General features: G+C 61.5%; 99 protein-coding genes, 1 tRNA gene and 1 pseudogene (2 of these 101 running past the window's edge). 29 read left to right on the top strand and 72 right to left on the bottom strand.

Annotated features, from left to right (window positions below):
- A protein-coding gene (locus Q5H89_RS16145; RefSeq protein WP_305020375.1) for a glutamine synthetase III family protein crosses the window boundary here: on the bottom strand, positions 1-2,149 show its 5' portion. Its footprint begins 41 nt before the window's first position; the window shows 2,149 of its 2,190 coding nt (coding positions 1-2,149); its start codon is at positions 2,147-2,149; its stop codon lies off the left edge, out of view.
- 333 nt (positions 2,150-2,482) lie between these two features.
- Here Q5H89_RS16145 and Q5H89_RS16140 point away from each other — a divergent pair, with 333 nt between their 5' ends.
- Both Q5H89_RS16140 and mtaB read left to right on the top strand, forming a co-directional pair.
- The gene (locus tag Q5H89_RS16140) at positions 2,483-3,676 is read left to right on the top strand and encodes a glycosyltransferase family 9 protein (protein ID WP_305020374.1); all 1,194 of its coding nucleotides are present in this window, start codon (positions 2,483-2,485) and stop codon (positions 3,674-3,676) included.
- Between the two features lie 31 nt (positions 3,677-3,707).
- Positions 3,708-5,051, top strand: a complete 1,344-nt coding sequence (gene mtaB / locus Q5H89_RS16135) for a tRNA (N(6)-L-threonylcarbamoyladenosine(37)-C(2))-methylthiotransferase MtaB (RefSeq protein WP_305020373.1) — start codon at positions 3,708-3,710, stop codon at positions 5,049-5,051.
- Between the two features lie 74 nt (positions 5,052-5,125).
- Here mtaB and Q5H89_RS16130 read toward each other — a convergent pair whose 3' ends face one another.
- From Q5H89_RS16130 to Q5H89_RS16115, 4 genes are all read right to left on the bottom strand, one after another.
- The gene (locus Q5H89_RS16130; RefSeq protein ID WP_305020372.1) at positions 5,126-5,320 is read right to left on the bottom strand and encodes a hypothetical protein; all 195 of its coding nucleotides are present in this window, start codon (positions 5,318-5,320) and stop codon (positions 5,126-5,128) included.
- Between the two features lie 461 nt (positions 5,321-5,781).
- Positions 5,782-6,393: a hypothetical protein gene (locus Q5H89_RS16125; RefSeq protein ID WP_305020371.1), complete on the bottom strand. Its 612-nt coding sequence runs from the start codon at positions 6,391-6,393 to the stop codon at positions 5,782-5,784.
- 96 nt (positions 6,394-6,489) lie between these two features.
- Positions 6,490-6,741: a hypothetical protein gene (locus tag Q5H89_RS16120; RefSeq protein ID WP_305020370.1), complete on the bottom strand. Its 252-nt coding sequence runs from the start codon at positions 6,739-6,741 to the stop codon at positions 6,490-6,492.
- Positions 6,734-7,984: an ABC transporter permease gene (locus Q5H89_RS16115; protein WP_305020369.1), complete on the bottom strand. Its 1,251-nt coding sequence runs from the start codon at positions 7,982-7,984 to the stop codon at positions 6,734-6,736. The genes Q5H89_RS16120 and Q5H89_RS16115 overlap by 8 nt, the downstream gene beginning before the upstream one ends.
- A gap of 158 nt (positions 7,985-8,142) precedes the next feature.
- On the opposite strand from Q5H89_RS16115, the gene Q5H89_RS16110 reads away from it, so the two are divergent.
- Positions 8,143-9,408, top strand: a complete 1,266-nt coding sequence (locus tag Q5H89_RS16110) for an asparagine synthetase B (RefSeq protein WP_305020368.1) — start codon at positions 8,143-8,145, stop codon at positions 9,406-9,408.
- Between the two features lie 98 nt (positions 9,409-9,506).
- Here the strand turns inward: Q5H89_RS16110 and Q5H89_RS16105 are convergent, their stop codons facing one another.
- The gene (locus tag Q5H89_RS16105; RefSeq protein WP_305020367.1) at positions 9,507-10,742 is read right to left on the bottom strand and encodes a putative sensor domain DACNV-containing protein; all 1,236 of its coding nucleotides are present in this window, start codon (positions 10,740-10,742) and stop codon (positions 9,507-9,509) included.
- Positions 10,743-10,913: 171 nt separating this feature from the next.
- Entirely contained in the window at positions 10,914-12,482 is a 1,569-nt protein-coding gene (gene porX / locus Q5H89_RS16100; protein ID WP_305020366.1) for a T9SS response regulator signal transducer PorX, read from the bottom strand.
- 225 nt (positions 12,483-12,707) lie between these two features.
- On the opposite strand from porX, the gene Q5H89_RS16095 reads away from it, so the two are divergent.
- On the top strand, positions 12,708-13,937 hold the full coding sequence (locus Q5H89_RS16095) for an HD domain-containing protein (protein WP_305020365.1): 1,230 nt from the start codon (positions 12,708-12,710) through the stop codon (positions 13,935-13,937).
- A 158-nt stretch (positions 13,938-14,095) separates the two neighbouring features.
- Here the strand turns inward: Q5H89_RS16095 and dnaA are convergent, their stop codons facing one another.
- From dnaA to Q5H89_RS16075, 4 genes are all read right to left on the bottom strand, one after another.
- The gene (gene dnaA / locus Q5H89_RS16090) at positions 14,096-15,625 is read right to left on the bottom strand and encodes a chromosomal replication initiator protein DnaA (protein WP_305020364.1); all 1,530 of its coding nucleotides are present in this window, start codon (positions 15,623-15,625) and stop codon (positions 14,096-14,098) included.
- Positions 15,626-15,780: 155 nt separating this feature from the next.
- Positions 15,781-16,707 carry a bifunctional metallophosphatase/5'-nucleotidase gene (locus Q5H89_RS16085; RefSeq protein ID WP_305020363.1) on the bottom strand — a complete coding sequence of 309 codons (927 nt, stop codon included), beginning with the start codon at positions 16,705-16,707 and terminating at the stop codon, positions 15,781-15,783.
- 155 nt (positions 16,708-16,862) lie between these two features.
- Positions 16,863-17,633, bottom strand: coding sequence for a 5'-nucleotidase C-terminal domain-containing protein (locus Q5H89_RS16080; RefSeq protein WP_305020362.1), 771 nt, complete (start codon positions 17,631-17,633; stop codon positions 16,863-16,865).
- 122 nt (positions 17,634-17,755) lie between these two features.
- Positions 17,756-19,036, bottom strand: coding sequence for an outer membrane beta-barrel protein (locus Q5H89_RS16075; protein WP_305020361.1), 1,281 nt, complete (start codon positions 19,034-19,036; stop codon positions 17,756-17,758).
- Between the two features lie 149 nt (positions 19,037-19,185).
- Between Q5H89_RS16075 and Q5H89_RS16070 the strand changes: the two genes are divergently transcribed.
- The 6 genes from Q5H89_RS16070 (at position 19,186) to Q5H89_RS16045 (ending at position 26,330) form a co-directional block, all read left to right on the top strand.
- Positions 19,186-20,991, top strand: coding sequence for a methylmalonyl-CoA mutase family protein (locus Q5H89_RS16070; protein WP_305020360.1), 1,806 nt, complete (start codon positions 19,186-19,188; stop codon positions 20,989-20,991).
- Positions 20,992-21,118: 127 nt separating this feature from the next.
- Positions 21,119-23,227 carry a methylmalonyl-CoA mutase gene (gene scpA / locus Q5H89_RS16065; RefSeq protein ID WP_305020359.1) on the top strand — a complete coding sequence of 703 codons (2,109 nt, stop codon included), beginning with the start codon at positions 21,119-21,121 and terminating at the stop codon, positions 23,225-23,227.
- A gap of 26 nt (positions 23,228-23,253) precedes the next feature.
- Complete coding sequence (locus Q5H89_RS16060) at positions 23,254-23,643, top strand: spore germination protein GerW family protein (RefSeq protein WP_305020358.1); 390 nt, start codon at positions 23,254-23,256, stop codon at positions 23,641-23,643.
- Between the two features lie 177 nt (positions 23,644-23,820).
- On the top strand, positions 23,821-24,426 hold the full coding sequence (locus Q5H89_RS16055; RefSeq protein ID WP_305020357.1) for a hypothetical protein: 606 nt from the start codon (positions 23,821-23,823) through the stop codon (positions 24,424-24,426).
- 64 nt (positions 24,427-24,490) lie between these two features.
- Complete coding sequence (locus tag Q5H89_RS16050; protein ID WP_305020356.1) at positions 24,491-25,888, top strand: Fic family protein; 1,398 nt, start codon at positions 24,491-24,493, stop codon at positions 25,886-25,888.
- A gap of 79 nt (positions 25,889-25,967) precedes the next feature.
- A complete protein-coding gene (locus tag Q5H89_RS16045) occupies positions 25,968-26,330 on the top strand; it encodes a DUF1304 domain-containing protein (protein WP_305020355.1) in 363 nt (120 codons plus the stop codon).
- On the opposite strand, the gene Q5H89_RS16040 is transcribed toward Q5H89_RS16045, so the two are convergent.
- Positions 26,327-27,607 (bottom strand): mechanosensitive ion channel family protein, encoded by a 1,281-nt coding sequence (locus Q5H89_RS16040; RefSeq protein WP_305020354.1) that lies wholly within the window; start codon positions 27,605-27,607, stop codon positions 26,327-26,329. The genes Q5H89_RS16045 and Q5H89_RS16040 overlap by 4 nt on opposite strands.
- Before the next feature lie 56 nt (positions 27,608-27,663).
- Here Q5H89_RS16040 and Q5H89_RS16035 point away from each other — a divergent pair, with 56 nt between their 5' ends.
- Both Q5H89_RS16035 and Q5H89_RS16030 read left to right on the top strand, forming a co-directional pair.
- The gene (locus Q5H89_RS16035; RefSeq protein ID WP_305020353.1) at positions 27,664-28,452 is read left to right on the top strand and encodes an SDR family NAD(P)-dependent oxidoreductase; all 789 of its coding nucleotides are present in this window, start codon (positions 27,664-27,666) and stop codon (positions 28,450-28,452) included.
- Positions 28,453-28,542: 90 nt separating this feature from the next.
- A complete protein-coding gene (locus Q5H89_RS16030; RefSeq protein WP_305020352.1) occupies positions 28,543-29,592 on the top strand; it encodes a hypothetical protein in 1,050 nt (349 codons plus the stop codon).
- 80 nt (positions 29,593-29,672) lie between these two features.
- Here the strand turns inward: Q5H89_RS16030 and Q5H89_RS16025 are convergent, their stop codons facing one another.
- The 3 genes from Q5H89_RS16025 to Q5H89_RS16015 form a co-directional block, all read right to left on the bottom strand.
- A complete protein-coding gene (locus Q5H89_RS16025; RefSeq protein ID WP_305020351.1) occupies positions 29,673-30,176 on the bottom strand; it encodes an ankyrin repeat domain-containing protein in 504 nt (167 codons plus the stop codon).
- Between the two features lie 124 nt (positions 30,177-30,300).
- Complete coding sequence (locus Q5H89_RS16020) at positions 30,301-31,761, bottom strand: M20/M25/M40 family metallo-hydrolase (protein WP_305020350.1); 1,461 nt, start codon at positions 31,759-31,761, stop codon at positions 30,301-30,303.
- A 222-nt stretch (positions 31,762-31,983) separates the two neighbouring features.
- Complete coding sequence (locus tag Q5H89_RS16015; protein WP_305020349.1) at positions 31,984-33,153, bottom strand: NAD(P)/FAD-dependent oxidoreductase; 1,170 nt, start codon at positions 33,151-33,153, stop codon at positions 31,984-31,986.
- Between the two features lie 183 nt (positions 33,154-33,336).
- On the opposite strand from Q5H89_RS16015, the gene Q5H89_RS16010 reads away from it, so the two are divergent.
- The 5 genes from Q5H89_RS16010 to Q5H89_RS15990 all read left to right on the top strand — a co-directional run bounded on the left by Q5H89_RS16010 (position 33,337) and on the right by Q5H89_RS15990 (position 40,329).
- Positions 33,337-35,184, top strand: coding sequence for a glycoside hydrolase family 2 protein (locus Q5H89_RS16010; protein WP_305020348.1), 1,848 nt, complete (start codon positions 33,337-33,339; stop codon positions 35,182-35,184).
- A gap of 417 nt (positions 35,185-35,601) precedes the next feature.
- A complete protein-coding gene (locus Q5H89_RS16005; RefSeq protein WP_305020347.1) occupies positions 35,602-36,588 on the top strand; it encodes an arabinan endo-1,5-alpha-L-arabinosidase in 987 nt (328 codons plus the stop codon).
- 122 nt (positions 36,589-36,710) lie between these two features.
- Complete coding sequence (tal, locus tag Q5H89_RS16000; protein WP_305020346.1) at positions 36,711-37,853, top strand: transaldolase; 1,143 nt, start codon at positions 36,711-36,713, stop codon at positions 37,851-37,853.
- A gap of 185 nt (positions 37,854-38,038) precedes the next feature.
- Positions 38,039-39,007: a glycoside hydrolase family 43 protein gene (locus Q5H89_RS15995; protein ID WP_305020345.1), complete on the top strand. Its 969-nt coding sequence runs from the start codon at positions 38,039-38,041 to the stop codon at positions 39,005-39,007.
- Between the two features lie 146 nt (positions 39,008-39,153).
- The gene (locus tag Q5H89_RS15990; protein ID WP_305020344.1) at positions 39,154-40,329 is read left to right on the top strand and encodes an MFS transporter; all 1,176 of its coding nucleotides are present in this window, start codon (positions 39,154-39,156) and stop codon (positions 40,327-40,329) included.
- Between the two features lie 201 nt (positions 40,330-40,530).
- On the opposite strand, the gene Q5H89_RS15985 is transcribed toward Q5H89_RS15990, so the two are convergent.
- The 4 genes from Q5H89_RS15985 to Q5H89_RS15970 form a co-directional block, all read right to left on the bottom strand.
- A complete protein-coding gene (locus tag Q5H89_RS15985; protein WP_305020343.1) occupies positions 40,531-42,234 on the bottom strand; it encodes a GH39 family glycosyl hydrolase in 1,704 nt (567 codons plus the stop codon).
- A gap of 178 nt (positions 42,235-42,412) precedes the next feature.
- Positions 42,413-44,464, bottom strand: coding sequence for a glycoside hydrolase family 127 protein (locus tag Q5H89_RS15980; protein WP_305020342.1), 2,052 nt, complete (start codon positions 44,462-44,464; stop codon positions 42,413-42,415).
- A gap of 163 nt (positions 44,465-44,627) precedes the next feature.
- Positions 44,628-46,793 (bottom strand): alpha-galactosidase, encoded by a 2,166-nt coding sequence (locus Q5H89_RS15975; RefSeq protein WP_305020341.1) that lies wholly within the window; start codon positions 46,791-46,793, stop codon positions 44,628-44,630.
- A 36-nt stretch (positions 46,794-46,829) separates the two neighbouring features.
- Complete coding sequence (locus Q5H89_RS15970; protein ID WP_305020340.1) at positions 46,830-48,680, bottom strand: NPCBM/NEW2 domain-containing protein; 1,851 nt, start codon at positions 48,678-48,680, stop codon at positions 46,830-46,832.
- Positions 48,681-48,935: 255 nt separating this feature from the next.
- On the opposite strand from Q5H89_RS15970, the gene Q5H89_RS15965 reads away from it, so the two are divergent.
- The gene (locus Q5H89_RS15965) at positions 48,936-50,720 is read left to right on the top strand and encodes an RICIN domain-containing protein (RefSeq protein ID WP_305020339.1); all 1,785 of its coding nucleotides are present in this window, start codon (positions 48,936-48,938) and stop codon (positions 50,718-50,720) included.
- 132 nt (positions 50,721-50,852) lie between these two features.
- Here the strand turns inward: Q5H89_RS15965 and Q5H89_RS15960 are convergent, their stop codons facing one another.
- The 13 genes from Q5H89_RS15960 to parS all read right to left on the bottom strand — a co-directional run bounded on the left by Q5H89_RS15960 (position 50,853) and on the right by parS (position 71,220).
- A complete protein-coding gene (locus Q5H89_RS15960) occupies positions 50,853-52,526 on the bottom strand; it encodes a family 43 glycosylhydrolase (protein WP_305020338.1) in 1,674 nt (557 codons plus the stop codon).
- A gap of 176 nt (positions 52,527-52,702) precedes the next feature.
- On the bottom strand, positions 52,703-54,769 hold the full coding sequence (locus tag Q5H89_RS15955; RefSeq protein ID WP_305020337.1) for an alpha-L-arabinofuranosidase C-terminal domain-containing protein: 2,067 nt from the start codon (positions 54,767-54,769) through the stop codon (positions 52,703-52,705).
- Between the two features lie 152 nt (positions 54,770-54,921).
- Positions 54,922-56,625: a sodium:solute symporter family transporter gene (locus tag Q5H89_RS15950; protein WP_305020336.1), complete on the bottom strand. Its 1,704-nt coding sequence runs from the start codon at positions 56,623-56,625 to the stop codon at positions 54,922-54,924.
- Positions 56,626-56,799: 174 nt separating this feature from the next.
- The gene (araA, locus tag Q5H89_RS15945; protein WP_305020335.1) at positions 56,800-58,287 is read right to left on the bottom strand and encodes an L-arabinose isomerase; all 1,488 of its coding nucleotides are present in this window, start codon (positions 58,285-58,287) and stop codon (positions 56,800-56,802) included.
- Between the two features lie 133 nt (positions 58,288-58,420).
- Entirely contained in the window at positions 58,421-59,122 is a 702-nt protein-coding gene (locus tag Q5H89_RS15940; RefSeq protein ID WP_305020334.1) for an L-ribulose-5-phosphate 4-epimerase, read from the bottom strand.
- On the bottom strand, positions 59,119-60,843 hold the full coding sequence (locus tag Q5H89_RS15935) for a ribulokinase (protein ID WP_305020333.1): 1,725 nt from the start codon (positions 60,841-60,843) through the stop codon (positions 59,119-59,121). Before Q5H89_RS15935 ends, Q5H89_RS15940 begins: the two co-directional genes overlap by 4 nt.
- A 140-nt stretch (positions 60,844-60,983) precedes the next feature.
- Complete coding sequence (locus Q5H89_RS15930) at positions 60,984-62,192, bottom strand: aldose epimerase family protein (protein ID WP_369810668.1); 1,209 nt, start codon at positions 62,190-62,192, stop codon at positions 60,984-60,986.
- A gap of 18 nt (positions 62,193-62,210) precedes the next feature.
- Positions 62,211-63,899: a family 43 glycosylhydrolase gene (locus Q5H89_RS15925; RefSeq protein WP_305020332.1), complete on the bottom strand. Its 1,689-nt coding sequence runs from the start codon at positions 63,897-63,899 to the stop codon at positions 62,211-62,213.
- A gap of 86 nt (positions 63,900-63,985) precedes the next feature.
- On the bottom strand, positions 63,986-65,518 hold the full coding sequence (locus tag Q5H89_RS15920; RefSeq protein ID WP_305020331.1) for a RagB/SusD family nutrient uptake outer membrane protein: 1,533 nt from the start codon (positions 65,516-65,518) through the stop codon (positions 63,986-63,988).
- A 107-nt stretch (positions 65,519-65,625) separates the two neighbouring features.
- The gene (locus Q5H89_RS15915; protein ID WP_305020330.1) at positions 65,626-68,793 is read right to left on the bottom strand and encodes a SusC/RagA family TonB-linked outer membrane protein; all 3,168 of its coding nucleotides are present in this window, start codon (positions 68,791-68,793) and stop codon (positions 65,626-65,628) included.
- Between the two features lie 453 nt (positions 68,794-69,246).
- Positions 69,247-70,224, bottom strand: a complete 978-nt coding sequence (locus Q5H89_RS15910) for a fatty acid desaturase (protein WP_305020329.1) — start codon at positions 70,222-70,224, stop codon at positions 69,247-69,249.
- 79 nt (positions 70,225-70,303) lie between these two features.
- A complete protein-coding gene (locus Q5H89_RS15905; protein ID WP_305020328.1) occupies positions 70,304-70,765 on the bottom strand; it encodes an RES family NAD+ phosphorylase in 462 nt (153 codons plus the stop codon).
- Between the two features lie 11 nt (positions 70,766-70,776).
- Positions 70,777-71,220: a type II RES/Xre toxin-antitoxin system antitoxin gene (parS, locus tag Q5H89_RS15900; protein ID WP_305020327.1), complete on the bottom strand. Its 444-nt coding sequence runs from the start codon at positions 71,218-71,220 to the stop codon at positions 70,777-70,779.
- A gap of 190 nt (positions 71,221-71,410) precedes the next feature.
- Here parS and Q5H89_RS15895 point away from each other — a divergent pair, with 190 nt between their 5' ends.
- The 4 genes from Q5H89_RS15895 to Q5H89_RS15880 all read left to right on the top strand — a co-directional run bounded on the left by Q5H89_RS15895 (position 71,411) and on the right by Q5H89_RS15880 (position 78,161).
- A complete protein-coding gene (locus Q5H89_RS15895) occupies positions 71,411-72,424 on the top strand; it encodes an amidohydrolase family protein (protein ID WP_305020326.1) in 1,014 nt (337 codons plus the stop codon).
- A gap of 167 nt (positions 72,425-72,591) precedes the next feature.
- A complete protein-coding gene (locus Q5H89_RS15890; protein WP_305020325.1) occupies positions 72,592-73,953 on the top strand; it encodes a sigma-54-dependent transcriptional regulator in 1,362 nt (453 codons plus the stop codon).
- A gap of 338 nt (positions 73,954-74,291) precedes the next feature.
- Positions 74,292-76,058 carry a sensor histidine kinase gene (locus Q5H89_RS15885; protein ID WP_305020324.1) on the top strand — a complete coding sequence of 589 codons (1,767 nt, stop codon included), beginning with the start codon at positions 74,292-74,294 and terminating at the stop codon, positions 76,056-76,058.
- Positions 76,059-76,118: 60 nt separating this feature from the next.
- Positions 76,119-78,161 carry a KUP/HAK/KT family potassium transporter gene (locus Q5H89_RS15880; RefSeq protein WP_305020323.1) on the top strand — a complete coding sequence of 681 codons (2,043 nt, stop codon included), beginning with the start codon at positions 76,119-76,121 and terminating at the stop codon, positions 78,159-78,161.
- Between the two features lie 80 nt (positions 78,162-78,241).
- On the opposite strand, the gene bshB1 is transcribed toward Q5H89_RS15880, so the two are convergent.
- The 8 genes from bshB1 to Q5H89_RS15840 all read right to left on the bottom strand — a co-directional run bounded on the left by bshB1 (position 78,242) and on the right by Q5H89_RS15840 (position 87,142).
- On the bottom strand, positions 78,242-78,967 hold the full coding sequence (gene bshB1 / locus Q5H89_RS15875) for a bacillithiol biosynthesis deacetylase BshB1 (RefSeq protein WP_305020399.1): 726 nt from the start codon (positions 78,965-78,967) through the stop codon (positions 78,242-78,244).
- 173 nt (positions 78,968-79,140) lie between these two features.
- Positions 79,141-80,244 carry a M23 family metallopeptidase gene (locus Q5H89_RS15870; protein WP_305020322.1) on the bottom strand — a complete coding sequence of 368 codons (1,104 nt, stop codon included), beginning with the start codon at positions 80,242-80,244 and terminating at the stop codon, positions 79,141-79,143.
- Between the two features lie 104 nt (positions 80,245-80,348).
- The gene (trxB, locus tag Q5H89_RS15865) at positions 80,349-81,278 is read right to left on the bottom strand and encodes a thioredoxin-disulfide reductase (RefSeq protein ID WP_305020321.1); all 930 of its coding nucleotides are present in this window, start codon (positions 81,276-81,278) and stop codon (positions 80,349-80,351) included.
- Positions 81,279-81,438: 160 nt separating this feature from the next.
- The gene (locus tag Q5H89_RS15860; RefSeq protein WP_144842942.1) at positions 81,439-82,302 is read right to left on the bottom strand and encodes a sigma-70 family RNA polymerase sigma factor; all 864 of its coding nucleotides are present in this window, start codon (positions 82,300-82,302) and stop codon (positions 81,439-81,441) included.
- 196 nt (positions 82,303-82,498) lie between these two features.
- Positions 82,499-84,637: a polyribonucleotide nucleotidyltransferase gene (pnp, locus tag Q5H89_RS15855; RefSeq protein WP_305020320.1), complete on the bottom strand. Its 2,139-nt coding sequence runs from the start codon at positions 84,635-84,637 to the stop codon at positions 82,499-82,501.
- Between the two features lie 189 nt (positions 84,638-84,826).
- Positions 84,827-85,102, bottom strand: coding sequence for a 30S ribosomal protein S15 (gene rpsO, locus Q5H89_RS15850; RefSeq protein WP_305020319.1), 276 nt, complete (start codon positions 85,100-85,102; stop codon positions 84,827-84,829).
- A 106-nt stretch (positions 85,103-85,208) separates the two neighbouring features.
- Complete coding sequence (locus Q5H89_RS15845) at positions 85,209-86,654, bottom strand: LptF/LptG family permease (RefSeq protein WP_305020318.1); 1,446 nt, start codon at positions 86,652-86,654, stop codon at positions 85,209-85,211.
- 83 nt (positions 86,655-86,737) lie between these two features.
- Complete coding sequence (locus Q5H89_RS15840; protein WP_305020317.1) at positions 86,738-87,142, bottom strand: START-like domain-containing protein; 405 nt, start codon at positions 87,140-87,142, stop codon at positions 86,738-86,740.
- A 137-nt stretch (positions 87,143-87,279) separates the two neighbouring features.
- Here Q5H89_RS15840 and Q5H89_RS15835 point away from each other — a divergent pair.
- Together Q5H89_RS15835 and Q5H89_RS15830 are read left to right on the top strand one after the other, a co-directional pair.
- A tRNA-Met gene (locus tag Q5H89_RS15835) sits at positions 87,280-87,353 on the top strand.
- 355 nt (positions 87,354-87,708) lie between these two features.
- On the top strand, positions 87,709-88,575 hold the full coding sequence (locus Q5H89_RS15830; protein WP_305020316.1) for a tyrosine-type recombinase/integrase: 867 nt from the start codon (positions 87,709-87,711) through the stop codon (positions 88,573-88,575).
- A 252-nt stretch (positions 88,576-88,827) separates the two neighbouring features.
- Here the strand turns inward: Q5H89_RS15830 and Q5H89_RS15825 are convergent, their stop codons facing one another.
- Entirely contained in the window at positions 88,828-89,466 is a 639-nt protein-coding gene (locus tag Q5H89_RS15825; RefSeq protein WP_305020315.1) for a hypothetical protein, read from the bottom strand.
- Between the two features lie 194 nt (positions 89,467-89,660).
- Between Q5H89_RS15825 and Q5H89_RS15820 the strand changes: the two genes are divergently transcribed.
- Positions 89,661-90,278: a recombinase family protein gene (locus Q5H89_RS15820; protein WP_305020314.1), complete on the top strand. Its 618-nt coding sequence runs from the start codon at positions 89,661-89,663 to the stop codon at positions 90,276-90,278.
- A gap of 94 nt (positions 90,279-90,372) precedes the next feature.
- Here Q5H89_RS15820 and Q5H89_RS15815 read toward each other — a convergent pair whose 3' ends face one another.
- From Q5H89_RS15815 to Q5H89_RS15690, 26 genes are all read right to left on the bottom strand, one after another.
- A complete protein-coding gene (locus Q5H89_RS15815) occupies positions 90,373-92,142 on the bottom strand; it encodes a hypothetical protein (RefSeq protein ID WP_305020313.1) in 1,770 nt (589 codons plus the stop codon).
- Between the two features lie 76 nt (positions 92,143-92,218).
- A complete protein-coding gene (locus Q5H89_RS15810) occupies positions 92,219-92,815 on the bottom strand; it encodes a hypothetical protein (protein WP_305020312.1) in 597 nt (198 codons plus the stop codon).
- On the bottom strand, positions 92,815-93,120 hold the full coding sequence (locus Q5H89_RS15805; RefSeq protein WP_305020311.1) for a hypothetical protein: 306 nt from the start codon (positions 93,118-93,120) through the stop codon (positions 92,815-92,817). Before Q5H89_RS15805 ends, Q5H89_RS15810 begins: the two co-directional genes overlap by 1 nt.
- 239 nt (positions 93,121-93,359) lie before the next feature.
- A complete protein-coding gene (locus Q5H89_RS15800; protein ID WP_305020310.1) occupies positions 93,360-93,890 on the bottom strand; it encodes a glycoside hydrolase family 73 protein in 531 nt (176 codons plus the stop codon).
- Positions 93,883-94,314, bottom strand: coding sequence for a glucosaminidase domain-containing protein (locus Q5H89_RS15795; protein WP_305020309.1), 432 nt, complete (start codon positions 94,312-94,314; stop codon positions 93,883-93,885). The genes Q5H89_RS15800 and Q5H89_RS15795 overlap by 8 nt, the downstream gene beginning before the upstream one ends.
- 26 nt (positions 94,315-94,340) lie before the next feature.
- Positions 94,341-94,823, bottom strand: coding sequence for a hypothetical protein (locus Q5H89_RS15790; RefSeq protein ID WP_305020308.1), 483 nt, complete (start codon positions 94,821-94,823; stop codon positions 94,341-94,343).
- Entirely contained in the window at positions 94,774-95,250 is a 477-nt protein-coding gene (locus Q5H89_RS15785; RefSeq protein WP_305020307.1) for a hypothetical protein, read from the bottom strand. Before Q5H89_RS15785 ends, Q5H89_RS15790 begins: the two co-directional genes overlap by 50 nt.
- A gap of 72 nt (positions 95,251-95,322) precedes the next feature.
- Positions 95,323-95,637, bottom strand: a complete 315-nt coding sequence (locus tag Q5H89_RS15780) for a hypothetical protein (protein WP_305020306.1) — start codon at positions 95,635-95,637, stop codon at positions 95,323-95,325.
- Between the two features lie 3 nt (positions 95,638-95,640).
- Positions 95,641-96,372 (bottom strand): hypothetical protein, encoded by a 732-nt coding sequence (locus tag Q5H89_RS15775; protein ID WP_305020305.1) that lies wholly within the window; start codon positions 96,370-96,372, stop codon positions 95,641-95,643.
- A 152-nt stretch (positions 96,373-96,524) separates the two neighbouring features.
- The gene (locus tag Q5H89_RS15770; RefSeq protein WP_305020304.1) at positions 96,525-97,223 is read right to left on the bottom strand and encodes a hypothetical protein; all 699 of its coding nucleotides are present in this window, start codon (positions 97,221-97,223) and stop codon (positions 96,525-96,527) included.
- Positions 97,224-97,234: 11 nt separating this feature from the next.
- The gene (locus Q5H89_RS15765) at positions 97,235-97,624 is read right to left on the bottom strand and encodes a hypothetical protein (RefSeq protein WP_305020303.1); all 390 of its coding nucleotides are present in this window, start codon (positions 97,622-97,624) and stop codon (positions 97,235-97,237) included.
- 38 nt (positions 97,625-97,662) lie between these two features.
- The gene (locus Q5H89_RS15760; protein ID WP_305020302.1) at positions 97,663-98,001 is read right to left on the bottom strand and encodes a hypothetical protein; all 339 of its coding nucleotides are present in this window, start codon (positions 97,999-98,001) and stop codon (positions 97,663-97,665) included.
- A gap of 85 nt (positions 98,002-98,086) precedes the next feature.
- Positions 98,087-98,794, bottom strand: a complete 708-nt coding sequence (locus tag Q5H89_RS15755) for a hypothetical protein (protein ID WP_305020301.1) — start codon at positions 98,792-98,794, stop codon at positions 98,087-98,089.
- Between the two features lie 61 nt (positions 98,795-98,855).
- Positions 98,856-99,257, bottom strand: a complete 402-nt coding sequence (locus Q5H89_RS15750) for a hypothetical protein (protein WP_305020300.1) — start codon at positions 99,255-99,257, stop codon at positions 98,856-98,858.
- 59 nt (positions 99,258-99,316) lie between these two features.
- Positions 99,317-99,514: a hypothetical protein gene (locus Q5H89_RS15745; RefSeq protein ID WP_305020299.1), complete on the bottom strand. Its 198-nt coding sequence runs from the start codon at positions 99,512-99,514 to the stop codon at positions 99,317-99,319.
- A 33-nt stretch (positions 99,515-99,547) separates the two neighbouring features.
- Complete coding sequence (locus Q5H89_RS15740; protein WP_305020298.1) at positions 99,548-100,840, bottom strand: hypothetical protein; 1,293 nt, start codon at positions 100,838-100,840, stop codon at positions 99,548-99,550.
- Positions 100,841-101,434: a transglutaminase-like domain-containing protein gene (locus Q5H89_RS15735; protein ID WP_305020297.1), complete on the bottom strand. Its 594-nt coding sequence runs from the start codon at positions 101,432-101,434 to the stop codon at positions 100,841-100,843.
- On the bottom strand, positions 101,431-102,123 hold the full coding sequence (locus Q5H89_RS15730) for a hypothetical protein (RefSeq protein WP_305020296.1): 693 nt from the start codon (positions 102,121-102,123) through the stop codon (positions 101,431-101,433). The genes Q5H89_RS15735 and Q5H89_RS15730 overlap by 4 nt, the downstream gene beginning before the upstream one ends.
- 251 nt (positions 102,124-102,374) lie before the next feature.
- Positions 102,375-102,533, bottom strand: coding sequence for a hypothetical protein (locus Q5H89_RS15725; RefSeq protein ID WP_305020295.1), 159 nt, complete (start codon positions 102,531-102,533; stop codon positions 102,375-102,377).
- Positions 102,534-102,763: 230 nt separating this feature from the next.
- The gene (locus Q5H89_RS15720; RefSeq protein ID WP_305020294.1) at positions 102,764-103,069 is read right to left on the bottom strand and encodes a hypothetical protein; all 306 of its coding nucleotides are present in this window, start codon (positions 103,067-103,069) and stop codon (positions 102,764-102,766) included.
- Between the two features lie 2 nt (positions 103,070-103,071).
- Positions 103,072-103,467, bottom strand: coding sequence for a hypothetical protein (locus Q5H89_RS15715; RefSeq protein WP_305020293.1), 396 nt, complete (start codon positions 103,465-103,467; stop codon positions 103,072-103,074).
- The gene (locus Q5H89_RS15710) at positions 103,464-103,733 is read right to left on the bottom strand and encodes a hypothetical protein (protein ID WP_305020292.1); all 270 of its coding nucleotides are present in this window, start codon (positions 103,731-103,733) and stop codon (positions 103,464-103,466) included. Before Q5H89_RS15710 ends, Q5H89_RS15715 begins: the two co-directional genes overlap by 4 nt.
- Positions 103,734-103,886: 153 nt before the next feature.
- Positions 103,887-105,230 carry a hypothetical protein gene (locus Q5H89_RS15705; protein WP_305020291.1) on the bottom strand — a complete coding sequence of 448 codons (1,344 nt, stop codon included), beginning with the start codon at positions 105,228-105,230 and terminating at the stop codon, positions 103,887-103,889.
- A 620-nt stretch (positions 105,231-105,850) separates the two neighbouring features.
- Entirely contained in the window at positions 105,851-106,084 is a 234-nt protein-coding gene (locus tag Q5H89_RS15700) for a hypothetical protein (RefSeq protein ID WP_305020290.1), read from the bottom strand.
- Complete coding sequence (locus tag Q5H89_RS15695; RefSeq protein WP_305020289.1) at positions 106,081-106,287, bottom strand: hypothetical protein; 207 nt, start codon at positions 106,285-106,287, stop codon at positions 106,081-106,083. Before Q5H89_RS15695 ends, Q5H89_RS15700 begins: the two co-directional genes overlap by 4 nt.
- Positions 106,284-106,412 (bottom strand): hypothetical protein, encoded by a 129-nt coding sequence (locus tag Q5H89_RS15690; protein ID WP_305020288.1) that lies wholly within the window; start codon positions 106,410-106,412, stop codon positions 106,284-106,286. The genes Q5H89_RS15695 and Q5H89_RS15690 overlap by 4 nt, the downstream gene beginning before the upstream one ends.
- A 380-nt stretch (positions 106,413-106,792) precedes the next feature.
- Between Q5H89_RS15690 and Q5H89_RS15685 the strand changes: the two genes are divergently transcribed.
- The gene (locus Q5H89_RS15685; RefSeq protein WP_305020287.1) at positions 106,793-107,185 is read left to right on the top strand and encodes a helix-turn-helix domain-containing protein; all 393 of its coding nucleotides are present in this window, start codon (positions 106,793-106,795) and stop codon (positions 107,183-107,185) included.
- A gap of 64 nt (positions 107,186-107,249) precedes the next feature.
- Entirely contained in the window at positions 107,250-108,539 is a 1,290-nt protein-coding gene (locus Q5H89_RS15680) for a hypothetical protein (protein WP_305020286.1), read from the top strand.
- 412 nt (positions 108,540-108,951) lie between these two features.
- Here the strand turns inward: Q5H89_RS15680 and rplT are convergent, their stop codons facing one another.
- The 5 genes and pseudogenes from rplT to Q5H89_RS15655 all read right to left on the bottom strand — a co-directional run bounded on the left by rplT (position 108,952) and on the right by Q5H89_RS15655 (position 113,799).
- Complete coding sequence (gene rplT, locus Q5H89_RS15675; protein WP_173112769.1) at positions 108,952-109,296, bottom strand: 50S ribosomal protein L20; 345 nt, start codon at positions 109,294-109,296, stop codon at positions 108,952-108,954.
- Positions 109,297-109,460: 164 nt separating this feature from the next.
- On the bottom strand, positions 109,461-109,655 hold the full coding sequence (gene rpmI, locus Q5H89_RS15670; RefSeq protein ID WP_068333789.1) for a 50S ribosomal protein L35: 195 nt from the start codon (positions 109,653-109,655) through the stop codon (positions 109,461-109,463).
- Between the two features lie 183 nt (positions 109,656-109,838).
- Positions 109,839-110,396 (bottom strand): annotated as a pseudogene (gene infC, locus Q5H89_RS15665) (translation initiation factor IF-3); the annotation flags it as partial.
- Positions 110,397-110,616: 220 nt separating this feature from the next.
- Positions 110,617-112,554 (bottom strand): threonine--tRNA ligase, encoded by a 1,938-nt coding sequence (thrS, locus tag Q5H89_RS15660; RefSeq protein ID WP_305020285.1) that lies wholly within the window; start codon positions 112,552-112,554, stop codon positions 110,617-110,619.
- A 102-nt stretch (positions 112,555-112,656) separates the two neighbouring features.
- Positions 112,657-113,799 (bottom strand): tetratricopeptide repeat protein, encoded by a 1,143-nt coding sequence (locus Q5H89_RS15655; RefSeq protein ID WP_305020284.1) that lies wholly within the window; start codon positions 113,797-113,799, stop codon positions 112,657-112,659.
- Positions 113,800-114,004: 205 nt separating this feature from the next.
- Between Q5H89_RS15655 and Q5H89_RS15650 the strand changes: the two genes are divergently transcribed.
- Together Q5H89_RS15650 and Q5H89_RS15645 are read left to right on the top strand one after the other, a co-directional pair.
- Positions 114,005-114,685: a response regulator transcription factor gene (locus tag Q5H89_RS15650; RefSeq protein ID WP_305020283.1), complete on the top strand. Its 681-nt coding sequence runs from the start codon at positions 114,005-114,007 to the stop codon at positions 114,683-114,685.
- Positions 114,686-114,768: 83 nt separating this feature from the next.
- A protein-coding gene (locus Q5H89_RS15645; protein ID WP_305020282.1) for a HAMP domain-containing sensor histidine kinase crosses the window boundary here: on the top strand, positions 114,769-115,343 show its beginning. 835 nt of this gene lie beyond the right edge of the window; the window shows 575 of its 1,410 coding nt (coding positions 1-575); the start codon lies at positions 114,769-114,771; its stop codon lies off the right edge, out of view.

Raw genomic sequence — 115,343 nt, 5'->3', positions numbered from 1 at the left:
AGTCCTCATCAGCCACAAGCAGTTCGAGCTTGTCGGCCGCGCGGCGAATGGCCGCGAATTTTTCCTTCACCGTGTCGCAGTACGCAATGGCACGCTCGCGGGCATCTTCAATCTTGTTGGCCACCTTGCGGGCTTCGGTCATGGCATCAACCGTTGTTTTAATGGTCGACACGTAGCGCGAGATGGATTTAATCATCTCCACCGTTACCTGGCTGTTCTCATCGTCGAGGCCGAGGTCGCGCAGGCCGCGCACGTTCTGCACCAGCTTGTTTTGGTAGGCTAGCGCCGTCGGAATCACGTGGTTAACGGCCAGGTCGCCGAGCACGCGGCTCTCAATCTGGATTTTCTTGGTGTAGTCTTCCAGCAGGATTTCGTGGCGGGCGTGCAGCTCGGTGTGCGACAAAATGCCGTGGCGGGCAAACAGCTCGGCCGCGTCGTCGCGGGTCATGGCATCGAGGGCTAGCGGGGTGGTGGGCACGTTGGCCAGGCCCCGGCGGGCGGCCTCCTCCTTCCACTCGTCCGAGTAGCCGTTGCCTTCGAAGCGAATGTCTTTCGACGAGATAACGTAGCTGCGCAGCACGTCTACGATGGCCACTTCCTTCTTCTTGCCCTGGGCAATCAGCTCGTCAACTTCGGTTTTGAAGTCGATAAGCTGGTCGGCCACGATGGCGTTGAGCGTGGTCATGGCCGACGAGCAGTTGGCGCTGGAGCCCACGGCGCGCAGCTCAAACTTGTTGCCGGTGAAGGCAAACGGCGAGGTGCGGTTGCGGTCGGTATTGTCGAGCAGGATGGCCGGAATCTTATCGATACCCAGCTTGAGGTAGATGTTGTCGCCCTTGTCGAGCGGCAGCTTGGCGGTGCGCTCCAACTCGTCGAGCACGCCGTCGAGCATCGAGCCCAGGAACACCGACATGATAGCGGGCGGCGCTTCGTTGGCACCCAGGCGGTGGTCGTTGCTAGCCGAGGCGATGCTGGCGCGCAGCAGGTCGCCGTAGCGGTGCACGGCCTTCACCGTGGTGATGAAGAAGGCCAGGAATTGCAGGTTCTCTTTGGGGCGGCGGCCGGGGGCTAGCAGGTTCACGCCGGTGTCGGTGCTCATTGCCCAGTTATTATGCTTACCCGAGCCGTTGACGCCGGCGTAGGGCTTCTCGTGCAGCAGCACTTTGAAGTTGTGCTTGAGGGCCACGCGGTCCATCACATCCATCAGCAGCTGGTTGTGGTCGATGGCCAGGTTGGCATCCTCAAAAGTAGGAGCGCACTCGTACTGGTTGGGCGCCACCTCGTTGTGACGGGTGCGCAACGGAATGCCCAGCGCGTTGGCTTCCTCCTCAAACTCAAACATGAAGGCGTGCACGCGGGGCGGAATCGAGCCGAAGTAGTGGTCTTCGAGCTGCTGGCCCTTGGCCGGCGCGTGGCCGAAGAGCGTGCGGCCGGTCATCACGAGGTCGGGGCGGGCGTCGTAAAGCGCCTTGTCAACCAGAAAATATTCCTGCTCGATGCCCAGCGTGGTGTTCACGCGCTGCACGTCTTTATCGAAATACTGGCACACATCGACGGCGGCCTTTTCGAGCACGGCCAGCGATTTCAGCAACGGAGCTTTGTAATCGAGCGCTTCGCCGGTGTAGGCCACAAAAATGGTGGGAATGCACAGCGTTTTGGCGCCTACCGTTTCGATGATGAAAGCGGGCGAGGTGGGGTCCCAGGCGGTGTAGCCGCGGGCCTCGAAGGTGTTGCGGATGCCGCCGTTGGGGAACGACGAGGCATCGGGCTCCTGCTGCACCAGCGCCGAGCCTTTAAAATTCTCAATCGGCCGGCCGTCCGAGTTCAGGTCGAAGAACGAGTCGTGCTTTTCGGCGGTGGCGCCGGTGAGGGGCTGAAACCAGTGCGTGTAGTGCGTGGCACCCTTGGCCATGGCCCAGGTTTTCATGGCCGAAGCAACGGCATCAGCCACATTACGCTCGACCGGCGTGCTGTGCTTGATAGCTCCCTGCAGCTTCTTAAAGTATTCGCCGGGCATGTTGGCCCGCATTGCTTCCAGGTTGAACACGTTTTGCCCAAACGAGTCGGAACGGCGGTGGGCCACTGGCTTTACCGTCAGCGCCTGGCGCTGGTCAACTAGTTCAAGAGCTTTAAAGCGGAGAATGGCCATGAAATGATTGGTGGGTATCTGATTTCATGGCAAAAATACGAAAGCGCTGCTAATTTTTCGTAGATACCCCCTCTATTTGACGCATTTCCTAGGCAAACAGCCTAAAATAGTCGGTCAAGGGGTTGTATCAACCAACCAAGCTTTTTTAGTTTGCCGACCAAAAACGTTTCTAACGTACTCAGCGCGTAGCTTCTATCCTACCCCGGCGCGGCCGCCGCCCAAGATAGCGACGTAATGACCCACCCGGATTAAATTTTCAATCTCAGTACTATGCTCCAATCCCACCGGCCCGGCTGGCAGGGGCCAGCAGGCCCTGACCAGTAGCTTTGCGGCATGCTAGCCTCCTTGCTTGCCCGCTTTCGCCAGTTTCGCCGCCAGCGCCGGCAGCAGCGCCAGGTGCTGGCCCTGAGCCGCACCGATGCGGCGGCGCTGGCCACCCAGGCCGCGCCCGATGCCCGGCGGGTGCTGGTGGTGCGCAACGACTCCATCGGCGACTACCTGCTGTACCGGCCCTGGCTGCGCCGCCTGAGCGCCGAGGTGCAACGCCGGGGCCAGCGCCTGACCTTACTGGCCAATGAGCTATGGGCTCCCCTAGCCAGCACTTGGGACGGCGATTTATTCGCAGAAGTCATTCCGTTTCAGGCCGGCCGCTTTATGATGGACCTGGCTTACCGGGCCGATATTCTGCGCCAGGTCGGCAGCCGGGGCTTTGGCGAGGTCATTTATCCCCTACACGTGCGCGAGGCGGCGGTGGAAAACTTCATCCGCTTTATGAAAGCGCCCGTGCGAGTGGCCAGCCAGGGCGAGCACCGCACCGGGCCGTGGTTTGAACTCCTCGACGCAGGCTACACCCGGCTGCTGCCCAGCACCCGAGCCGTGCTGTTTGAATATGACCGCAACCGGGAGTTTTTTGAAAACTGGCTAGGGTCGGCGGCTGGGCTTTTGCCTGCGGAGGCTGCCCCGCTAGCCCTGCCAGCGGCCCTAACGACTGCCGCCGCGCCTGCTACTCCTTATATAGTGCTCTTCCCCGGCGCCAGCGCCAAGCAGAAGCGCTGGCCCACCGGGCACTTTGCGCAGCTAGCCCAGGCGCTGCACAAAGAGGTGAGTGGGCACTACCAGTTGGTGCTGGCCGGCAGCCCGGCCGATGCTACCTTGGCCCGCCAAATTGAGCAGGCAGCCGGGGCGGCGGTGCCGCTCCTCAACCGCTGCGGGCAAACCGACTTGCCGGGCCTGGCCGCGCTGGTAGCGGGGGCTAGCCTGCTTATAAGTAATGACACGGTGGCGGCCCACCTGGCGGCCCAAGCCGGCACGCCCGGCCTGGTGCTGCTGATGGGCGAGAACTACGGCAAGTTTTTCCCTTATCCGCCGGCTTTGCTGCGGGCGCCGTGCCGCTGCCTGTTTCCGCCCAGCCAGGAAGTGCGGTTTGCCCAGGGCGATTTCAGCCCGCCCGCCCACGACCCCGACCTGAGCCAGCTGGCGCCGGCGCGGGTGCTGGCGGCGGCCCGCGAGCTACTAGGCCTGGGGTAGGCAGCCGGCGCGGCCGTATCTTTGTGGGCTTATGACTCCCCAAACCGTTGCCTTTTATACGCTGGGCTGCAAGCTCAACTTCTCCGAATCGTCGGCCCTGGGCCGGCAGTTTGAGGAGCGCGGCGTGCGCCGCGTCGAGTTTGAGCAGGGCGCCGACGTGTACGTCGTGAATACCTGCTCCGTTACCGACCACGCCGACCGCAAGTGCCGGCGCGTGGTGCAGCAGGCCCGCAAGCACAACCCCAATGCCTTCGTGGCCATCGTGGGCTGCTACGCGCAGCTCAAGCCCGAGGAAATTGCCAATATTCCGGGCGTGGGCGCCGTGCTGGGCGCGGCCGAAAAGTTTCGGCTGGCCGAGATTCTGAGCGAGCTGGAACTGCCGGAGCCGGGCGCGGCGGCCGGGCCGGGCCGGGTGTTTGCCTCGCCCATCAGCGAGGCGCACGAGTTTCACCCGGCGCAGTCGCTGGGCGAGCGTACGCGCACCTTCTTGAAGGTGCAGGATGGCTGCGATTATTCGTGCTCGTTCTGCACCATTCCGCTGGCGCGGGGGGCTAGCCGCTCGGGCAGCGTGGCCTCGGTGGTAGCGCGGGTGGAGGAGCTGGCTAGCCAGGGTGTGCAGGAAGTAGTGCTCACGGGCGTGAACCTGGGCGATTTTGGTATTCAGGGCCCCGAGCGTGAGCGCCGCGAAAACTTTACCCAATTGGTTGAGGCCTTGGATAAGGTGGAGGGTATGCGCCGCTACCGCATCAGCTCGTGCGAGCCCAACCTGCTCACCGACGAGATTATCCAGACCGTGGCGGCCTCGCGGCGCTTCATGCCCCATTTCCACCTGCCGCTGCAAAGCGGGTCGGATAAGATTCTGGGCCTCATGCGCCGCCGCTACCGCCGGGCGCTGTACGCCGACCGCGTGGCCCGCATCAAGGAGCTGATGCCGCACGCCGGCATCGGGGTTGACGTGATAGTGGGCTTTCCGGGCGAAACAGAGGCCGATTTTCTGGAAACCTATCAGTTCCTCAACGAGTTACCCATCAGCTACCTGCACGTGTTTCCGTACTCGGAGCGGGCCAACACGCTGGCCCCGACCCTGGCCGGCCGCGTGCCCGAGCGCGTGCGCACCGAGCGCACCACGCAGCTGCGCAGCCTCTCGGAAAAGAAAAAGCGCGCCTTCTACGAGCAGCATGCAGGCTTCGAAACCGAAGTGCTGTTTGAAGACGACGTGACCGATGGCCGGGTAGAGGGCTACACGCCCAATTACATCCGGGTGGCGGCTAAGTACGACCCGCTGCTGGTGGGCGAAATTCGGCCGCTGCGCCTCACGCAGGTCAATGCCCTTGGGCTGATGGAGGCCGAGGAAGTTGGCATATTAGCTCTATAAGCGGCTTGCTAGTCAAATAAAAAGCCCGGTGCTACCAAATGGTAGCACCGGGCTTTTTTGCTTTATACATTTTTCTATCGGCCTTGTAGCACGGCTACTAGCTGCTGCATAAGCGCCTGCTGCTCCAGCAGGTGCTGGTTGCGCTGCTCGGCCAGGGCTAGCTGGTGCTGCAAGTACTGCGTTTGCAGGGCTACAGTGAGGTAGGCCGGGTCGGGCGCGGCGGCGGGCGGCGGGGCAGTGGGGCCTGGGGCAACTACGGCGGGCGGCAATGCGACTACGGCAGGCAGCGGGGCAGCGGCAGCTTCTACGGGAACCGGAGCAGGCGGCGGCGCTACGGACGGAGCAGGTAACTCAACCGGGGCCGTGGGGGCAGCAAACAAGTCAGCTTCTGGCTGTGCAGGTGAGGGAGCCGGGGAACCGGCAGTCTCGGGATGACCAAAAGCATCAGTTTTCAACATAGGGCCCACGCCTTCCATTAGCCAGTCTTTTGATACATTTGGATACATCTCAAAAACCTTGCACAACAGGTCGTAACCTGGTTTATTACGCTCATCCACCAAATGTTGAATGACAGTTGCGGTCTTATCCAGCGACTGCGCGAAGGCATTTTTACTCAATCCCAAATGCTGAATAAGTTGGGTAAAGCGCTGGCCGATGGATGAGGGAGTGGGCATTTGCACAAATGGAAAGTTTTGCAAATGTATAAACGCCTGCGTTAAGTTAATTCTATTCAGCGCGAGCCTGGCAGCAGATTGCCGGGTGCTAGCCCCGGCCGCAGGCTGGCATAGGGAAACAGGTAGTCATCTGGCGGCGCCAGGGCCATTGCGGCGTGTGGAAACTCGAAGCTAGTGTATAGCACGAGCCCGCGCGCGGTGCAGGCGAACTCGCGGAGCGGTGGGCGGCGGGCCGGCCGCACTTGCCGCAGGGTATCGCTCCAGCCAGTGTAGTCGCGCACTGTGGCCCAGGCAGCGGGGGCGTCCTTGTACTCGCGCGCTACTTCTTTCTGATAGGCGGCCAGGCGGCTGTTGATGCGTGCGTGCCAGCGGCGGCGCAGGGCTAGCGTATCGGCCAGCAGGTCGGCCAGGGCTAGCCGGCGCCCGGTGCGCAAATCGAAGGTGGCGTGCCGGGTAGCCGCCCACGGATAGGCACCCGAGTACTCGGTGGTCAGGGCCAGCGACAGCACGTTTTTCTGGTTGTAGAGCACCTCGAAGCTGGTGCCGAATACTCCCACCTGGTTGTTGGCCTCATACTCAGCAACGGCCTGCCTGATGGCTTGTACGGCGGTGGGCCCGCGGGTGCCCTCCTGCTGCAAATCGCTAGGCAGCGTGGAGGTGTGGGGCACGGACTGACGTGCGCTGTCCTCCAAAAAATCGGTGAGCAGCAGTTGGGTCAGTACCGCATTGATGCGGCGGCTGGCGGCAGTATCGGGCAGCGTTACCTAGGGCACTTCGAAGCGCGCTGCCGGCAGCAGTTCCGTCACCGTGTTGATTTGCGCGCTACCGGCGGCGGGGGCCGCGCCGGGCGGCGGGGGCGCCAGGGCCTGCGTGCGCGTCACTACGGCCGCAACGTGGCTGGTATACCGCGCCGGCGCTTTTTCGCCATTCTTCGTGGAAGGAGAGCCACACCCGGCTAGCCCCAATTCCAACGCCCAGGCGGCGGCCAGCAGGGCCCGGCTGCCAGGCTTACTCATAGCGCAGGCTGTCGATGGGGTCGAGGGCAGCGGCCTTGCCGGCAGGGTACGAGCCGGCCAGTAAGCCTACCGAGATGCAGATGGTGAGCCCCACCCCTACCCAGCCCCAGGGCACCAGAAAGGATTTGCTGCCCGCCAGCACGGCCACGGCATTGCCGGCGCCCACCCCTAGCAGGATGCCGAACGTGCCCCCCAGCACACAAATCACAATGGCCTCCAGCAGAAACTGGAGCCGCACCTGCCGCGCCGTGGCGCCCAAGGCCTTGCGGATGCCGATTTCGCGGGTGCGCTCCGTCACCGATACCAGCATGATGTTCATGAGCGCGATGCTAGCCCCCAGCAGCGCCAGAAAGGCGATAATCCCGCCCGCCACCTGCATCTTGCCGGTGAGCGAATCGAGGGTGCCGGCCAGCGACTCGGGGCTTTCGATGTCGAACGAGTCTTCCTGGCCCAGGCGGTCGTTGCGCACGGCGCGCATCACGCCGGTGGCCTGGCTTTGCAGGAAGCCGAGCGAGGCAGCGGTGGGCGTGGCCGTTTTTACATCGTAAGTCAGGGCGCCGTTGCGGGGCAGCTGGTTGCCGGTTTCGAGGGGCACCAGCAGCAGGCGGTCGGCCCCGCCCCCACCGCCCATGGTGCTGCCGCTTTTTTCGAGCAGGCCCACCACCTGAAAGCGCTTGCCCAGGGCGTAGATGTAGCGGCCCACGGGGCTAGCCTGCGGAAAAAGCTTATCCTTCATTTCCTGGCCGATGATGGCCACGTTGGCCCCGGTGTTCAGCTCGGCCGGCGAGAAGGTGCGGCCCTGGGTGAGGGCGTAGCTCTGGATGCGCAGGTAGTTTTCGTCGCCGGCCACTACCTGCATGTTGGGATTAGTTTTCTGGCCCCCCGCCTTTATTTCGGTGGCCCCGCTGATGAAGGCCGACACGCCCACCACCGTGCCCGGCTCGCGGCGGGTCAACTCCTTTTTGTAGAGCGTGGCTTGCAAATAGCTCAGGGGCGGGTACTGCTTGCCCTGCACGCCGCCGCGCCGGAAGCGGTTATTGTAGCCCTTCGCCTTGATTTCGAAGGCATTGGCCCCGAGGCTGGCGAAGGTTTCGCCCAGCGAGTGGCGCATGGCATCAATGGCGGTGAGGATGCCCACCAGGGCCATGAGCCCGATGCTCACAATGAGCGCCGTGAGAATGGTGCGCAGCAAATTGCCGGAGATGGAGCGCAGCGCCTCGCGGATGTTTTCCAGAAAACTCATGGGTTGATAACTCTTTTGCAGATGGGGTAAACGCCGCGGCGGGCATCAGAACAGCAGCCCGGGCTAGCCCAGGCCGCAAAATTTGCCAAGCGGCCCGTACCTTGAACTACGGTAGCAGCGGGCTCGTTTGCCCGGCTAGCCCCTTAGCCCTCAAAAGTATGTTGCTGAAGCGTCTTGCCCTGCTGTTGGTGTTGCTGGCCCCGGCCCTCGGGGCCCGCGCCAACCACATTTTTATCCCAATGGACAATACCCAGAAGGAATGCCTGAAGGCTTATGGCCTGTGCTACTGGGCGTTGAGCAAGCAGATAGAAATCGACTGGCTGCTCAATTATAAGGGCGGTTCCTTTGCCTGCGAGGCCCAGCCGGCCGTAGAAAATGAGCTGAACGTGCGCGGCATCACCTTCCAGACTATCTCGGAGGCGCAGTACACCGGCATTTTGCAGCAGATAGCCGACCCCGACGCCAACATGGACGTGATGAAGCTGGAGAAGGTGCCCAAAATAGCGGTGTATACGCCCAAGGGCAAGCAGCCCTGGGATGACGCCGTGACGATGGTGCTCACCTACGCCGAGATTCCTTACGACAAGATTTACGACGACGAGGTGCTCTCGGGCGTGCTGCCTAAGTACGACTGGCTGCACCTGCACCACGAAGACTTCACCGGCGAGTACGGCAAGTTTTACGCTACCTACCGCTACGCGCCCTGGTACCAGCAGCAGCAGCGCGAGGCCGAGGCCGCCGCCAAGCGCAACAACTTCAAGAAGGTGAGCGAGATGAAGGCGGCCGAAGCCGTGAAAATGCAGGAGTTTATCGCGGGTGGCGGCTTCATGTTTGCCATGTGCTCGGCCACCGATAGCTACGACATCGCCCTGGCCGGGCTAGGGGTCGATATGGTCGAGAGCATGTACGACGGCGACCCCGCCGACCCCAACGCCCAGAGCAAGCTCAACTTCAACCGCACGCTGGCCTTCCAGAACTTCCAGCTCTATATGAACCCGTTGCAGTACGAGTACTCCAACATCGACATGCAGCCCCAGGAGCGCGGCCTCTACGAGCAAAACGATTATTTCCAGCTCTTTACCTTCTCGGCCAAGTACGACCCGGTGCCGACCATGCTGACCCAGAACCACGAGAAAACCATCCATGGCTTCATGGGCCAAACCACGGCCTTCCGCAAAAGCCTCATCAAGCCCGACGTTATCGTGATGGGCGAAACCAAACAGGACGGCGAGGTGCGCTACATGCACGGCACCCTCGGCAAAGGCACCTGGACGTTCTACGGCGGCCACGACCCGGAAGACTACCAGCACCTCGTGGGCGAAGAGCCCACCGACCTCTCGCTGCACCCCAACTCGCCCGGCTACCGCCTGATTCTGAACAACGTGCTGTTTCCGGCGGCCAAGAAGAAGAAGCAGAAGACCTAGGCCAACAGGCTGCACTAGCCCGCCAACAAGCGGCTACGCCAGGGGTAGAAAAGCCCTGGCGTAGCCGCTTGTTATTTTGCAAAACTTCGCGTTTAGGTTTAGAAAGACAGTTGGTCCCAGAAAACCACCCGGCCCTCTTGGTTGTGCACGAACTGCACGCCACCATCCTGCGACACCACGATAGCCAGGCAATCGGGGGCGGCCAGGCACACGCGGTAGGCGGCGCGGTGGCGAGTGCCGCCGTGGTCCACGGCCACGGGCTGTAGCTCGGTGCCCTCCACGTTGAGGGCGCGGTATACCTGGTCGAGGGGTAGCTGGCTAGCTTGAATTTCCACCCCAAAGCCTACTATTTCAACCTGTTGCGTCAGCACCAGCGCCCCGTCTACGGCGGTCATGCCGGCGAGGTAGGCAGCAAAGCGCTCGATGCGCGCGGTGAGGGCCAGCACCTCGGTATCCTGCGCCTGCTGTAGGGCTTCCCAGGTGGCTTCGCCCCTGGCCAGCAGCCGGCGCACAATGGCCTGCACCAGCAGGGGGAAGCGGGGGCCGGCGCCGGCGGCTTGCAGCGGGTACTTGGGCCGCAGCAGCTTATCAGTGCCCAGCAACTCGGGCACCCGTGCCGTGGGCACCAGCACCACCAGCCCGCCGTGGCCGCCATCGCGGGTGCCGGCCAGGGCCCGCCGCTGCATATAGAGCGTGAATTGCACCATCAATTCCTCGTGCAGTAGCGACAGCGGGGCCGGGCCCAGCAGCCCGCCGGCCAGCAGGTGGTTTTCCAGAAAGCGGTTGTTGCCCCAGGCCCGCGGAAACTGCAAAAAGCCGTGCCCCTCGATGCGCCCGCGCTGCAACGTCAGCAGCCGCTGCGCGCCGTAGTAAAATACCAGGCTGCCCGGCCCGCTCACCTGCACCAGCAGCGCCGGGGGCGCGGCCGATGGCACCAGGCGCGGCCCATCGCCGCCCCGGTCCCACACGTGCTCACTAAATAGCATGCCCCAAATACGCAGCTCCTGGCCGCTAGCCTCTACGGCCAGCAGGCTGCCGGGCGGCTGCACGGCCGGGCTCAGGCGGCGTAATTCCTGCTCGTTGTAGGCCCGGGGCGTGCCGAAGCGCACAAAGTGGAAGTCGGTAAGCGCTACCGGCCGGGCTTCGAGCTGCGCGGCGGTGGCCAGGGCCACGTTGGCCTCTACCGCCCGGCCTTCCTCAAACAGCAGGCTGGCCTGGTAGAGCACCGAAATAAAATCGGTGAGCACGGCGGGCGCGGGCAGCGGCGCGGCGGCGGCAGGCCAGCACGCTTGCAGGGCCTCGGCCAGGTCTTGCGGATAGTAATGCGCGGTCATAAAAAGTCGGGCTAGCCGCTGTAACGCTCGCCAGTAGCTTGCTGCTACCAAATGTAGGCCGACCACCCTAGCCAGCCCTGGCTAGTGCCCTACCAGCATACACAAAAGCGGCGGCGCAAAGCGAATAACTCGCTCCACGCCGCCGCCTGGCTGTTGACTAGCCTTTCGGCGCTAGCCCTTCGCCGTGAGCGTGATGTACGGAATGATGCACTCCTCCAACGACACGCCGCCGTGCTGGAAGGTGTCCTTGTAGTAGTTCACGTAGTAATTGTAGTTGTTGGGGTAGGCGAAGAAATAGTCGCCTAGCGTGAAGACGTAGGCCGTACTCACGTTTTCGCGGGGCAGAAAAATGCTCTCCGGCTTGCGCACCACGTAAATGTCGCGGCTCTCGTCGAAGCCCAGGTTGCGGCCGTGCTTGTAGCGCAGGTTGGTATTCGTATTGCGGTCGCCCACAATCTTATACGGGCGCTTTACGCGGATGGTGCCGTGGTCGGTGGTGATGATGAGCTTACCCTTTTTCTCCGAAATAGTTTGCAGCATCTCGTAGAGCGGCGAGTGCAGAAACCACGAGCGGGTGAGGCTGCGGTAGGCGCTTTCGTCGGCGGCCAGCTCGCGTATCATCGCCATATCGGTGCGGGCGTGCGAAAGCATATCCACAAAGTTATAGACGATAACGTTGAGCTTATAGTTGTTGTGCAGGTTGCTCATCTTGCCCAGCAAGTCCTTGCCGGCCTGCAAGTTGGTTATCTTGTGGTAGCTGTGCTTGGCCTTTTGGTTGTTGCGCTGGAAGTTGATTTCCAGGAACTCGGCCTCGTGCAGGTTCTTGCCTTCCTCATCCTCGTCCCACACCCACAGGTTGGGGTATTTTTTTTGAATATCACCGGGCATCATACCCGCGAAGATGGCATTGCGGGCGTAGGCCGTGGTGGTGGGCAGAATGCTGTAGTACAGCTCCTCGCTATCCACCGTAAACAGCTCGGCAATAATAGGTTCGAGCACTTTCCACTGGTCGTAGCGCAGGTTGTCGATGAGCACGAAGTACACCGGCGTATCGCCGGTCTGCTTCATCAGCGGAAACACTTTTTCCTTGAACAACTGGTGCGACATCATGGGCGCGTCCTTATCGCGGCCGTTCACCCAATCCTCGTAGTTCTCAATGATGAAGCGGCCGAAGTAGGTGTTGGCCTCGTCCTTCTGCATGTTGAACACCTCGGCCATGCTCTTGCCTTCGGTTTCATTGATTTCCAACTCCCAGTAGGTCAGCTTCTTGTACACATCTACCCACTCCGAGGGCGAGAGGCGGTCGGAGAGCTGCATACCCAACTGGCGGAAGTCGCGCTGGTAGCCCGAGTTGGTAGCTTCGGTCACCAAGCGCTTGTTATCCAGCACTTTTTTCACCGACAGCAGAATCTGGTTCGGGTTGACGGGCTTGATGAGGTAATCGGCAATTTTAGCGCCGATGGCGCCCTCCATAATGTGCTCCTCCTCGCTCTTGGTAATCATCACCACGGGCACCGTGGGGCGCACCACCTTGATTTCGGTGAGCGTTTCGAGGCCGGTGAGGCCAGGCATATTCTCATCCAGAAAAACTAGGTCGTACGAGTTTTCCTGCACTTCTTCCAGCGCATCGGCGCCCGAGTTTACGGGCGTCACATCGTAACCTTTCTCCTTGAGAAACAGGATATGCGGCTTGAGGAGGTCAATTTCGTCGTCGGCCCAAAGAATGGAGTATCGTTGCATAAGCAGGGGCGCCAAGGCAGGCTTCGCGCGGTGGGAAAATGGGTAAGCGGTAGCGTTCTTAACGGCGGCTGGCCCGCCCCTAGTATGCCGGGGCGTAGGCGGGCCGTCCGTAGCTTTACCGCAAAACCGGGGTTTGGGTTCTTCAAAGCGCCGCTTAGTCGGCCAACCTGCCCCAAACCCCGGCCAACGCCCCCTAGCCTACCCCCGGGCCGCGCCTTGCTTGCGATGAATAAAAAGAAGATTTTCAACGACCCCGTGTACGGGTTCGTCACGGTGCCCACCGAGCTGCTGTTCGACCTCATCGAGCACCCCTACTTTCAGCGGCTGCGCCGCATTCAGCAGCTAGGGCTCACTAACTTCGTGTATCCCGGGGCGTTGCACACGCGCTTTCACCACGCGCTAGGGGCCATGCACCTCATGCAGCTGGCCCTGCGCACGCTCAAGGACAAGGGCGTGAAAATATCGGCCGCTGAGGGTGAGGCTGCCCAGATTGCCATTCTGCTGCACGACATTGGCCACGGCCCGCTCTCGCACGCCCTGGAAACCAGCATTTTCCAAGACGTGCCGCACGAGCAGCTCTCGCTCTTTCTCATGGAGCGGCTCAACGAGCAGTTTCCCGGCAAGCTGACCCTGGCCATCGAGATGTTCAAGGGCAGCTACGGACGCGAATTTTTCCACCAACTGGTTAGCTCCCAATTGGATATGGACCGGCTCGACTACCTCAACCGCGACTCGTTCTATACCGGCGTGCAGGAGGGCCGGCCGGGCGCCGACCGTCTCATCAAGATGCTGCAAGTGGTGGATGAGCGCCTGGTGCTGGAAGAAAAAGCCGTGTATTCGGTCGAAAACTTCCTGGTGAGCCGGCGGCTCATGTACTGGCAAGTGTATCTGCACAAGACCGTTACGAGCGCCGAGCAGATGGTTATTCGCACCATGCAGCGCGCCCGCGACCTGGCGCGCTCGGGCGTGCACGTGCCGGGCAGCAGCTGCCTTACTTACTTCCTGGGCCGCGCCGTAACCCTAGCCGAGTTTGAGCAGGACGCGCACATTCTCAATCACTTCACGCAGCTCGACGACATCGACATCTGGGCCGCCATCAAGCAGTGGACCAGCCACGAAGACAAGGTACTGAGCTTTCTGGCTAAGAGCCTGCTCAATCGGCAGCTCTTCAAAATCGTCATCAGCCCCGAGCCCTACGACGAGGAGTTTCAGCTCGGCATCGTGGAGCTGATTGCCGAGCAGTTTGGCCTGCCCGCCGACGATGCCCGCCAGCTCATGATAACCGGCCGCCTTAGCAACACGGCCTACGACCCGGCTAGCAACGAAACCATCAATATCCTCACCAAGCTCGGCAAGGTCGTGAACGTGGTGGAGGCGTCGGACCTACCCAATATTCGGGCCCTTAGCCAGAGAGTGCAGAAGTATTACATCTGCTACCCGAAGGAGATTTTGTAAGTGCTACCTGCCACTAACACAACGTGCTAAGACACCTGTCAGGCTGAGCTTGTCGAAGCATCTTGGTCGCACCGTCAGAATAACCCTAGCGGTACGACCAAGATGCTTCGACAAGCTCAGCATAACGTTTCTGTGTAAAATTCGGGTACAGCTGCGTGCTACTTCTGCACAAATTTCTTGCGCAGCTCGGCGATTTGCTCCTTGAATTTCTTATCGGAGTCTATCAAATCCGACACCGTTTGCACCGAGTGGATAACCGTGGCGTGGTCGCGGCCGCCGAAGTGGTAGCCAATGGTTTTGAGCGAATGGTTGGTGTGCTCCTTGGTGAAGTACATGGCCACCTGCCGGGCCGTAACTATTTCTTTCTTACGGGTTTTCTCCTTCAGTAGCGCCACGGGCACGCTGAAGTAGTCGGCCACCGTTTTCTGGATGAAGTCCACGTTCACCTCGGCTTCTACCTCCTCAATAATGTGGCGCAGGGCGCCTTTGGCCATTTCGAGGTCGATATCGCGGCGCGTGAGCACGCTCTGGGCCAGCAGCGTAGTGAGCACGCCTTCAAGCTCGCGCACGTTGGTGGGCACCGAGTGGGCCAGGTACTCCACTACCTGCGGGGCGATTTCCATGCCGTCCTGCTGCGCCTTGTTCTGGATAATGGCGATGCGCGTCTCGAAATCGGGGCTTTGCACGTCGGCGGTGAGGCCCCATTTGAAGCGCGAGAGCAGGCGGTCTTCCAGCCCTTGCAGCTCGCGCGGGGGGCGGTCGCTGGTCATCACAATCTGGCGCCCGCCCTGGTGCAAGTGGTTGAAGATGTGGAAGAACATCTCCTGGGTCTTGCCCTTATTGGCCAGAAACTGCACGTCGTCGAGGATAAGCACGTCGACGAGCAGGTAGAAGTTGGCGAAGTCCTGCACGGCGTTGCGCTGCAGGCTTTCGATAAACTGGTTGGTGAACTTCTCGGCCGAGACGTAGAGCACGAACTTCTCCATGTTCGTGGCCTTGATGTGGTTGCCGATGGCCTGCACGAGGTGCGTTTTGCCCAGGCCCACGCCGCCGTACACCATCAGCGGGTTGAAGGCGGTGGTGCCGGGCTTGTTGGCCACCGCGAGGCCAGCCGAGCGGGCTAGCCGGTTGCAGTCGCCCTCCACGTAGTTATCAAAGGTATACGTGGTATTGAGCTGCGAGGGCACGATGTTGCGGTCCATCGTTTTCACCGCGTCGAAGGGGTTGCGCAGCGTGGTGGCGGCTACCTGGGCGGCCGTGGCCGTGTTGCCGCCGGGCACCAGGTGGCGGGCCGCCGGCGTGGGCCGGCTAGGGGGCTGCACGCCGCCGGGCGCGGTGCCGTACTGGGGCCGCTCGGGCGGGGCGGCGTTGTTGGGGGCGGCCTTGCGGGTGGGCGGCAGGTGCATGGTTTTGGCCGAGGCCTGGGCGTTGCCCTGGTCTACTACCACGCTGTATTCGAGGCGGCCTTCGGGGCCTAGCTCCTGGTAAATGGCGCGCTTGAGTTCCTCCACGTAGTGCTCTTCGAGAAACTCGTAGAAGTACACGCTGGGCACCTGGATGGTGAGGACCTTGCCCTGTAGCTCGACCGGCGAAATGGGCTCAAACCACGTGCGGAAACTCTGCTCGCCCACCTCGGCGCGGATAACACGCAGGCAACTGGCCCAAACGGTGCGGAAATCCTGCGACATGGAGGTGAAAAAAAACAAGCTTGGGCGAAGGGCCCGCAACGAAAAAAAGCCCTCCAAGTTGGGCCGGTAACGTAACCGGCCCGACTTGGGGGGGACAAATTTGCGCATAAAGCAGCAGACAAAAAAGCCGCCAAAAGCTTGCTTTTATCGGCTGGCTAGCAGGTAGCGCCCACGGGCAGCACCAGGGCGCCGGTGGCGCGCACCGGCTGGGCACCGCGTCGCAAATCATAGTCGATGCGGCCCAGGTTGATGCCCGACCAGCCCACTTGGTTGATGAGCGTGACGTGGCCGGCCGGCCCCGTAATGGGCTCGGGCGCGGGCATAAAGGTGTGGGTATGCCCCCCCAGAATGAGGTCGATGCCGCCCACCTGAGCGGCCAGCTTGCGGTCGTCAAGCTTCTCGCTCTCATACTTGTAGCCCAAGTGCGAGAGGCAGATAACCATGTCGCAGTGCTCGCGCTCGCGCAGCTGCTGCACCTGGGCCTTGGCCACCGTTACGGGGTCGAGGTACTGGGTGGCGCCGAAGTTTTTGTCGGCCACTAGGCCCTTCAACTCGATGCCGAGGCCAAAAACGCCGATGCGGGCGCCGCCTTTCTCAAAAACTTTGTACGGGGCGAATTTACCGGCCACTGGCGTGCCCGAAAAGTCGTAGTTGGCGATGAGAAACGGAAAGCCGGCGTTGGGCAATTGTTTTTGCAAGCCTTCGAGGCCGTTGTCGAAATCGTGGTTGCCGAAGGTGCTGGCGTCGTATTTCATGCGGCTCATGAGCTTGTACTCGATTTCGCCCAGGAAGAAGTTGAAGTACGGCGTGCCCTGCCAGATGTCGCCCGAGTCGAGCAGCAGCACGTTGGGCTCCTGCTTGCGGATGCTGTCGATGAGGGCCTCGCGCCGGGCCATGCCCCCTAGCCCGGCCCACTGCGGGGCATTGTCGGGAAAGGGCTCGATGCGCGAGTGCATGTCGTTGGTGTGCAGAATAACCAGCCGCGACGAGCTGCCGGCGGCGTTGGCCACGAGGCTGGGGCCGAGCAGGCTCAGGCCGGCGGTACCGAGGATGGATTTTTGGAGGAAGGAACGGCGCTGCATGAGTTCAACTAGCTTTTTACTTTGAATTTACGCTTACCAATGGCTGTCATGCAGAGCGTAGCGAAGCATCTCGCGTGCTGACGTCTACAAACGTTAGAAATTACTACACCACGCGTGATGCTTCGCTACGCTCTGCATGACGAGTATTGGCGCTATCAGTTACCTGGCCGCACCCGGCCCTCGACCCTAGCCGTAACCGGCTGGCCGGCGGCAGTGAGCGCCTTGATGTGGTCGATGATAACGGTGCGCAGCAGCAGCCCGGTGTGGCGCAGCTTGGCGGCCTTGAGAAACTCCATGTGGTCGCCGCCGCCGGCCAGGTAGTCGGAGAGCGCGATGCGGTAGGTTTTGGCGGGGTCGAAAGGCTGGCCGCCGATGAGAATCTGCTGCGGCTTTTTATCGGGGCCCACGGCGTAGGTGGCGCCCGACACGGCCATGCCGATGGGCGCCGAGTAGTCGAACAGCTGCTGCACCACCGGGCCGGGGGCCTCCAGCACCACCAGCTCATTCTCGAACGGCATAAGCTCGAAGGCATTGCCAATGGTGATGGGGCCGGCGGGCAGCGCGTTGCGCATGCCGCCGTTGGTCATCACCCCTAGCTCAATGGTTTCGCCCTTGAAATACTGGCTGGCGGCGGTGCGCTGCAAGTCGGCCACGAAGTTGACGATGGGGTTCTCGCCGGGATTTTTGCCCAGCGCCACCGGGGCCTGGCCAATGACCTGCTGCATCTGCTTCTCGACCTGCTCGTGGAAGGGCCGGATGTAGTCGGCCGCGCCGGCATCGGGCACAATGGCGCTGCCCACGGGCTGGCTGGTGGTGGCCGGCAGGTGGGCGGTGGCTTGCAGCGGACCGCGCTGGCAGGCGGTGGCGAGGCTGCCTAGGGCCAGCGCAACTAGCACTGCCCGGCGGCGCGTTTCAACGAAGTGCATCGGCAATCGATAGTAGAAGACGGAAAGAGCCCGCAAAGGACGGACAATTTGCCGCAAAGTTGGCTAGCGGAGCTTGGTTTTCCGGAAGCGAGCCCCAGCCCCGGCCCGGCCCGCAGGCTGGGTCAGGGCTTGCTTACATCCAGGCCCAGCAGCACGGAGAAATAGGTAATCGGCGACGCCACTCCCGTGTAGTTGCTCAGGCCATTGGAGGTAGCCACCCGGGCCAGGAGCGCCAGGCGCCGCTCGCCGATAACGGGCACGCTCAGCCCGGCCCCGGCTTGCAGGCCAAACTGGTTGTACTGCACATCGCCTTCGGCGAAGTACGGGAGGCTAACGAGCGCTCCGGTTCCGGTTTGCACGCTAAAGGTCGATTTTGTCTGCCAGAGCCGGTGATATACCCCGCCGGCCTCTATAAAGGGCCGCAGGCGCGGGCTGCGCATGAGGGTGTAGCGCAGCATAATGGGCACGTGTATATACTGCAGGTCGAAGTGGTAGTTATTAACGCGCTGGGTGGGCAGGGCCGCCGTGTTCGGAATACCCGCGTACTCGCCATCGTACACCTCGTGGGCATATGTAGCTTCCAGCCGCACGCTCATGGTGCGCCGCGTGTGGGGCAGCGCCAGGGTGAGGCCCAGCCCGGCCACGGGGCTGGCCTGGTGCAGCGGCGGCGCCAGCTGAAAAAAGGAATCGCCGCCGCTCAGCTTCATAGTGCCAGCCTGGTAGCCGGCCAGCACGCTCAGCACCGCGCCCGGCCGCCGGGCGGGGGGTGGGGCCGCCACGGCCGCCGGCCCGCCCACGCAGGCATTGTACTGCGTGATGACCCGCGCCAGGGCCGCCTGCTGAAAAGACAGCTGCGGCAGCTGCACCTGCACGGCGGGGCAGGCGCGCAGGGCGGCAGCCAGCGTATCGCGGTAGAGCGAGCGAGTTTCGTAGGTATCCGGCCCGTTGCCGAAGGTTTTTTCGCGCCGCTCCGCTAGCTCCCGCAGGCGGGCGCCGGGGGCGCCCACGGCCACAAAGTAGCGCGTGTGGCCGGGCTGGTCGCGGCTGCTGTAGAGCTGCGCCGGGCCGGGCACCAGCACTTCCAGAAACAGCTGCTGCGGGGCGCTGGCCCCCGCAGCCGGGTCGGCCGGCGGCACGGCCCGCGCCCGGTAGGTGGCGCCGTGCACGATGCCGTAGGCCCGCAGGCTGGCGGGGGCATAATCGGTAATGGGGCCGGTGGCGGCGGGGCGAAAGCGGCACAACACGCTGTTGCGCCGGGCGCTTACCTCCTGCACCTGGCCGCGCACCGTATCGCCGGCCAGCGTTACCACGTAGCCGGGCTGGTAGCTGGCTTGCGCGTAGGCAGTGGTAGTAATAGCAGCCAGGGCTAGCAGCGCGCTCCCGATAAAGTAGTTGTTTTTCATATAAAAATTCAATGCTCCTATAAAGCAAATCCGACAAAGATAGCGTGCCCTCCGCCCGCCGGCAAGCAGCCGCGTATGCTAGGGTGCATGGTATCTTGCGGGGCCTGCGGGCGGGCGCCACCGCCGCGCTGCCCGCGGCCCACTTGCTTATGACTGACTCTTCCCTGCCACCTACCCCACCCGTTTCTTTTCCCGAGTTTGCGCCCGTCACTACCGCCCAGTGGCAGGCCCAGCTAGCCCGCGAAGCCAAGGGCGCCGACCCCGCCAGCCTGCGCTGGACGCTGCCCGATGGCCTGGTGGCCGAGCCTTTTTACCACCGCGAGGCCCTGGCCACCCTGGGCGGCGCGCCCGCCCCGCTGCCGCCGCGCCCCACTTCCTGCCGCAACGTAGTGGCCCTAACGGTGCCGGCCGGCACCGACGGCCGCCTCCAGATAGAGCAGGGCGCCGATGCGCTGGCCCGCGGGGCCGAGGGCCTGCACTTTTTATTTCATACCGACCCCGTAGCCTTTGCCGTGGCCGAGCTGGCCGAGCGCCTGCCCCTGGCTACCACCTGGGTGGGCTACACCGTGCTGCACAGCCCTGACGCACTACTGGAGCGCCTGCGCACGGCCGGCAATGGCCAGCCGCTGCAAGGGTTTCTGCGGTTTGCGCCCACGGCTGTGCCCGAGGGGGCCGAGCTGCTGCCCTTCCGCACCATGCTGCGGCGCTGCCTGGCGCTGGCGCGCGACTGGCCCGAGTTTTCGACCCTAGCCGTGAACGGGACGTATTTCGGCAACCGGGGCGCAACGCTCACGCAGCAGCTGGCCTTCAGCCTGAGCACCGCCGCTGCCATGCTGGCCGAGCTGCCCGACGAGGCCAGCGGCCTTACCCCGGCCGACGTGGCGCGGGCCATCCACCTCGATTTTGCCATCGGGCCCAGCTACTTCCCCGAAATGGCCCGGCTGCGGGCGGCGCGCCGGCTGTGGGCCACGCTGCTACACGCCCACGGGCTGCCGGCGGCGGGCGCGGCCGCGCTGCCCATTCATGCCACTACTTCGACCTGGACGCAGACCACCCTCGACCCGCACACCAACCTGCTGCGCCATACCACCGAGGCCATGAGCGCCGTGCTCGGCGGGGCCGACTCCATTCAGGTGGCGGCTTTCGACTGCCTCTACCAGGCGCCCAACGAGTTTAGCGCCCGGCTGGCCCGCAACCTGCCCGTTATCCTCAAAGACGAGGCCCACCTCGACTGGGTGGCCGACCCGGCCGCCGGCTCCTACTTTCTCGAAACCCTGACCGACGAGCTGGCCCGCGCCGCCTGGACCGAGTTTCAGGCCCTTGAGGCCCAGGGCGGCATGCTGCACGCCCGCGCCCGCGCCCTGGAAGCCGTGAGCCAGGCCGGCCTCGAAAAATTCAAGCGCATTGCCACCGGGCAGGATGTGGTGGTGGGCACCAACCGCTTCCAGAACCCGAACGAGAAGTTCGATTTCCAGCCCAAGCAGCTGCTGCGCTCGCGCGACTTCGACACCACCCGCGCCACCTACCCCAGCGAGGTGCTGCGCTTGGCCACGGCCCTGCACTTCGAGCGCCGCGCCAACCAGGACAAGCAGGCCACCCTCGTGCTGCTGGGCGGCGCCCGCGTAAACGAGGACATCGCCGATGCCTTCTGGCACCTGCTGCACCCTAGCGAGCGCGCGGCCGCGCCGCCCGCGTCCGACATTGCCCCCGAGTCGTACTCGATACTGTTTTCCAAGCCCGAGGAAGCCACCCTCATGTACGCCCGCCCCGAGCAGTTCGACCACCTGGCGCGGGTGGTGCAGCAGGTGCCCGCCGGCCACGTCTTCGACGTGCCCGCACTCATCACCTCCGACCTGGCTACGCTGCTGGAGGCCGTGCGGGTGTTCGGCTTCAAAGAATTTGTGGTGGAAGGCCACCGCACGGAAGAGGTATTGGCCAGGCTGCAAGGGCGGTAAAAACGCCTGTCATTGCGAGGAGGAACGACGAAGCAATCGCACCCGAACGGCTCGTTGAATCCTCGTTTTGATGCGATTGCTTCGTCGTTCCTCCTCGCAATGACAACCGGATACGTTAGTAATTTCTATGAATTCCCGCCCCGACTTTTCCACTATTGCCTACGACGCCGCTAGCCTCCGGCCCGCGCCCAAGCCCACCGATTACCCCAGCGCCGGGCCGGCCGTGTACACGGCTGCCGAGGTGGCGCACCTGCCGCACCTGGGCTTTGGTGCGGGCATAGCCCCTTATCTACGAGGCCCTTATGCCAGCATGTACGTGCGCTCGCCCTGGACCGTGCGCCAGTACGCGGGCTTTTCCACGGCCGAGGAGTCGAACGCCTTTTACCGGCGCAACCTGGCCGGCGGGCAGAAGGGCCTGAGCGTGGCCTTCGACCTGGCTACGCACCGGGGCTACGACTCGGACCACCCCCGCGTGGTGGGCGACGTGGGCAAGGCCGGCGTGGCCATCGACTCGGTGGAGGACATGAAAATCCTGTTCGACCAGATTCCGCTGGGCGAAATGTCAGTTAGCATGACCATGAACGGGGCCGTGCTGCCGGTGCTAGCCTTCTTCATCGTGGCGGCCGAGGAGCAGGGTGTGCCACCCGAGAAGCTGACGGGCACGATTCAGAACGACATTCTGAAGGAGTTTATGGTGCGCAACACCTACATCTACCCGCCCGCGCCGAGCATGCGGCTCATCGCCGACATCTTCGCCTACACGGCCGAGCATATGCCCAAGTTCAACAGCATCAGCATCTCGGGCTACCACATGCACGAGGCCGGCGCCACTGCCGAGCTGGAGCTGGCCTACACCCTGGCCGATGGCTTGCAGTACGTGCGCGCCGGGCTGGCGGCGGGCCTCAAGATTGACGACTTTGCCCCGCGCCTCTCCTTCTTCTGGGGCATCGGCATGAACCACTTCCTGGAAATTGCCAAGCTGCGCGCTGGCCGCCTGCTGTGGGCCAAGCTCATCAAGCAATTCGAGCCCAAGAGCGAGAAAAGCCTGGCCCTGCGCACGCACTGCCAGACTTCAGGCTACTCGCTCACCGCCCAGGACCCCTTCAACAACGTGGCCCGCACCACCGTGGAAGCCCTGGCCGCGGCCCTCGGCGGCACCCAGAGCCTGCACACCAATGCCCTCGATGAGGCCCTAGCCCTGCCCACCGACTTCTCGGCCCGCATTGCCCGCAACACCCAGTTGTATTTGCAGTACGAAACCGACATCACCAAAGTAGTAGACCCCTGGGGCGGCTCGTACTACGTGGAAAGCCTCACCGCCGACCTCGCCAACCAGGCCTGGGCCCTGATGGAAGAAGTGGAGGCCCTCGGCGGCATGGCCGCGGCCATCGAAACCGGCCTGCCCAAGCTGCGCATCGAAGAAGCCGCCGCCCGCAAGCAGTCGCGCATCGACACCGGCCAGGAGGTGATTGTGGGCGTCAATAAATACCTGGCCCCCGAGGGCGAGGCCCCGCTCGACGTGCTGCAAATCGACAACGACGCGGTGCGCGAAAGCCAGGTAGCCCGGCTGCAGAAAATCCGCGCCGAGCGCGACAATGAGGCGGTGCAGGCGGCCCTGGCCGCCCTCACCGCCGCCGCTACCGACACTTCCCAAAACCTGCTGGCCCTAGCCGTGACCGCCGCCCGCGCCCGCGCTACCCTTGGCGAAATTTCCGATGCGCTCGAAGCGGCCTGGGGCCGCCACCAGGCCACCAGCCGTACCGTGCAGGGCATCTACCAGCAGGGCATGAGCGACAACGCCGACTTTGCCCAGGCCCGCCGCGCGGCCGAGGATTTCGCCGCCCGCGAGGGCCGTCGCCCCCGCATGCTCGTGGCCAAAATGGGCCAAGATGGCCACGACCGCGGTGCCAAAATCATCGCCACTTCCTTTGCCGACGTGGGCTTCGACGTGGATTTGGCGCCCCTCTTTCAAACCCCCGCCGAGGTAGCCCGCCAGGCCGTGGATAACGACGTGCACGTGGTGGGCGTGAGCAGCCTGGCCGCCGGCCACAACACGCTGCTGCCCCAGCTCATCCATGAGCTAGCCCAAGAAGGTCGCCCCGACATTCTCGTCATCGCCGGCGGCGTCATTCCGCCCCAGGACTACCAGCAGCTCTACGACGCGGGCGTGGCCGGCATCTACGGCCCAGGCACCGTGATAGCCAAGGCCGCGCTGGAAATTCTAGGCAAGCTTTAATCACCCGCTATTTTTCTTTGTCCCTCATGGAAAATCCTGCTGCCCCCGCCCCCCCGGCCGCTGCTCTGCTCGAACGCCTGAGCCAGCAACTCACCACCTCCGCCACGGCCCAGGCCGTGTATGGCACGCCCGTCGAGCGCGACGGCATCACGGTCATTCCGGTGGCTAAGGCCAGCTACGGCTTCGGCGGTGGCGGGGGTAGCGGCACGAAGGAAGGCAAATCTACCGGCGGCGGCCTGGGCGCCGGGGCCGGTGTGCTGCTCACGCCCGTGGGCTACATCGAGCTGCGCGAGGGCCGCAGCCGCTTCCGGTCCATTCAGCCCTCGGCCCTGCCGCTGGTGGCGGTGAGCGGCGCTATTGCCTGGCTGCTATTAAGGAGTGTACCCAAGTTGCTGGGTGACCGGCGCGGGAAGTAGTTTACCTAATTTTTGATTCTGGCTATTTGATTGAACCATCGCTTTCTCTACGCCTGAGCTATAGGCACCCCGATAACTAGAGATACACTTGGTACTTTGAAAGAACAAAACCGCTTTTCAACTTATATTCCGCAACTCTGACTTACACATCGAGCATTTTTTAACAAAACGACTTTTATGCATAATTCTTCAAACAAACCCCAAAGTTTTGAAAATAATATTGCTGAACGAATTAAGAGAGCTGTGGAAAAAGCTCAGGCAGTGATTCTAAGTGATTCGCAGCAAGTTGATGATGCGCCAAAGATTGCACAACAGATAATAGACTCTGAGTTCCCTCATGCGAAACTAAGCATAGAGGAGGGAGTAACGAGACCTTCTCAGCATGAGAATATTCCTCTTTCTAAGCTAGGAAGCGGTACGGTTGGGGGCTTAAACCTACGTGACGTACTACGTAAGACATGGACGATTAATGGGCCCTCGACATTTTCTTCTTATATTAAACATAGCAACTATTTAACCTCTTATAAGGATAGTTCTATTACGGTAGAAATTCTACTCCAAAATGGCGGCTTAGATAGCTTAGAAGTTCGACAGGAAAAGAAGAAAGAACTTGACTTAATAAGTCAGGATTTGCAGCGTCAGGTTGACGCTATCAATGATAGAATAGCATCAATTAGAATGCAATTACTTCCTGAAGCAATTACGACTATCACTAATGTATTGCAGAGACAGTATAACGCGCAGCAGAAGCAGAAAAGGCTTGATGACTTTTTTAACCTTTAATACCTCACAGCAGAAAGACTCATTGTTTTCAATGAGTCTTTTTATTAAAAAATTCCGCAGACCCATGCCCCTCTTCGCCGACCTCGACCGCCTCAAGGCGGAGTTGGATGCTCTGCGCCCCCTCGCCCCCGAGCAGGAGCAGCGGGTGCTGCAAAAGTTTCGGCTCGACTGGAACTACCACTCCAACGCCATTGAGGGCAACTCGCTGACGCTGGGCGAAACGCGCTCGCTGCTGCTGCACGGCCTCACGGCGGAGGGTAAGCCGCTGCGCGACCACCTCGACATCAAGGGCCACGACGAGGCTGTGCGCGGGCTCGAAGAGATTGTGCACGACGACCGGCCCCTCACCGAGCAGTTCATCCGCGAAATGCATCAGGTGCTGCTCGGCGACGAGCACTACAAGCCGGCCTACACGGCTACTGGCCAGCCCACGCGCCAACGCATAGTGCCCGGCCAGTACAAAACGAGCAGCAACAACGTGCGCACGGCCACCGGCGAAACCTTCTACTTCGCCAGCCCCGAGGAAACCCCGGCGCGCATGAACGACCTTCTTATCTGGTATCGCGAGGAGGTCGAAGCACCTACGCTGCACCCCGTAGCCCTAGCGGCGGAGTTTCACCATCGCTTCGTCAGTATCCATCCGTTTGATGATGGCAACGGCCGCATGTCGCGCCTGCTGATGAACCTGATTCTGATGCGGCACGGCTACCCCATCACCGTTATCAAAGCCGACGAAACCACCCGCAACCGCTACCTCGCCGCCCTCTCCGAAGCCGATGCGGGCGAGCCGGAACCGTTTCTGCGCTTCATCATCGAAAACGTGGAAGCCTCGCTGCGGCTGATGATTCGGGCGGCGAAGGGAGAATCTATTGACGAGCCAGATGACTTAGATAAGAAGTTGGCACTGTTGAAAAAAACTCTTGACCGGGAGGATAGTCCAGAATTTGGCTGGAATATTCAGACTAAGATAAAGCTTTACAATAGCTTTCTCAAACCTTGGCTTGACAATTTATTAGAGCAGGTATCAAAGTTTGATTTTGCTTTTTTAGAAAAATCTTTTTCTATTTCTTTATTCGATGAAGGCTCACCATTTCCAGAAGAAATTGAACTACTTAAATTAACGTCTTTATCAGAATCCATCGCTGGCATTTTCATTAATGATAGAAGCTTTTTTAATGATTTTGAATTAACTATTAAATGGAAAGCTTTCAGGCAAAAATTTAATGATTTTGATTTAAGTCTAAGCTTTGATTTTACGTTCGGCAAAGCATCATTCAAAATCCAAAGCCGCCTATACACTCCTAGTCAAAAAGACCGGAAGCAGACCTTAGAACTGTTTGAGTTACCTTATAGAAACAATTATAATTATGCCCAAATTCACGAAATCAATTATCAACTAGCCAATAAAGTCTACGACTTCATCGCCGCCAAGCTAGCCGAGGCCGATACGCCACCCGCATAACCCCAGGCCCGCCCTATCCGGTGGGCCTTTTTGCGGCCTGCACCTTTCCTTTGAGCAACTAACCCTTCCGCTACTTATCATGCACTTATTCAGCCAGCTGCTTATCGGCCTGGTGGCCCTTATTCACGCCTATATCGTGTGGCTGGAGATGTTTGCCTGGACCACGCGGGGGCCGAAGGTGTTCAAGTCGCTGCCGGCCGAGCTGTTTCCGGCGACCAAGACGCTGGCCGGCAACCAAGGCTTATACAACGGCTTTCTGGTGGCGGGGCTGGGGTGGGCGCTGCTCATTGCTGCCCCCGCGTGGCACCGCAGCGTGGGCACGTTTTTTCTGGGGTGCGTGGCGGTGGCGGGGCTCTACGGGGCAGCCACGGCGGGCCGGCGCATCTTGCTGGTGCAAACGCTGCCGGCGCTGCTGGCCCTGGCGGCGCTGTGGCTAGCCTAGCCAAGGAGCCCCGAGCCGGCCGCCGGGGCGGGCACCAGCGGCTCGGGGCCATCGACCACGGCGCGGGTTTTGGGTAGGCACTCGGGGTACCGGGCCTGGAGAAAGGCCACCAGCTTTTCTCGTACCTCGCAGCGCAGCTCGAAGGCGATGGAGGCATCGGCGGCGCTGACCAGGGCGCGCAGCTGGATGGTGCGCTCCTGGGCATCGGTGACGTGGAGCAGGGCCACGCGGCCGTCCCAGCGGGGGCTGGCGGCGGCGATGCGGGCCAGCTCGGCGCGCACTTCCTCGACGGGCAGGGTGTAGTCGGCGTAGAAAAAGACCGTGCCCAGCAGCTGCGACGAGGTGCGCGTCCAGTTCTGGAACGGCTTTTCGATGAAGTAATCGAGCGGCAGCACCAGCCGGCGCTCGTCCCAGAGCTTCATAATGACGTTGGTGAAGGTGATTTCTTCGACCCGGCCCCACTCCCCTTCCACCACCAGCACGTCGTCGATGCGGATGGGCTGGGTGAAGGCTATCTGGAAGCCGGCCAGCAGGTTGCTGAGCGAGCGCTGCGCCGCAAAGCCGACGATAACGCTGGCAATGCCCGCCGAGGTAAGCAGGCCCGCCCCGATGCGGCGCACCGTGGCAAAGCTCATTAGCACCAGCGCCAGGGCTACGAAAAAGATGAGCGAGACGCCGATTTTTTTCACAAACTGCAACTGGGTGAGCAGCTTACGCACGGCCAGGTTGTTGTCGCGGTCGAGGCGATAGTGCGCCAGCACCAGGTCTTCGAGCACCTCCATGGCCCGCATCAGCACCCAGGCGAAGGTGATGATGGAGGCAATACCCACCACCCGGCGCACTGCTTCGAGCGGGCCGGGGGCTAGCGGGGCCAGCGGCAGCAGCACCGCCACCAGCAGCACCGGCACGAAGAACGACAGGGCCAGCCCCAGGTGCCGGCACACGGAGGCCGCCAGCGCCGAGCCGGTGCGGCGCTCATAAGCCCGCAACGCCCAAAACAGCCCCACTTTAAGCAGAAACCCGCCCACCAGGCTGCCGCCCATCACAAGCAGGGCAATAAGGCCACCAGGCAACTGGTCGAAAAAGCTAAGCACGTATTCTTTCATAAGCAGCCGGCCGGGGTAGTCGGCCCGGCCCTGGCGTGTACCCGCAGCCCGGTCGAAAGGTTGGTAGCGGGCTAGCGGGGAAGCTTGTTGGTTGCTGGCGCCGGGCAGCGCCTCGCGCCAGCGGCCCTCCGCATCGGCGCCAGCCCAACCTACTTCTGAGGCGCATTTCAATCAAAACCAGCCCCTAGTGGGTTTAGGGCCGAAGTACTTTTCCAATTTCTCTACTCATGGACCTCCAACTCACTCATAAAACGGCGCTCATCACGGGTTCTACGGGCGGCATCGGGCTAGCCATTGCCCAGCGCCTGGCGGCCGAGGGCGCGGCCGTTATCCTCACCGGGCGCACCGAAGCGCGCCTTGCCGAGGCCAGGCAAGCCATTCTGGCCCGCACGCCGGGCGCGCAGGTCAGCGGCGTGGCCGTCGATTTTGAGCAGGCTAGCCAGGTCGAAAGCTTATTGAAGCAGGTGCCCACGGTCGATATTCTCATCAACAACATCGGCATTTTCGAGCCCAAGCCGTTTGTCGAGATTACCGACGCCGAGTGGCTGCGCTTTTTTGAGGTGAACGTGCTGAGCGGCGTGCGGCTGGCGCGGCAGTATTTCCCGCTCTTGCTACAGCAGGGCTGGGGCCGCATCCTGTTCATTTCGAGCGAGTCGGCTATCCAGACGCCGAGCGAGATGATACACTACGGCATGACCAAAACCGCTCAGCTGGCCGTGGCGCGTGGCCTGGCCGAACTCACCAAAGGCACCCAGGTAACGGTGAATTCGCTGCTGCCCGGCCCCACGGCCTCGGAGGGCGTGGAAGAATTTTTGAAGAAGCTGGCCGGCGAGGGCAAAACCCGCGCGGAGGCCGAGCACGAGTTTTTCCGCGATGCGCGGCCCTCGTCCCTGCTCCAGCGCTTCATTGCGGTGGAGGAGATTGCCAACACGGCTGCCTACCTGGTGAGCCCCCTAGCGGCCGCCACCACCGGCGCCTCGGTGCGCGCCGACGGCGGCCTGCTGCGCCAGATTTAGGGCAAACCAAGCTTGCTCCAAGAGGCCGGCCGGGAAAGAATGACTAGCGTGCTTTAGCTTGCGGGCACCTAGTTATTTCTTTCTTACTGCATGAAAAAAACGCTCTACTTACTTGGCTTGCTGCTGGCAGGCGGGCCGGCGCTGGCCCAGAAGCTTAGCCAACCCGTTGTCGGCTCCTACATGGCCGTTAAGGAGTTTAAGCTGCTGCTCAATCAGCCGCTGCTGGTGGTGCTGCCCGAGGCGTTGCCGGCCAACGCCCCCCCCATGCTAGGCCTGCGCACGCCGGCCCAGCGGCAGGCCTACAACCAAAACGCGGCCGCCGCGCAAGCCGCCTGGGCGGCGGCGGCCACGTTCTGGCGCTTGTCGCCGAGCATTACCATTATCAAAGAAGAGGCGCTGGCAGGCCTGGTGGCCGACAAGCAGCAGGCTCACGTGGTGCTCAACCTCGCCCCCGAGTCGCTGAAGCTCTACCACATGGGCAAGCTGGAAAGGGAAACGATGGAAGCCAAAGGCGCCAGCCTGCGGAATGCCCTTAAGCCGGCCGGCTCGGTGGGGCCAATGGGCATGAACCGGCTTTCCGGCACCCCGGGCCTCCCGCCGGGTATGCGCGAGGCGGCTCACCAAAGCCTGTATTGCTACCCCAACGACTACTGGTTTCAGACCTACCACCCCAGCGACCTCATCACCACGGTGCAGCAGCTGCAAGCCTACGTGCAGCAATGCGCCGAGGGCAAGGATGAGGAGGAGATTGCGCGCGCTGCCGAGGCGCGCATCAGCCAAGGCGCGGCGGTACTGCGCAGCAAAACCCTGCTGCTCGACCGCGCGCAGCTAGCCCCCAAGCTAACGGAGGCAGCTATTGCGGCGGCCTACCCCTTTCCGGTACTCGTGACGGACCGGGCCGCTATCGAAACGGCCGTGGCCGCCGCCGACCCGCGCTACCTCTACCTGCACTACGTGGCCGTGAGCAGCGCCGCCAGCCTCACTACGGGGGTCAAGCAGGCGTATCAGGTAGTAGATGTGGCCAATGGTCAGGCTGTCAGCTACGCCACTTTTCGCCAAAAAGACGAAACCCTGGCCGGCACGGTGCAAGACAAGCTGCTGAAGGAGCTAGTGAAGCAAACCGGCGCCAGCAGCCAGTAGCGCGCATAAAACGCGCCGGTGCCAAAGCCCGCTGACCAAAAACCGGCGGGCTTTGACCCGGGCAGCAGGTCGCCGCTCGGTTAGTCTTCCTGCTCGGGGCCGCCGAGCAGCTTCCAGGCTACTTCGTTGCCCTGCTGGCCGGCCAGGTGCAGGGCCGACATACCGCGGTAGTCGTGGATGGAGGCGTCGGCGCCGGCGTCGAGCAGGATTTTCACGATTTCATTACGCCCAAACAGCGTGGCAAACATGAGGGCCGTGCCGCCGTTGCCGTTGCGCAAATCGAGGCTGGCGTGGCGCTCGATGAGCAGGCGCGCAATGTCGGCGTAGCCCTTGAAGCTAACGCCCATCAGGGCCGAGTTGCCGCTGGCATCTTGCAGGTTGGGGTTGGCGCCGGCGTCGAGCAGCACGCGGGCGGCGTCGAGGTGGTTGTCGTAGGTTGCCAGAATGAGGGCGGTGTAGCCCTTGCCATTCTGAGCGTTGAGGTAGACCTGCGGGTTTTGAAGCAGCTCTTTTAGTTGGGCCACATCGCCGCGTCGGGCGGCGTCGTAGAGCAGGTCGTTCAGTCGGGCAGAGGAAGGGGACATAAGTAGGTTGGGCTTCGGAACTGCTACGACAAACCGGGGACCAGGGATGTTTGCGTGTAGGGTAAGCTTTAGTTGCCGGGCGCTCGCATGAGGCTACCTGGCGCCCGGCAAGCTAAAGCTTACCCTACATATTCTTAATGAGTGCGGCGTAGAAGCGAATAACATCCGGGTAAGCGCCGGCGCGCAGGCGCTCGTTGGTGCCGTGCAGGCTTTCGATGGCCACCTGGTTCATGAGCACCGGTATGAAGCGGTAGGTGGCCTGCGGGCAGAGGCTAGCGTAGGCGCGGGCATCGGTGGCGCCCACCACCACGTAGGGCGCCACCAGCGCCCGCGGAAACACGCTCCGGATGGTGCGGTGCAGCGTGGCAAAGGCCGCATTATCGGTGCCCGACACGGGCGTGGCATCGCGCCCCTCACCCACTGTCCGTAGTTGAATTTGGGGGTCGTCGATAATTTCCCGCACCCGGCGCAGCACGGCCGCCACCGAGTCGCCGGGCAGCAGCCGGAAATTGACGGTGGCCGTGGCTCGGTCGGGCAGCACATTATCCTTATCGCCACCCCGCATAATGGTAGGCGCCGTGGTGGTGCGCAGCGCCGCGTTGCCGGAGGGTGTGGCGGCCAGCGTTTTCTTAATCAACGGCCCAAACACCCACTGATTGGCAAACACCAGCCGCTTGCCGAAGGGCACGGCCGGCGCCAGGTAGGCTAGCAGGCCGCTCACGCCCCCATCGAGCCGCGCCGGAAACGGCTGGGCTTCGAGCTTAGCCACGGCGGCGGCCACCCGGCCCACGCTCGTGAGGGCCGGCGGCATGGAGGAGTGCCCGCCCGGCCCGGTGGCCGACAGCTCCAGGGTGAGGTAGCCCTTCTCGCTCACGCCCACCAGGGCCACGGGCTGGGTTAGGCCCGCCACGCCATCGGCCTTCACGAGGCCCCCCTCATCGAGCACCATTTCCAGCTGCGGGTGCTGGGTTTGCAGCAAGGCCGCCAGGGCCGCCGCGCCGCGCCGGCCCTGGGTTTCTTCGTCGTGGCCGAAGGCGAGCAGCACCGTGCGCCGGGGCCGGAAACCGGCGCGCAGCAACGCCTCCACGGCTTCGAGCTGGCCCAGCACGTTGAGCTTGTCATCGAGGGCACCGCGGCCGTAGAGGTAGCCGCCGGCCTGCTGCCCGGCAAAGGGCGGGCGCACCCACTGGCTATCGGTACCGGGCAGCACGGGCACTACATCCTGGTGGGCCAGCAGCAGCAGTGGCTTCAGGGCCGCGTTGGTGCCAGGCCACTCGTAGAGCAGGCCGTAGCGGTTGACTTTCTGCAGCCTGAGACGTTGGTGCACGAGCGGAAACGTGCGTTGCAAGTAGGCCTGAAACTGGTCGAAGGGCAGCGTGTCGGTTTCGGCATACCGGGTGCGCGACACGGTAGGAATGCGCAGCGCCCCGGCCAGGTGGGCCAGCGCCGAATCGGGCACCACAGCCACGGCCGGGGCGGCAGGCACCGCCCCGAGCTGGTGGTTGGGCAGGCGCAGGGTATTGGCGAGCAGCACGGCAGCCAAGCCGATAAGTATCAAAAGCAGGCCGAGTAGAAAGCGACGCATAGGCTTGTTTTTAATTATAAAATTTAAGCAAGTTTGCCCTTTTGACGCTAACCTCACCCCCTAGCCCCCGCCCCTTGGAGAGAGGGGAAGCTAGCTTTTAGTCTTAGGTTCTAGACACTAAACTAGAGCTAGTTCCCCCTCTCCTTAGGGAGAGGGGGCTAGGGGGTGAGGTCCACGCGTTGGGCGTTATCCAGCGAGATACTGCGCTCCATATAGTCACCTTTACCCCACCAGCCGCTGCGCCCAGCGGCCCAGGCCGGGCAACTGCGCCAGCCGCGTACCCAGGTTCATGAGCCAGGGCCGGGTGCCGAGCAGGCGCTGCAAGCGGTAGCTGTGCGCCAGCTGCGGCCCTAGCCGGCGCTGCAGCTCGGCATCGTACTTCGCCATAAACGCGGCGCTGAAATCCTGCTTTGCAACGCATTCGCGCACCTGCGCGGCGGCCATGATGCCGCTGCGAATGGCCAGGTCGATGCCGTGGCCCTGCAAAGGGTCGATGAGCGAGGCCGCGTCGCCGCACAGCAAAAAGCGGGCGCCGCTGGCCGGGCGCTGCCGCCCGCCGCCCATGGGCAGCCCAAAGCCCCGGATGGGCCCTATCTGCTGCGCCTCGCGGAAGCGGCTGGCTAGCCCGGGGTGCGTGGCCAGCTGTTCGAGCAGCAGCTTTTTGAGGTCGATTTTATGCTTGGCTACCAATTCGGAGAGCATACCCAGGCCAACGTTGTAGCGCCCCGCTCCCACCGGAAACAGCCACAGGTAGCCCGCCAGGTGGTTGCGGCTGAAGAAAAACTCGGTGGTGCCGCTCTCCGCACCGGCCACGTTTTCGAAGTAGGCGCGCACGCCGGCGCTGTGGTGGGCGCGGGCCAGGCGGGCCTCGGGCAGCAGCCGGCGGCCCACCACCGAGTTGGCCCCGTCGCAGCCAACGACGAGGCCAGCCCTGATTTCCCGGCCATCGGCCAAGTGCAGGTGGGCGCAGTCGGCAGTTATGGCTATCGTTTTCAGTGCCGCGCTTTCGAGCACTTCGGTGGCCGTGTGCTGGCGCACGAGGGCTAGCAGGGCGGCGTCGAAACTGAGGCGCGGGCTGTTGAAGGTAGGCAGCTTCCAGTGCATATAAAAGCTGCCGCCGCTGGGGGCTACCAGCCGGCTGCGGCGCACATCGTCGCGCGGCTGCAGCTGCCAGAGGGCATCGGTGTAGGCGGGGTCGAGTTGGCGCAACGCTTTAAGGGCGTGGCCCGGCACGGCATCGCCGCACACCTTATCGCGCGGAAAAGTGGCCTTGTCGAGCAGCGCTACCCGCAGGCCGCTGCCGCGCAGGGCCAGCGCGCAGGCCGTGCCCGCGGGGCCGGCGCCCACGATGGCCACGTCGTAGGCAGGTAAAACAGCGGCAGAATCAGACACGTGGTAAAGGTAAAAGGCCGTCGGCTTTTGGCCCGCCCGGCACATTTCTGGCCCCAATAGGATTACCCCAATCAGCCGGGCTAGGCCAGATGCTGATAGGCACCGGAGCCAGCGCCAATTTTTGGCAAGTACCTTGCCTAGGCTCGTATCTGTTTCTTGTATTCTGCCGTTAGCTTAATTCCTATGGACGACCTCACGCATGCCAATTATGGCCTTTCGGCTACGCCCGAAACGCACGCTACCGAAGAAGCCGACAACTCCCTGCCGCGCGCGGTGCTACGCTCGGGCACGCACTTTTTGCTCGATGGCACCTGGCGCTTCGCCATCGACCCCGACGATGCGGGCCTCATCGAGGAGTGGTTTGAGGGCCACGACTACCGCTTCACGGCCCAGTGGCCAGGCTCTATCGAAGAGCACATTGTGCAGGCCCACGCCACCGAGGCCTCGGCCGGCTGGCAGGATAAGGTAGTGGCCTGGTACGAGCGCGAGTTTCCCTTGCCCGAGGTGGCGGGCAGCGGCAATGGCCGCTCGCTTATTCAGCTCACCTTCGGGGCCTGCGGCTACGAAACCCGGGTGTGGCTCAACGGCAAGCTGCTGCGCACCATTGAGGGCGAAGACGTGCACTACGGCGAGTACACCTCCTTCACCTACGAGCTGCCCGAGGCCGACCTGCACCTCATGAACCGCCTCACCGTGCGCATTGCCGACACGATGGATGCCGAAACCACCCGCGGCAAGCAGGAATCGCACGTGTACAAGCGCGGCGGCATCTGGTACCAAACCCACTCGGGCGCCGTGCGCTCGGTGTGGCTGGAGGCCGTGGAGCGCAACCGCCTGCGCTCGCGGGTGGGTGTAGTAAGTACCATTGAGGACCAGTTGGTGCGCTTCAACCTCACGCTGCGCATTCACGACGCGGGCGACTACACCGTGCGCCTGCAAGTGTTTGAGCCCGACGCCGCGCCGGGCGCCGCGCCCCTGGCCACCTCCGATTTTGGGATGCGCCTGGCCGCCGGCCAGCACGAGCAGCGCTTTTCGCTGGAAGTACCCGGCGCCGAAGTCTGGTGCCCCGAAAACCCGCACCGCTACCGTCTCGTGGCCCAGCTCATCGACAATACCGGCTACTCGGCCCAGATTGAGGCGCGCTTTGGCCTGCGCAAGATTGAGGCCCGCGGCCGCAAGGTGTACCTCAACAACGAGCCCATTTACCTCGACGGGATTCTTTACCAGCCCGGCACCGCCACCTACGCCGAGATGCAGCGCCACATGCACGCCATGAAGGCGCTGGGCTGCAACCTCGTGCGGGTGCACATCGCCGGCATCGACCCCCGCATCTACAACCTGGCTGATGAGCTAGGGCTGCTTTTATGGGTAGAGGTGCCTAGCCCCCACAGCAGCACGCCCCGCAGCCGCGAAAACCACCGCGCCGAGCTGCTGCGCATGCTCAGCCTCATGGAAACGCACCCGAGCATTGTCATCTGGAGCCTCTACAACGAGGACTGGGGCGCCCAAGACATTGCCACCAACCCAGCCACCCAGCGCTACATCGTGCAGATGTACAACTTCATGCAGCTGGCGCACCCGCAGTTTCTGGTGATTGATAACGATGGCTGGCACCACATCAGCTACCAGGGCCAATTGAAGAGCGACCTGCTCACGGCCCACCTCTATACCCCCGACCTGGGCCGCTGGCGCGAGCTGCTCGACCGCCTCATCCACGGCGAGCTGGAGGGTACGGCTGCCTTCCCGCTCGTGGTAGGCGACCCGTACTTCTACCGCGGCCAGCGCCCGCTGCTGGTGAGCGAGTGGGGCGGCTTCGGCTTCTCCGACTACGGCGGCCCCGCCGATGCCGAGGCCCGCACCAACAGCATCCGCGATTTCAAGCGCGAGCTGCGCGCCAGGCCCATTGCGGGCGACGTGTACACCCAGGCCACCAACATCGAGGACGAGCGCAACGGCCTCATCGGCTTCCACTCGGGCGAGCTGGAGGTGCCAGCCGGGTTGCTGCACTCGGAACCGGGGCAGCTGGGTTAGCCATCCGAAAGCCTAGCATTCAAGCAAAAGAGCCTCGGCGGGTTGCCGAGGCTCTTTTATTGCGCTCAAGGTTTTTGACTTTGCCTTTTATTTCGCGAATGCGAGTTTGCTCATCCCATTTTATGGGGCGTTAAGCCAGCGTGCCGTCATTCTGGCTCGCGCCAGGAGGGGTTAGACTATTTGCCATCTTATTACACTAATGCTAATTCACTGCAAAAACCCCTGGCTGGCTACCACGCACTATGCGTTCAGCTAGCATTATACACAAACGTTTGTGTGTAGCAGCGCCGCTAACCTACCAGGGTAAAAAAGGCTAACGATTTGAAATTATCCTTCCCATCGATTGGCGAAAGTCTACTAAAAGTTTCCGTACTTGCCACCGGTTTACACAATCGATAATGTGAACTGCCCACTGGCATGAAAAACCTGCTGCTCGCGGCGCTGCTGGCTACTAGTTCGCAGCTCGCGGCCCAAACGCTCTCCCCCCCCATTCCCATCCACGACCCGGTGCTGACGCGCCAGAACGGGACGTACTACCTCTTTGGCACGGGCAATGGCATCACGGTGTGGTCGTCGCAAGACCGGCAGAACTGGACGCCTGAGAAACCGGTGTTTGCCAGCCCCCCGGCCTGGGCGCAGCACGACGTGCCGGGGTTTAAGGAGCACATTTGGGCGCCGGATATCTCGTACTTCAACGGGCAGTACAGCCTGTTTTACTCGATTTCAACGTTTGGCAAAAACCGCTCGGCCATCGGGCTAGCTACTAACAAAACGCTCGACCCAAAGGCAAAAGACTTTAAATGGGTGGACCACGGCGCAGTGATTGAGTCGGTGCCGGGGCGCGATATGTGGAACGCCATTGACCCCAACCTCATCCGCGACGAAAAGGGCACGCCCTGGCTCACTTTCGGCTCGTTCTGGAACGGTATTAAGCTGGTGCAGCTGCGGCCCGACCTCACTGGCCCGGCCGAGCCTGCGCAGTGGCGCACGCTGGCCCGCCGCCCGCGCACGGCCGCCCTCACCGACTCGCTGCCCGGCGACGGCGCCATTGAGGGACCGTTTATTTTTCGGCACGGCGAGTATTACTATTTGTTTACCTCGTTTGACTACTGCTGCCGGGGGCCGCAGAGCACCTATAAGATGATGGTGGGCCGCTCGCGCGCCATTACCGGGCCGTATCTCGACCAGGCCGGCACCCCGCTGGAGCAGGGCGGCGGCACGCTCGTGCTGCAAGGCGATGCCAATTGGTACGGCGTGGGCCACAACGCCGTAGCCACTTTCGATAAGGTTGATTACCTGATATTTCACGGCTACGACGCCCACGACAAGGGCCGCCCCAAGCTGCGCATTGAGCCGCTGGCCTGGAGCCCCGACGGCTGGCCCACCGTGGCCGCCAAGCCCTAGCCGCGCCCGGCCCCGCAACCCTAGCCCGGCCTAAGCGGTTGGTTTATACGTACTACCCGGGGCCCGGCCGGCGCCGTTGCCGGCTAGGCCTCCCTCCTACTTTTCACCCTAGTTTCTTTACCATGAATCCGTTAGTTGACATTCGCCGCTTCGACCAGAGCCTGTGGCTTGACTTTATCAGCCGCAAAGTGCTGCAAAACGGCGAGTTGAAGGCCCGCATCGACAACGACGCCCTGCGCGGCGTGACCTCGAACCCCGCCATTTTTGAGAAAGCCATCGGCGGCTCGGCCGACTACGACGATACCATTAAGGCCCAGGCCCAGCAGGGCAAGTCGGCCGAAGAAATCTACGTGGGCCTGGCCGTGGCCGATGTGCAGGCCGCCTGCGACTTATTCAAAGGGCTGTACGACAGCCACGATAACTCCAGCGATGGCTACGTGAGCCTCGAAGTATCGCCCAAGCTGGCCCACGATACCGACGGCACCATTACCGAAGGCCGCCAGCTGTGGAAGGACGTGAACCGCCCCAACGTGATGATAAAAGTGCCGGCCACGCTTGAATGCCTGCCCGCCATCCGCACGCTCATCTCGGAAGGCATCAACGTGAACGTGACCCTGATTTTCGGACTGGACCGCTATAAGGCCGTGACCGAAGCCTTTATTTCGGGCCTCGAAGACCGAGTGAAAGCCGGCCAGTCGCTGGAAGGCATCGACTCGGTGGCTAGCTTCTTCCTGAGCCGCATCGACGTGCTGATTGACCCGCAGCTGGAAAAAATCGCGGCCGAGGGCGGCGAGAAAGGCCAGCTAGCCCAGTCGCTGGTGGGCGAAGTAGCCATTGCCAGCGCCAAGCAGGCGTATCAGATGTACAAAGAAATCTTCGCCGGCCCGCGCTGGCAGGCCCTGGCCGACAAAGGCGCGAACACGCAGCGCCTGCTGTGGGCCAGCACCGGCAATAAAAACCCGAAGTACGACGACCTGAAATACGTGGAAGGCCTCATCGGCCCGAAAACGGTGGACACGGTGCCGGTCGAAACGATGGATATTTTCAAGGAGCGCGGCAAGCCCGCCGACCGCCTCGAACAAGGCGTAGAGCTGGCCCAGGCCGTGCTGCGCGACCTGCCCAAGGTCGGCATCGACCTGAATGCGCAAACCGAGCAGCTCGAAAAAGAAGGCGTGCAGAAATTTATCGAGCCCTTCGGCAAGCTGATTGACTCGGTAGAGAAGAAGCGGGCCGCTGCTGTAGGCGGCGCCAAGCAGCCGGCGTAGGGCTAGCGAACGTGACGTAATGCCTAAAAAACGACCGTCATGCTGCGCTTGCCGAAGCATCTCTACCGCAACGTTGGATTAGTAACCCCAGCGGTACGAGCAAGATGCTTCGACAGGCTCAGCAGGACGGTCATTTTCTTTTTTAATCTATAGTGACCTAATCTGCAACTAGTTGCCCTAGCCACATGAGAATTTTCTTTACCTGCCTGGCCAGTGCCCTGCTGCTGGCCGCTGGCCCGGCACTGGCCCAAACCGCTAGCCCCGCGCCCGGCGGCAACCCCATTATCAAGAACAAGTTCACCGCCGACCCGGCCGCGATGGTGCAGGGCAATACCGTGTACCTCTACACCGGCCACGACGAGGCGCCCGCCCCGCAGGAGCGCTACGTGATGCACGACTGGCTCTGCTTTTCCTCGACCGACCTGGTGAACTGGACCGAGCACCCGTCGCCGCTGAAAGTCAGTGACTTCACCTGGGCCAAGGACGATGCCTGGGCCTCGCAGGTAATTGCGCGCAACGGCAAGTTTTACTGGTACGCGGCCGTGGAGCACGGCTCCGTGCCAGGCAAAGCCATTGGGGTGGCGGTGGCCGATAACCCGACCGGCCCTTTTAAGGATGCGCGGGGTTCAGCTCTGATTACCAATGACATGACGGAAAGTAAAATCTCGTGGGATGACATTGACCCGACCGTTATCATCGACAAGAAAGGCCAGGCCTATCTGTTCTGGGGCAACACGAACTGCCACTACGCCAAGCTGAAGGCAAACATGACGGAGCTGGATGGCCCCATCCAGACTGTGACCGGGCTGCCGCGCTTCACGGAGGCGCCCTGGGTGCACGAGCACAACGGCTGGTACTACCTGAGCTTCGCCACCGAGTTTCCGGAAAAAATTGCCTACGCCATGAGCCGCAGCCTGGAGGGGCCGTGGCAGTACAAGGGCATTCTAAACGAAATAGCCGGCAACTCAAATACCAACCATCAGGCTATCATCGACTTCAAGGGTAAGTCGTACTTCATCTACCACAACGGGGGCATCAACACGGCGGGCGGCAGCTTCCGCCGCTCGGTATGCATTGACTACCTGTATTATAACCCGGACGGCACCCTCAAGCGCGTGCAAATGACGACGGAAGGCATACAGCCGGCCAAGTAATCCGTACACTGCTTTTTCGCGCTGCTTTTCGCCCACCCGTACTGCCATTGGCCGCCTGGCCGGGGGCTAATGGGTGGGCGTTTTGGTGCGCGGCGGGGCTGGAAACGGTAATTTTGTAAGGGCAAACGCCCACACGCACATAGCTTATGAATGCAACTACGAAGAGCCGGGTGGCGGTGAGCGCCTTCTTTTTCTTACCCGGCTTGTGCTTTGCGAGCTGGGCTTCGCGGATTCCGGACATCAGCGCCAAGCTGGGCATGAACGCGGGGCAGCTTGGGCAATTGCTGCTGGCTATTCCGGTGGGCTCGCTGGCCTCGCTGCCGCTAGCCGGCTGGCTGGTTTCGACCTGGGGCAGCCGGCGCACGGTACTGCTGGCCTCGGTGCTCTACGCCTGCTTTTTACCGCTGCTGGGCTGGGCCGGCAGCTTCTGGACCCTAGCCCCGGCGCTGGCGCTGTTTGGCTTCGCAGGCAACATGCTGAACATTGCCGTAAACACGCAAGCCATTGGCGTACAAGAGTTTTACGGCAAGCCCATCATGGGTTCCTTTCACGGGCTCTGGAGCCTGGCGGGGTTTCTGGGCGGGGCGCTGGGCACGGCGCTCATTGGCTGGCACCAACCGCCGCTGCACCATTTTTTGCTGGTGCTGGTGGTGTGCCTGGGTATTGCGGCCCTGGCGCACAGCTACACGCTGCGCCGTGATGTAAGCAAAGCCGACGAGGGCGGCCCGGGCTTCAGCCTGCGCCACCCCGACCCGTACTTGCTGCGCATCGGGTTCATCGCCTTCTGCGGCATGATGAGCGAGGGCGCTATGTTCGACTGGGCCGGGGTGTACTTCCAGAAGGTGGTGCGGCCCGATGCGGCGCTGGTCACGGCCGGCTACGTGGCCTGCATGAGCACCATGGCGCTCGGCCGGTTTTTGAGTGACTACTTTACCCACCGCTTCGGCACCATCCGCATGCTACAGCTCAGCAGCGGGCTCATTGTGAGCGGCTTGCTGCTAGCCGTGGGCTTCCCGTATCTCATCCCGGCCGTAGCGGGCTTTCTGCTGATTGGCTTCGGCATTGCTTCGGTGGTGCCACTTTCTTATAGCGCGGCGGGGCGGGCTACGTCGGTGTCGCCGGGCGTGGCACTGGCCCTGGTTTCGACCATCGGCTTTCTGGGCTTCCTGCTGGGGCCGCCGCTAATTGGCTTTCTGGCCCAGATTTTCTCCCTACGCACGGCTTTTGGCCTGGTGGCCATTGTGGCAACTGGCATCGGCGTGCTAGCCTCGCTGCCCAACCCGGTGCCGGTGACCGCTCCGCAGGCCGAGCCGGTAGCCTAGAAGCCGTTTGAGCTAGTCCAGATGCTCCCCGATGGCGCGGGGCTCTGCCCCGTGCCGACTATTGGCAGGCCTCTGGCCTGCGGCCGAAGGGCAGGCCGTGCAACGGGTGCCGGCCGGAGGCCGGCGAAGCAGCCGACACGGGGCAGAGCCCCGCGCCATCGATTCCGGGCTGCGAACTACAAAGCTCGCGCCACTGCTTTTCTACCACGCCAGGCGCAGCAGCGAAACCCCGTGGCGCGGCAGCGTGAAATGCAGTACCGTGCGGCCATTTTGCAGGCTGACCGAGGCAGGTGCCGTTAGCTGGGCTAGCTGCCCGGCTTGCTCCAGGCTGGCGCGCTGGGTGGCGCTTACTTGCTGCGGCGAGCCCAGGGCCTGCCAGGCGGTGTAGGCGTTGCTGTGCTCATTGTCAATGCGATAGTGCTGCAGCTGGGCTTTCTCGGTGGCTAGCCCTTGCAGGGTTAGCTCTACCTCGGCAGGCGGGGCGGGCAAGGCGTCGTTGTGATAATTCCAGACCAGCACGGTGGCGGAGTGGGCATCGGCCGTGGCCAGGGCGCTAATGTCGGCGCGCTGGCTTTGGGCCTGGGCCCGGATGTCGGCTACCGTGAGCGCGCCGGGGCTAGTCACGGCCACGCGCGGGCCGCGCATCATGCCTAGCATCCGAAACACGTTGAGCACCGGCTTATCGACGCCGTTGGTGGCCAGGTCGCGGAAGCCGGCAAACCACGGCTGGTTCTCAAACTCGAACGACCAGCTCACGGCGCCTTCCAGGTTCACCTGATACTGGCTAGCCAGCTCGTAGAGGCGGGCGTAGGCGGCGGCCGTGTAGCTCGAATACATAGTGCCGTTGCGGTAGGCGTTTTCGGGGTTGGTTTGCACGCCGCAGGCCGCGCAGCCCTCGGGGTCGTTTTCACCCAGAATAATAGGCAGCTGGCGCAGCGTGGGAAATGAGGCCACGATTTTAAAACCCTCCTCGATGTCGCCAAACTGCGTGCCCATGTTCATGCGCACGTGGCCATCCACGAGCTTGGGCGCGCCCTTGGCGTGGAAGGATATGTAGTCGAGGCGGGTGCCGGTGCGGCCCGTCACGTAGTTTTTACCGCTTACGCAGTGCTGCAAAAAGCCGCGCAGGTAGGCGGCGGCCTTGTCCCAGCCGGGGCCGGTGGTTTCGGGGCCACCCAGAATAGCGGCGGGCAGGGCGCGGTGCACGGCCGCCTCGGTGTAGTCGTAGAGCTGGTTGTACTCCTCGGGCGTGCCCTTCCAGTAGCCGATGTTAGGCTCGTTCCAGAGTTCCCAGCGCCAGGTTTTAACCTCGGCTGCGCCGTAGCGGGCCACGTTGTGCTTCACCCACTGGTACACCAGCTCGCCCCACTTTTTATAATCCTTAGGCGGATAGGCCCAGCCGGTGTAGATGTCGTTGTAATTATCGCCAGGCTTCCAGTAGTGGCGATACGGCACGGGGTGCGTGGACATCGCCTCGGGCATGAAGCCAATCTGGGCAATGGGCTTCATGCCCCGCTTGATATACGCGTCGAAAATCTGGTCCACGATTTTCCAATCGTACACCGCGCGGCCGTTCTTATCCTCGGTGTAGACGTTGGTGGAGCCCCATTTCAGGGCGGCCGTGCCGTCGCCGGTGGTCAGCAGGTTGTGGGCGCGCACGTACACGGGCACCGGGCTCAGGGCGGCCAGCTCGGTGAGGAGCTTCTGGCCATCGGGCATATAGGTATAGTTGGGCTCGTCGTAGCCAAAGTAGGCCCACACCGGCGGCATGGGGCCGAGCGGCTTTGCCACGTCTACGGTGATGACCGTGGGCGCGGGGGCAGTTTGGGCTTGAGCCGCTAGTGGCAGGCTAGCCGCTACGGTTAGCAGCCGCCGACTGAAAGCGGAAAAGGAGATGTGCCGCATAGGATGCTATTATCTAATTCGTTATCAGCAAATAAGCACGTCATGCAGAACGCAGGGAAGCATCTCGCTCGAATCGTTGAGTTAGTACCCCTAGCGGCGCGAGCGAGATGCTTCCCTGCGTTCTGCATGACGTTCTGTATGTTGAGTGGCTCCCGTTGCCAGCCGGCAATGGCTGGCGCTACTTGGCCGCCGTGGCCGCGGCAGCCGGCGGCTGGCTCAACAGGTCGAGGTCGGTGAGCTTTTCGGGAAACCACACCGTCATTTCGCCCCGGCCGCGGTTGGCCCAGGCGTAATAAGGAATGGCCACTAGGGTGCGCGGCGTGGTGCTTACGGAGGTGGCGTCGGCATCGACCAGCACTACCGGCACGGTGGCCGTGAGCGTTTCGACGCCATTGAGCAGGCCCGGCTGGTAGCTGGCCGCAAACTGCGCTGTGGCCGGCACTAAGATATTGCTGGCCTTGCCGTTGTTATCGGCCCACTCGGCGCAGTACATCACCGGGCCGCGCTGCAAAGCCACTTTACCCAAGTCGTCTTTCACGAGCGGATTGGCGTGCACGCGGCGCACTTCCATGGGCAGGCGCACTTCTACCACGTCGTGCTTGTGCCACTTGCGGCTGAGCACGGCGTAACCATTTTTCAGCTGATAGTCAACGGCTTTACCATTCACCCTGATGCTAGCCCGCTGCGCCGTGGGCTGGGCGAAGGTGTACAGATTGGAGGGCATGGCCTCGTTGCGGGCCCAGCCGGGGATGCGCACCAAGAGGTCAAAATCAGCGGCCGAGGCGCTAGGGTCCACCGTAAATTTGAGGCCGCCATCCCAGGGGTAGTTGTTCTCCTGGGTGAGCTGCACTTTCTGCCTGTTCACCGTGAGGTTGGCCTTGCCGCTTACGAAGAGGTTGGCGTACAAGCTTCTACCCTTCTGCGCGTACACGTAGCCGGGCAGCGCGGGCATGAGGCGCGCCAGGTTGGTGGGGCAGCACGAGCACTCAAACCAGCCCGCGCGCGCCGGCTCGGTTTGCGGAAAGCCCAGGCTGTTTTTAATCTGCATGGCGTTGCTGTAGAAGAACGACTTGCCGTCGAGGCCCACACCCGAAATAAGGCCGTTGTAGAGCACTTTCTCCAGCACATCCACGTACTTGGCATCGCCGTGGAGCTGAAACATGCGCTCGTTCCAGAACACGTCGGCCACCGAGGCGCAGGTTTCGTTGTAGGCCGTGGTGTTGGGCAGCTCGTAGTTGGCACCGAAGCGCTCGCCGCCGGGCACCGCGCCGGTGCCGCCCGTCACGTAGAACTTCTTGGCTACCATGTTATTCCAGATGCTATCCACGGCGGTCAGCAGCTGCTTGTCGCCGGTGAGGGCCGCCACGTCGGCCATGGCCGAATAGAGGTATTCGGCGCGCACAGCGTGGCCCTCGGCCTCGGTTTGGGCCACCACGGGCTTGTCGTCCTGCCAGTACGAGCCGTTTTTCCACCCATCCGGGCTTTTGGGGTCGTAGCCTGCATAATGCCCCCTAGCGTCGAGAAAGAACTTGGCCGTGCTCAGATATTTAGGCTGGCCCGTGACGCGGTAGAGCTTCACCAGGCCCATCTCCACAATTTCGTGGCCCGGCGCCACGCTGCGCTTGCCGGGGCCGAAGACCGAGCACACCAGGTCGGCATTTTTGAGGGCAATGTTGAGCAGCGTTTTCTTGCCGGTGGCTTCGTAGTGGGCTACGGCGGCTTCGTAGAGGTGGCCGGCATTGTAAAGCTCGTGGCTCAGCTCGCGCTCCTTACTCCAGCGCTCGGGCCCGGCCCACGGGTGCGGGTGGGCCGGGTCGATGGTGCGGGCCGTGTAGAGGTAGCCGTCGGGCTCCTGGGCCGCGCCTACCTTGGCAATCAGCTCATCTAGGTAAGCCGACAGCTTGGCATCGGGGTACACGCTGAGCGAGTACGAGGCGCCCTCGATGGTCTTGTAGATGTCGGTATCATCGAACGGAAACACCGTGGCAAACTTGCCTTGCCGGGCTGCCGCCATCTCGAAGTTCTTGACCCGGTTGGTGCTCTCGCAGCGCGCAAACGAGGCTGGGATGGTCACGTCGGTAGTTGTTTTGAGGCGCGGCAGCCAGAAGCTGTCCGTGAGCTTTACCTGCGTAAACGGCACGGCCTGAATGGGATAATCAGACTGCTGGGCAGCGGCGGGCAGCACGGCGGCTAGGCCCAGGGCGAGGAGAAAAGGCTTGGTTGGCAGCATAGCGGGCGGGGCTTTTCAGTATGGTTCAAAGTCGTTCGAGCGGGTAACCTCACCCCCGGCCCCTCTCCTTGGGGAGAGGGGAGCCGACCGTTCGCTGGCGTCTGTTGACGACTGGCTCCCCTCTCCCTAAGGAGAGGGGCTGGGGGTGAGGTCAATCGTGTGCTTACTCGGCCGTCACTTCCAGCACGTGGCTGGTCAGCGACTTAGCTTCGGGGTCGCTTAGCACCACGCCTACCTTCTGGAGGTAGTCGCCGGAATAGGTCTGGCCGTTGGCGGCCAGCTCGGATTTCTGGCCGGGCATGAGGTTGATTTCGGTGAGCCGGTAGCGGCGGGCGGGGTCGAGGCCCCGGAGCTTCACCGGCAACACCGTTTCGTGGAAGCGGGTACGCAGGTTGTAGCCAAATACCACCGCTTTATCTTGTTTATCAGCCACGTACAGCAGGGCAGCCTGATTACTCTCGTAGGGTGAGCGCAGTTTGTAGAGGTCGCCCTGCCAGATGACGGGGCTCAGGCGCTTGTAATCCTTCACCGCCTGCTGGCTGAACTGGAACTCGGCGGGCGTCATCTTATCCACTTCAATGTCGTAGCCGAGCTTGCCCATCATGGCCACGTCGGTGCGGAATTTCAGGCTCTGGCCCTTGTTCCATTTCGTGACGTGGCTAGCCAAGGTGTTGGACGGGAAGAAGTTGAGAAAGCCCCACTGAATGTAGACGCGCTCCAGGGCGTCGGTGTCGTCGCTGGGCCAGAACTCGGTGAAGTACTTCAGCCCGCCGTAGTCGGCGCGCGCGCCGCCGCCCGAGCACAGCATCATGGGCACGTGCGGGTACTTCTGGCGCACGCGGTCGAGCACGCGGTAGAGGCCACGCACGTAGTCCACGTAGAGGTGCGACTGGTCCTTACCCAAATGCTGCGAGTACGCATTGGTAATCATGCGGTTGCAATCCCACTTGAGGTAGGCCGCGCCCTGGCTGAGCTGCGCATCCACGATGCCATACACAAAGTCCTGCACCTGCGGATTGGTGAGGTCGAGCACCAGTTGGTTGCGGTAATAGTCCTCGGGCCGGTTGGGCAGCTTCAGCACCCAGCTAGGGTGTTTTTCATACAGCTCGCTCTTGGGGTTCACCATTTCGGGCTCAATCCAGATGCCAAACCTGATGCCTTCCTTGGTGGCGGTTTGCACGAGGTGGCCCACGCCGTTGGGAAGTTTGGACTTGGTGGGCTGCCAGTCGCCGAGGCCCTGGGTGTCGTCCTTGCGCGGGTATTTGTTGCCAAACCAGCCGTCGTCGAGCAGGAATAAATCGACCCCTAGCCGGGCCGCGTCGGCCATCAGGCCATCGAGCTTGGGCTCGTTGAAGTCGAAATAGGTGGCCTCCCAGTTGTTGAGCAGCGTGAGGCGCGGCTGGGTACCGTCGAGGGTGCCACCCTGCTGGCGAGCCCAACGGTGCAGGTTGCGGCTGGCCTGGCCCTTGCCCTGGGTGCTGTAGGTAAAGATGAACTCGGGCGTGGTAAAGGACTGGCCCGCTGGCAAAGTATACTCCGAAGCATACGGGTTGATGCCGGCCGACACGCGCAGCGACTGCTCATTATCCAGCTCGAAGGCCAGCCGGAAGTTGCCGGTCCAGGCCAGGGTGCCGGCCAGCACATCGCCGGTGGTTTCGGTGGCGGGGCGGTCGGGCGCCAGGAAAAACGAGGGCGTCTGGTACCACCCGGCGCGGGTACCCAGCTTACTGTCGATGATTTTGAGGCCGCTGGTGAGGGCGCTTTCCTGCTGCTGCGCCTCCTCGGCCCAGTCGCCGTGCAGCTGGGTGAGGTAGTAGTGCTGCGCATCGAAGTGCAGCATGGCCGAGGCGTAGTTAGTGAGCACCACCGGCTTCTTTTCGTGGTGCACGATTTCGGTCCAGGTCTTCAGCACGTCCTCGCGCTGGTAGGCCACGAAGTGCAGCCGCACCTCCACCGGATACTGCGGGTCGCGCAGGCGGATGGTAGTGGTGCGCACGTCGTCGCCGGACGAGCCGGTTTCCACGCCCGCGAAAGCCAGCGCCAGCGAGGGATTGCCATCGGCGTGCACCACGCGCAGGGCAGGCTCGAAGAGGTTGCTGGTGCCGGCCGGCACGTAGGCCTCGTGGCGCTGAGGCAGCGCCGGGTAGTCGGCGGGGCTAGCCAGCTTCGGGCCCAGGTAGGTCTGGAAAAGCTTCTGCTGATTGCCCACGGCCAGCACCAGGCTCACGTGCGCGGTTTCGATAACGATGGGCGCGGTGGGCGCCTGGGCCTGGGCAGCTAGGGGCATAACGAGCAGCAACAGCCAGCGAAAGGAACGGGAAACGGACATGGACAACTACTTGGCAGAAAATAAGATATCGAGGTGTTATTTGCCAGCCCCGGGCTTGGCAAGGCGGTAAAAGCCCGCCCCGTGCCGCCGAATGTAGGGCGCAAATTCCTGCGAGAAAATCCCCACCCGGCGGCCGGTCCACAAATCCTGCACGGTAGCGCCGCCAGGCATTCCCAGCTCCTGCATGGTCACGGGTACGCGCACCGAATCGGCGGGCGCGGGCAGCAGCGGGCTCTTGGTAAATACTAAGAATTGCATGGTGCCGCCGGTATTCTGTCCCGCAGCAGCTTGGTCGAGGCCCACGCCGGTGCGCAGGCGCGTGTAGCCAGCCGGTACCACGTAAGTAATCAGCGAATTGGCGTGCGTACCAATGCCGGCCGGGCAGGTTTGGCCAGCCACGATGAGCGGGCCGCCGCTCACGCTTTTGTTGGCGGTGGTTTGGCCCCAGCCGGCGGTGGCCGACTGCCAGGGCAGCGTGTTGAGGGGCAACGTTTTGGCACCGTCGGCACTCAGCAGCACGGGGTTGAGCCAATCGGCGTGGTCCCAAGCGGTACCGTCGGCGCCGCCGCGCACGATTAGGTAAAGGTTTTGAGCGCCGGCCAGGTCTACCTCCAGCGTAGCCTGGGGCGTTTGGCGGTTGATAAGGGGGCTAGCCGCGGCGGCCGCGCTGGCGGGGGCCAGCTCCTGGTCCTGGGCGTTGAAAAGGGCCAGAAACTTATCGCCCGTCTGGGGGTCGTCGGCCACCCAGCCCACCAGGTCGCCGCGCCGGAAAAGCTGGCGGTTGTGGGTGCTGGCGCGGTTCACGGCCAGCACCCGCGGGTTGGTGAGCAGGGCTAGCGTGGCGGGCGGGTTGCTAGGCAAATCGCCGCCCATCATCAGCGGCGAGCGGAAGATGCTCCACAACGTCATGAGTGTGCGCTGCTCATCGGGCGTAAAGCGGGTCTGGCGGTCGTCGCCGCGCTCGGCCCGGATGCCCAGGCGGCCCAGCGGCAGCATGTCGGCATCGGGCCAGGCGCCGGTGCTGATGTAGGGCGCCCAGCGCTGGCACACGTCGAAGTGCTCCTTGAGCTGCTCCCACGAGTCCCAGAAATCGCCCACGGTGCGCCACATGTTGGCGTGCTGCTGGGCGTGCCGGGCGTCGGCAATGGGCGTTTCGCCCGGCGACATGCTGAACACGATTTTGCGGCCCGTGCGGTCGATGGCCTTGCGAATCAGCTCAATCTCGCCCGTGTGGTAGGGCTCCGAGAGGTCGTCAATCTTCACAAAATCAACGCCCCAGCTCGCGTACAGCTCAAACAGCGAGTTGTAATATTCCTGCGCGCCGGGCTTGGCCGCCGCCACCGTGTACATATCGTGCAGCCACGCGGCCTGGCCATCTTTGCTGTAGATATCGGCCGCCGTAAGCCTGGTGCCTTTGATGGGCAGCTGGCGCTGCACGGCCACCACCGGCACGCCGCGCATGAGGTGAATGCCAAATTTCAGGCCCCGGGCGTGCATATACTCAGCCAGCGGCCTGAAGCCCTGGCCGCCAGCGGCCGACGGAAAGCGGTTGGGCGCGGGCACGAAGCGGCCGTACTGGTCGATGTTCCAGGCGGGGTCTTTTTCGTTGTAGCCGTGGGCGGTGTCGTTGCCCACGTACCAACGAATATCGACTACTACGTACTCCCAACCACTGGCTTTGAGGTGCTTAGCCATGTAGTCGGCATTGGCTTTCACCTCGGCTTCGGTCACGGTGGGGCCGTAGCAGTCCCAGCTGTTCCAGCCCATCGGGGGCGTGGCAGCCCACTGGTGGAAGTCACTTTTGGGAGCCGATTTTTGCGCGCAGGCGGGCTGGGCAACGGCCAGCAGCAGCGCGCTGCCACTTAACAGCTTAGGAAGCAAAGGCATGGGCTAGGCAGGGGCAGCGGCACCCGCAGCGTATGGTGGGACAAGGAGCCTGCAAGTTAGCGTATCGATTGTTTAGTTACGCACCATGCCAACCCACCCTCCTGGCTAACAGCTGAGCAACACAACAACTTTTATTTTATTTAAAATGCTACTCAATAACATTTTGCAAAAATGCTATCCGATTTTGCAGACTGAATATTTTTCTTACATTTGTGCACAAACGATTGTGTAAACTTCCTTTTCCCCACCCAACCCATGAAGCACCTATTCTCCTCGCTCCGGCGAGCGGCCGGCGCATGCCTACCCTTTTTGCTGCCCCGCCGCTGGCAGCGCCTGCCCACTGGCCTGCTCCTGCTCCTAGGGCTGCTGCTGAGCCCGGCGGCTTACGCCCTGCAAGGCAACGATAACTGCCACGACCCTTCGACCATCATCAAGGAAGGCAACAAATACTGGGTATTTACCACGGGCACTGATATTTATGCCATGTACTCTACCGATTTGGTGAACTGGCAATCGGGCCCCAAATCGGTGTTTAATGGCGTGCAGCCGGCCTGGATTACGGGCCGCGTGCCGGGCTTCGACCGGACCTCCGACACGTACTGGGCGCCGGAGTGCGTGTACCGCAACGGCAAGTACTACCTGTATTATTCGTGCTCGAAATTTGGGACGAATACCTCGGCCATCGGGCTGGCCACCAACGTAACGCTCGACCCGGCTAGCCCCAACTACAATTGGGTAGACCAGGGCGAGGTAGTGTCGACCGGCAGCGGCAGCGCCGAAAATGCCATCGACCCGGCCATCATCACCGATGCCAGCGGCAAACTGTGGATGAGCTATGGCTCGTTTTTCAAGGGCATCAAGCTCGTGCAGCTCGACCCCGCCACCGGCAAGCGCCTGAACACCAGCTCGTACTGGCTGGCTGGCAACGTGGCCAGCGATGGTACCACGCGGAACAGCAGCGGCAGCGAGGCCTCGTACATCGTGCGCAACGGCTCTTATTACTATTTGTTTCTCAACAAAGGCGCCTGCTGCCAGGGCTCGAACAGCACCTACTACGTGGTGGTGGGGCGTAGCAGCAGTATTACCGGCCCTTACCTAGATAAGAACGGGGTGGACCTGAACAAGAACGGCGGCACCACGCTCATCGCTACCCAGGGCAACTACGTGGGGCCGGGCTGCGTGGGCTTGTTCATCGAAAACGGGGTCAACTACCTCACCCACCACTACTACGACAGCAACCAGAACGGCCGCGCCCGCCTCAGCGTGGGCAACCTGGGCTGGGATGGCGCGGCGTGGCCATTCATCACCCGCGACTGGCTGGCCGCCGGCCGCTACACCCTCACCAACCAGAACAGCGGCAAGGTGTGGGATGCCTGGGGCTGCACCGGCGCCTCGGGCCAGGCCATTGCCCAGGGCACCCCGAGCGGCCTCACCTGCCAGCAGTGGGACCTGACGCCCGACGGCAACGGCGAGTATAAAATCACGAACGCGCTCGGGGGCTTGTCGGCCGATGTGGTGGCCAAGAGCCCCGACAACGGCGCCAGGCTCCAGCTCTACGCCTACAACGGCGGCACCAACCAGCGCTTCAAAATCGAGCGCACCAACGCCAACACCTTCGTGCTGGCCTCGGTGAATGGCAACCGCGTGGTGGAAGTGCCCGCCTGCTCGGCCACGGCCGGCACCCAGCTCGCGCTCTATGACTACCTGGCCAATACCTGCCAGCAGTGGGGCATTGCGCCCACCAGCACTGCCCGCCTGGCGCAGGCCAGCCCGCCAACGGCAGCCGCCAGCTCTGCCGAGCAGCTCAGCGTGTACCCCAACCCGGCAGTGCAGGGCCGCTTTGTGGTGAGCCTGGGCGCCGAGCTGGCCGCTAGCCCTGTCACCCTCACCATCGCCGATGGGCTGGGCCGCCGGGTGTATGCCCGCACCAGCGACGGGCAGGCTACGCTGCCGGTCGAGGCCGCGCTGGCGCCCGGCTTGTATCTGCTGCGCGTAAGCGGCGCGGCGGGCACCTTCACCGAGAAACTTGTCATCCGCTGAGGCTAGCCGGCGCTAGCGGCCGGCTTTCGCTTCGCGCTACCGTCCGCTAGCCCTAAACGCCCAAAAAAGCCCGTCATCCTTCGTTGGGATGACGGGCTTTTTTAGGTGGCCCAGAAGCTGAGGCAGCTCCCCTTACAGCACCACCAGCTTGCGGGTGGTAGTGAGGCTGGGCGTGGAAATCTGCACCAGGTAGGCCCCGGCGCGCAGGCCGGTTGCTACGGTGCGGGCGCCGCCCGCGCTCAGCTCAACCCGGTATACCTCGCGGCCGCTGAGGTCGGCCACGCGCACGGTGGCGGCGGTGGCGGCCGGCAGCTCCAGCGCGAAAGTGCCGCCGGGCGTGGGGTTAGGAAACAGCCGTATCTGCGCCTCCGGGGCCGCAGGTGCGGTGGCCGTTACCACACCCACGGCGCTGATGGTCCAGTGCTGGCAGGTGCAGCCGTTATAATCCCAGAGGCCCAGCTGCTGGCCGTCGGTGAGGGCAGCGTTGGGCACTTCCACCACCCTGTTGCCATAGTAGGCGGCTAGCACGTAGGTGCCATCGGCGGCGCGCTCTACCCGGAACTGCTGGCAATTGAGCGCCGAGTTGGCTTGCAGGCCTAGCTTGGTGCCGGCGGCTTCGGCGCAGTCGGCCTGGTCGGCGTTGAGGTTGCTGCCCACGTTGGTGATTTTATACACGCCGCTGCCCTGGGGCGTCAGCTTCCACTGCTGGCAGGGCTGGCCGGTGGCAGTGCTTTGCACGAGGGCCTGGCCAGCAGCCGCGGTGCAGCTGGCGGTGGCCCAGGCCTTGCCGCTGTTTTGGTTGGTGAGGGTGTAGGTGCCGGCCGGCAGCCAGTCCTGGGTGGCTACGGGCCAGCCGGCGGCATCCCAGCTCAGGTTGGCAATGCCGAGGGTGGGCGCGCCATTGGCCTTGGCGTTGTAGTAGTGGTAGGTCAGGTAATTCACCCCATTCTCTGTGAACAAGCCCACCTGGCCGGGGCCCACGTAATTATCCTTGCCTACCAAAAAATCGGTGCCGCCGCCTTGCAGCAAATCCACGCCGTTTTTGTCGAGGTAAGGGCCGGTGGGGCTAGTGGCGCGACCCATCTGCACGTAGTAGGTGCTCGTGACGCCGGCGCAGCAAATGCCGCGGTTGTAGAACAGGTAGTAGTAGCCGCCGTGCTGCATCACGTAGGAGGCCTCGTTTTCGCACCACGGGCTGATGCCGGCCACGTTTTTGATGTTGGTATCCAGGCGCTTGCCGGTGGTGGGGTCGAGCTGAATGAGCCAGTTACCGCTCAGGTGCGAGCCAAAGGCCATCCATACCTTGCCCTGGGCATCGGTAAACACGGCCGGGTCGATGCTGCCCCAGGGCGAGGTGGCATCCGAGTACACCACCATGCCCTGGTCGGTCCAGGTCGTGAGGTCGGGGCTGGTGGCCAGGCCGATGGCCGACTCGCGCCCCCCTAGCGAGCACGAGTAGTACAGGTAGTATTTGCCGTTCATAAACACGCACTCGGGTGCCCAGAAATTACCCTTGAAGCCCGGCACGTAGGTAGTGACCCAGCCCGGCCAGGTGCCCGCCGCAAACACCGTAGCCGCCGGCTGCCAGTGGATGAGGTCGGTCGAGGTCATGTGGTACACCTGGTCGCCGGTCGTCCAGATGTGGTACACGCCGTTGCGCTTCACCATCGTGGAGGGGTCGTGCGCGCCCGGGTAGCCCTGCAAGGCAAAGGCCGCGTGGCTTGAAAAAACGACCAAAGCCAGCCAGAGCAGGCGGCTGGCCCAGGCCCGCAGCGGGCGGGCTAAAAAATGGGTAGAAACATTCATAACTCAGAAAGACTGGCTGTTATAATAAAATTCACTAGGCCCAAAAAGAACGTCATGCTGAGCCTGCCGAAGCATCTCTACCGCATCGTCTGAGTACTACTTCAACGATTCGGGCGAGATGCTTCACTTCGTTCAGCATGACGTTCCACAAAAGGTTTTCGGGCGCTGGCCCGCCCCTACTTCTTGCCCGCTACCCGCAGCACCGTGAAGGAGTTGGGGGCTAGCGTATAGGTCAGGGTGCTGCCTTTCACGGCGAAAGTCGATTCCTGGGGCGCCAGCTTTTTGGGCTCGGCCAGGCTGTTCTGGGTTTGCAGGTCGGCGCTGGCCATCGTCTGGGCGCGCCCGGTTTTGCCGAGGCCCTTGGCACCAGCCAGGTTGATGCTAACGGGGCGCGGGCTGCCGGAGTAGTTCACCAGCTTCACCACCACCTCGCCGGCTGGCTCGTCGGCCACGGCGCTGGCAAAGAGGTTGTCGGCGCCGTTTTTGGTACCACTAGGCATGGTTACGGGCAGCACCTTGGTGCCTTTGTTGAGGGCGTACATTTTCTGCACGTAGTAGCTCGGCGAGCCGTACGAGTTCAGGTTATCAAACCAAATCATGTCGGGCGTCCACTGCCAGGCGTCCACGTTGGCGAAGAGCGGGGCGTAGCTCGCCATACCCACCACATCGGCGTTGCGCTCGAGGCCGGTCATAAACGCGGCCTCCGAAATGGCGCAGTCCCAGGTATTCTTGTTGTCGGGGCTGCCGATGGCCACGCTCTGGGCGGCGTACTCGCCGGCGAAGATTTTGGGGCCGGTGCGGGCATACTTGTCGTAGCGGTCGGCGTGCTCGCGAAACCACTGCGGCAGGGCGTAGTAGTGCTCATCCACGTACTCGGCCTTCAGCTCGCCGAGGCGCTTGCTGGCCTTGTCGAAGAGGTCGCCGTCGGGGCTGGGGCCGGCGCTGCTCACGATGTCAATCTTAGGGTATTTAGCCTTCACCGCCTTGGCAAAGGGCTCGTAGCGCTCCAGGTACTGCGGGCCCCACTGCTCGTTGCCGATGCCTATCATCTTGAGGTTGAAGGGCGCCGGGTGGCCCATTGCCACGCGCTTGGCGCCCCAGGTAGAGCTAGCCGGGCCGTTGGCAAACTCGATGAGGTCGAGCGCATCCTGGATGAAAATATCCAGCGAGGGGTCGCCGGTGTTAGGCGCAGCAGCGGCTGGCGCGCTGGGGCCGCCCTTGGTGCTGGCGCTGCCCATCGGCGCTAGCTCGCCCGAGTTGAACTGGCAGGCCATGCCCACGTTAAGGATGGGCAGCGGCTCGGCGCCAATGTCCTCCGAGAGTTGGAAATACTCGAAAAAGCCCAGCCCGAACGACTGGTAATAATCGGGCGTCGAGCGGTGCTTGAACTCCATGTTCCAGCGGTTGACCAAGGGCGTGCGGCTAGCCACGTCGCCGATGGTTTCCTTCCACTGGTAGCGCTCCGAGAGGGTGCGGCCCTCCACAATGCAGCCACCGGGGAAACGCAGAAAGCCCGGTTTCATGTCCTTGAGCAGCTGCACCAAGTCGGTGCGCAGGCCGTTGGGGCGATGGTTCCAGGTGTCTTTCGGGAAGAGCGAAATCACGTCCAAATCGACCGTGCCGGTGCCGTTGAGCACCAGCTTGAGGTGGGCCTTATTCTGGGTGCCGGTGGCGCGCACTACGGCCGTGTACTGCTTCCATTGGTCGGTGAAGCCCGTGACGGCTACCTGGCCCAGGTTTTCGCCCTTCTCCCCTACCAGCGTGGCCGTGAGGCCGTTGATGCTACCCGCACCGCGCCGGGCGTAGAACGAGAGCGTATACTCGCCGCCCTGCTTAATGCCCATGCCCCGAAAGCCTTCGTTCTCAAGGCCCGCCTCGCCGCTAGCCCCGTTGCGGGTGGTGAGGCGCACGTAATGCGAGTTGCTGGCCGTGAGGCCCTGCTCGTTGCGCACGCTGTAGGTGTCGAGGTTGGCGGCGCCTTGCAGCGCCTTCCAACCGATGAGGCGGGCGTCGGTTTCGAAGGACTTGTTCTTCACCAGCTCGGGGTACAGCCCGCCGTCGGCCGCGAAGTTGATGTCCTCGAAAAACAGGCCGTACATATTCTTATTAACGGCCGCGCCGGGCTTGTTTACCTGCACAGTGAGGCTGGCCGGGGCCGCCGACTGCGCGCTGGCCGCCAGGGTGCCCAGCAGCGTGAGGCCGGTGGCCAGGGCCGGAAAGCGGAGGGTGGGAGTGAATTTCATAAGAGCGAATAGTTAATATTCAGAAGAAGCGTTTTGCTCTACTTATCCGTCATGCAGAGCGCAGCGAAGCATCTCGCTCGCGCCACTAGGGCCGCAATTCAACGAAGCGAGCGAGATGCTTCGCTGCGCTCTGCATGACGGATGTTTTTTGCTTACCAGAACTTGACGTACAAGGCCATGATGAGCAGCAGCGTAATCACGATGAGCGCCAGCGTGCTGGGGGCTACTTTGAACTGCCCCGGCTCGACTGGAATGGCCTTGGGGTTGATGGCAGGGCCGGCCAGGCTCATCACCACCATCAGCACGAAGGTGAAGGCGAATGAGAGGCCCATGCAGATGAGAAAAGGAATCTCGTAGCCGCCCTTGCCATTGGGGAAAGCGGTGTAAATCAGCGTTTCGTGCCCTAGCAGGTTGGGCGCGTAGTTATTAAAGAACACCGACAAAATGAAGCCCGACAAGATACCCGCAATGGCGGCCGGCGCCGTGGTGCGCTTCCAGAACAACCCGAGCAGGAACACCGCCACGATACCAGGCGAGATAAAGCCCGTGTATTTCTGAATGTAGGTGAACCCACCTTCGCCGCCGATACCCAGCAAGTCCTTCCAGGTCAGCATGATGGCGAGCAGCATGGCGGCAAACACCGTGAGCCGGCCCACCCACACCAGCTGCTTCTCATCGCTCTCGGGCCGGAGGTAGCGCTTGTAGATGTCAAGCGTGAAGATGGTCGAAATTGAATTGACCTTGCCGGCCAGCGAGGCCACGATGGCGGCCGTAAGGGCGGCTAGCGACAAGCCTTTCAGGCCGTTGGGCAAGAAAGTGAGGATGGCCGAGTAGGCATTGTCGGAGTTGAAGACGCCGCCGGGCGACATCTGCGGCTGTAAGCTGCCGTTTTTATGCAGCACGTAGGCCGCGATACCGGGCAGCATTACAATTACGGGCATAATGAGCTTGAGCATGCCCGCAAACAGGATGCCGGTGCGGGCCGTCTTGAGGTCGGCCCCCAGTGCGCGCTGCGTAATGTATTGGTTGCAACCCCAGTAGTTGAGGTTCACAATCCACTGCCCGGCCGCGTACATGGCGATGCCCGGCACCATGAGGTACTTGTTGATATCGACCTGCGGCGTGACGGCCGTGGGCTTGGGAAATATCATGTGGAAGTGGTTGCCCGCGTCGTTCATCATGGCATTGAAGCCCGCAATGGCACTGTGGCCGAGGCCAAACTTCTCACTTACCAGCGTGAGGGCCAGGTACGTAGTGGCTAGCCCCCCGATGATGAGCACCGTCACCTGAATGACGTCGGTGTAGCCCACCACCTTCATCCCCCCCAGCGTGATGACGAGCGCAAACACGGCCAGCGCCACCATAATCAGGTGGAAAGCCTCGCCCCCACCCACCAGGCTGCTGATGGCCAGCGCCCCGAGATAGAGAATCGAGGTAAGATTGACCAGCACGTAGAGAAACAGCCAGAAGATGCTCATTATCAGGCTCAGCGCCGAGTTGTAGCGCTGCTCCAGAAACTGGGGCATGGTATAAATCTTCTGCTTCAGATAAATAGGCATGAAGAACACGGCCACGATGATGAGCACGATGGCCGCCACCCACTCGTAGGCCGCCACGGCCACGCCCACCTGGAAGCCGTTGCCGCTCATGCCGATGAACTGCTCGGCCGAGATGTTAGAGGCAATCATACTCGCCCCAATGGCCCACCACGTCAGCGAGCCCTCGGCCAGGAAGTAGTCCTTGGTGCTCATCTGGGCCTTCTGCTTGCTGCGGTACACGTAGTATCCGTAGGCCGAGACGCCGATGATGTAGAAAAGAAACACCCCAAGGTCGAGGGTGTTGAAGGCATTTTGCATGTGGGTGGGTATTTGCTTAGTTCGTTGTCATCGGGGCAACTCTACTGGGAGCCCCACCCCCGGCCCCTCCCCTGCGGGGGAGGGGAGCCTAACGGTTTCAGGACTACGCCGCCGTGGCTCTCCTCCCCCGCAGGGGAGGGGCCGGGGGTGGGGCTGCTTATAAGGCCGAAAATGCTAGCCCTTAAAAGCCACCTCGTTGAAGCGCAGCTCGTTTTTAAACGTGCGCAGCTTGGTATCCTCATCAATGATGAGGTATTCGATGCCCGTCATCTCGGCAAAGTCTTCCAGATACTCCGGAGTCAGGTTCTGGCTGAAGCCGGTGTGGTGGGCGCCGCCGGCCAGAATCCAGGCGGCTAGGCCGGTTTGCATGTCGGGGTGCACTTTCCAGAGCACGCGGGCCACGGGCAGGTTGGGCAGGTCTTGCTCGGGCGCTACGGCCTCCACGGTATTCACAATCATGCGGAAGCGGTTGCCCATGTCCACGATGGTCGCGTTGAGGGCCGGGCCGGCGGGGCAATTGAACACCAGGCGCACCGGGTCTTCCTTGCCACCGATGCCTAGCGGGTGAATCTCGGCGCGCACCTTGCCCTCGGCGATGCTGGGGCAGATTTCGAGCATGTGCGAACCTAGGACCTGCTCGTTGCCGGGCGCGAAGTGGTAGGTGTAGTCTTCCATGAACGAGTTGCCGCCGGGCAGGCCGGCGCCCATCACTTTCATGGCGCGCACCAGGGCCGAGGTCTTCCAGTCGCCCTCGCCGCCGAAGCCGTAGCCGTCGGCCATCAGGCGCTGCGTGGCGATGCCGGGCAGCTGCTTCATGCCGTGCAAATCCTCGAACGTATCGGTGAAGCCCTTGGCGTTGCGGTCGGTCAGGAACTTGCGCATACCCAGCTCGATGCGGGCCGCGTCGCGCAGGCTTTCGCGCTGTGCGCCACCCTCCTTCAGGTTGTCAGCTAGGTCGTATTCCTGCTCGTAGGTAGCAATGAGGCCGGCAATCTGCGCGTCGGTCACGGCATTTACCTCGGCCACTAGGTCGCCGATGCCGTAGGTGTTCACCTCGTAGCCGAACTTGATTTCGGCTTCTACCTTGTCGCCTTCGGTCACGGCTACGTAGCGCATGTTGTCGCCGAAGCGCACGAACCGGGCGCCCTGCCAGTCGGCCCAGGCGCTGGCCACGCGGCTCCAGATGCTGAGGCGCTCCTGCACGTCGGCGCTCTGCCAGTGGCCCACTATCACCTTGCGGCTCAGGCGCATACGCGAGCCGATGAACCCAAACTCGCGGTCGCCGTGCGCCGATTGGTTGGTGTTCATAAAGTCCATGTCAATGTCGCCCCACGGAATGTCGCGGTTAAACTGCGTGTGCAGGTGGGCTAGCGGCTTCTGCAAGATTTTCAGGCCGTTAATCCACATTTTGGCCGGCGAGAAGGTGTGCATCCAGGCAATCAGGCCCACGCAATTCTCGGTGGTGTTGGCCTCCTGCATGAGCTTGTAAATCTCCTGCGGGCCAGTCAGCACCGGCTTGTACACAATTTTGATGGGCAGCTTGGTACCAAGCTCCCGGGCAATCTGCTGCGAGTGCTGGGCCACCTGCTCCAGGGTCTCAGGGCCGTAGAGGTGCTGGCTGCCGGTGATAAACCAGGCTTCGTAGTTTGAAATGTCAATCATAATTTTTTGAGAAAAACGGTTGTCATGCAGAGCGTAGCGAAGCATCTCGCTCGCTTCGTTGCTGGCATCAGAGGTTACTGCTCCACGCGAGATGCTTCACTGCGCTCTGCATGACGGATGATGAGGGCGACACTTAAGACTGCCCGTAGTAGGAATTGGCGCCGTGCTTGCGCTCGTAGTGCTTTTTAATCAAGGCATCTTTCAGGCGCTCCACGCCGGGCCGCAGCGTGCAGCTGAGGTAGGCTAGCCGGGCCACTTCTTCAAGTACCGCACTGTGGTACACAGCTTTCTCCACCGTTTTGCCCCAGGTAAAGGGCGCGTGGTTGCCCACGAGTATCATCTCGACTTCGGCCGGCGATAGGCCGCGCTTCTCAAACTCGTTGATGATTTGCCAGCCGGTCTGATGCTCGTAGTCGCCGGCGATAAGCTCGTCGCTCATGGGCGGGGCGCAGGGCACGTCGGCGGTGAGGTGGTCGGCGTGGGTGGTGCCCAGGATGGGAATATCGAGCTGCGCCTGGGCCCAGGCCGTAGCGTAGGTACTGTGCGTGTGCACGATACCACCGATGTTAGTCCACTCCTTGAAGAGCAGCGCGTGCGTTTTGGTATCGCTGCTAGGCCGCTTGGTGCCTTCCACCACGTTGTTGTCGAAGTCCACAATTACGATATCCTCGGGCTTCAAAGTGGCGTAGGGCACGCCGCTGGGCTTGATGGCGAACACATTCCGCTCGCGGTCGACCACGCTGGCGTTGCCGAAGGTGAAGAGCACCAGCCCGAGGGCCGGCAGCTGCATATTGGCCTCGTAGCAGGTTTGTTTCAGGGCTTGGTACTGGCTCATGCGGTGGCAATGGCAGGGGTTTCGGGTTCCATTACCGGCGCTTCCGAGTGGCTGGGCGTGGTGCTTTCCACGAACTTGCCCAGCGCCTGGTACTGCGCGTAGCGGGTGGCGTACTGGGCCACGCTGGCCGGGTTGGGGGTGTAGGTTTCGGCAAAGCCGCTACCGAGCGCTTTTTGGGCGGCCAGCACATCGGGGTAGATGCCGGCGGCCACGGCGGCGTACATAGCCGCGCCCAGTGCCGGCGCCTGCTCCGACACGGCGATTTTGATGGGCCGGTCGAGCACATCGGCCAGGGTCTGCATCACGAAGGCCGACTTTTTGGCCACGCCCCCAATGCCGATAACCTGCTTAATCGGAATGCCTTCGCTTTCGAAGCGCTCCACAATCTGCTTCGAGCCGTAGCAAATAGCCTCCACCAGGGCCCGGAAAATCTGCGGGGCCGAGGTGCCCATCGTCAGGCCGGTGAGGGCGCCTTTCAGCGCCTGGTTGGCGTCGGGGGTGCGGCGGCCGTTCACCCAGTCGAGGGCTAGCACGTGGCTTTCGGCGGGGTCTACTTCGGCGGCGGCTTTGGTGAGCTGCACGATGAGGTTGTCGCTCAGCTCCTGGCGGTAGGCAGCCTGCTGCTCGGCCGTCAGCACCTTCGATTGCACCGCTTGCAAGGGCCACTCCAGCATCTGGCGGAACCAGGCCAGCAGGTCGCCGAAGGCCGACTGCCCGGCCTCCAGCCCCAGCATGCCGGGGATAACCGAGCCATCGACCTGCCCGCAAATGCCGGCCACTAGGTGGTCGCCCACTTCAGCAGTGGGGGCCACCACAATGTCGCAGGTGCTGGTGCCCATCACCTTCACCATCGAATAGGACTCAATCTCGCCCGCCACGGCGCCCGCGTGGGCGTCGAACGAGCCCACCGCGATTACCGTACTGGTAGTCAGGCCCAGGCGGCTAGCCCACTCTTCCGATAAATGCCCGGCTACTTCATCAGCCGTGTACGTTTCCGTGAACAATCGATTGCGCAAGCCGGCCAGCTTAGGGTCGAGGTGGGCGAGAAACTCCTCGGGGGGCAGGCCGCCCCAGCTAGCGTGCCACAAAGCCTTGTGGCCGGCGGCGCAGCGGCTGCGCTTAAACTCGGCCAGCGGCTGGCCGGTGAGGGTCAGCGTGAGCCAGTCGCAGTGCTCCATCCAGGAGTAGGCGGCGTTGGCCACAGCCTCATCCTGGCGCACGATGTGCATGATTTTGGCCCAGAACCACTCCGAAGAGTAGATGCCGCCCTCGTACTTGGTGAAGTCCTCGCCGCCCCAGGTGCGGGCCTTGTGGTTGATTTCGGCCGCCTCGGCCAGGGCCGTGTGGTCTTTCCAAAGCACGAACAGCGCGTTTGGATTTTCGGCAAACTCGGGCAGCATGCCCAGCAATTGGCCCTGCTCGTTCACGGGGCCGGGCGTGGAGCCGGTGGTGTCGATGGCTAGCCCCAGAATCTGCGCGGCGGGCACTTTGGCGGCCACTTCGCGCACGGTGGCTTCGAGGCCTTCGAGGTGGTCGAGCGGGTGCTGGCGGAAGCGGTTTTTGGCGGGGTTGCAGTACTGGCCCTGCTTCCAGCGCGGGTAGTAGTGCACGGCCTGCGCGACTTCGGCGCCGGTGCGGGCATCGACGAGCAGCGCCCGCACCGAGTCGGTGCCGTAGTCGAGGCCGATAACGTAGGCCGGGGAGGCGGATGAAATGGACACGTCAAGAGATAGGTATAAATTAAAAAATATCTGTCATGCTGAGCGCAGCCGAAGCATCTCGCTTGAGGAACTAACTGCTAGCGCTAACAACGAAGCGGTAGAGATGCTTCGGCTGCGCTCAGCATGACAAAACTGCCAGACTACTTCCGCACCCCAAACGTGTAGCTGGTGGTGGTGTGGTACGTTTCGCCCGGCTTCAGAATGGTGCTCGGGAACTTGGGTTGGTTGGGCGAATCGGGGAAGTGCTGGGTTTCGAGGCAGAAGCCCGCGTGCTTGCCATACACTACCCCGTTCTTGCCCGTAAGCGAGCCATCGAGGAAGTTCCCAGTGTAAAACTGCACGCCGGGCTCGTCGGTGGTTACCTCCATGGTGCGGCCGGTGGTGGGCTCGTACACGGTGGCGGCGCTGTGCTGGCCGGTGGCCTGGTTCAAGACCCAGTTGTGGTCGTAGCCGCCGGGCACCTGCGCAATACGCTCGCCAATGGCGTGGGGGCTGGTAAAGTCGAAGGGCGTGCCCTTTACCGGCTTCAGCTCGCCGGTCGGGATGAGGTTGGCATCCACCACGGTGTAGCGGTCGGCCGGAATGGTAACCTGGTGGGCCAGCACGTCCTTGCTCTGGCCCAGGGCCAGGTTGAAGTAGGCGTGGTTGGTGAGGTTGACGGGCGTCGCCTTGTCGGTGGTGGCGGCGTAGTCGATTTTCAGAGCGTTGGCATCGGTGAGGGTGTAGGTCACCGTTACGTTGAGGTTGCCGGGGTAGCCCTCCTCGCCATCCTTGCTGAGGTAGGTCAGCGTGAGCGTCTGGCCGTCGGCCGAGGTGCCGGGCTTGGCGGTCCACACCTTCTGGTTGAAGCCCACGGTGCCGCCGTGCAGCGAGTTGCCGTTGTTGTTGAGGCCCACCTGGTAAGGCTTGCCGTCGATGGTAAACTTGCCCTTGGCAATGCGGTTGCCGTAGCGCCCGATGAGGGCCCCGAAGTACGGGTTCGACTTCCGGAACTCGGGGCTGAGATAGCCGCTCACATTATCAAAACCCAGGATAACATCGCTCATTTTGCCATCCTTATCGGGCACGAGCAGGCTGGTAAGCGTGCCGCCGTAGGTGCTGATGGTGGCCTTCAGGCCATTCTTATTGGCCAGGGTGAAGAGTTGAATTTCGGTGCCATCGGCAGTTTTGCCGAATGAAGCGGAAGTAGGCATGGCGGAGGCGCTGGCGCCGGTAGCGGCCGAGTCGGCGGGGGCCGTCGAGGTAGCAGCCGTTTCCTGGCTGGTGGTGGAGTTGGAAGAACAAGCGGCCAGCAGCAGGGCGCTGCTAAAACCGGCGGCAAGTACGCCAAGGCGAGTGGTGGTGGGCATTATCAGAAAGAACAAAGATTAAAAAACGGGCACTTTTTGCGTAAATATGCCCCCTTCGCGGCGTACTCGCACCAAGTAGCTGCCCGCCGACAGGCCAGCGGCGACGGCTAGCCTGGTTTGCTGCGGGCCAAACTCCCGCCGGTACACCGGCTGCCCAAGCAGGTTAAAGACCTCCACCGTGGTGCTGCTGCTAGCCCCCAGACTACCCAGCTCGACCGTAAAATTGCCCGCCGTGGCCGGCACCGGGTATATCGAAACGCCCGCCAGGCGCTGGGCCGAGGCGGCGGCCAGGGGCGCATTGGCCAGCGTGGCCGTCCAGCGCTGGCAGTTAAAGCCGTTGTAGTACCACAAGCCCAATTGCTGGCCCGGGGTGGTCGAGCAGTTAGGCACCTCCACCACGTTGTTGCCGGTGGCCGAGGTAAAAATGTAGTCGCCGTTGCTAGCCCGCTCGATGCCGTACTGCTGGCACACCAGGCCATTGGAGGCGTAGAGCTGCAACTTGGTGCCAGCATCGGGCAGGCAGTTGATGACGTCCAGGGCCAGCCCGCCCAGGGCGTTGGTGATTTTATAGTACCCCGTGCCCAGCGGCACCAGGTCCCACTGCTGGCAGGTGAGGCCGCTAGGGGTACCCTGGGCCACCATCTGGCCCGATACGCCGGTGCAGCCCCAGGCATCCCACACCAGGCCGCTGTTCTGGCTCTTGATGGTGTAGCGGCCGGCGGCCAGCCAGTCGCGGCTCACGGTGGGCCAGCCGGTGGTGCCCCACGTCAGCTGGGCCAGGCCTAGCTTGGGCGCGCCGTTGTCGTAGCCGTCGTAGTAGTGGTGGCTGAAATACGTGATGCCGCCTTCGGTGAGCAGCCCGGCGTGGCCCGGCCCCACGTAGCGGCCCGACTTGCTGAGCAAAGTGGTGCCGCCATTATTGTTGAGGTCGGCGCCCGCCTGGTCCAGAAACGGGCCCGTGGGGCTAGCCGAGCGCCCAACCTGGATGTAGTAGGTGCTGGCCGCGCCGTTGCAACAGGTGCCCCGGTTCACAAACAGGTAGTAGTAGCCGTTGTTATAGGCCACGTACGAAGCCTCCACTCCCCCATTGGCCACGGCGTACTGTGTATTGACGTTGAGCGGCTTGCCCGTAGCAGCGTCGAGCTGCGTGACGCGGATGCCGCCGAAGTACGAGCCGTAGGTCAGCCACAAATTATTGCTGGCATCGGTAAACAAAGCCGGGTCGATAGCATTGGGGGCGCTGTTGCCGAGCGCCGTGCTCGATACTACCTCGCCCTGGTCGGTCCACTTAAAATCGGGGCTGGCCGGGTCGAGGGTGGGGTTGGTGGCCAGCCCGATGGTCGATACCTGCGAGCCAAACGTGGAGCACGAGTAGTACAGGTAGTACTTGCCGTTCAGGTACTTGCACTCGGGCGCCCAAAACGTGCCCGCGAAGCCCGGCACCTTGCCGTTTATCCAGCCTGGGTAAAGGGTTTTGGTGTACACCGACTTGGCATCGGTCCAGTTGATGAGGTCCGTGGAATATTTGCAGGCAATGCCGTCGCCGGTGCCGAACACCCAGTAGGTGTTGCCGCTTTTAACAATCGTGGACGGGTCGTGAATGCCGAGCGCGCCCTGCAGCGCATAGGCCGGCGCCACGGCCCAGGCCACCAAAACAGCTACCAGCAGGGCTAGCTGCCGCGCGCGAACGAGTAAGGAAGCAACCATATCGGGTGGGAAAAGAAAGCGGTTGAAACAGCCAATTGGCCGCTACCCCACCCTAGCGGGAAGCGCAGCGGCCAATCAACAACAAACTAATAGCCAGGATTTTGCTTGATATTGGGGTCAATATCAATGTCGTTCTGCGGAATGGGCAGCAGCTTCGACTTGCCCAGCACGAAGTTGGTGAAATCGGGGTCCTTGGCGATGAGGTAGTCCAGGCCAGTTTGGTTATCGAGCAAGCCCCAGCGGTTGATATCGAACCAGCGCTGGCCTTCGCCGGCCAGCTCGCGGCCGCGCTCGTCGCGCATATACAGGCGCAGGCTGGCTTGCGTGAAGGTGCTGGCGGCCGGCGTGGCAATGCCCACGCGGTCGCGCACCTGCTTCACCAGGGCCACGGCGGCGGCCGTCTGGCCCAGCTCGTTCAGGGCCTCAGCTTGCAGCAGCAGCACATCAGCGTAGCGAATCACCCGGAAATTGATGCCCGAGGTAAAGTTTTCGGGTGTGGTGCGGGTGCGGTCGTTCAGGTATTTGCGCCAGTATTGCTGGCTGGGGTTGTAGCCCAGCTCCGAGAAGGTTTTGCCGTAGAAACGGTCGGGGTTAAGGGCGCTGATGATGGAGATATCGCGGCGCGGGTCGATGGCGTGCTTCTTGGTGCCGGGCACCAGCGCCGTGGTCGAATCGGTGTAGGCGGCCGTGAGCCACTGGCGGGGCTGCACGTCGGCAAACGAGTACACGGGCGGCCCAAAGAAGTTGGGCCGGTCGTAACCCTCCGACGAGCGCGAGTTGTCCTGGCCCTGGCCCACGTCGAGCACCGCGCCCGAGTACTGCACCTCAAACAGCGACTCGCTGTTGTTCTCGTTGGTTTCGGTGAAGTTGTCGAGGTAGCTCGACACCAGCGAGTAGCGGCCCGAGTTGATAATGGTCGTGAACAGGGCCGAAGCCTCCGTGTACTTGCGCTGCTGCATGTACATCTTGGCCAGCAGGGCCTGGGCGGCGCCCTTGGTCACGCGGCCCAGGTCGGCCGAGCCATAGCTGAGCGGCAGATCCGGAATGGCGGCTTGCAGGTCGGCAATTACCTGGGCTTCCACTTCGGCTGGGGTGGCCTGCTTGGCGCGGGTGTCGGCCGTCGACTCGGTGATAATCAGCGGTACGTTGCCGAAAAACGAGTCCAGGTCGAAGTACATCAGGGCCCGGATGAAGCGGGTTTCGGCCAGCAGGCGCGCTTTCAGCGCGCCGTCCATGTTGATGGCCGGAATGCGGTTCAGCGCCTGGTTGGTGCGGAAAATGGTGCGGTAGTAGTCGTTCCAGGCAAAAGACGAGATGAAGAAGTTGTTATTCGCCTGCACGAAGCGCGTAAAAATGGCCAGCTCCACGAAAGGGCTCTGGCTGTACGACTCGTCGGAGCGGGCCGTGATAAACTGCCACGAGTGGCCGTAGCAGGCGTACTGCTGCACGCCCGAGTAGCAGGCCGTCACGCCGCGCGTGGCGTCGTCGGCGGTGAGCCAGAACTGGGCCGTGGACAGCGTGTTGGGGTTGGTTTTATCCAGCAGGTCCTTCTGGCAGCTGGTAGCCGTGCCGAGCAGGCTGCCGGCCAGCAATAGGGTAACGAGTTTGTGGGATTTCATAAAAAGAAGATTTTTCAATGATTAATGGTTAATGGTTAGTGGTTAATTATCTTATTGATAGTTAGTTAATAACCACCATTGATAATTAACCATTAACCATTAATCATTTAAAAAGTGGCCTGCACGCCGGCCGTGAGGGTGCGCACGTTGGGGTAGGCGCTGTTGTCGATGCCGCGGCCATAGTATTCGGTGCCCGTGATTTCGGGGTCGAAGCCCGAGTACTTGGTGAAAGTCACCAGGTTGCGGCCCGTCACGTATACCCGCACGCTGCCGATGGCCGGGGCCCAGCCCAGCATATTTTTGCCGAAGGTGTAGCCCACCTGCACGTTTTTAAGGCGCAGGTACGCGCCATCTTCAAGCCAGCGCGTGGTGTAGTAGAGCGAGTTTTGGGCGGCCGACTGCGCCAGGTTGGGGTCGGTGCTGCCGCCTTGCAGCAGGCGCGGCACGCTAGCCGAGTGGTTGTCGGGCGTCCACGGAATTACGTCGGCCTCGTAGTTATTGGGACCGTCGTAGCGCTCCAGGGCAAACTTGGCGTTGTTGAAAATCTGGTTGCCCGTCACGCCCTGCCAGAACACCGACACGTCGAAGCCTTTGTAGGCGGCCGTCAGGTTCAGGCCGTACTGCATTTTCGGGTAGGGCGAGCCCACAAACACGCGGTCTTTCGAGTCGATAACCCCGTCGCCGTTGGTGTCGGTGTACTTCACGTCGCCGCCCGAAGCGTAGGGCTGAATGACTTTGCCATCGGCGCTCTTGTAAGCGTTCACCTCGTCTTTCGACTGGAAGATGCCCGCCATCGGAATCAGGTAGAACTCGCCCAGCGGCTGGCCTACCGTAGTCAGGGTCAGGCCGGCGCCGTCGGGTATCTGCTGGCCCGCGTTGGGCAGGGCCGTCACGCGGTTGCGCAGGGTAGTCAGCGTCACGTCGGCCCCGTAAGTGAAGGCCTTCCGCGTTTCGTGGTAGCCTAGCGCCAGCTCAAAGCCCCGGTTTTCGATATTGCCCGCGTTGCGGTACAGCGCCCCGCCAAAGTTGCCCAGGTACACTGGTAGCTGCGTGGGTGCCAAGGCGTTGCGCGTTTCGGCAATGTAGTAGTCGGCCGACAGGCTCAGGCGGTTGTCGAGCAAGGCCAGGTCGAGGCCGATATCCTTGGTGCGGCGCTCTTCCCACTTGATGTCGGGGCTAGCCAGGGTAATCTGGGTGGCCCCGTTCACGAAGGTCTGGCCCGAGCCCAGCACGTAGTTCACGCTCTGGGCCACGCTGGGGTACGGCAGGTAGGCCCCGAAGTAAGCCCCGCCCAGCGCCTCGTTGCCGATGAGGCCGTAGCTGGCCCGCACCTTCAGGTTGTTAATCTGCGGCAGGGCATTCTTGAAGAACTCCTCTTCGCTGATGCGGTAGCCCAGCGAGCCGCCGCCAAAGTTGCCCCAGCGATTTTGCGGGGTAAAGCGCGACGAGCCATCGCGCCGGAAGCTGGCCGAGGCCAGGTAGCGGTTTTTATAATCGTAGGTAGCCTGGCCGAAAAACGACTGCCGGGTGATTTCAGCATCGGCCCCGCCCACCGAGGCCCCGCCCGAGGTCGTGCCCGCGTCGAGCACGAAATAGTACTGCGGCAAGGCAGTGTAGCCCTGCGCCTGGGCAAAGGTATTGTGGTACTTGGTGTCCTGCTCCGAGTAGCCGGCCAGCGCGTTCACGTGGTGGTCGCCGAAGCTCTTGTTAAAGTTCAGCGTGTTCTCGGCCATCAAAAACACGTCGTAGCCCTGGTACTCGCTCAGCGAGGTGGTATTGATGGGCGTGTTCTGGCGCAGAATGCCGGCCCGCTGGGCGTCGGCGTTGTTGTAGGTGTGCCCGTCGATGGCCAGGTTCAGCCGGTAAGTCAGGAAATCGAAGATGGAATAATCCACCGTGAAGTTGCCGGCCAGGCGGTTGTCCGACTGCGTGCGCGTGAGCAGTGTTTGCGCGCCCACGGGGTTGGTAGCGAAGGTATTCTGCGTGGTGCTACCCGTGCCAAAGCCCCCGAGGTTATTGGCGTCATAAACCGGAATGCTGGGCAAAAACAGCAGCACGTCGATAAACGGCGCGCCGTTGAGCAGCGTCGTGCCCAGGTGCGTCAGCTGCGCGTTTTCCTGAAACCGAAACTTGCCTTTGGTCAAGCCCGAGTTCAGGCGCAGGCTGTAGCGCTTAAAATCGGGACCGCGCACAATGCCTTGCTGGTGAAAGTACTCGCCCGAAATGAGGTAGTTGCTGGCGTTTTTGCCGTCGGCCGTGCCGCCCGACAGGCTCAGGTTATAGTCTTCGGTGCGGCCGGTGCGGAAGAATTCCTTCTGCCAGTCGGTGTCCACGTTGGGGTCAAACTTGCCGCCCGCCGTTTTTACGGCGCCGGCCAGGCTGTTCTGGCCGGCGTTGAGGGGGTCGATGCCGGCGTTGGCGTAGGCCTGCACGGCGCGGTCGGCCCACTGACTGGCGTTGGTCAGGTTGTAGCGCTTGTAGAGCTGGTCGATGCCGGTGTAAGCATTGAGGCCGATGGTAGGCACGCCGCCCTTGCCACGCTTGGTCGTAATCTGAATAACCCCGTTGGCCCCGCGCGAGCCGTACACGGCCGTGGAGGAGGCATCCTTCAGCACGTTGAGCGTGGCAATGTCGTTGGGGTTCAGGTCGCGGATGTTATCCGTCCAGAGCCCGTCAATCACGTAGAGCGGGTTGCTATTCGCAAAGCCCGCGCTGGCAGGGCCGCGCACCGTAATCACCGGCGTGTCGCCGGGCCCGCCCGAGCCCTGAATCTGCACGCCCGCTACGCGGCCCTGAATGGACTGCACAGCCGTGGCCACCGGGGCCTTCTGGGCCTCCTTCACGTCGAGCGCCGACACGGCGCTGGTTACGTTTTGGCGGTCTTCGGTGAGGTAGCCCACCACCACCACATCGCTCAGCGAGCGGCTGTCGGGGGCCAGGGCCACGTCCACCGTCGAGCGGTCGCCCACCACTACTTCCTGGCTGGCGTAGCCGATGTAGGAGAATACCAGCGTGGCGCCGGCGGGCGCGTCGAGGGTGTAGCGGCCATCGGCGTTGGTAGCGGTGCCCACGTTGGTGCCCTTCACCAGCACGTTTACGCCGGGCAGGCCCTGGCCTTTTTCATCCACAATGCGACCCGTGATGGGGCCGGCGGCCCGGGTGGCTTCCCGCGTTTCGACCGCGGCCGGGGCGTGGGCCAGCAGGGGTTGCAGGGGCAGGCAGCTGAGCGCGGCGGGCAATACGAGTCGCCGCATCTTAGGTACTGACTTTCTCATGAGCGAGAAGGGTTGGGTGGGGAAAGTGAATTTGAAAAGAAGCAACACAATTACACAATCGATTGTGTAAGTCAATTAAAAAAAACGCCATCTTACGGTCCAGAAACCGGGCTCGGGGCCGGTTGGAGTGATGTCGTTTTGAATCAACGCAACAATAATAAGGGCTTTTCGCAGAATTAACAAAAATAAAACGTTCGGGTAGCGCCTCCCCACGAGCTTAGTTTGGCCTTGCAAACGATTGCAGATAGGCTAAAAGCGTTTTCTGGCTCCCGAAAAAAACTTATTCTGCTGCAACCTTACTCACAAGCACATTAACGATTGTGTGAGATTACTTCTCGCTAGCCCTCCTACTCTCTTTCCCCTGGTTTGCGCCAGGCCCACGCAAAACCCCCACTACCTGCCCGGGCGGGCCGCAGTGGGGGCTGGTACCAGGGGCGGGGTAAGCCGCTGGCTTTACTTGGTGGCGGGCACCGCGCTTTCGGTGGGCAGGCCGCGCACGAGGCGCGAGTAGAGCGAGAGTTCCTGGTCGAAGAGAAAGCGCAGCAGCACCTTGGTGTAGCTGGTGTGGTGCAAGAGCGGGTCGTAGAACTCGGGCGCCATTTTGCGTAGCTCAGGCAGCTTATTCCAGGGCACGCCGGGCAGGTCGTGGTGCTCGTTGTGGTAGCCGATGTTGAGGTGCACGCCGTTGAGGCGGCCGTAGTACGAGGTGGTTTCCTGCTCGGGGCTCAGCACGAGGTAGTGCTCCTGAATCCAGCGGGCACCCACCGGGTGCAAACTCACCGAAAACCAGAAGCTGAAAAACAGGTACAGAAACGCCCCCGGCCCCAGCCACAGATACATGCCCACGTTGAAGGCAATCTGGGCGGCCCAGTTGGCGGCGATGTACTTATCGAACGGCACTACGCTGCGGCAGCGAAAGGTGCGCACCACCTGAAAAATCGGGAAGAAGAACAACCAAATAGCTTTGCCAATGGCGTAGTGCTGAATAAGCTTGGCCTCGTAGTGGTCGGGCAGGTCGGCATCGTGGTCGAAGTGGCCGAGCGCCGAGTGGTGCTTGAGGTGAAACTTGCGAAAGCTCATGGCCGTCGGAATCACCATCGGCAGGTTGGCCGCGATGCCAACCGCCGCATTGGCCCACTGGCCCTTAAAAACCAGGTTGTGCGTGGCCTCGTGCACAATCACAAACAAGGTGTGGCACACAAACGCCCCTAGCACGTAGGACGCCAGCAGCGACCAGTACCAGGCGTGGCCGTGCAGCAGGTAAGTCATGGCCACCTGCAAGGCCACGCAGCCCGCCGTAATGAGGGCCGTAGTGGCGTTGCGGGTCATCAGGCGCTTCACCTCGGGGTGGGCCTTAAGCAGCTGGCGCGCACGCACGTGGTGCGACACGGGCTCGGCCGTCGGGGTGTAAGCAGTGGGGGCGATGGCCATATAGGTGGGGCTAGTAAAAATAGCGAGGGGTTACTAAGGTACTTCTTTTCGGCTGGGCCGGAGCGCCGGGGCCCCGCTCCTAGCCCAGCTCGGGGGCTTTAATGCGCGGGTCGAAGGCAAAATCTTCCCAACCTACCAGGCGAATCTGGGTGAAATCGGGATGGCGGGTATTGAGCACGTAATTGTGCTCGTGGGCGATGATGGACGAAGGTACCCGCAGCACGGCGGCCTGCTGGCGGCGGTACCAGTCGGCCCCCAGGGGCTGGCAGCGGGCGTAGGCGCTGGTGGGCTGCCAACCGGCCGGCAGCTGGGCCAGGGTCAGCTCTTCCACAGCCAGGTTATCAGGCACTTCTATTCGAATGACTTTGAATAAGTTATTCAGGCCCTCGCCGCTGCGGTGCACCACGTTTTCGAGGCAGGCCAGGGCGCGGCTGCCCGCGGCGTAGATGACGAACTGCCCGCGCAGGTTCCAGCGGCCGGCATTGCCGGAAGCCACCAGCTCGCCAGCATACCTGGCCAGGCAAATGCGGTAAATTTCCACTGCGCGGCGGGCTAGGCGAAGTCGCCGTAGGCAATGCGGCTCACTTCCTCGGCCACGAGGTCGATGCCCCCGCTCGTTTGGAGCAGGGCTAGCGGCGGCTGGTTATCGAGCCCAAACGCCGGCTTGCCCAGCCAGCGCCGGAAAGCCGCCGCCTCGCCAAATACCTCGCCGCCCTGCCGGGCCAGGGCCAGCAGCTTCAGCACCTGCTCGCTGGCGGCGGGGGCCAGGCGCTTATTGGCATCGCGGTAGGTGCGCAGGGTTTTGGTGGTGGTGTGCAGCAGCTCGGCCAGCTCTTCCAGGCTTATTTGCAAGAGGTTGGCTACCGCAAACGCCACTTTGGCGGGCACGCCGGTGCGAGCCTCCATTACGAGGGCAAAGGAGTCGCTGACGACCGTAACCAGGCTAGTTAGGGCCGCCGGAATGGTACTGGGCGAGTAAGCAGGCGCGGCAAGCATAGGCAAGGAAAATGGGCTAGCCCGATGCAGCCGGGCAAACACCCGGCAAAGATGGGAAATTTTTCTTTACAAAACGGAAAATTTACTTTTCGTTCCGCGTGCTGCTTTTTAATGGCTAGCCCGGCTGGCAACGCCCGGGCCAGTGGGCTCGTTTGCTGTCCAGTTCCTCTTCCACTTTTCGCTTACCGCTATGCCCGCCCAGCCTTTGCCTCAGCGCATCGTCGCGCTCGAAGAGCACGTTTCTTTTCCTGATATGGTCGAGCGCATTCCGCTCGCGGCCCGGCAGCAGGCCGGCTGGCCTTCCAATGCCAACCCCCACTCGCCGGTGCGCGAGCAGGCGAGCCAGCTGGCCGAAATTGGCGCCGAGCGCCTGCGCCTGATGGACGAAGCCGGCATCAGCGTGCAGGTGCTCTCCGTGTCGGGGCCGGGCGCCGAGCTGCTAGGCCCCACCGAGGGCCCGGCCTTCGCCCAGGAGTACAACGACCGGCTGGCCGCCGCCATTGCCCGGCACCCCGGCCGCTTTTTTGGCTTTGCCCACCTGCCCATGACCAACCCCGTGGCTGCCGCCGAGGAGCTGGCGCGCACCGTGGGCACGCACCAGTTTCGGGGCGCAATGCTTAACGGCACCACCCAGGGGCTGTTTCTCGACGACCCCAAATTTGCGCCGCTGCTGGCCCGCGCCGAGGCGCTAGGGGTGCCGCTGTACCTGCACCCCGGCGTGCCGCCCGCGCCGGTGCGGGCCGCTTATTACAGCAACCTGCCCCACGAGCTGGGCGAGCGCCTGAGCATGGCCGGCTTTGGCTGGCACGCCGAAACGGCCATCCACGTGCTGCGCCTTATCCTGAGCGGCACGCTCGAAACGTACCCGCGCCTCAGGTTCATCATCGGCCACATGGGCGAGACGCTGCCCGTGATGATGGCCCGCGCCGACCTGACCATGCCCGCCGACCAGACTCAGCTGCCGCGCAGCATCAGCCAGACGCTGCGCGACCAGGTATTTATCACCACCAGCGGCATCTTCACGCGCCCGCCGCTGGAGGCAGCCCTGGCCACGTTTGGGCTCGATAACATCTTGTTTTCAGTCGATTATCCCTACGCGCCCAACAAGCCGGGCCACGAGTTGCTGGCCGGCCTACAACTGCCGCCGGCCGATATCGCTAAGCTGGCTTATCGCAATGCCGACCAGCTGCTGGGGCTGGCTTGAGGCAAGAAATTAAAGAGCCAGCACACGTATCGGGGGCGCGCAGCGCAGCAGGCGCAGCCGCACAAAGGCCGAGCGATTCGCCTTCGGGCCGTGCCAGGCGGCTTGCCACGGGGCGCTCACCGTGAGCAGGGGCGGTAATTACTGCCTCTGCGGCTGACCTTTGCCCCATGCCTCAGCCCACGCTTCTGCTCATCGACGACGAAAACCGCCTGCGCCAGGTGCTGGCCAGGGTGCTGGAGCTGGAGGGCTACACCGTGCTGCAAGCTCCCGATGCCCGCCGCGGCCTCCAGACCCTGGCCGAGCACGCAGGCGAAATCCTCGTCATTCTTTCCGATGTGAAGCTGCCCGACGGCCACGGCGTGGCCCTGCTGCCGCGCTACCAGGCCGCCGCCCCGCTGGCCGAAATCATCCTGCTCACGGCCTACGGCACCGTGCCCGACGGCGTGCAGGCCATGAAGCAGGGCGCCTTCGACTACCTCACCAAGGGCGATTCGGACGACCAGCTGCTCGTGGTAGTGGCCCGCGCCGTGGAAAAGGCCCGGCTGCGCCGCCGCGTGGCCGAGCTTGAAAAGCAGGTGGGCCAGCAGTATACTTTTGAGGCCATGATTGGGCAATCGGCCGCCCTGACCCGGGCCAGGGCCCTGGCCGAGCGCGTGGCCCCCACCGATAGCACCGTGCTGCTCGAAGGGCCCACCGGCGCGGGCAAGGAGTTATTTGCCCAGGCCATTCACCAGGCGAGCGGGCGCCGGGGCAAGCCGTTTGTGGCCGTTAATTGCAGCGCGTTTCCGAAAGATTTGTTGGAGTCGGAGCTGTTTGGCTACCGCAAAGGCGCCTTTACCGGGGCGCTGGCCGATAAGAAGGGGCTGCTGGAGGAGGCTAGCGGCGGCACGCTCTTCTTAGACGAGATTGGCGAGCTGGACTTGGCCGTGCAGGCCAAATTTCTGCGGGTGCTCGAAACCCAGGAATTTACCAAGCTCGGCGATACCCGGCCCACCAGGGTAAACGTGCGCCTCATCGCGGCCACCAACCGCAACCTGCGCCAGGAGGCCGCTGAGGGGCATTTTCGGCCCGATTTGTACTACCGGCTTTCGGTGTTTGAGCTGGCCGTGCCGCCGCTCAGCGCCCGGCCCGACGACGTGGCCCCGCTGGCCCGGCACTTCCTGCAGGTGTTTGCGGCCAAGCTGCGCAAGCGCCTGCCCGGCTTCGAGCCCGAGGCCCTGGCGCGCCTGGCCCGCTACCCCTGGCCGGGCAATGTGCGCGAGCTTAAAAACGTGCTGGAGCGCGCCGCCATCCTAGCCTTCGACAACCAGCCGCTAACCCTCGACGACCTGCCGCCCGAGTTTCAGCACCTGCCCGCCCCCACCCCCGCCGACCCCACCGACCGCAGCCTGCGCGCCGTGGAGGCCCGCCACATTGGCCAGGTGCTGCGCGAAGCCAGCGGCAACAAAATGGAGGCCGCCCGCCAGCTGGGCATCGGCGTGAAGACGCTTTACCGCAAAATTGAGGAGTACGGCCTGGGCCGGGAGTAGCCGTGAGCAGAGCATAATCGTCTGTCATGGCGGGCGCAACGCAGTAGAGCGCGGCAATCTTTCCTCATTCGTTGGTATTCTAACCCTAACGTGCAGGAAGGATGGCTTCACTTTGCTCGCCATGACAGGCGACCGGATAGGCCCATTTTGACCTGGCCACCGGGTCAAAATGACCCACCCGCGGCAATTGCCCTAGCCACGGCAATAAGCCGCCAGTAATTTATTTCCTTCATTATCAATTGCATAAGCAAAATAAATTGCCGACGGGCTAGCCAGGCCCGCCTTTCGCTAGCCCTGGCACGCCGGCCCCGCCCTAATGCGGCCCGCCGGCGGCTACCATGCAACTGCAAGCAAAAATTACGTTGGGGTTTCTGGCGATGCTGGGGCTGCTGCTCGGCATTGGCTGCTACGGCTACGCCACGCTGGGCCGCCTCGACCGGGCCAACCGGGCGGTATTGCAGGAGAATTTTTACTCGGTACAGCTTGGCCAAGGCATGTTGCAGGCGCTCGATGGGCTAGCCGCCCGCCCCGCCAACGGGCCTGCCCTGGCCCGCCTGCACACGCTGCTCGACCGCGAGGCCGACAACGTGACCGAGCCCGGCGAGCGCCGGCTCGTCGATAGCCTGACCCAAACGCTGGCTGGCTACCCCGGCACCGACCCGGCCGCCGGCCAGGCGCGGCTGCGCCAGCTTACCCACCGCGTGGTGGCCCTGAACATGACGGCCCTGACCCGCAAGAACGGCCGGGCTATGCACGCCGCCGCCCAGGCCAAGAGCTACCTGCTGCTGTTCAGCGTGCTGAGCGCCCTAGTGGGGCTGATGCTGGTGGGCAGCGTGCCGCAGGCGGCCGTGGGCGGCCTGCGCAAGCTGGCTGCCAGCCTCGACTACGCCACGCGCACCAATTTTGCGGTGACGGTGCCCATCGAGAGCACCGACGAGGTGGGCCAGGTTACGGCGGCCTTCAACCGCCTGCTGGTGCACGTGCAGGACATTCGCAGCCACAGCCTGGCCGATGTGGTAACCGAGCGCAACCGCACCAGCGGCCTCGTGCATACCCTTAGCGAGCCGCTTTTTCTGCTTGACCCCGGCCGCCGCGTGCTCGTGGCCAACCCGGCGGCCTGCGCCCTGCTGGGCCTGGCCGAAAGCCAGGTGCTGGCCCGCCCCGCCGCCGAGCTGGCCCAGGAAAACCCGGTATTTGCCCAGCTGCTGGCCCCGGCGCTGCTGCCGGTGGCCCAGCGCCCGGCCGGCCCGCAGCCCCTGGCCGTGGTGGGGCCCGATGGCGCCCCGGCCCACTACCAGCTGTGGGTGCACGAGGCGGTGGCCTTCAACGAGGCGCGCGACCAGATGGAGGCCGTGGGCACGGTCCTGGCCCTGCGCAACGTGTCAGCCTTTCGGCAGCTCGACCAGACGAAGTCGGACTTCCTGGCCACGGTATCGCACGAGCTGAAAACGCCGCTTTCCAGTATCAATTTCAATCTCAAGCTCTTGCACGACCCGCGCGTGGGCTCCCTCAATGCCGAGCAGCAGGAGCTGGTAGCCACCATGAAACAGGAAAACCAGCGCCTGCTACGCCTCGTGGGCGAGCTGCTGACGGTGGCCCGCCTCGACGTGGGCCAGGGCATTGCCCTCGACCCGCGCCCCCTGGCCGTGCCCGACCTCGTGGCTGCCGCCACCTCGCCACTGCGGCTGCAGCTGCGGGCCCGCCACCTCACCCTCGATACCGAGCTGCCCGCCAACCTGCCGCCCATCCGCGCCGACCACGAGAAAACGACCTGGGTGCTGCTCAACCTGCTGGTGAATGCCGTGCGCTACTCGCCCGAGCAGGGCCACATTCTGCTCAGCGCTGCCCCCACGCCCGACCGCCGCGCCGTGCGCGTGCAGGTGCAGGACCACGGCCCCGGCATTGCCCTGGCCGACCAGCAGCGCATTTTCGAGCGCTTCGCCCAGGGCCCGGCCGCGCCCGAGGCCAGCCCCCACGACGACCACGGTACGGGCCTGGGCCTGAGCATCTCGCGCGAGTTCATCGCCAGCCAGGGCGGCGAGCTGGGCGTCGAGAGCACTGCTGGCCAGGGCAGCACCTTCTATTTCACGCTGCCCGTGGCCTAGCCCCAGTTAGGCCGTCGCGGCAACTCATCACTCCTAATTCAAAACTCCTAATTAATTCAAATGTCCTCCTCCCTGGCCCTGCCCACCGAAGACAACATTCACCTGCGCCGCGTGTCGGCGGCAGGGCTGCTGGTCACGCTCGGCATCATTTTCGGCGACATCGGCACCTCGCCGCTCTACGTGTTCCAAACCATCATCGGCGAGCGGCCGGTGAGCCAGCTGCTGGTGTTTGGCGGCGTATCGGCCGTATTCTGGACGCTCACGCTCCAGACGACCATCAAGTACATTCTGCTCACGCTGGAGGCCGACAACCACGGCGAAGGCGGCATTTTCTCGCTGTTCTCACTGGTTAAAAGCCGGGGCAAGTGGCTGCTGTTTCCGGCTATTATTGGCGCCGGCACGCTGCTGGCCGATGGTATTATTACGCCCCCCATCTCGGTGTCGTCGGCCATCGAAGGCCTGAAAATCCTCTATCCGGCGCTCAATACAGAAACGATTGTCTTCATCGTTATTGCCATTATCACGCTGCTGTTCGCGTTTCAGCAGTTTGGCACCAAGGTAGTGGGCGCGGCGTTCGGGCCCATTATGCTGCTCTGGTTCTCGGCCATCGCGGCGCTGGGGCTAGCCCAGATTTTGCACTATCCCGGCGTGCTGGCCGCCCTCAACCCGGCCTACGCCATCCGGCTGCTCACCGAATACCCGAAGGGCTTCTGGCTGCTAGGGGCCGTGTTCCTGTGCACCACCGGGGCCGAGGCGCTGTACTCTGACCTGGGCCACTGCGGCCGGAAGAACATCCGCACGTCCTGGATTTTTGTCAAGAGCGCCTTGGTGCTCAACTACCTGGGCCAGGCCGCCTGGACGATGGGCCATGTGGGCCACACGCTGGCCTCGAACCAGAATCCGTTTTTTATGATTGCGCCGCAGTGGGCCATCGTGCCGCTTATTGTGCTGGCCACGCTAGCCACCATCATTGCGTCGCAGGCACTCATATCAGGCTCGTATACGCTTATTTCCGAGGCCGTTAGCCTGCGCTTCTGGCCCAAGGTGCGGGTGCTGTTTCCTACCGACCAGCGCGGCCAGATATACGTGCCCAGCATCAACTGGCTGCTGTGGTTTGGCTGCGTGTGCGTGCAGCTGTGGTTCAAGACCTCGGAGGCCATGACGGCCGCCTACGGCTTCAGCATCACGGTGGCTATGCTCATGACCAGCCTGCTGCTGATGCAGTACCTGCGCGGCGTGAAGCACTGGGCCATTCCGGTGGTGGGGCTGATTATGCTCGTTTTTCTCACCGTCGAGTTCTCGTTTCTCATCGCCAACATCACCAAGCTGCTCAACCGGCTCGGCATCCTTGTCTTCGAGTGGGGCCTGATTTCGATGATGTACGTGGGCTACCGGGGCCGCGAAATCAAGAACAGCCTGCTGAGCTTGCTGCCGGTGGCCGGCACCAAGCCCACCTTGCAGGAGCTGAGCCAGGACGAATCGGTGAGCAAGTACGCCAGCAACCTCGTGTACCTCACGCACAGCAAAAAAGCCGGCGAGCTGGAAAACGAGATTCTGTATTCCATCCTGCGCAAGCAGCCCAAGCGCGCCGACCGCTACTGGTTTATCAATATGAGCATCGCCACCGACCCCTACTCGACCCGCTACTCGGTGGAGGAGCTGGTGCCCGGCGTGGCGTATAAAATCAACTTCCGGCTGGGCTTCCGGGTGCAGCCGCGCCTCAACCTGCTCTTTCGCCGGGTGCTGGAGCAGATGGGCGAGCGCGGCGAAATCGACATCACCTCGCGCTACGACTCGCTGGCCAGGTACCACATGCCCGGCGACTTCCGCTTCGTGGTGCTCGAAAAGGTGCTGAGCCACGACAACGAACTCAGCTTTAAGGAGCGCTTTATCCTGAACGGCTACTTTTTCATCAACCGCTTCGCCATCTCCGACCAGCAGCTCTTCGGCCTCGATACCAGCGACGTGGCCCTCGAAAAAGTGCCGCTCACCATCAAGCCTGCCCCCGCCACCCACGCCCTGCTGCGCGACGAGCCCGAGCAAGCCCAGGACCCCGTGCCGGCCGCCAGCGTTCAGGCCGAGCTAGCCCCGGAAAAGATATAAGCCCGAAGACAGGAGAAAAAGCAACCACCCCCGTCCTGCTCGGCAGAACGGGGGTGGTTGCTTTTCCGGCGCTTATGCTATCAAATCAAGTCGCCTAGCTCCCTCACGCCCACCGGCCGCTGCACGGTGTAGCCTTCGCCAAACTCCACCCCTATCAGGTGGCCAAACTCGCGGGCCCGCGCTTCCATAAAATGCGCAAAGGTTTGGCCCGACAAGTAGGTTTGCGGCGCTGTGGGGTCGGCATTGGCGTTGAAGAACTGCGTGCCATAGGCGTTGATACTGGCCCACTTGCCGGCCCAGTGGGGCGTGATATCCACCACAAAATCGGCCGGAATCTGCCGGTCCTGAATGTAATGGTACACGTGCTTGGGGCGCCAGGCGGCCTGCGGCTGGCCGTCCTCCCCTAGCGTTTCTATCATGCGCAGGCCGCTCAAAAAGCAGGCGTCGGTGGCGAGCTGCGCGGCGCGCCCGTGGTCGGGGTGGCGGTCACTGATGGCGTTGCAGAGCACAATCTCGGGCTGGTAGCGCCGGATGGCCGCGATGAGCGGCAACTGGTGCTCGCGGTCGTTTTTGAAAAAGCCATCGGGCAGCCCCAGGTTTTCGCGCACGCTTAGCTGCAAAATCTGGCTGGCCGCCGCCGACTCGGCGGCCCGGGTTTCGGGTGTGCCGCGCGTGCCCAGCTCGCCCCGTGTAAAATCCACAATACCCACTTTTTTGCCCGCCGCTACGGCGGCCAGCAGCGTGCCCGAGCACGACATCTCCACATCGTCGGGGTGGGCCCCCAGGGCCAGAATATCTACTTTAATCACGGATTACGCGGATTTAAACGGATTGCACGGATTTTGTGGACGGTTGAGTACGTATTTCCACCGACCTAAGCCGGCAGGCTCAATTAATTCAATGCACGAGAACAGGCAGTACGAAAAGCAGGGCGTCCACAAAATCCGTGCAATCCGTTTAAATCCGCGTAATCCGTGATTTATTTGACCCGCAGTTTCTTACCGGGCTGCAGCTTGCCGTGCAGGCTGGGGTTAAGGCGCTTGAGGGTGCTCACGCGCACGCCGTAGCGGTCGGCAATTTCGGAGAGCGTATCGCCCGAGCGAATTTTGTGGGTGGCTACCTGGCGGGCCGCCGTAGGCTCGCCGCGGCTGCGGCTGCCGCGGTGCAGTGCCCGGCTGTAGTAGTTGAACAGCGCCGAAGTAATCGTAAACGTCTCGCCCCGCAGCTTGTAATCGGGGAAATCATACACGTAAGTCGGGTTAATGGGATTACCCTCGTAGCGCACCTCGAAGTGCAGGTGCGAGCCCGTGCTGCGCCCCGTGCTGCCCCCTAGCCCAATTACCTGCCCGGCCCGCACAAAAGTGCCCACCGGCACCAGCGGCTTGCTCAAGTGCCCATAAAGCGTTTCGAGGCCATTATAATGGCGCACCAGCAGGTAGTTGCCGTAGCCGCCGCCGTCCCACTTGCTGATGCGGATAACGCCGTCGAAGGCCGCCCGCACCGAGTCGCCCGTATCCAGGTCCAGGTCTACCCCGAAGTGCCAGCGCCCCCAGCGAAAGGTAAAGCCCGAGGTAATCGGCGTTTTCACCAGCGGCATCTTGGCATAGTGCTGGCGCAGTGGGTCCACAAGCTTTAGGGTCAGCGTATCGCGGATGCGCCGGCCGTCCACCCGGTAGGGGTTGATGTTGTGCGTGTCCCAAATGGCATAGTAGCCCGCCACCTTTACCCACGACGAGTCAATCAGCACCTCGTCCGACATCTCCACTATCTCCTGCCCGCCCTCATTGAGCGTGGTCGTGTCTTCGCTTACAATGCTGAGCTTACGGGCCGGGTTAAATATCGACTTGGCAGCGTCCGAGCGGTCGTCGGGTACTTCCTCCGTTTCAATAATGGTGGTCGTGTCGGGCTTCACGTAGCGCATTTTGGGCGTGCGAATCCGAAAAAAATCGCGCGACGCACCCGTACCCGATTTCACAGGAGTCTTTTTGCGGCGCTGAGCCTGCGCAGGAGCACCAGCCCCTAGCCAGCAGGCCAGCAGCAGCCACAGCACAGGCAGCCGAAATAATAGCTTGGGAAAAGTCAAACGAAACCCCAAAAAGGCAGCAGTGGCCCGGTGGACGGGTCACTGCTGCACGTTGACAGAAATAAAAATCACCAGCCGCTTGCGGCTGGCAGCAGTAGGTGCCCCTATTCGTGCAGGCCGGCCAGGTAGCGCTCGGCATCAAGAGCAGCCATGCAGCCCGAGCCTGCGGCCGTCACGGCCTGGCGGTAGGTGAAATCCTGCACGTCGCCGCAAGCAAACACGCCGTCCACGTTGGTTTTAGCCGTGCCGGGCAGGGTTTTGAGGTAGCCCTGCTCGTCGTGATGCAGGTAATTATGGAAAATCTTGGAATTAGGCTCGTGCCCGATGGCCACGAAAAAGCCGTGCACCGGAATCTCACGCGTTTCGTGAGTTACCAGGTTTTTCACCCGCACGGCTTCCACGGCGTGCTCGCCCAGTATCTCATCAGTCGCCGTGTCAAACAGCACCTCAATCTTGGGGTTGTCGAGCACGCGCTTCTGCATGATTTTCGACGCTCGCATGGCATCCTTGCGCACCAGCATGTACACTTTCGAGCACAGATTAGCCAAATAGTTGGCTTCTTCGGCGGCCGTGTCGCCGGCGCCTACAATGGCTACCTCCTTGCCCCGGTAAAAGAAGCCGTCGCACACCGCGCAGGCCGATACGCCCGAGCCGTTCAGCCGCGCCTCCGAGGGCAGCCCTAGCCACTTGGCCGAGGCCCCGGTGGCAATAATAACCGCATCAGCCGTCAGCTCTATCGTTTCATCGACGGTGATTTTATGCGGCCGACCCGAAAAATCAACTTTCGTGGCAATGCCGTAGCGAATATCCGTGCCGAAGCGGGCCGCCTGCTTTTTGAGGTCTTCCATCATCTCCGGCCCCATCACGCCATCCGGGTAGCCCGGAAAATTCTCTACATCGTTGGTAATCGTGAGCTGCCCGCCGGGCTGCAAGCCCTGGTACATCACGGGGTTCAACCCAGCCCTAGCGGCGTAGATAGCGGCCGTATAACCAGCGGGTCCCGACCCAATAATCAGGCAATGAATGTGTTCCATGAAAAATAGCGCGAAGCCTAGCTTCGCGAATCGTTGAACGAAAAAAATACTATTCCTAGTACCCCAGCCAATGGCAAGCTGGCGGCGAAGCCCAGGCTATTACCTACAAAAAACCCCAACCTCACGGTCGGGGTTTTCAGGTAACAAAATTAAGCAGCAATTAGCCTAAATAAGGCTTCAATGCCTTCGAACGCGAGGTATGGCGCAGGCGGCGAATAGCTTTTTCCTTTATCTGGCGCACGCGCTCCCGGGTCAGGTTGAACTTCTCGCCAATCTCTTCTAGCGTCAGCGCAGCCTCGCCGTTCAGCCCAAAGTAGAGCGTAATAACATCGGCCTCACGCTTGGTCAGGGTTGAAAGCGCACGCTGCACTTCCTTGCGGAGTGAGTCGTTCATCAGGCCCGAATCGGGCGTCTCCTCGTCCTCGTTTTCGAGCACATCGAGCAGGCGGTTTTCCTCGCCCTGCACAAACGGCGCATCAACCGATACGTGGCGACCTGAAATCTTCAAGGTATCTACCACTTCTGAAGTAGTCAGCTCCAGAACTTCGGCAATTTCCTCAGGCGAAGGCTCTCGCTCAAATTTTTGCTCCAGCTCCGAGAACGACTTGCTGATTTTATTCAGCGAGCCTACCCGATTCAGGGGCAAACGCACAATGCGGCTCTGCTCGGCCAGGGCCTGCAGAATGCTCTGGCGAATCCACCAAACGGCGTACGAAATAAATTTAAAGCCCCTGGTTTCGTCAAAGCGCTTAGCAGCTTTGATGAGGCCCAGGTTGCCCTCATTGATGAGGTCACCTAGGCTAAGTCCTTGGTTCTGATATTGTTTAGCCACCGACACCACGAAGCGTAAGTTGGCTTTGGTCAGCTTCTCAAGCGCTTTCTGGTCTCCGTCGCGGATACGCTGCGCCAGCGTCACCTCCTCGTCGGGTGTCAGCAGGTCCACTTTGCCAATCTCCTGGAGGTATTTATCCAGCGACTGGCTTTCGCGGTTGGTAATCTGCTTGCTGATTTTTAGCTGTCTCATCGGTAACGGCGCTAACTAGGTAGTTCTAAAGAAGTTATTCGGAAGATAATAGGTTGACGAGCTTATCATCAATTCAACCGAAAACAACAAGGCTATACGAGCTAAAGTTCTTTTCGGCCATTCGATAAGCCCCGACAGGGGCTAGCCGATGAGCTTGACAATCATCAACTAGCCCGCGTGGCAGCCTGCGCAAAAATTACGCCTGCTTTTCGAGCAGCACTTTGCGCGAGAGGCGGTACTTACCAGTTTTCTTGTCGATATCCACCAGTTTCACGTCGATTTCCTGGCCTACTTCGAGCACCCCCTCAAGCGAGGCAATGCGCTCGTGGGTTACTTCCGAAATGTGCAGCAAGCCATCTTTGCCAGGCATAATCTCCACAAACGCGCCATAGGGCTGAATGCTGCGCACCTTGCCTTTGTAGGTTTCGCCCACTTCGGGCTGCGCCGCGATGGCCCGGATGCGGTCGATGGCACCCTGCATATCCGTCTGGTTGGAGGCGTAGATGCTCACGTGGCCCTTCTCGTCCTTCTCCTCGATGATAACCGTAGCGTTGGTATCCTTCTGAATCTGCTGGATGACTTTGCCGCCCGGCCCGATTACCGCGCCGATAAACTCTTTGTCAATCAACATCTTGTGCGAGCGCGGGGTGTGGGCCTTCAGCTCGGCAGCCGGGGCGGCGATGGTCTTCGCCATCTCGCGCAGGATGTGCAGGCGGCCTTCGCGGGCCTGGTGCAAGGCAGCCGTCAAAATCTCATTGCTCAGGCCCTGGATTTTGATATCCATTTGGCAGGCGCAAATACCTTTCTCCGTGCCAGTTACCTTGAAGTCCATGTCGCCGAGGTGGTCCTCATCACCTAGAATGTCCGAAAGCACGGCGTACTCGCCGGTTTCCTTATCCTGCACAAGGCCCATGGCGATGCCGGCTACGGCCGCGCGCACTTTCACGCCCGCATCCATGAGGGCTAGCGAACCGGCACAGACAGTGGCCATCGAGCTGGAGCCGTTCGACTCCAGGATGTCCGACACGATGCGGATGGTGTAGGGGTTTTCGTCGTCGGGCGGCAGCACGCGCTTCAGCGAGCGGGCGGCCAGGTTGCCGTGGCCGATTTCGCGGCGGCCAGCGCCGCGGTTCGGCTTCACCTCGCCGGTCGAGAAACCGGGGAAGTTGTAGTGCAGCATGAATTTCGAGAAGCCCTTGGTCAGCGGCTGGTCGATAATCTGCTCGTCGAGTTTGGTGCCGAGTGTGGCCGTGGTCAGGCTCTGGGTTTCACCGCGGGTGAAAATAGCCGAGCCGTGGGCACCGGGCAAATAGTTGATTTCCGACCAGATAGGACGTATTTCGGTGAGCTGGCGGCCGTCGAGGCGCACGCGCTCCTTCACCATCATGTCGCGGATGGCCTTCTTCTCGGCCGACGAGTAATACCGGCTGAACTGCTTCATGTCCAGCTCGGGCTGCTCGGCCACGAGCTTGTCCAGGAACGCTTTTTTCACGCTCGTGAAGCCTTCCTTACGGCCGGCCTTGCTAGTGTTGCCCGAGCGGGCCACGTCATAAGCGCCCTTGTAGATGCCTTCGTGGATGAGCGCTTTCAGCGCGTCATTCTCTTCGTATTTCGGATACTCACGGGGCTGCGACTCGGGCGTGCGGCCTACCGCCTCCGCCAAGTCCTTTTGCAGCTGCACCTGCGCCTTAATGGCTTCGTGGGCGTAAGCGATGGCGGCTACCATTTCTTCCTCGCTCACTTCGGCCATCTCGCCCTCTACCATGGCTACCGAGTCGCCGGTGGCACCCACGATGAGGTCCATATCGGCGCGCGCCAGGTCGCTGGTTTTGGGGTTAATCTGGAACTGACCGTCGATGCGCGCAACGCGTACCTCCGAAATCGGGCCGGCAAACGGGATATCCGAAATCGACAGGGCGGCCGAAGCAGCCAAGGCAGCCAGGGCATCGGGCTGCACTTCCTTATCAGCCGAAATGAGGGTAATCATCACCTGCACCTCGTAGTGATAATCCTTGGGGAACATCGGCCGCAGGATGCGGTCAACGAGGCGGCAAATCAGAATTTCGTAGTCGCTCAGGCGGCCTTCGCGGCGCTGAAACGAGCCGGGAATCTTACCGGCCGAGCCGAATTTTTCCTGGTAGTCAACTGACAGCGGCAGGAAATCAACGCCTTCGCGCTGGCTAGGGGCCGAAACAACCGTAGCGAGCAGCATCGTGTCGCCGAGGCGCACGACTACGGCTCCATCCGCAAACTTGGCCAGTTTGCCGGTTTCAATGGAAATCTGGCGGCCGTCGGGCAGCGCCAGGGTTTTAGTAATCGCGTGGGGAGCGGGCATTGGAGGGGGTTGGACTAGAGACAATAGACACCAGACACGAGTAGTATGGGCGGGCACCCCGCCTAGGCAGCGGCCGCAGCAAGCTCCGGTCGTCTGGCCACTATCTCATGTCCAAGCAAAGCAGACAATGGGCAAAAAAAAGAGTAGGGAACCTTCGCGTGGAAGGCTCCCTACTCTCAGCAAGTGGGCTTACTTACGGATGCCCAACTCCTTGATAATCGCGCGGTAGCGGTTGATTTCGCGGTGCTGCAGATAATCCAGCATGCGGCGGCGCTTGCCTACCAGCTTCAGCAGGCCCAGGCGGGTGCTGTGGTCTTTCTTGTTCACTTTCAGGTGCTCGGTGAGGTGCTGAATGCGGTGCGTGAACAGGGCAATTTGCGACTCGGCCGAACCAGTATCGGTAGTTACTTTCTGAAGGCTGTTTTTTTCGAAGATGGCCTGCTTGGCCTCGGTCGAGAGTGTCATCGGCAGATAGGGAGAACCCGTCTTAGATTGAAAAATAAGAGAAAATGCGTGCCCCATACCTTGGGGCGGGTGCAAAGGTACGCGCTTTAGCGCTGAATTCCAAGCCTCAGTCAATAACAGGCGCCGCCAGGCGCCGCAGGCGCGGAAACCGCGGCAGACGCTGGGCCAGGCGCCGCCAGAAATCCATCTCCAGCAGGCCCGAATCGTTGTAGGCCTGATAAAGAAAAAATAAGCCAAATGGAAATAAAATGCAGTTAGACAGCCACATACCCACGCCCACGGGCAGCACGAAGTCGCGCCCATACTTAGACCCCATCGTGTCGAAGACGTAGAAAATGATGAAGAACAGAATGGAAACCAGAATGGGCACCCCTAGCCCACCCTTCTTGATAATGGCCCCCAGCGGCGCGCCTATCAAAAACATGAGCAGCACGGCCACCGACTGAGTGTACTTGCGGTAGACCTCAATGCGGAACTCGGCCGAATCGCGCGCTACCTCATAGAGGTGCTGCGAAGAAGAGGTGATAAACGAGTTGATGTTGCGGGCGCGGCTGAGCGCCTGCTCTACCTGCGAGGCATTGAGCGGAGCTAGCCGGGCGGGCGATACTACCAGGTGGGCCAGCTTCCGGCTTTGGGCCCGGCCACTGGTATCGAGGCGCAGGTAGGTATAATACCCACCCAGGCGCGCTGGCAAAACCTTGCGCTCGCGCGCCAGAATTTTCTGAATAGAATCGACGCTGTGGTGCAGCTGCGGAATATTCAGCATCATGCGGTTTTGCTGAAACAGCTCCTGCTTGGTCTTACCCAAATCGAAGGAGGCTAGCGAAAACGTAATCATGTTGCGCTTAAACCCCTCCCGAATGAAGGAAGCGGCCGAGCGGTTTTGCGCATCGGGCTGCTCTACGTAGGTATGCCCCCGAAAAAGCTCAAAACCCAGATATTGCCCCCCAAAGCGCGTAAACATGCGCCCCGAGTCGGCAAGCATTACCGTGGCATTGCCCGACTTTTGGGTATGGTCATAAATCATGACCCCCATCAGAATGTCTTTTTCCGGCCCAACTTTTTTATCCACCTTAATGGTGTAGCCCGGAATGCCATTATAGAACACGCCGGGTCGAATATCCAGCGCCAGCTTTTTCTGGCGCACATCCCACAGCAAGCTGTACGCCTTCAGGTTGGCCTTGGGCACAATGCGCTCGTTAAACCAAAAGGCCGTGACGGCCAGTACCAGGCTCACCAGCCACACCGGCCGCAGGATGCGCGTGAGGGCAATGCCCGAGGCCTTGATGGCCGTTAGCTCGTGGTGCTCGCCGAGGTTACCGTAGGTCATCAGCGACGACAGCAGCACGGCCAGCGGCAGCGAAATGGGCACAATGAGGATGCTGAAAAAGAACAGCAGCTGCAGCAATACCCCCGTGCCCAGGTCTTTGCCCACAATATCATCCAGGTACTTCAGCAGCGTATGCGTGAGGAGAATAAACTCTACCACCGCAAACGTGAGCAGGAAAGGTCCGGCAAAGGCCTTTAAAATAAGCTTGTCTAGTTTTTTCACGGCAATTAATTACGCTGGCTTCGCAAGCCCTGGATGGCTAACGCCGGGGCGAAGCTTCTAGTGCGCGGGCGGCCCGGCAGTGGCTAGCCCCCTACCTGGTCGCGCAGCTTACTCACCAGGCTCTCCCAAAGCTCCTGTTGCTCCTGTGTGTCGGTGTGGTCGGAATAGTCGGTGACGCGCAAAAATACCTCATCGGTAATGCGCGAAGCCTCCAGCGTAAAATCAAGGTAGTTGGCGTCGAGCAGGGGGCGCTTCTGCTCGTCCAGAAACACGTAGCGAATGCTGCGGCCGGGCCGTTGGGCGGCAATCTCGGCAAAATGGCTCTGCTTGTCCCACACCATGTTGAGGCGATGGTCAGGGTCGAGGCGCACATCGTCGCAAAACCATTGCGACAAGCCCGAGGCCGAGGCGATGTAGGGGAAAAGAATTTTAGGTGAGGCGTTTATCGAGTATTCCATCTCGAAGCGGCGCTTTGCAGTGGCGGGCATAGCCATAGGTAGAAGAGTAAGTGCGCCCGTCACTCCCCACCAAAAGTGGCTCTGCGGGCAGGAAAACAAGTAAATTTTAAATCAACGCTTGCAGAAAGAGATTTTTTCAGTACCTTTGCACTCCCAAATCACCAACTGGCGGGGTAGCTCAGTTGGTTAGAGCACAGGATTCATAACCCTGAGGTCACGAGTTCAACTCTCGTCCCCGCTACATAAAGAAATGCCGTTTCAGCAGTGCTGAAGCGGCTTTTTTATTGCCCATACTTTTTTTATCACAGAATTTACTCAACGTGCCCAATTCGCTTCCCCCCGACCAGCGGCCCCGGCTATTTGACGCCGACGGCGACTTATCTAAACGTTGGTACATTAACTTCAAAGTATGGGATACTGATAAGCAGCGGTACGTGCGTAAGCAAGATACCAGCATGAATAAGTACCGCACCTTGACTGAACGCCGGCAGCAAGCTAACCGGAAACTGCGCGAAATTACAAAACTATTAGTAGAAGGGTACACATCTGGCTCAACCCCTGCTATTAATATTGGCCTACCCCGCAACCCTACTCTATTGGATGCAGTGAAGCTCGTGACGGAGCGCAAGCTGGCCAGCGGCCGCAAGCACGAAAATTACCCGCGTCTACTGCGTGAAGTGCAGCGGTTCCAGTCACTGGCCAATGCAGCACTAGAGCATGTGCGGCCGGTGAACGTGCTGGCCTTCCTCGACAACCTGGCGGCCCGGGGCATGGAGCCAAAAACGTACAACGGCTATCGTGATACGTTGTCGGCTGTGTTTAACTACCTGCTGAAATTGGAGGCCGTGAGCCGCAACCCGGTGCGGGGCGTGGACCGGCGCAAGGTGGTGGCCAGCGACGAGCACCAGCCCTACACCAACGCCCAGCGCCAACTCGTGCGCGAAGAGATAGCCCGGCGAGGCGATGCTCAACTGCAGCTCTTCATCTCCTTTATTTATTACTGCTTCGTGCGTATCGGCAGCGAGCTAAGGCTGCTGCGCGTAGGCGACCTGCTGGCCCATACAGTGCGGGTGCCTGGCACGCGCGCCAAGAACGATAAGGCAGAGCACGTGGCCATACCCCGGCAGCTGGCCGTCCTAATTGATGAGCACGCCCTGCGCTCCTACCCTGCCGACTTCTACGTGTTCACCAAGAGCGGGCAGCCGGGCCCGGTGCCGGTAGGGAAAAATTGGTTCGCCAAACGCCACCGGGCCGTACTGACGGCGGTGGGCCTGGCCGGAGGCAACCACTCTTTATATAGTTACAAGCACACCGGGGCAATCAACCTCTACCTGGCCACCCGGGATATTGAGTTGGTGCGCCGCCACTGCCGGCACCAACACGCCGGCATTACAGCTACCTACTTACGCAAGCTGGGCGCGGTCCACGACGGCGACCGCCTTGACGCAATGCCAGATTTTTAGAATTAAAATACAGTTGTTAAGAACCACCCAACACCCAATATTATACCGATGCATATAACGAACGCTAGGGCTTGCTCTAGTACCACCTTCACTATCCGCCACATATTATCCCATTCGCTCTTAGACATAAATTTAGCCAAGAGAGACAGTAGAATCAGTGACAGCACTAAAATTGTATAGGCTACTTCCATGCGAAGTATGCGTTAGTCATTAATGTGTAGAAAGCTCTGGAAGAGGTCTCAAAACACGCTCCTATTGACTAGAACTAGTTGAAGAGGCTGCACCTCCTGAACCACTCCTAAACTCGTCATCTCCCATTATTTCTTCCGCCTCTTTGTAACGTTCCAACAACGTTGCCATGTCTATTTCACAATGCTGATACAACATTGACGCATTAAGTAAATGACGAAAGGCTTTGCGTGCTCGGTTACCTTTAGCTACTATGTTAAATGAAAAGATAACACCTGTAGATAATGAGGAGATAAAAGCCAGTATTTTTGTCCCTTCAATTGGTATTAAAGCCTCTTTATCACCAAGTGAAACCGCTAGAAAAAGAGAAGAGGCCAGACTAATAACGCCTAAAGCACGATATGCCCAGTAGTTGCGCAGAGCGATACTATTGTAGATATTAAGCGAGTTTGCAACATCTATAGGGGGCATTTGTACTTTAGTAGAATCCCAATACTGTTCGTATAGGTCAATCGCAATTTTTCTTCGGAGGTCTTGTTCAATGTGCCTAAGGACAGCGCGTCCTATCAAAAGCAAGCCGGCGATAACTATTATGACAATCGTCACAATACCTGCATTAACCCCAAAATTTGCTTTTGCAAAAGGCAAGAAGCAAAGGGCACACAGAAGTACGCATGTAGTAATGGGAGTAAACTCGGTCATAGTATCAAATGAAGTGGGCAATTTAGTTACAGTCCAGGCAACATAGCTATCAGACTGTATCACAAAACGGACGTTTTCATGCGACGCCCTAGCCTTCGGCTCTTGCACGCTAGGTAGCAGCTAAAACCGTCTTATTTGCTTGTCTCATAAAACAACGTCTGCGTATCTTCGTCAGCCTGACTTTTTGAGAACGCATGAAACTTGGCTACGCCCGCGTAAGCACCCAGGACCAACAAGTACACTTGCAGGTCGACGCCCTACGGAGCGCGGGCTGTATTGAGGTCGTAGAAGAAAAGGCTTCGGCCGCGAAAGACCGCCCCCAACTGCAGGCGCTACTCGGGCGGCTGCGCGAGGGCGACACACTAGTGGTGTGGAAGCTCGACCGGCTGGGGCGCTCGCTCAAAGAGTTGGTTACGCTAGTCACAGGCTTTCAGGAACGGGGCGTGCAGTTTGTGAGCTTGCAGGACCACCTCGACACCACCACCGCCCAGGGACGGCTCATGTTTAACCTGTTTGCTTCGCTGGCCGAGTTTGAGCGCGACCTGATACGGGAGCGCACCAACGCCGGGCTAGCCGCCGCCCGGGCCCGCGGCCGGCAGGGCGGGCGGCCGCCAGGACTTACCAAAGAAGCGAAGTCGAAGGCTGCGGCTGCGCGTACCCTGTATGAGAAGAAAGACAAGACAGTGGCCGAAATCGGCCAACTGCTAGGTATTGGCCGGGCCACCGTGTACCGCTACCTTGACTTAAAAGTGAATGACAGCACGCCATCGGCTGAGCTGGCGCTGGCCAGCACCTCAACGCCGGCCACCTGACAGCAAACGCGCCCGGGCGACGTGCACCAGGGCGCAAAGAATGACAGCACACCGGCGCGAAGTCTTCGAGCTGCAGCGCGAAAGTTGACAGCAATTAATCAACGGCCGACAAAAACAACTGCTGGGCAGCCTGGCGCTTTTCAGCGTTGCTAAGTGCTTCGGCTCGCTGCAATAAGTCACGCACGCCCTTGCTTAGTCCGACGCCGAACAGTGAGGCCTGATTTTTAGCCGCGTCCTTTACTTCGTAGCGCTGGGCGCTGATTTTATTAAGCTCCTGCAGGGCGCGGGTTACGGCGATTTCATAGGCGGGCAGAATGCGGGCCAGGTCTTTCTCAGTAGCCTGACGCGCTACTAGCTCCCGGCGCTTATCGACCAGGGCTTTCTCGGCGTCCCTGTGGGCGCGCTGGGCAGTAGCCAGCCGCTCGTCGTATTCCTGTTCTACCGAGCTTTTGCCGGTGCGGTTAGCCAGATTTAGGGGCTCGTCGGCCGCGAACTGCCCGAACGTGGTAGCCCGGCTAATTGTAGTATCGAGACGCTGCAGAAACTCTTGCTTGTTGCGCAGCTGGCCGGCTTTGCTGCCGTAGGCCGTGCGCAGCCAGTCGAAGGTTTCGTTTTCGTGGCTGTCGGTGAGCTGGGGGTAACGGCGGCGGGCCTCCCCGGTCCAGTCGGCCAGGGTGCGTACTACTTCCTTGCCGCTGCCATCGGCGGCATCGGCAAAGCTGGCCAGGGCCTGCACCGCCTGGCCGTTGGGTGCCAGGTAGGACAGATTGAGAATAAAGGTTTTGTTTTTACCCTCGTAGCCGGCGGCGGCCGCGTCAATCTCCTTCTTACTCTTGCCCTCCGCCCGTAGGCCCCGGTAGTAGGCGGCCCGCTCCAGCTCGGTTTCCTTCGTGCTCAGGTTGTTGCTGTTGCGGGCAATCTCCACGGCTTCGGCCTGGCTGCACTCGGTAATCTTAGCAGGAATAGCCTCGAAGCCGCGCCCATCTACGCGGGTGCCCTGGCTAGCCAGGCGCCGAAACGCTTCCTTGCGGCTGTGCCCGCTCAGGCTGTACACGTCGGTGGTGCCGGGCTTACGCCACAACACCACAGGGTCGAGCACCTCCCAGCGGAAGGTGCCGGCCGCCACGGCAGCCAGGATGCGTTGCACCGATTCCTCGCTAAAGTCCGCTTCTCGGTTCTGAAACAGCTTCTTATCGGTTTTAATATCCTTCACCGGCACCAGTACCACGGAGCCATCGGCGGGCAGGGCGGCCGCCGGCGCGGGCCGGCTAGCCGCGTCACTTATCATTGGTAGGCCTAGCGAATCGTAAAACTCGCTGTATTGCTTCACCAGGTCAGGGTAACGGGTGGCCTGCTGCGCGGTAATGGGCTGGCCGTTGCTCAGCAGCAGCTTTACCGCGTGAAACTCCGCATCGGGGGCCGAGGCGGCCGCGCCCTTCGCCGGCTTGGCCGGGGGCGCGGCTGCCTCTGCTTTGCTTTGGTCGGCTAGCTCCTGTAGCTGCTGCTCAATCTCCCGGCGGGCGGCGCCCCGGCTGCCCGACTTCACCACCGGGGCCCCGGCATCGGCAAACCGGGCGGCTGTTTGCAGGGCGGCCTCGTTGGTGGCAAACTCCAACCGGATGCTGGGCTTACCTATCCACGCCCGGCCCCGGTGGTGCAGGTAGAGTATCAGGGCCGGGGCCGCGTCGGGCTTGAGCCCCAGCTGCCCGGCGCGCGCCTGTTGCGCGGCTGTCCCGTCGAGCACCGGAAACCCTGCCTCTCGCTGAAATTGATATTGGCGGGCTAGCGGCTGCTTGGCCAGCCAGGCGGCAAACTCAGGATACGCCAGGCCCTCGGCCTGCTGCTGAATCGGTGAACGTTTCATGCTGTCATTATGGTAGTGCTGTCACTCGCTTAGAAAAAATCAGCCGCCTTAGCGAAGCGATGGCGTAGGCATAATACTACAAATGCATACCAATGTCACCAGCAACAGCGTCTGCGTAAAAGCCGAGTTGCTGCAACTCCTCCCAGGTCTTGCCAACAATGGGCGGGCCACCATACGGCCGGAGCAAGTTCGGTTTGAATGCAATCCGCGCAGGAAGCTGGCTATTTTCAGGCGACCAGGTCACTTTGAAATGGTACTCGTACTGCAAGACCTCGGCGCTCGGGTCATTAGTCGTAATACCATCACTGGCCACAGTGAAGAGGGTCGAAACCGCAGCACCAGGCGCCGTGTACGTCGCCTGAGGGGTGGGATTTTGCGTAGACGTCGTCAGTACCAAAATGGCCACCACAGGCTGCGGAAATTGGTAATCTACTCGGCCACCTTTATGACCGAGTTGGGGCACGTAGGGGATACCCTCAACACCAGCAGGTACTAGATACTGCACATCCGAGCAGGTGGGAAGAACTAATATGCCATTGGCCGTTTGGCCAGCCACCACCGAAAAATCTTCGACAAAGCTAAGATTAGCCGCTTGCGCCACAGAAGGCAAAGCCAGGTAGTGTAAACGATATTTAGCGATTGCGGGGCCGCTACCCTCTGGAAGTAAGCTCATTACAGGAGTGAGTGATTAAAAATGCGTTCAACAATAGTGGGGGCGTCGTGGTCTTTGATGAGTGCAATCAGCACGGTGCGTAGCTCTACCCGCACGTCGGTGCAGTCGATGCCCCAGGCGCCGCCGGGGGCAATGGGCAACGCATAGGCCGAATTTTGCGGCGCGATAAACAGCACCTTGTTTTCGGACGTGTTGCGAATGCGAATACTTGCGCAGTGAGTTACTATTGCACTATTTGCGCCCGGCTGCAAAACTTCCAGCTCAAAGGTGCTGGCTACCTGAACGAGATGCTGGCTCGTAGGCATGGGGAAAGGGTATTTTAAGTTGCTGTCATTAATTGCCGCCTGGCCGACGTGCACCAGGTAGGTTTGCTGTCATGTTGCGCTGCTGCAGCGCCGGCGGCCGGCGCGGTTTGCTGTCAGTCGCTTCGAGCTGGCACGCGCGGCCGACGGTGCTCAGGCGCCAGCGTGCTGTCAGCGGCGGCGGGCGAGCGCCCACGCGCTGAGCGCGACGAGCAACAGCCCAGGGCCGACTACGGGGGCCGCTAGCTCAGTCCGTAGTCCGTTGACTTTTTTCGCAGCCAGGCAATCGTGTTGAGCATGATTGTTAGCTTATTGGGGTCCGTAGCGTAGCCGGCTACGACGACGGCGCGGGTAAACTCTTCGGCGCTGCCCGTGTGCGCCCAGGCAGCACGGTAGCGCGGGTTTTGGCGCAAAAACTCTACGTGGTCCTTGTAGCTGTCAACCAAGCTGTCGTAGGCCCGAAACTCATCCATTAGGTCGTAGCGGTATTTGCCATCAGACCGCTTCGTGATGCTGAACACCTGATGCGGCCATTGCACGTGCGGGCTGTCGAACACTTCCCAGGTTTTCAGCAGCTGGCGCTTACCATGCCAGCTCGGGCCGGGCTTGATGCCAAAGCACATATTACCGGGTGGGTCGCCGTACAGGCCTTGCTCGCTCACGTGCATGGCCAGTAAGTAGTAGCGCGGCACGCCGGTGGCTTGCTCAGCCGCCACGGCCACCGGCCAGAAGGTTCTCAAAAATTGCTCAGCAGTTAGCTTAATCTTAGCCACGGGTAATAGGCGTTGAAGTTGCGGCCAGCACTGGCGCGCTGGGGCGCAAGCCGTGCACGGTGGCCAGGGTGGTGAATCGGCGCCAGTAGGCAGCCACGTTGCGGCCCCACAGGGCCTTCTCGCTTGCGCTCCCGCTCACGTAGCGGGTCGCTGCCATGCGTTTTGTGAAAGCAGCAATGTTGCCGCTTACCAGGGCGGCCGCCTCGTACCGGCGGGCCAGCAGCTGGCCGAAAAATTCGAAGCACTCGGCATCGGTGGCAAACACTTTCCAGCCCTTGGCGCCGCGCAGCCCGAAGTAATTGCGGCGGTTGCGGGCGCTGTACGAGGTGCCGCAGCCGCTTTCCTGCGCCCCCACGGCCAGAATGGTGCCGGGGTTGATACCATAGCGCATCCCTATGTCGGCGGCCAGAGGCCAGAATTTCAAGCAAAATGTTTCCTGCGCGCTCATCGTCAGAAGGGTAAAAAACTAAACTTGGTGAAGCGTAGAGCCACCGACCCGACTAGCAGCACCAACAGCAGCAGGGCAATCCAGAACCATACTTGCCCGTACCAATGTGGATAGGCCAACCCCTGCAGGCGGCCCCGCTCCTGTTCACTGGCCTGTAGTTGCTTGCGCAGCACCCCGGCATCGGCCCGGGCGTCGGCTAGCAGGCGGCGGGCCCGGGCATTGTCGAGCACCAGCGTAGAAATGCGGCTGCGATAGCGGGTTATCTGCCGCACCTTCACGGGCACGCGGTAGAGCTGCCCATTCACGCGCACCGTCACGGTGCTGTCAAGTACCTGCACCACCGTTGAATCACTGACCTGCTGCGGCCCGACCACTTGCGTAAGTAGGCCGGGATGCCGGTCGAGCAACCGGGCCAGCTGCGCCTCGGGTAAACAACTAGTGAGCAAGGCCAGGGCCGGGACCAGTAGCAGGATGCGGTGGCTCATCATCATGCGCCGGGGGCGCCCCACTGGCTGGCATGAGCTGGCTGGGCTGCGCCACGGGGTTGTAGCCGGGGCTATACAGCGGGCTGCCATACGGCGAGCCATAGCCGCCGCCAGAGCCAGGCGAATAAGTACGGGGAGTAGTGCGGTCGGCCAGGGCATCGCGTAAGAGAGGATAAAAACAAAGACCTAGCACCACCACGATAAAGGCCAGCAGCAGGCGGTAAGCCAATTCGCCCAGCCACTGCTCGCGGCGTGAGGGGCGCCGGCGCCGGCCATCGGTGAGCACCGCCCGGGTGTCGGCCAGGTCGTCGGCCAGATTACGGTGCTCAGTAGTGCGGGCGTCTTTGGCCAGCAGGTAGCCAGCGACGTTGAAAAAGCCCAGCACCGCCAAAAATTCAGTAGTTGATATTTTGCCTTGCGTGAACATGAGTAGGGCCAGTAGAATACTGACCGCCAGCAGCGTAGTACGCCAGTTGCCTACTATCATTTCGCGCATGGTTCATTCTTCACGTAGTTGTACAGATTCCCCAAACCTTCGATAAATAAGGCGGTCTACTTCGCTGAAATAGCGGCGAAAAGCCCGGTTTTCTTGTTCCACCTGCTTCAATCGGTCCTCGTGAAACTCCCGGAGTTGTTTGGCGGCCTGTAGGTCAACTTTTACTTCCTGCAGGTCTTCTGTTAGTTGCCGGTGGTCAGCACTTAGGCCTTTCATCGTTTCGTCAATCTGGCTGATGCCCCGACTTAGCAACCATCCCACCACGGCTACCAATAGCGCACCGATAGCACTCACAATTTCAAGAACATGCGCCTCCATCTGCTAGCCTCCTTTCCGCCGGTTGCCCAGCAGCTGCGTGAACAGGTAGCCCCCACCCAGCACCAGCGCCACGGTTTTGAGTTGGCCAAACAGGCTGTTGTCGGCCGCGTCTTTACCGTCGTTGTAGCCTCCTTTTCCGGCCTGCTCGATAGCCTGGCTGCTAGCCTGCTGCTCTTCGGGCGACATACCGCGGTAGATGTCACTGGCTTGAAAGGCCGTTTGTACATCGGCCGCGCTCTTCGATTCGTCGGGGCTGAACAAGGCCCAGCAGGCGGCCGCAGTACCTACAATTACAACGCCCATCACCACTGCCGCCACCCCGGCCGGAATAGCGGGCAAAATGCCGACGCCGGGGCCGCTTACGACAGATTTCAGCTTAGCTAGCCACGACTTAGCAAGGCCGGTTAGCCCGGTGTTTGCCCGCAGCAGCTTGCTAGTGCGGAGCTTCTGCTGCCGGGCTACGTAGCTGGCCACCGTCTTGTCGAGCGTGGCGCTGGCGGCCGCATTGGTCCGCCCAGCCCGGCGGGCCTGCTCCCGGTAGTAGAGTGCTTGCACCAGGTACACGTGCGTTTGACGGTCGTTGGCCACAATGTTTTGCACGCAGGCGATACCGTCGCCCCCCTGCCCGGTGCGGGTGGTGAGGCGGGAAACGGGGGCGGGCTTTTGACTGGCCTTCGGGCGCTTGCTGGCCGGGGCCGGAGTTTTTAACGGACGAATCGGATAGGTCGTAGGCATAGGATGCTGTCATTGTGCGCGCCCTGGGCGACGTGCACCAGGTTGCTTTGCTGTCAGGTTTTCGCGCTCCAGCGCCGGCGCCCGGCGTGCTTTGCTGTCAGATGCCGGCGCCTGGCCGTCCAGTACTGGCCAGCTCAGGCGCCGGGCTGCTGTCAAAGCATGTCAATCATGCCGGCCAGCTGCCGGAGCTTGCCCGGGTCTTTGCTGGCTAGCTTGCCCAGCACGTCCAGCAGCATCTCATCGCCAAGGCCAGCCTGTAGTCTTTCGAGCGATTCAGCCAGGCGCTGCTCGTTGCCGGTGGGGGCACCGACTTCAGCGGTCGGGGCGGGGCCCGGGCCGGCAACAGCCGGCGCGGGTAAGTTTAAGGGGGCGCGGCCGGTGGCCATATACACAAGGTTTTGAATTTCGGGGAGTTTGCCGATAAGCGGGGCTAAGACACCTAGGCCGCCCTCGTCGTCTTTTTCTCTCAGCTTGCGAAGCTCTTCACGGTGCCGGTCCTCAATGTCTCGGATTTTAGAAGCAGTTTCGAGATTCCATATCTGCTGCTGCAGGCCTGAAATCATGTCGTTAGGGCCGCCGATGCCGGCCAAGGCGGCCGGGGAGCCAGCGGCCGGAGCCACTTTGCTAATGCGAAAGCAAAGCCCGGTGCGCTTGTCGGCCGCGTTCTTTGAGTGCTCTACCTTATAGATGCCAGGCGTGAGCTTCTCCCAATCCTGCAGGAACTTATCAATCAGGTTTTGCGGGTTGTCGGCTTCGCCCGTCAGTTTCAGATTGGGTACCTGCGTAATGATATAAGATACCGCCCCGGCCTCTTCTAAGGTGCTAACTGCTGCCTCTACACTATTGAGCATGGGGCGGCCTCCTATTGATAGATGACGGATACCTGAATAACCGTACCCGCCCCGGCTGAACCAGTCGGCACCGTAATCCAGCTCTTGGACCACTCGATGGTCCCGGCGTCGCCAAAGTTCAGGGGGTGGCCAGCGGCGGCACTCTCGAACAGCCAGCGAAAAGGCAAATCCGAGTGAATGTCTTGATTACCGCCCGTTTTAAGGGTCAGCGTTGCCCCCGCTAGCAAGTCCACCAGCTGGCTGCCCGCCAGACTATACACCTGCCCATTAGTAGGCGATTTGGTGGGCGTGGGCAGCACAGTAAGGATTTTCTTACCGCGCAGAATCGATTGGTCACCGAAGGAGACCTTGGCAGTGTTGCCTAGCGGCAACTCAATGAGCAGAGATTTAGGCAGATTCATAAAGTCGGAAGCTGGCAAGGTGAATTAGTGGATTAGGCTCAACTAGTGGTAAGCACAGGATAGCCGACGATAATGCGTCCCTGTAAGTCGAGCGCTGTCCGGTAAATCATTCGCACCAGCAGGTCTTTAATCTTAGCCGGCAGCAGCAGCTTATGCCCATTGGTAGGGGTGGTTAGCAGCGTAAGAAAACTTACCACGGCGTCGATAGTGGGTAGGTCAACTTGCCAGGCTAGGTTTGCTTGCCCTGGCAGTTCTACAGAGGCCCGCCGCGCAATACCGCTGATTGCGGTTGCTACCGAGACAGGCAGCGTAAATGCGGCTCCGTCGCGCTGAGTTGCTAGGCGACTCAGGGGATAATCCAGTTGAAAAAGGGTCATGAGTTGATAGCCGTTAAGGGTAAAAAAAGCCGGTGGGGCGGCACCCCGCCGGCTTTTCTATCAGAGATTGAGCTAGCCTAGTGACTTAGCGCCGGGCCAGGTCGCTACCACCCTGCACGCGGAAGCCGCTGGCCACGACGCACAGCACCAATTCATAATCGGTGTTGTCGGGTTCAATGGACATGCTGTTGAACGTCGGGATGGTTACCGTCAACTTGTTGGCCTCCGTACCCACGAGGAAGATTTGCGGCTCAATGGCCACCGCCCCGTCGAGGTAGTCCGACGCCGCCTTGCTGGCGAAAACGCCCTGCTGCGTAATCGGCACGTGCCGGAAGCGGCGCGTATCGAGGCCGTCGAAGATGGTGCCGGGGCCGATTTGCAGAATCAGGCTGCCGTTGTACAGCGTCTCGATATCGGAGCCGGCTACTTTGGCGGCGGCGCTGGGCGTGTCGGCCGTGCTGTTGTTAAAGGCCGACGCAATTACTTCCAGGTTGGGGTAGCTCAGCAGCACGTTGGCGCTGGGCTTGTTCTTGTTGCGCACCACCAGGCCCAGCATCAGCGTATTAGCGCCGAAGCTGTCCGTTACGGCCAGCAGCATCTCGGTAGTCGAGTGGCCGGTGGGGTCGGGCGTTTTGAAGTCAAAAACGTAGGTGCTTTGGTTGTTCTTCAGCACGCGCTCCTGGCGCAGGCTACCGAGCGAGGGCTGCGAGTTCGGGAACTTGCGCCGTACTTCTTCCAGCCAGGCCCGGTTGCGGGTGCCGTTGCGGATGCCGGAAATTTCGTCTTGAAGCATAGTAAAAAGGAATTAAGTCAATGAGAAGGGAACGCGTGCGCTTATGATTGAAAAAACGGACCTAGTTCGTGTAGCCGCCGATGCCGGATACATTGTCCGAGTTGTCGTAGGGGCCGCTGACAATCACCTCGTCCGAGGTGGGATAGCCCGACACGCTATCATCGTAGGGGCCGCTCAGCTCGTCCTCAGCCCCGGCAATGAAGTTGGGGAACTTGCTAGTGAGAAAGGCGTTTACGCCCTTCACCATGATGGCGTCGCCGGCGTGGGCAATCATCTGATTGCCTTTGCCTACGAGCGAGGGCAGGTAGGCCCCGCCGACAATCATACCTAGGGGGCCCCAGGTAGTGGCCAGCGCGGTGTTGCCGCTGCTATTGAGGTAGCGCTGCAGCGCGCCGGCTACGGCCAGGCCGCCAGCCATACCGCCAACCTTCGAGGCTACGGCGGCCATATTCATCTTTGCCATTGTTTGGAAAGTTGAGGGGTTAAAATTGAGGGTTATGTTTCGTGCTACTTATGAGTGAGTTAGCGCGTTACCTTGCTGATTTTACCTTTCAGGTCGTTGCGCTTCTTCTGCTCTTTATTGTACTCGGCAGTGGCGGCTTCAAACTCCTTGTCGATGGCCTTGGTCTTTTCGAGCCACTTGGTCATTTGCTCCGATGAGGCGTTGGCTTTGGGCCGTTTCGGGTACTTCTTTTTCTTGGGTTTTTTCAGCGTGGCCATAGTCGGCGGGCGTTGGTTGAAGTGAGAAAAAAACTAAAACTGAGGCTCATCGCCGGCCGGCGCCTCGTCCGTAGTGGCCAGGTCGTACTCGTCGGCAGGCTCCGGCTCCGGCTCGGGGGCCAGTAGCTCGGGCTGCGTACTTTCTTCGGGGTCGGGAGTGGGCAGCGGGGCCTCCACGGGCGTGCTGTCGGCCTCGGTGTCGAGCTGCTCCAAGGCGCTTTCCTCCTGGCGTTGCTCGCGCTCTTCCTCGGCGGGCGGGGCGGCCGGGTAACCCTGCTGGCTGGCCGGCTTGTAGCGCAGGTGGGTGAGCACCTTGCGCTTGGTGGGCGCTGGGGCGTCGTCAAAATCCTGGCTGGCGTCGGGCACGTCCTCCGCGCTGGGCGTTTCGTCCTCGCTGGGTTTCTTGCCAAACAGGGCGGCAATTTTCTGCACGATTTGCAGCAGCACCGGCAGCAGCTTGCTGGCCAGCGGCAGCAGCTTGGCGCCCAACGGCACAAGGGCCAGCGGCAACAGCCCTACCCCACTCAGGCTCCCTTTCACGTGCGTAGCCAGCAGCTGCTCAGGCGTCTGCTTTGTGGCCTTCATAATGCCGTTGCGCACGATTTTCAGAAAATGCTCCTCTTTCATGCCGATGATATCGGTCATGAACTTGGCGAACCGCTCAGCCTTGCGGCGCTTGGCCTGCACGGTGGCCGGCAGGCTCGCAATCGTGTCGGGGTTGGTGATGAAGAGGTAGAGAAAGAACTGGCTCACCTTAGGCAGCAGCACCTCCGCTAAGCCCTTCACGAACAGGCGCATCGGAGCCGTTACCACCTTCACGAACGCCTTGCCTGCTTTGACAGCCACCCGGCCCGTTGCCTTGGCGGCTTTCACCGCGAACCGCCCGGCGGCTTGGGCTCCGGCCTTTACCCCGGCGGCTACCTTCTTAATGAGGTTGCTCTGGCGCACGGCACGAGCGGCCCGCGAAACGGTGTTTTTCACGGCGTTAGCGGCCTTTCTCAAGAATTTGGGCCAGCCGATACCCGCCAGGTGCTCGGCGTCGATGCGTCGGGCCAGCGCCACGAGCTGGTCGTGCTTGGCACCCGGGGTCAGGTCGCGGCGGCGTAGTACGTGGTCAGCGTAGCGGTAACGCATTACCTCGCGGCTGACCGAGTTGTGACGCGGGGAGCCGATACCGGCAATGCGCTCGGCTAGCCCGGCCTCCAGCTCCGCGCCCTGCAGGGCCAATTTCAGGTCTAGCTCGCCTACGCTTTCGTGGCCCGTGAGGCGTAATGGCGTCACGGGAATCTCGTCGTAAGGGTTGCCAATTGAATAAATAGCAGCCATTTAAGTAGTAGCTAGGGCCGGAATTACCCGGCTGATTTCTGGTTTCTTCTCCATGCCAAAAGCCGGCAGGCAGGCATCAAGGATGTAGGTAGTGCCGGCGCGGTCGGCTACCTGGCTGTACACGTGGGTAAATTCCCCGCCCGGCACGTAGCCGGCAAACTTGAAGGCCGGTTGATAGCCCAGGCAGGCCAGCAGCGCGTTTTGCAGGGTGGCCAGGCCCTTACAGTCGGCCGTGCCACTCATGAGCACCGCGCGGGGCGTCTTGATGTACTGGTTGCCCGGGGGCCGGTCAAGCAGGTAGGTAATCTGCCGGCGGGTGAATTGCCACACGCTGCGGAACGTCTCTTCGTCGGTGCGGCCGCGCAGCAGCGGGGCTAGCTTGCCACAGTCGCGCCAGCTGCGGCGGAACTGCCCTACTACTGCCTTCACAATGTCGCCCGTAAGCCCGTCGGGGTCCGTCAGGCTCACCGGCAGGGTGTAGCTGCGGCCCTGCGCACCGGGCAGTAGTGAGCGCGCCAGGCGTAGCTCGGGGCTATCGGGGCGCACCACGGCCAGGGCGTAGGCCCCGGCAAATTGCTGCACGCGCTTACTCATCGTGATACGGGCAGGTTGACGCGGGGCAAGCCATCGTCGCGGCGACGGGGCGGCTTGGCTGGCCGCCGCACCTTACCGGCGGTGGGCCGGGCCCCGGCCGCCGGGTGGGCCTGCTTAATGGTGCGCACGACGCCAGCGGCCTGCTTCACGATAGCGGAGCCTTGGCGTAGGAAGGCCGCCCCGCGGCCGGCCTTGCGAACCGGCGCCGCTTTAGTGGCCACCGGAACCGACGACTGCACCGCACGCGGAACGGTGGTAGCTGACGCGTTGGTGGCCAGCGGCCGGCTGGCCCGGGTGGGCAGCTGGTCCACCGGGCCGGGGCGCGGGGCGGTGGGCAGGTAGTTGGACAGGCTGAGCGGGCTGTTAAACCGCACCGCCAGGCCGTCTACCTTCGCCGTACCCTGCAGCTGCAGGCTTTCGGGTGAAATCTTGTCTTGTAGCCAGGTGCGCAGGGCGGGCAAGCTCTTGAACGAGGCCAGCGAGGGAATTTTACCCGTGAGGGCCAGCTGCGTGAACAGGCTCCCCAGGTTGAGCGTCATCGGCACCGGCACCGTCGTATTTTGATTGGCCGGCAGTGCTTGCGGGTCTACCAAGTGCACGGTGCTTATCACGGTATCGTTATAAAGCACGTTCATGCCCAGCGCCTGCAGCGACGTATCGCGGTTTACTTCCGTATTGCTGAATTGCACGTGTGCAATAGCATTCAGGCTCGTGCCGCTTAGCCCTTTCAACTCAAATCGCTCTAGCCGGGCAGTACCTAGCGTAGTGGCCGCCGCCTGACCTTGCCGCAGTAGGGCAAACGCTCCCAGCCCCAAGGTAGCGGCTATAAGTAGGCCCGAACTGCTATTATTTTTCTTTGCCATCGTGCCACAAAATTGTCGGGGCACTGAGCGCAGGGCGTGGAATCCGTGGAAACTGTGGAATCCGTGGAAAAATATTTTTAGGCGGGGCTAAGCATCGCCCGCAGGTCGGGCTCGGGCAAGTGCATATGCTCGGCAAATTCTTTTACAAGCACATCAGGCCGGCCGCTGGCGTCGCGGATAGCCTGCAGCTGCTTATAAGCCCACGATTTCTTGCGAGTAGGGTAAAGCTTTAGCACATCAACAACAGTTAGATAGTGGCGCATCACAAAATTTATCTTCCCTGCGAAGTAAAATGCAATTTAGGTGAATTGGTGCCAACTGCCTGACTACCTACGAAGTGCCGCATTAGTAGCACCCCTGCCCTATCGCTGCAAAATCGGCGTAGAACCGGCGCCGTATCGGCGTACCTATCACGCATAAAAAAGCCGCCCTAGGAGAGGCGGCTTTTTTGTAGCATGGAGGGTGGTTATTCGGCTGGGCTTAGAAACTTTCCGACCAAAGCCAGCGCATTTTTTAATTGGTCGAGTTCTCGCTGGGTGGCTTCTTGCTTTGCTTTCCACTCGCGGCACTCAGCTGCTGCATTGTTGCCCGCTTCTCTCAGCTTAATGTTTTGTTCTTCGAGCAGCTTAATATCCTTCGGCCATTGCGTAAGCGCGTGGTTGATAGCCGCGTTTTCGGTGCCGTGATTGCGGCGCAAGGTGGCCAGCGAGACAGCAGCGGCGTCGTTGAGGCGAAAGGTTTTGCGATTGTCGGTGGTGGACTCGGGCTGCATGACTAAAAAGTGAGGTATTGGGAAAGGTTGAGCGACTTCTGTTGAAACTTGCCGATGGTGATTCGCACCTGCAGCTTTTCGAGGGGACTATCCACCCAGCAGTCGAGTTCGGCGTGGTTAAGCAGCAAGGCGGCCAGCTGGTCGTAGCTGACGCGGAACGTGCGGGGCTTTGGCGTCTTGCCGGGTTTGGGTGGGGCCGCCTGTTCGCGGTGGTGCAGCTTGTTGAGTTGACGGGCTAGCCCAATGAGCGGCAGGCAAGTGAGCACCGATGCGGCCGCCATTGGAAGGCTAGCTTTCAAGGCCAGCACGTGCGCTGCCACTGCCTGGGCCAGCCGGCCGGCCTCGCCCCGGTCCAACTCCACCCGTTGGTCGAGACTAGGAAACCGAAGCGGGCTCATAACCACTCCCCTTTCTTGAACCGGGCGATTTCGCGCCCGTCGCTCATGTCGTAAATCATAGCCACCTTCACGAATTGCGCATTTTTGGCAATGCTGCGCTCGTGGCGGCGGATTTCCACGGCCCTAGGGTTCTTAGCCGGGCGGTTGGAGTTGAAGTTGTGGCGGCCGTACTGGGTGCGGGTGTTCCCGTCGAGAAAGTAAATCAGCAGCTTGGTGTGTGCGGCGTCTACCATCTTTTGGGCAGAGGCGGAGCGGGTGTAGCTCATGGGAGAAATGGGAAGGGATAAAAGGGATTGCTGTCATTCTTGGCGCCGGCGCGGCCAGGCCTGGCGCGGGTTTGCTGTCACGGCGGCGCCGCGCAGCGCCGCCGGCGGCCGGCCGGTGCTGTCAGGTGGGGCGCCCTGGCCAGCTGGCCAGCGTTAGCTCAGCCGCCGGGCTGCTGTCACGGGCTGAGCTAGGGGCGTGAAGGCGATGCGCTCGGCGGTGGGCGCGGTGGGGTTGGCCACCTGGGCGTAGTAGCGCTGTAGCACGTCGGGGCCGAAGGCGCGCAGCTTGGTTTCGTGGTGGCGGAAAAGCTGCACGTTGCTCATGGCCTGCACCCGCTTGGGGGCAATGCCCAGCCGGTGCGCTTTCAGCTGCTGGCGGGCTTTGAGCAAGGCCCGGGTAATGTTGCGCTCCCGGTTGGTGGCCTCGGCGCGGGCCAGCCAGGCGTCGGTGCCGGCAAAGCCCCGGGCGTTTTCGGCGTCGAAATAGCCCGCGCCCCGCACAAATTCGGCGTAAGGGCTGGGCAGCGACTTCTCGGGGTGGCGCTCTAAGTAGCGGGCTACGAGGTCGATGCGGTCCAAGACGTCGTTGTGGTACCGCTGCCACTCGGCCGGGGTGGCGCTAAGACCAAAGCCGCCGTAGGTGCCGTACCACAGGGCTTCGCGGGCCTTTTCCTGCTCGTGGTCGCTGAATCGGCGGCCGGGGTAGAGCCGTTTTTGGGCGTAGTGCCAGGCTTGCGTTACCCAGCCCAGGCGCTCGGCCTGCAGGTGGGCGGCCGCCGCGCCCCCGGGCCCTGCTTTCGTCGCCTGGCGGGGCGCGCTAGGGCGTTGGGGGGAGGATTTTGGGGCCTGCTGCGGCCCTGTGTTGCCAGTCAATTCGTCCGGGCCAGCCGGGGGCGTTGGATTAACTAACTTCTCAACAGTGCCTATTTCAACTTTCTTTGTAGCCTGTCTATCCTGTACTAATATAGGCGGAAAGTTTGTTGCTACTACCGGGGGCGCCGGGGGCGCAATTTGGCACTTTTTTGGGCCTTCCTGGGCCGTTTGCGCCTCTTTTTGCCACACCAGGGCCGGGGCTAGGAACAGCTCAAAATTGGCCTGCCAGCCCCGGTTGTTCTTGCGGGTTATCACCCCAATTTTCAACAACTCCTGCAGGTGGTCGCGAATCGCCCGGGCCGAAATACCCCGGGCGCGGGCCAGCGCCTCGCAGTTGGTGGCCACCGGCGGCGGGTTGCGGTGCTCGGGGGCGGCGTCGGTGGCGGGTTCCAGCAGCAGAGGAACCCGGCGCAGCTGAATTACCGCGTCGATGGCGTACACGAGCAGCAGGCGGGCCGTGGTGCGGGCCCCGTCGCTGCACGCTTTTGGCTGCACGAGGTAGTGCTGCTGCCGGCCCTTAACGGTGCGCGTGCGCACCTGGGCGGGCAGCGCACTTTGCAGCTTTTTGAGGAAGGCCGCCAGCTGGCGCTGGGCGGCGGTTGGGGTGTAGGGTAGCGGCAACAAGCGGGGGGCGAGTTGAAACGTGAGGAAATAAAAAGGTGGCCAGGGGCAGTATGGGCAGCCCAAAATCCACGCCCCGGCCGAACCTGCGGCTGCAGGCCCTGTGCTCTCCGGTCGGCTTCGAAGCCAACCAGCCGCGCCCATCCTTTCCCACCCGGGCGGGGCCGCTCGAACTAGCGGAGAGGCGGCGGCTATAGGGGGCCGCCTGCTGTCATTGTGCGCGCCCTGGGCGACGTGCACCAGGTTGCTTTGCTGTCAGGCTGCGCAGCTGCAGCGCCGGCGGGCGGCGCGGTTTGCTGTCAGGTGGCCGGCGTCGAGGCGCTGGCCAGCGGCTGCTCAGGCGGTGGGCTGCTGTCAGCAGCGGCCGCTAGCAGCGGGCACCACGCGGGGGGCTGCTGCTGAATGTGCGGCACTCGGAGGCAGTGCCCTATCGAATAGGGCAGGTTTCGTATTTCCGCGTCTGCTTTGCAGTAGACATGGAAGTACAAGGCCTTGGCGTGGGGGCAGTCGCAACAATGCATGTGCAACTAATTCGCGTTTAAGGTGAAGTGACGAGGTAAGGCCGGGGCGGAGTTGAACCGCCCCCACGGGGCTGGCGCCACCAGGGCATCGTGCCGGCCGGACTACTTTTTAAGCCTGAGCCGCTCGGCGGCGGGCTTCTCTTTGTAGACCCGGCGCGGCCCGGTGGCGCGGGCGGCCGGTGGTGGGGCGGCCGGTGGTAGGGCGGCGGAGGCGGCCGGGCGCAGCAGCAGCACCAGCACCCCGGCCACGCGGTCGAGGTCGGGCGCGGGCACGGCGGGCAGCTGGCCGGCCAGCAGGTCGCGCAGTTCGTCGCGGGTGTAGCGGTCGGTGCTCATAGCCCTAGCTCTTTTTTACAGTGTTCGAGGTGCTGACCGAAGCGCACACCATCGTGCCAGGCGCGGGCCTCGCGGGCTTCTTTTTCGCTCCAGCTGGGGCGGCTGCGGCGGTCGCCTTCGCGCAGGCCCAGCAGGTAACCCACTAGGCCGCCCAGCAGCGCGCCCACTAGGGCGCCGCATAGCATCATGGCGTCGGGGCTCATGGCTGCTTTTTGCTTTTGTCAGCGTAGTTCAGCAGCGAGACGCCCAGCCACAGCGCGACGCACACGGCTCCCGTTTCCAGGACGGAGACAGCAAAGCCCACCAGCATATCGTGCAGCGTTATCATAGCGCGGAAGCTCGATAGGGTGCGGCGTCGGGCAGTTCGTTCAGGAAATCGCTCATCAAATCGTGCCCGCCGTGTTCCAAAAAGAATACACGGTATGACATAAAATGCAGCGTTGAAAGACTGCCTAGCGAGCGCTCAACCTGGGAGTGACGCGAGAACGTGGATTGCGCTACAGGCACGGTCGCTAGGTGCGTCCAAAAGGCCTCACGGTCAGTGTATCCAAGCTCAGTATAGAGCCGCCAGAGCACGTTGCCTTCCTCGGGTTTGCGCTTCATCCGAGACAGAGGCATTTTGTCCTCTTTGTCTTGGCCTACTGTTTGCGTCTGTTGCATATCTTAATGCGTGTTGCGATACAATGTTCAGACAATTCTACGAACAAAGTGTCACAAATCGTTTCAAAACGTGCAAGAAGAATTATGGCGACTCATGGGGAATTGCTAAAAAAGCTCATCCGTAGGAAGAAACTAACGCAAGAGCAAGCCTCTGGCATGCTGGGCGTTTCGCGGCCTAAGTTGATGCGCCTCTTTAGCAAAGAGGAGATAGACGAAGTAACCCGAGAAGAAATAGAAAAAATTTTTGAAGTGCCTCCCTCCTACTTCCCCGCCCTGCCCTTAGCGGCACCAAAGAACCCCACCACCCCACCGGGCGACATCTCGTGCTGGCAGCAGCTAGCAGAAGCCCGGCAAGAGATTATCAACCTACAGCGGCAAATCATCGAGATGAGCCGCCCTAACGTCAACGCCCCCGTGCGCACCAAAGGCCAACCCGCATAAAAAAGCCCCGCCAGGGTGGCGGGGCTGTGTTTCACTTTAATTCTTTACTTTCTTACTAAGAGCTATGAAAAGATTCCCTACTCACAAAATCAATAGTGTACCCGCAGACGATGAAGGCGTAAGTGTGCATGACGCCTTAAAACTCCTTGAAGGAAGCAAGTACTATCAGGATATTTACGATGCCCTGGGTGTCGAACATTCACTAGATGACTTTATTAAAATTCCAGGAGCGGGTTATTTAGTAAAGAGAATTTATGCTGACAGAAATAACTTTATCAAATTTGATATTAAAGCGCAATATCAAAACCTAAAGTTTCGTCACATTCACGACGGGGATAAAACGGACCCTGATTTAGAGGTTCAGTTTACCGGCCGTACAGATATTCGTTTTCCTACCAACATAGCTCAGAGTGTTAGGGAGGAAATTGAGCAGGATGATGTTCGAGCCACTCCAAGGTATTCTGCTCAACATGACCTACTCAACAGCCTATTTGGCATGTTCAGGTATTCTGATGAGTTAGCGACAAAGGCACTACGGCACATCGTACTGCGCAACTTGGAAATGCTAGAAGAGGCATTCATTAACGAAGAAAATAGCCATCTGAAGCATGAGAAGTGGTATAGACTACTTAAGGACAAGAATGGTGAATACCATTTTAGAGCCCTTGTCACTGACCAATACCGAGACTATAACATTGCAGTCTCAGTCTTTATAACTCTTTTTGCTATGCATAGGGTTATAAAAGCTGGTGAGACTGGCTTTGCTGTAAAGTCTTTCAACTATAACGAGTCTGAAATAGACGTAATTTTTGAGGACGATTCCGAAGGAATTTCAGTGCCTAAAGTGGGTGTAGTTACCTTTCAACTACATCTATCAAATAGCGAAATTGCCGAGGGTGCTGTTAAATTAAATATAATCAGCAGGATTGTATCTAAGGTAGATGACAAAGGTCCAGAAGTAGCTATTTACTTTCAGAGTAAGCAAGGCCCTACCCTTACGGTTACTTCTATCTCGCACGGGATGAAGCCTCAGACCGCAGTTAATTCGATGAATTTATCGGAGAAATTAAGTAAGTCTCGCGGCGAATTGCAAAAGGATATTGAAGCTATTGCTTCGCGTAGCCCCAGGGTAATTCTAGCTCGATTCAGGGCTAAGATTGTTCATAGCCACACTTTTGGTGTAACGAGTAAGGAAAGGCTCTTGAAACTCCTTCCTGTTGAACTCAAGGTGGATGCGTACCACGACCTATTAAGAATTATGGGTGATGCTCAAGAGGTTATAGGTGACGATGATATTGACGTTGTGGAGCACTTGCGAAATATTGCTTATTCCGCACTAACTGGCAAGCAATGAAAATCGGCTCCTTGCTACAAACACAGAGCCGACCAGGTTGCGGGGCCGTTCAGCATAGCCAAAAGTAGCAAAACCGTCTCACAGAATCCTCACAAGCAGCCCGTGATAATCGCTTTCCACATCACACAAAAACCCCGTTTGCGGGCTGCAAACGGGGTTTTTATTGGGGTGCTTCGCGTTCAACTCTCGTCCCCGCTACTTTTTGCAGGCGTCGCTTCAACTTAGTTGGAGCGGCGTTTTGCGTCTGGGCCTAGCAGGTTTAAGCACTGCCGGGTGAGTGCGCGGGTGCTTTGCAGGATACGAAGCTGCTACCCACGCCCGGCAACGAAAAAGCGCTTGCCTCTCTCAGGGGGCAAGCGCTTTTCAGAGTCAGTTGGAAGGCCGGAACTACCTGGCGGCAGCCCTGCCCACACTACTTCGCTTTCTCAACGATGCCGGCAAAAGCAGCGGGATGGTTCAGGGCAAGGTCAGCCAGTACTTTACGGTTAAGCTCGATGCCAGCCTTTTTGAGGCCGCCCATCAGCTGCGAGTACGAAAGACCGTGCTCGCGAGCCCCGGCGTTGATACGCTGAATCCAAAGCGCGCGGAATTCGCGCTTCTTCACCTTGCGGTCGCGGTAGGCATAGAGCAAGCCCTTTTCTACGGCGTTTTTCGCAACGGTCCATACATTTTTGCGCCGGCCGTAGTAGCCTTTAGCAAGGCGCATTACTTTCTTGCGGCGGTGGCGCGAGGCCACGTGGTTTACACTCCTTGGCATAACCTAAGTTGTTTTTGGCAGCCGGCGCTCCGCAATAGCGGAATCTTGTGATGCGGCCGGAAGCCGGGTTTGTAAAAATTATGAGTTATGAATTATGAGTTATGAATTGCGAGCAGCTACCAAAGAGGTAACTCATAATTTATAACTCATAATTCATAATTTTATCAGATGTTCAGCATCTGGCTCACCCGGTTCATATCGGCCGAGCTAACGAGGCCGCTGTGGGTGAGGGCGCGCTTACGCTTGGTGCTCTTCTTGGTCAGGATGTGCGACTTGAAGGCGTGCTTGCGCTTTACTTTGCCGGTGCCAGTCAGCTTAAAACGCTTTTTGGCACCCGACTTGGTTTTTACTTTGGGCATGGGTTGGGGTTGATTATTGATTGTTAGGTACTGACGCTGAACAAACTACTTGTTTGGCAGCGGCAGCCATCAACAAACGGGGTGAAGCTATTCGGTAGCGGCGGGCTCCTCAGTAGGCTTGGCCTCTTTGGGGGCTTTCGGCGCTTTGTCTTTGTCGGCAGGCGCGGCGGGCTTGGCAGCGGCTTTGGCTACCACGGCCGCCTTGGGCGCCAGGTAGAGAAACATGCGTTTACCTTCCAGCTTGGGCAGTTGCTCTACTTTGGCCAGCTCTTCGAGGGCCTGAGCAAACTTGAGCAGCAAAATTTCGCCGCGCTCTTTGAAGACGATGCTACGGCCCACAAAGTGCACGTAGGCTTTGATTTTGGCGCCTTCCTTCAAAAACTCCTGCGCGTGCTTGAGTTTGAAGTCGAAATCGTGGTCGTCGGTGTTAGGACCGAAACGGATTTCCTTGAGGACAACCTTGGTTTGCTTGGCCTTCAGCTCGCGGGTCTTTTTCTTCTGCTCGTACTTGAATTTCGAGTAGTCGATGACGCGGCACACGGGCGGCACGGCCGTGGGTGAAATCTCCACTAGGTCCAGGTTTTGGTCCTGAGCCATTTTGCGGGCCTGGTCGGTGGGGTACACCCCCTGCTCGACGTTATCCCCCACGAGGCGAACCTCGCGAGCGGTGATTTTCTGATTGATTTTGAACGGCTCCTCCACCTGCTGGCGGGGCACGTACCGACGATTCGGGGTAGCTATGGCGAAAGTCCTCCTGCTAAAGTGTGGCGGGGAATAATTTTAAGGCGTCGAACAAGTAAGCCTGACGGCCATTCGTTCGGGGGGCAAATATCCGACTTTTTACTGGCAAATCAAAGCGCCGGCAAAAATTAATGGTTACTGGTCAAGGATTAACGGGGTGAGCCGCGCCAATAAGCGCCGAACTCTTCCCCTTACTCCTTGACCAGTAACCACTACCGGGCTAGCCCATTGCTTCGGCAATCTGGCTGTTGACGCTCGTAATGAAGCTGTCGATGGGCATCGAACCGATGTCGCCTTCGCCGTGGCGGCGCACGCTCACTAGGCCATCCTGGGCTTCCTTCTCCCCTACAATGAGCAGATAAGGCGTTTTGGCAATTTCGGCGTCGCGGATTTTACGGCCGATGCGCTCGTCGCGGGCATCGACGGTGCCGCGCAGGTCGGCGGCCTCCAGCCTGGCTTTTACCTCATGGGCGTAGTCGGCAAACTTATCGGAGATGGGCAGCACGATAAACTGCTCGGGCGAGAGCCAGAGCGGAAAATTGCCGGCCGTGTGCTCGATAAGCACGGCTACGAAACGCTCTAAAGAGCCGAACGGCGCGCGGTGAATCATCACCGGGCGGGCGCGGGTGTTCTCGGGCGTCACGTATTCGAGGTCGAAGCGCTCGGGCAGGTTGTAGTCAACCTGAATGGTGCCCAGCTGCCAGCGGCGGCCTAGCGCGTCGCGCACCATAAAGTCGAGCTTGGGGCCGTAGAAGGCGGCTTCGCCCAGCTCGGTTACGGTGGCTAGGCCTTTCTCGGCGGTCGACTCCTGGATGGCGGCTTCGGCCAGCGCCCAGTTTTCATCGGTGCCGATGTACTTGGTTTTGTTCTCGGGGTCGCGCAACGAAATCTGGGCCGTGAAATCGCTAAAGCCCAACGCCTTGAACACGTAGAGCACGAGGTCAATCACTTTCTGGAACTCCTCCTTTACCTGGTCGGGGCGGCAGAAAATGTGCGCATCATCTTGCGTGAAGCCGCGCACGCGGGTGAGGCCGTGCAGCTCGCCGCTCTGCTCGTAGCGGTACACGGTGCCGAACTCGGCCAGGCGCACCGGCAGGTCGCGGTAGCTGCGGGGCTTGGTGCGGTAGATTTCGCAGTGGTGGGGGCAGTTCATCGGCTTGAGGAAAAACTCCTCGCCGGGATTGGGCGTCTTAATGGGCTGGAACGAGTCGGCGCCGTACTTCTCGTAGTGGCCGCTGGTCACGTACAGCTCCTTGGCGCCGATGTGCGGCGTCACAACCGGCTGGTAGCCAGCCTTTACCTGTGCTTTACGTAGAAATTGCTCTAAGCGCTCGCGCAGGGTCGTGCCTTTGGGCAGCCACAGCGGCAGGCCCGCGCCTACCTTCTCCGAGAACGCGAACAGCTCCAGCTCCTTGCCCAGCTTGCGGTGGTCGCGGCGCTTGGCTTCTTCCAGCTTTTCGAGGTATTCGGTGAGGTCCTTGGCCTTGGGGAAGGTGATGCCGTAGAGGCGGGTGAGCTGCTTGTTTTTCTCGTCGCCGCGCCAGTAGGCGCCGGCCACGTTCATGATTTTGGCCGCTTTGATGGTACCCGTGTCGGGAATGTGCGGCCCGCGGCAAAGGTCAGTGAAGCTGCCCTGGGTGTAGAACGTAATCTGACCATCTTCCAGATTTTCGAGCAGTTCCAGCTTATAAGGGTCCTGCTTTTCGGTGAAGTAGGCCACCGCCTCGGCCTTGGGCACTTCGCGGCGCTCGAACCGGCTTTTGTGTTTGGCCAGCTCCAGCATTTTCTTCTCGATGGCCGGGAAGTCGTCGCTCGAAATGGTGCGGCCTTCGCCTAGGTCCACATCGTAGTAGAAGCCGTTTTCGATGGCCGGGCCGATGGCCAGCTTCACGCCGGGGTACAGCGCTTCGAGGGCTTCGGCCATGAGGTGGGCCGAGGAATGCCAGTAGGCCTGCTTGCCACCGGCGTCGTTCCAGGTCAGAATTTCGAGGGTCGCATCTTCAGTGAAGGGACGGTACAGGTCGCGGATTTCGCCGTTTACTTTCACGGCCAAGGCATTGCGGGCCAGGCCTTCGCTGATGCTGGCGGCGAGGTCGTAGCCCGTAGAGCCAGCTTCGACCTGGCGGATGGAGCCGTCGGGGAGGGTGATGTTAAGCATAAACTATCGCCTGCGGTGGGCGCAAAGGCAGCGCAAGTTACGGCTAGCCCGCCAGCAATGCACCCTGGCTCGACCTAAAAGCCAACCCGCCAGGAGCTGCCCCTAGCGCACGGGCACGGGGCGCAGCGGCTCTACGGGCTGGGGGCGGGCGGCGGGCCCGGGCACCGGCCGGCGGTAATAGGTGCGCGGGGCCGTGCGCAGGCTGTCGGGCAGCGACGCCTGCACCAGCTCATTCGTTTTCCAAACTTTATAGGTCCAGTGCTGATTGCCAGGGCTTTCGAGCACCAGCAAGCGGTATTGGCGCAGCGCCTCGGGCAAGCGGTGCTGGCCTTCCAGGGCCTCGGCCAGCAGGGCGCGGGCGCCGGGCAGGCGCGGGTTGCGGCGCAGCGCCCGCTGCAAGTGCGGAATAAGCGCGGCCGGCCGCTGGCCGTGAGCGCTGGCCGCCAGCGCCAGCCGATAATCGGCCCGGTACTGGGTGGTATCGAGGGCCAGGGCGCGGCGGTAGTAGTACAGCGCGCTGTCGGGGCGGCCTTGCAGCTCTAGCTGGCGGCCGTAGTCGTAGTGCAGCGCGCCCGAGGCCGAGTCGAGGCGCAGGCCCTGGCTGGCGTAGTGCGCGGCCTCCTCGGGCACGCGGTAGGCGTTGAGCAGGAAGGCTAGCTGGTGCAGAATTTCGGGCTGGTGCGGGTCGCGGGCGCGGGCCGCCTGCAGGTAGTCGAAAGCCTGGGCGGTATCGGCCGTGGCGGCGTAGGCCAGGCCTTTATAGAAGAGCGCGGCGGGCTGGTCGGGGTCAAGGCGCAGGGTGCGGTCGAGGCTGGCCAGGGCCGCTTCGTACTGGTGGGCGGCGAGGTGAGTTTCACCTTCCAGCAGCGGTAGTTCGGGCGAGCTAAACCCGTTGTCGGCGGCGCGGCGGGCGGCGGCCAGGGCCTCGGGCAGCCGGTTGAGGGCGCGCAGGGCCCGGGCCTGCAAGAAATAAAGCTCGCCATCTTGGTCGTCAGCTTGCAGGGCGGCTTCTACATCGTGCAGGGCGGCCACGGGCTGGCCGGCGGCCAGGCGCAGGCCAGCGCGGCGGGCCAGCAGGCCAGTATTGTCGGGTTGCTGCCGAAGGGCGCCATCCAGCTCATCGGCCTGCACGCGGGGGCCGGTGCGCACGCTGGCCAGGTCCACGAGGGTATCGGGGCGCTCAGCCGGGGCGCCCTGGCAGGCTGCCAGCCCCAGCGCCAACGCAGAAAAAAGCCAACGGGACATAGTTTGTAGCTGAAAACGAACCGCAAAAGTAGCAGCCAGGCTGGGCGCTCCTAGCCCTAGCCAACTTGGCGAGCCAGCCGGGGCTAGCCCTATTTCCGATTGTGGGGCCGACTTTTGCCAGGCGGCCAGCCTGGGGCTGTCGGGTTGAGAGCCGGCGCTAGCTCGTTTTTTATCGTAGCCGGGTCCACTCTTTTGTTTAGCACTTATGAAAATTCTCCTCGTTGAAGATGAGCCCTCGGTGGCCGCCTTTCTGCACCAGGGCCTTACCGAGCAAGACTACACCGTGGACCTGGCCGCCGATGGCCTGCTAGGCCTGCGCCGGGCCCAAAGCACACAGTACGACTGCCTGATTCTGGACCAGATGCTGCCCGGCCTCAGCGGGCTGGAGGTGTGCCGGCAGGTGCGCGCCCACGACCCCGGCGTACCCATTCTGATGCTCACGGCCCTGGGCGAAACGGATGACAAAATCCGGGGCCTCGACGCGGGCGCCGACGATTACCTGGTTAAGCCTTTTGCCTTCAGCGAGCTGCTGGCCCGCATTCGGGCCCTGGTGCGCCGGCGCACCGAGGCGCCTGCGCCGGCCGCCGTACTGCGCCTGGCCGACCTCAGCCTCGACCCCGCCACCAAACGCGTGGAGCGCGCCGGCCAACTCATCACCCTCACCGCCCGCGAGTTTGCGCTGCTCGAATACCTGCTGCGCCACCAGGACCGCGTGGTGAGCCGCGCCGACCTGCTAGAGCACGTCTGGGATTTGAGCTTTGATACCGGCTCGAATGTTATCGACGTGTATATCAATTTCTTACGCAAAAAGATAGACAAGGGGTTTGAGCCGAAGCTCATTCATACCCTGGTGGGCATGGGCTACGCGCTGCGCATTGCGGGGTGATAGCAGGAAGTGATAGGATAACAACTTGTCCATCACTTGCTCACCCTGTCTCTCCCTCATTTTTTTACCTCCTTCCCCAATCCATGTCCATTCGCCTGCGGCTGGCGGCCCAGTTCGGCGCCATTCTGGTAATTACGCTGGTGCTGTTTGCGCTGGCTATTTACTTCGTTACGCAGCAGGCCCGGCGCGAGGAGTTCACCCAAAGCCTGTTTAAGCGGGCGCTGGTGGTGGGCCACGCCTACGCCGACGGCCAGGCCCGCCCCGATGCCAACCACCAAGCCTCGTACCGGCAGTATCTGCGCCAGCTCTACCGCACGCTGCCCGCCGAGGAAGGCCGCGTGTACGACGCGACGGGCCGGCTGGTATTTCGCGAGGGGCAGCGACCGCCTGCCAAGCCCATTCCGGCCGAGTGGCTGGCCGAGGTGCGCCGCCTGGGCCAGGCCGTGCTTGAGCCCGAGGCCCACTACCACGAAACGGTGGGTTTGCTTTACCAGGATGCGCGGCTAGGCCCCTTGGTAGTAGTAGCCGCCTCGGTGGATGAGGATGGCCGCCGCCAGCTCACCAGCCTGCGCCAGGTGCTGATATTGGGCCTGCTGGCCGCCGCTGCCGTGATGAGCGTGGGCGGCTGGCTGCTGGCCGACCAGGCCCTGCGCCCGCT

Source organism: Hymenobacter cheonanensis (assembly GCF_030581075.1).
GTDB lineage: Bacteria > Bacteroidota > Bacteroidia > Cytophagales > Hymenobacteraceae > Hymenobacter.
Note: the sequence above shows the minus strand (reverse complement) of the source record. Positions and strands in the feature narration are given on the sequence as shown.

Coding starts and splice junctions, on each gene's coding strand:
- Q5H89_RS16140 (WP_305020374.1), top strand. CDS start 2,483: ATGCTAGCCTCCTTGCTTGCCCGCTTTCGCCAGTTTCGCCGCCAGCGC.
- mtaB (WP_305020373.1), top strand. CDS start 3,708: ATGACTCCCCAAACCGTTGCCTTTTATACGCTGGGCTGCAAGCTCAAC.
- Q5H89_RS16120 (WP_305020370.1), bottom strand. CDS start 6,741: ATGAGTAAGCCTGGCAGCCGGGCCCTGCTGGCCGCCGCCTGGGCGTTG.
- Q5H89_RS16115 (WP_305020369.1), bottom strand. CDS start 7,984: ATGAGTTTTCTGGAAAACATCCGCGAGGCGCTGCGCTCCATCTCCGGC.
- Q5H89_RS16110 (WP_305020368.1), top strand. CDS start 8,143: ATGTTGCTGAAGCGTCTTGCCCTGCTGTTGGTGTTGCTGGCCCCGGCC.
- Q5H89_RS16105 (WP_305020367.1), bottom strand. CDS start 10,742: ATGACCGCGCATTACTATCCGCAAGACCTGGCCGAGGCCCTGCAAGCG.
- porX (WP_305020366.1), bottom strand. CDS start 12,482: ATGCAACGATACTCCATTCTTTGGGCCGACGACGAAATTGACCTCCTC.
- Q5H89_RS16095 (WP_305020365.1), top strand. CDS start 12,708: ATGAATAAAAAGAAGATTTTCAACGACCCCGTGTACGGGTTCGTCACG.
- dnaA (WP_305020364.1), bottom strand. CDS start 15,625: ATGTCGCAGGATTTCCGCACCGTTTGGGCCAGTTGCCTGCGTGTTATC.
- Q5H89_RS16085 (WP_305020363.1), bottom strand. CDS start 16,707: ATGCAGCGCCGTTCCTTCCTCCAAAAATCCATCCTCGGTACCGCCGGC.
- Q5H89_RS16080 (WP_305020362.1), bottom strand. CDS start 17,633: ATGCACTTCGTTGAAACGCGCCGCCGGGCAGTGCTAGTTGCGCTGGCC.
- Q5H89_RS16075 (WP_305020361.1), bottom strand. CDS start 19,036: ATGAAAAACAACTACTTTATCGGGAGCGCGCTGCTAGCCCTGGCTGCT.
- Q5H89_RS16070 (WP_305020360.1), top strand. CDS start 19,186: ATGACTGACTCTTCCCTGCCACCTACCCCACCCGTTTCTTTTCCCGAG.
- scpA (WP_305020359.1), top strand. CDS start 21,119: ATGAATTCCCGCCCCGACTTTTCCACTATTGCCTACGACGCCGCTAGC.
- Q5H89_RS16060 (WP_305020358.1), top strand. CDS start 23,254: ATGGAAAATCCTGCTGCCCCCGCCCCCCCGGCCGCTGCTCTGCTCGAA.
- Q5H89_RS16055 (WP_305020357.1), top strand. CDS start 23,821: ATGCATAATTCTTCAAACAAACCCCAAAGTTTTGAAAATAATATTGCT.
- Q5H89_RS16050 (WP_305020356.1), top strand. CDS start 24,491: ATGCCCCTCTTCGCCGACCTCGACCGCCTCAAGGCGGAGTTGGATGCT.
- Q5H89_RS16045 (WP_305020355.1), top strand. CDS start 25,968: ATGCACTTATTCAGCCAGCTGCTTATCGGCCTGGTGGCCCTTATTCAC.
- Q5H89_RS16035 (WP_305020353.1), top strand. CDS start 27,664: ATGGACCTCCAACTCACTCATAAAACGGCGCTCATCACGGGTTCTACG.
- Q5H89_RS16030 (WP_305020352.1), top strand. CDS start 28,543: ATGAAAAAAACGCTCTACTTACTTGGCTTGCTGCTGGCAGGCGGGCCG.
- Q5H89_RS16025 (WP_305020351.1), bottom strand. CDS start 30,176: ATGTCCCCTTCCTCTGCCCGACTGAACGACCTGCTCTACGACGCCGCC.
- Q5H89_RS16020 (WP_305020350.1), bottom strand. CDS start 31,761: ATGCGTCGCTTTCTACTCGGCCTGCTTTTGATACTTATCGGCTTGGCT.
- Q5H89_RS16010 (WP_305020348.1), top strand. CDS start 33,337: ATGGACGACCTCACGCATGCCAATTATGGCCTTTCGGCTACGCCCGAA.
- Q5H89_RS16005 (WP_305020347.1), top strand. CDS start 35,602: ATGAAAAACCTGCTGCTCGCGGCGCTGCTGGCTACTAGTTCGCAGCTC.
- tal (WP_305020346.1), top strand. CDS start 36,711: ATGAATCCGTTAGTTGACATTCGCCGCTTCGACCAGAGCCTGTGGCTT.
- Q5H89_RS15995 (WP_305020345.1), top strand. CDS start 38,039: ATGAGAATTTTCTTTACCTGCCTGGCCAGTGCCCTGCTGCTGGCCGCT.
- Q5H89_RS15990 (WP_305020344.1), top strand. CDS start 39,154: ATGAATGCAACTACGAAGAGCCGGGTGGCGGTGAGCGCCTTCTTTTTC.
- Q5H89_RS15985 (WP_305020343.1), bottom strand. CDS start 42,234: ATGCGGCACATCTCCTTTTCCGCTTTCAGTCGGCGGCTGCTAACCGTA.
- Q5H89_RS15980 (WP_305020342.1), bottom strand. CDS start 44,464: ATGCTGCCAACCAAGCCTTTTCTCCTCGCCCTGGGCCTAGCCGCCGTG.
- Q5H89_RS15975 (WP_305020341.1), bottom strand. CDS start 46,793: ATGTCCGTTTCCCGTTCCTTTCGCTGGCTGTTGCTGCTCGTTATGCCC.
- Q5H89_RS15970 (WP_305020340.1), bottom strand. CDS start 48,680: ATGCCTTTGCTTCCTAAGCTGTTAAGTGGCAGCGCGCTGCTGCTGGCC.
- Q5H89_RS15965 (WP_305020339.1), top strand. CDS start 48,936: ATGAAGCACCTATTCTCCTCGCTCCGGCGAGCGGCCGGCGCATGCCTA.
- Q5H89_RS15960 (WP_305020338.1), bottom strand. CDS start 52,526: ATGAATGTTTCTACCCATTTTTTAGCCCGCCCGCTGCGGGCCTGGGCC.
- Q5H89_RS15955 (WP_305020337.1), bottom strand. CDS start 54,769: ATGAAATTCACTCCCACCCTCCGCTTTCCGGCCCTGGCCACCGGCCTC.
- Q5H89_RS15950 (WP_305020336.1), bottom strand. CDS start 56,625: ATGCAAAATGCCTTCAACACCCTCGACCTTGGGGTGTTTCTTTTCTAC.
- araA (WP_305020335.1), bottom strand. CDS start 58,287: ATGATTGACATTTCAAACTACGAAGCCTGGTTTATCACCGGCAGCCAG.
- Q5H89_RS15940 (WP_305020334.1), bottom strand. CDS start 59,122: ATGAGCCAGTACCAAGCCCTGAAACAAACCTGCTACGAGGCCAATATG.
- Q5H89_RS15930 (WP_369810668.1), bottom strand. CDS start 62,192: ATGCCCACCACCACTCGCCTTGGCGTACTTGCCGCCGGTTTTAGCAGC.
- Q5H89_RS15925 (WP_305020332.1), bottom strand. CDS start 63,899: ATGGTTGCTTCCTTACTCGTTCGCGCGCGGCAGCTAGCCCTGCTGGTA.
- Q5H89_RS15920 (WP_305020331.1), bottom strand. CDS start 65,518: ATGAAATCCCACAAACTCGTTACCCTATTGCTGGCCGGCAGCCTGCTC.
- Q5H89_RS15915 (WP_305020330.1), bottom strand. CDS start 68,793: ATGAGAAAGTCAGTACCTAAGATGCGGCGACTCGTATTGCCCGCCGCG.
- Q5H89_RS15910 (WP_305020329.1), bottom strand. CDS start 70,224: ATGGCCATCGCCCCCACTGCTTACACCCCGACGGCCGAGCCCGTGTCG.
- parS (WP_305020327.1), bottom strand. CDS start 71,220: ATGCTTGCCGCGCCTGCTTACTCGCCCAGTACCATTCCGGCGGCCCTA.
- Q5H89_RS15895 (WP_305020326.1), top strand. CDS start 71,411: ATGCCCGCCCAGCCTTTGCCTCAGCGCATCGTCGCGCTCGAAGAGCAC.
- Q5H89_RS15890 (WP_305020325.1), top strand. CDS start 72,592: ATGCCTCAGCCCACGCTTCTGCTCATCGACGACGAAAACCGCCTGCGC.
- Q5H89_RS15885 (WP_305020324.1), top strand. CDS start 74,292: ATGCAACTGCAAGCAAAAATTACGTTGGGGTTTCTGGCGATGCTGGGG.
- Q5H89_RS15880 (WP_305020323.1), top strand. CDS start 76,119: ATGTCCTCCTCCCTGGCCCTGCCCACCGAAGACAACATTCACCTGCGC.
- trxB (WP_305020321.1), bottom strand. CDS start 81,278: ATGGAACACATTCATTGCCTGATTATTGGGTCGGGACCCGCTGGTTAT.
- Q5H89_RS15860 (WP_144842942.1), bottom strand. CDS start 82,302: ATGAGACAGCTAAAAATCAGCAAGCAGATTACCAACCGCGAAAGCCAG.
- pnp (WP_305020320.1), bottom strand. CDS start 84,637: ATGCCCGCTCCCCACGCGATTACTAAAACCCTGGCGCTGCCCGACGGC.
- rpsO (WP_305020319.1), bottom strand. CDS start 85,102: ATGACACTCTCGACCGAGGCCAAGCAGGCCATCTTCGAAAAAAACAGC.
- Q5H89_RS15840 (WP_305020317.1), bottom strand. CDS start 87,142: ATGCCCGCCACTGCAAAGCGCCGCTTCGAGATGGAATACTCGATAAAC.
- Q5H89_RS15825 (WP_305020315.1), bottom strand. CDS start 89,466: ATGACCGAGTTTACTCCCATTACTACATGCGTACTTCTGTGTGCCCTT.
- Q5H89_RS15820 (WP_305020314.1), top strand. CDS start 89,661: ATGAAACTTGGCTACGCCCGCGTAAGCACCCAGGACCAACAAGTACAC.
- Q5H89_RS15815 (WP_305020313.1), bottom strand. CDS start 92,142: ATGAAACGTTCACCGATTCAGCAGCAGGCCGAGGGCCTGGCGTATCCT.
- Q5H89_RS15810 (WP_305020312.1), bottom strand. CDS start 92,815: ATGAGCTTACTTCCAGAGGGTAGCGGCCCCGCAATCGCTAAATATCGT.
- Q5H89_RS15805 (WP_305020311.1), bottom strand. CDS start 93,120: ATGCCTACGAGCCAGCATCTCGTTCAGGTAGCCAGCACCTTTGAGCTG.
- Q5H89_RS15790 (WP_305020308.1), bottom strand. CDS start 94,823: ATGAGCCACCGCATCCTGCTACTGGTCCCGGCCCTGGCCTTGCTCACT.
- Q5H89_RS15785 (WP_305020307.1), bottom strand. CDS start 95,250: ATGTTCACGCAAGGCAAAATATCAACTACTGAATTTTTGGCGGTGCTG.
- Q5H89_RS15780 (WP_305020306.1), bottom strand. CDS start 95,637: ATGGAGGCGCATGTTCTTGAAATTGTGAGTGCTATCGGTGCGCTATTG.
- Q5H89_RS15775 (WP_305020305.1), bottom strand. CDS start 96,372: ATGCCTACGACCTATCCGATTCGTCCGTTAAAAACTCCGGCCCCGGCC.
- Q5H89_RS15770 (WP_305020304.1), bottom strand. CDS start 97,223: ATGCTCAATAGTGTAGAGGCAGCAGTTAGCACCTTAGAAGAGGCCGGG.
- Q5H89_RS15765 (WP_305020303.1), bottom strand. CDS start 97,624: ATGAATCTGCCTAAATCTCTGCTCATTGAGTTGCCGCTAGGCAACACT.
- Q5H89_RS15760 (WP_305020302.1), bottom strand. CDS start 98,001: ATGACCCTTTTTCAACTGGATTATCCCCTGAGTCGCCTAGCAACTCAG.
- Q5H89_RS15755 (WP_305020301.1), bottom strand. CDS start 98,794: ATGCTTCAAGACGAAATTTCCGGCATCCGCAACGGCACCCGCAACCGG.
- Q5H89_RS15750 (WP_305020300.1), bottom strand. CDS start 99,257: ATGGCAAAGATGAATATGGCCGCCGTAGCCTCGAAGGTTGGCGGTATG.
- Q5H89_RS15745 (WP_305020299.1), bottom strand. CDS start 99,514: ATGGCCACGCTGAAAAAACCCAAGAAAAAGAAGTACCCGAAACGGCCC.
- Q5H89_RS15740 (WP_305020298.1), bottom strand. CDS start 100,840: ATGGCTGCTATTTATTCAATTGGCAACCCTTACGACGAGATTCCCGTG.
- Q5H89_RS15735 (WP_305020297.1), bottom strand. CDS start 101,434: ATGAGTAAGCGCGTGCAGCAATTTGCCGGGGCCTACGCCCTGGCCGTG.
- Q5H89_RS15720 (WP_305020294.1), bottom strand. CDS start 103,069: ATGCAGCCCGAGTCCACCACCGACAATCGCAAAACCTTTCGCCTCAAC.
- Q5H89_RS15715 (WP_305020293.1), bottom strand. CDS start 103,467: ATGAGCCCGCTTCGGTTTCCTAGTCTCGACCAACGGGTGGAGTTGGAC.
- Q5H89_RS15710 (WP_305020292.1), bottom strand. CDS start 103,733: ATGAGCTACACCCGCTCCGCCTCTGCCCAAAAGATGGTAGACGCCGCA.
- Q5H89_RS15700 (WP_305020290.1), bottom strand. CDS start 106,084: ATGAGCACCGACCGCTACACCCGCGACGAACTGCGCGACCTGCTGGCC.
- Q5H89_RS15695 (WP_305020289.1), bottom strand. CDS start 106,287: ATGAGCCCCGACGCCATGATGCTATGCGGCGCCCTAGTGGGCGCGCTG.
- Q5H89_RS15690 (WP_305020288.1), bottom strand. CDS start 106,412: ATGATAACGCTGCACGATATGCTGGTGGGCTTTGCTGTCTCCGTCCTG.
- Q5H89_RS15680 (WP_305020286.1), top strand. CDS start 107,250: ATGAAAAGATTCCCTACTCACAAAATCAATAGTGTACCCGCAGACGAT.
- rplT (WP_173112769.1), bottom strand. CDS start 109,296: ATGCCAAGGAGTGTAAACCACGTGGCCTCGCGCCACCGCCGCAAGAAA.
- rpmI (WP_068333789.1), bottom strand. CDS start 109,655: ATGCCCAAAGTAAAAACCAAGTCGGGTGCCAAAAAGCGTTTTAAGCTG.
- thrS (WP_305020285.1), bottom strand. CDS start 112,554: ATGCTTAACATCACCCTCCCCGACGGCTCCATCCGCCAGGTCGAAGCT.
- Q5H89_RS15655 (WP_305020284.1), bottom strand. CDS start 113,799: ATGTCCCGTTGGCTTTTTTCTGCGTTGGCGCTGGGGCTGGCAGCCTGC.
- Q5H89_RS15650 (WP_305020283.1), top strand. CDS start 114,005: ATGAAAATTCTCCTCGTTGAAGATGAGCCCTCGGTGGCCGCCTTTCTG.